This is a genomic window from Mycobacterium mantenii (genome assembly GCF_001667865.1).
Classification (GTDB): domain Bacteria; phylum Actinomycetota; class Actinomycetes; order Mycobacteriales; family Mycobacteriaceae; genus Mycobacterium; species Mycobacterium mantenii_A.
The window spans coordinates 1-113,865 of the sequence record NZ_LZJP01000126.1 but is presented as its reverse complement, the minus strand read 5'-3'; the positions used below and the strand labels follow the sequence as shown (position 1 = coordinate 113,865).

The following is a 113,865-nucleotide window of genomic DNA, read 5'->3' as shown; positions in this document are numbered from 1 at the left end:
GAGACCCGGCAGCGCTTTGCCGATGTTGTCGCGGTTCTTCTCCAGCACCCCGGTCACCCGATTCAGCCGCTCCAGCGTCGGGGCCAATGTGGCTTCGTTCTCGTGCACCAACGCCGTCAGCTGCTTGGCCACCACGGACGTGTTGGCCAGCAGGTCCACGATCTCTTGCCGGCGTGCGACCAGCACTTGCAGCAGGGAATCGGAGTTGAGGATCAGCTTGTTGACCTGCATGCTGCGTTCGGAAAGTATGCCGGTGACGTCGCTGGCACTCTTGAAAAGTTCGCCCAGGTTCTTGTTGCGGCTGTTGAGGGTTCGTGACAGCCGGGTAAGCGCGTCGAAGGCCGGCCCCATTTGGGGAGCGATCTGGTCGAGCGTCGACGCCAGCGTGTCCAACGATTGATTCAGCGCCGTGGTGTTGGTGCCGGCCGTGTCCGACGTCAGGTCGCTGACCGCTTCGGTCAACGAATACGGCGAGGACGTGCGCGAGACGGGGATGAGACTCATCGGGTGCATCGTGCCGGTGCCGGCGGACTCGACCGTCAGCATCCGTTCGCCCAGCAGCGTGCCCGTGCGGATGTGCGCGGAAGTCTCCGAGCCGAGCAGGATATTGCCCTTCATCGCGAACGTCACCAGCGCGTCGCCGTGGCTCAGTTTCACATCCGACACCGTGCCGACCTTCATCCCCGACACGATTACGGGGTTGCCTGTCGCAAGGCCGCCGGCTTCGGTAAACAGCGCCTGGTAGCGCACCATCGTCGCCCATTGGATGAATCGGTCGGGCGACAGGCCGACCAGGATGACCATCACCGCCAGGATGACGCCGATGAGTCCGGGCTTGACGAGCTGAGCTCCGCGATACTTGAGCATCAGGGTTCCGTGCACCTTCCTGCATCTGACCTGAAGATATTGGCGCGCACGGTCTTGCCGTTGAGATCCGTGCCGCGGAGCCCGAACTGGCAGATGTAGTACGGGATGGTGGCGCCGTTCACGCCGAGCCGCACCAGCTTGCGGTAGTTCTGTGGCGCCTTCTGGAGTGCGGCGTCGAGGCGGTCCTTGTCGCCATCGAGTATCGGCGCCAGCCGATTCAGCTGAGCTATGGTGCCGGACAGCGGCGGGCGGGCCTCGGCCAGCAGATCCGCCAGCGAGGCGGTTCCCTTGTCCAGTGCGTCAATGGCCGATCCGATGGTGTCGCGGTCGTTCGACAGGCCGCTGACAAGCTGCTCGAGGCGGTCGATCGCGCCGGAGAACTGTTTGCCGTCCTTGGAAACCGTGCCGATCACGATGTTGAGGTTGTCGATCAGTTGCTGCACGGTTTGATCGTTGTCGGCCAAGGCGTTCGAGAACGATGTCGTCTTGGCGAACAGCGAGTCGAGCGTCCCGCCCTGGCCCTGGAAGACCTGCAGCAAACCCGACGTCAGGGCGTTGACGTCGCGCGCATTCAGGCCCTGGGTAACGGGTTTCAGTCCGCCCAGCAGCAGATCGAGGTCAAGGGCCGGCGCGGTGCGGTTGACGGGAATCTGACCGCCGGCCGGCAGATGCTTGGGCGAGCCCGGACCATCGACGAGTTCGAGGTAGCGATCGCCCACCAGGTTCAGGTAGCGGACTGCCGCCCTGGTGCCCTCGGTGAGAACGACGCTGCGGTCGGCGTCGAACTTCACCACGACTTTTTTGTCCGGCTGCAGCGAAACGCTGTTCACCGTGCCCACCCGGATCCCGGCGACCCGCACCGACTGGCCCGTCTTCAGACGCGACACGTCGGTGAACACCGCCGAATACTCGGTCGTCGCACCCGTGCGGTACTGGCCGAAGATGAAGAACAAGAAGGCGGTCAGCATCGCCATCACGACCGCGAAGATGCCGAACTTGATCAGCGTGGCGCGCGTTCTCATCCGGGTTGTCCGATCTGAGCTGGGTTGCGTGGCGGGCCGGCGATCGGTCCGTACAACAGTTGCTTTAACCCGTCGAAGTTGAGCAGAAGCTGCGGGTTTCCGTAGTTCACCGGGTTGGCGCCGGTGTCGGTAATCAATTGCGGCGGGGCCGTATTGAACGGCAGCTTCGGCAGACCCACGCACTGCGGGCCGCCCGTCGCCGCAACCTTGGGCAAGTTCGTCGGGTACCGATAGCGTTCGGCGCCCCAGGTGAGACTCGCCGAGATGTTGATGCTCGGTTCCGACAACGGCGCCCCGTGCGATATCTGTACGAGCCCGCCGAAAGCACAGGTAAGCGCTGGGTTGTACTCGTTGGTCAGATCGGTGGTCGGCACCAGCAGGTGCAACACGTTCGTCAGCGGTTGGCGGTTCGTCGACAAGACGTCGTTACCGATGTCGGCCAAGCCGATCGCGCTGATCAGCAACGCATCCAGGTTGTGCTGCTCATCCACAAGGGTCTTGCTGATCCGGGTCGCGTTGGAGGCCGTCTTCACCAGGTCGGGTGCAGCGTCGGCATAGGCGTTGGACACCACCGGTAAGACCGCGAGGTCATGTCGGAACGCGGGAAGGCTCGGCTCCAGCCTGGCCAGAAACGAATCCAGGTCGCTCAGGGACTGACCGAGCTGTGGGCCCCGACCACTGAACGCTTGTGCCAGCGCACCCAGCGACTCGTTGAGCTTCGGCGGATCGATATGACTCAGGACCGACACCAATTGCTGGAACACCGTGTTGATTTCGACCATGACGTGCTGGCCCTGCAGAGTCTGGCCGCTGTGTAGCCGCTGCGCCGAGGGCTGGTCAGGCTCGACCAGTTCGACGGATTTTGCGCCGAACACCGTCGATGACGCGATATTCACGAGCACGTTGCCGGGGATGAAGTGCAACTGCGAGGGGTCCATTGCCAAGTGGATGGCCGCTTGGCCGTTGGGCAGCGATTGGATCGAGGCGACCTTGCCAACCTGCACGCCGCGCATCTTGACCTTGGCATCCGGGTTCATGACCAGGCCCGCGCGTTGCGAAATCACGGTCACCGGCACGGTTTCGGTGAAGGAGCCCTGGAACAGCCCCACCGCCACGGCGAAAATCACGCCGATGATGACGACGGTGGTCAGCCCGAGCAGGGGCGGCAGATAATTCCGCCCGGCCGGCGGTCGCGCATGGCCGGTGCGCGCGGGTCGGCCGCCGACCGCGCCGCGACCCGCTGGCACACTCTGCGTCACTGCCGTTCCACCTCCTTTGCTAACCGGACAGGTTGAAGTTGCCGTTCGTACCGTAAATAGAGAGCGAGACCAACAGCGTTACCGACACCACGACGATGAGCGAGGTGCGCACCGCGTTGCCGGTCGCGTTGCCGACACCGGCCGGCCCCCCCGACGCGAAATAGCCGTAGTAAGTGTGGATCAGCAGGATGGTCAGCGCCATCAAGATGGCCTGCAGGAACGACCACAACAAGTCGATCGGGTTCAGGAACGTGTTGAAGTAGTGCTGGTACAAACCCTGCGACTGCCCGAGCAAGAACGTCGTGGTGAACTGACTGGCCACGAACGACAGGATCACGGCGATGCTGTACAACGGCGTGATTGCCATCATTCCGGCCAGGATCCTGGTGCTCACCAGGTAGGCGACCGGCCGAATTGCCATGCTTTCCAACGCATCGACTTCCTCGTTGATCCGCATGGCACCCAGCTGAGCCGTCACGCCGGCGCCGAAGGTGGCCGCCAGACCGATGCCGGCGACCACCGGTGCCGCGATACGCACATTGATGAACGCGGACAGAAAGCCCGTCAGCGCCTCGATGCCGATATTGCCCAGCGAGGTGTAGCCCTGGATGGCCAATGTGCCGCCCGCCGCCAGCGTCAGGAAGCCGACGATCACAACGGTTCCGCCGATCATCGCCAAAGTGCCCGCGCCCATGCTGATCTCGGCGATCAGTCGAACAACTTCGCGGGTGTAGTGCGTGGCCGCGAAAGGCACCCCGGCGAGCGCTTTGCCGTAGAACAGGGTGTGGTCGCCGATCCGCCCCATCAAGGCGACCGGCCTCTCGAGTTGGCGGGTTAATCGCGGATATGCAGCCCTCAGCGCCATGGTTGTTCTACTTCGCCGTCATCTTGATGCCGATCGCGGTGACGACCACGTTGACGACGAACAGGGACATGAAGGCGTAAACCACGGTTTCGTTCACCGCGTTGCCGACGGCCTTGGCGCCCCCACCCGTGATCGACAGGCCCCGATAGCAGGCGACCAGTCCGGCGATGAGGCCGAAAAGCGCTGCCTTGATGCACGAGATGACCACCTCGGGCACGCCGGTGAGCAAGGTGATTCCCGCGGCGAAGGCGCCGGGATTGACGTCTTGGACAAACACCGAAAAGACGTAGCCGCCAAGGACGCCGATGATGACGACAAGGCTGTTGAGCAAGAAGGCGACCAACCCGGAAGCCAGCATGCGCGGCGTGACCAACCGCTGCACTGGGTTGATGCCCAGCACTTCCATCGCGTCGATCTCTTCGCGGATTGTTCGCGACCCCAGGTCCGCGCACATTGCCGTGGCACCCGCGCCCGCCACGATCAGGACCGTCACCAGCGGTCCTAGCTGGGTGACCGCGCCGAACGCGGCGCCCGCACCGGAGAGATCCGCCGCGCCCAGTTCGCGCAGCAGGATGTTCAGCGTGAAGCTGACCAGGACGGTGAACGGGATCGCCACCAGCAAGGTGGGAGCCAACGACACCCGCGCGACAAACCAGGACTGCTCCAAGAACTCCCGCCACTGGAACGGGCGGCGGAACAGGAACTTGACCGCATCGGCAGACATTGCGAACAAGGCGCCGACGGCTTGCATGGGCCCGGAGATGTCCCATTTGAGTTTCAGCTGAGGCAATCCCGCTGACCAGTGGTCAGCTCCCTTAGTCGCCATCGGCGGCAGCCCCTTCCGACGCTACGAGACTGACAGTCTTGTTGTGGCGCAACGGGTGCGGTAGATTCGGCAGAATCGACAGCTGTGAAGGCGCGCTGACGAGGGCGAAATGCTCAGCGGGCAGCCACTTTCCGGCGGTGGTTTGCGAGGTGACAGCCGCGAATCCGCTCACGCCAAACCTCCGTTTCGTCGCGTGAGTTGGCGCTGCAAAACGAGGGGCCCCACGTCTTGAAGCGTCCGGCGATTATGACTCATGCCGCGTCCAGACGGAGCGAAAAATGCATAACCGTTATCGCGCATTTCTCGCTCCGCGCGATGGCGCAAGACAACTGCGTCCCAACGGAAGCGACGTTCGGCTCAAGCATGTCAGGGCTAGCTCCGGTTCCAGTAGTACTCACGTGACGGCGCCGGCCGTCTTCAGTTCGATGATGCGGTCCCAGTCGAGGCCGAGCTCCATCAGGATCTCGTCGGTCTGCTCGGCGAATCCGGGGGCCGGCCCGGTCCGTGGCGCTGCGACGTCGAACTGTACCGGGTTGGCCACCAGCTCGAGTTCGCCCGCCTGGACCATGTACTCGTTCGAGCGGATCTGTGCGTCGTCGGCCGCCTGCAGGGTGTCCTGCACCGGTGCCCACGGCCCGGACAGCGTGGCGAAGCGCTCGCTCCACTCGGCCAGCGTGCGGGCGGCGATGGCTTTGGTCAAGAGCTCCACCGCATCGGCCGTATTGGCGGCGATGTTCTCCACGGTGTCGAAGCGCGGGTCATCGGCCAGCTCCGGGAGGTCGACGTGGCGGCACACGTCGGCCCAGAACTTGGTGGGCTGCATCATCACGAAAGAGATGTAGCGGCCGTCGGACGTCGTGTAAAGCCCCACCAGAGGATTGTTGGGGGCGCCGTGCACGCCGGGTGGTGGCGATTCCAGCCGCTGACCCAAATGCTTTGTCAGCGCGACGGTATGCCCCAGCGACCACAGGCCGCTGCCCAGCAGCGACACGTCGACCACGGACGGTTCGCCGGTGCGCTCGCGTTTGAGCAGCGCGGCCGCGATGCCACCCGCGAGGTTGGTACCCGAGATGGTGTCGCCGTATGCCGGTCCCGGCGGCGCGATCATGCCCGGCATGCCCGCCGGAGTGATGGTGGCGGCGGTTCCGGCCCGGCACCAGAAGGCGGTCATGTCATAGCCGCCCTTGGTCGACTCCTCGCCGCGCGGGCCGAGCGCACTCCCGCGCGCGTAGACGATCTTGGGGTTGATCGCCCGGATGTCGTCGACGTCGATGCCGAACTTCTTCCGGTGGTCGGGCAGGAAACTCGTCAGGAAGACATCGGCGCGGCGGGCCAGTTCGTAAAGCACTTCCTTGCCCTCGGGCACCGACATGTCCAGCCCGATGCTGCGCTTGCCGCGGTTGGCGTGCTCGATGTTCGGGTTGGGATCGCCCTCGACCCGCAGCATCCCGGTCTGGCGGAGCCCGCGCTGCGGATCACCGGTCACCGCGTGCTCGACCTTGACCACGTCGGCGCCCCATTCGGCGAGCACCGCGCCCGCCGACGGAACGAAGCCGTACATGGCGACTTCGAGGACGCGGATGCCTTCGAGCGGCCTCATTCGCCGGCTCCTTTCGCTGAGACGGCTGGCACGGCAAAGGTCTTGCTCTCCAGGAACTCTTCGAGCCCGGCCACCCCCATCTCGCGGCCCACGCCCGACTGCTTGAAACCCCCGAAGGGAGCGTCGGCGCCGAAGTAGTTGCCACCGTTGACGGAGAAGGATCCGGCCCGGATCCGGCGCGCCACGGCTAGCGCCCGGTCTTGGTCGCGGCTGAACACCGCGCCCGCCAGTCCGTAAATCGAGTTGTTGGCGATGCGCACGGCATCGTCGTCATCGTCGAACGCGATCACCACGAGCACCGGCCCGAAGATCTCGTCCTGCGCGATCTCGCTGTCGGGGTCGACGTTGGTCAGCAGCGTCGGCGCATAGAAGTAGCCCGGATCCAGTCGCTTGCCACCCGTGACCAGGGTCGCCCCGGCGGCCACGGCGCGCTGCACCATGCCGTCGACCTTTTCGCGCTGTTGCTCGCTGATCAGCGGCCCCATATAGGTGGTGGGGTCGGCCGGGTCCCCGTGTCGCACCTTGGCGAAGTTCTGCGCGATCAGTTCGACGATTTCGTCGTGATGCGACTTGGGCACCAGCAGCCGGGACGTGAGCGCGCACCCCTGGCCGGCATGCGTGACCATGCTGAAGGCCGCGAACAGCGCGGCGTTGGCGAAGTCGGCGTCGTCGAGCATGATGGCCGCCGACTTGCCGCCCAGCTCCAGAAAGACGCGCTTGACCGTGTCGCTCGAGGCGGCCATGATCTTGCGTCCGACCGCGGTCGACCCGGTGAAGGTGATGACGTCGACGTCCGGGCTGGTGGTCAGCGCGACGCCCGACGCGGGATCCGACGAGCTGAGCACATTCACCACCCCGGCGGGGATGTCGGTGTGGTTGGCGATCAGCTCGCCGAGCGCCAGGGTGACCAACGGCGTGTCCGGTGCGCCCTTGAGCACGACGGTGCATCCGGCGGCCAGCGCCGGGGCGAGCTTCGCCAGCGCGAGCTGATTCGGATAGTTGTAGGCGATGATCGCGCCGACCACCCCGGCGGCTTCTCTTTCCACCCAGCGGTGGTGACGCATGCCCCGCGATTCTCTTTCGCCGAGGTCTTCGGAGAACTGGTAGGTGCGCAGCAGGTCCGCATAGAAGCGCACGATGCCGATCGGCTCGTCGAGCTGGGCGCCCTGGGTCAGTGCCCGGGTGGCGCCGACTTCGGCGATGGTGAGGTCTCGCAACTCTTCGGCGTGCTCGACGAGCGCCCGGTGCAGCTGGTCGAGGCAGCGGATCCGCAGTTCGACATCGGTGGGCCAGCTGGTGGTGTCGAACGCGCGGCGGGCCGCCGCGATCGCCGCTTGGGCCTCAGCGCCACCGGCGTCCGGCGCGTGCCCGATGACGGCACCCGTTGCGGGGTTGATCGAGGGGAATGTCTTGTCGGCGCTGACCAGCCGGCCATCGATCAACAGGCGGCGGTCGACGTGGGACTCAGGCGCGGCGTCCGCGACGGGCTCTGCCGTGTCCTGGGCAGGCATTCCGTACCCCCTAGTGTGGTGGCGGTCACGATAATTTCATTCTCTTCCCCGGCGAATCTTACATTCGAGTTTCGATAATTCAAGAAAGTCTCAGGAATGAGATCGACCTGCTGACCTGGGCCGCAAACGGCCGTAGGCTGTCGGCCTGGGCCTCTCCATGCAGGCTGGAGGCGGTGTTGCGCGCGTGTTGCATGGCCCTCAGCGCGGAGAGTAAGGTTCTCATAATTGTAAGGGAGATTCTTTGTGACTGAAATGGCGCCCTTCGGAGCAGAGGCCTCGACATGAAGACTGCGGTAGTCACCGGTGGCGGATCCGGCATCGGTCTCGCCGTCGTGCAACGCCTGCGCGCCGACGGTTTGAACGTCGCCTCTATCGACCTGCGTCCGTCGGAGGGTGACTTCGCGTTCACCGCCGACGTCACCGACCGGTCGCAGCTGGATGCTGCGCTGTCGGCCATCCGCGCCCAGCTCGGTCCGGTGACGGTTCTGGTCAACGCGGCCGGGCTCGACGGGTTCAAGAAGTTCAACAACATCACCTTCGAGGACTGGCATCGGGTGATCGACGTCAATCTCAACGGCGTCTTCCATACCGTCCAGGCGGTGCTGCCCGACATGGTCGAGGCGGGGTGGGGACGCATCGTCAACATCTCGTCGTCGAGCACGCATTCCGGTGCGCCCTATATGAGTCACTATGTGGCGGCCAAATCGGCGGTCAACGGCCTGACGAAGTCGCTCGCACTCGAGTACGGGCCCAAGGGCATCACCGTCAACGCGGTGCCGCCGGGCTTCATCGACACCCCGATGCTGCGTGCCGCCGAGAAGAACGGATTCCTCGGCGACATCGACGAGACCATCGCGCGGACCCCGGTGCGCCGGATGGGCACGCCCGAGGACATCGCGGCGGCGTGCGCGTTTTTGGTGTCCGAGGAAGCCGGCTACATCACCGGTCAGATCCTGGGCGTCAACGGCGGTCGCAACACCTGAGCGGTGTCGATTCGTCAGCGGTGTCCGGCAACCAGTGTGAGAGGAGAGAACCCGTGAAGGTCTGGGTGGATTCGCAGCGGTGCCAGGGCCACACCCTGTGCGCGATGATCGCTCCGGAATCGTTCCAGCTCAGCGATATCGACGGGAGCTCGTCGGCGATCGACGAGGTGGTGCCCGCCGATCGCGAGGACCAGGTGCGGGAAGCCGCGCAGTCCTGTCCGGAGCAAGCCATCATGATCACCGACGACGCCTGAGCGTAACTAGGTTTTTGGCTACCGAAACACGTAGGGAGACTAAAGCGTTGAGTGTCGACGACGTCGTCAACGACAGCGACCGCAAGAAGAACCGGTACCACTTCGACCGGCATTCCTCCGAGTACCGGTCGCAGTTCAAGGCGATCACCGAAGAGATGCACGCCAAGTGCCCCATGGCCTGGACGGACACCTATGGCGGCCACTGGGTTGCGGCCGGCAGCCACGAGGTCTTCGAGCTGGCCCGCTGCCCCGCAGTCTCCAACGATCACGACATCCACGGCGAACGCCGCGGCTACAAGGGCATTTCGATTCCCACGGCCAGCCGCGTCAGCGCGGTGCGCGGCGGGATCCTGGAGATGGACGACCCCGAGCACCGCACCTATCGAACGGTGCTCAACCCGTATCTGTCACCCGCGGCGATCAAGCGCTGGGAACCGTTCATCGACGACGTGACGCGCGCCTGCCTGGACGAGAAGATCGAGAGCGGCCGCATCGACTTCGTCGATGACTTGGCCAATATCGTGCCCGCCGTCTTTACGCTGGCGATGCTGGGCATCCCGCTGAAGAAGTGGAACATGTACAGCGAGCCGGTGCACGCCGCGGTGTACACCCCCGAACACTCCCCCGATATCGAGCGCGTCACCGCGATGCACCGGGAGATGGGGCTCGACATGGTCAACAACATGATCGAGATCCGCGCGAACCCGCGGCCCGGAATCGTCAACGGCCTGCTCGAGATGCGCATCGACGGCGAGCCGGCCCCGGAGCTGGAAATCCTGGGCAACCTGGGCCTGGTCATCGGGGGTGGGTTCGACACCACGACCGCGCTGACCGCCCACTCGCTGGAATGGCTTTCGGAGCACCCGGAGCAACGGCAGCTGCTCAGCGACGAGCGCAAAACCTTGCTCGATCCCGCGACCGAGGAGTTTCTGCGCTTCTTCACCCCGGCGCCCGGGGATGGCCGGACGTTTGCCGACGACACCGAGCTCGACGGCACACAGTTCAAAGAGGGTGAGCGGCTGTGGATTTCGTGGGCGATGGCCAACCGCGACCCATCGGTCTTCCACGACCCGGACAAGATCATCCTCGACCGCAAAGGCAACCGGCACTTCAGCTTCGGTCTGGGTGTTCACCGGTGCATCGGCTCGAACGTGGCGCGCACCGTGTTCAAATCCATGCTGACCGCGGTCCTGGACCGGATGCCCGATTATCGGTGCGATCCGGAGGGCACCGTCCACTACGAGACCATCGGTGTCATCCAGGGCATGCGCAAGCTGCCGGCCACCTTCACCCCCGGCCGCAAGGTCGGAGCGGGACTGGACGAGACGCTGGAGAAGCTGCAGCGCATCTGCGATGAGCAAGAACTGGCCAGGCCGATCACCGAACGCAAGGAATCCGCGGTCATCGACTAGGCGGACCTGGACGGACCGGTCGTTGACTACCACAGTTTCTCCGACTAGGCCTGTTCAGCACCACCGCGCCTTATATTTGGGCCAAGCGCCTGTGCAGAGATGGGAGACGCAAGGGTGAAGACTTTCGCAGTGAGCCTTGCGCTTGCCGCGGCCGCGCTGACTGTCGCGCCGACCGCCCACGCGGACATGCTCTTTGGCAACTACCATGTGGACACGAACCGGGATCCCGGCCACTTCTGGATTTGGTCGATCAGCCCGTGCGTCCAGCCAGCGCCAGGATGCCTGCAGGTGTACGCGACTCCGCAGCCCAACGGGCAAGCGACCGTCTACAGGGGCATAGCTCAACTGGCCAACGGCCGCTACACCATGGCCGTCGATGTGCCCGACGGTGTTCGCTGCGTGGTCCAATTCTTTCCCTCGCACGACGTGTACTCGTGGGATCCGGTGACGCTGGCGGGTCAAGTCGACTCGACGTTCGACACAGGCTGCGGTGGCGGACCAGGGGGCACCAACAGTTATCCGTTCTCGCTCGTGCGATTCTAGCCGCGTGAGACGTACAGGAGTCGGTAAGCACGATGGCTGAGGCGAAGAAACCGCCGCAAGATTCGGCCACCTCGAAAGCCGACGCGAGGGCGCTACTAGAGGAAGCCGAGGCGGAAGCGGCCGAAGCCGAAGCACTGGCCGCCGCGGCGCGCGCCCGCGCCCGTGCCGCCCGACTCCGGCGCGAGGCGTTGGCCCAAGCCGAGGCAGAGGCTGAGGCAAAGGCTGCGGCCGACACCGATGCCGAGGCCGCCGAGGAAACCCCGGACGCCGACGAGGACGAAGCTCGCGCCGACGAGGCGAAGACCGACGACGAGGTTGCCGACACCACCGCGGCAACCGACGACGACGAAGCGGAGACCGAGGAGGCAGTCTCCGACGAAACCGCCGAAGATCCAGAAGCGGAAGCCGAGTCGGCTCGCTCGCGGCGACGCCTGCGGTTGCCATCGTGGTCCGTGGCGTGGAAAGCGGCCGTCATAGTCCTCATCTGCGCCTTCGTCGCGGCCAGCGGATACATGATGTGGAACCGCCACCAAGTCACCGAGCGCCACCAGCGCGCAGCCAACTTCATCGCGGGGGCCAGACAAGGTGTCGTCAACCTGACTTCCATGGACTTCAACAAGGCCAAGGAGGACGTCCAGCGGGTGATCGACAGCTCAACCGGCCAATTCCGGGACGACTTCCAGGCGCGTGCAAAAGATTTCACGACCGTCGTTGAGCAGTCCAAAGTGGTCACCGAGGGAACAGTGCATGCCGCGGCCGTGCAATCCATAAACGGGGATTTCGCATTGGTTCTCGTCGCGGCGACCTCGCACATCACGAACGCCGCCGGGGCCAAAGACGAACCACGCAACTGGCGGCTCAAGGTGACCGTCAAGGACGACGGCGGACAGTACAAGATGTCGAACGTGGAGTTCATTCCATGAATAAGGACAAGCCCGGCATCAACACCGCCGACGACTCCGCCGAACAAACCGACCGCAATGAAAGTAGCGCGCCACCCGCACGGCGCAGGGTGAAGGTCGTTCCGGTGCTACTGCTTGCGCTGCTGTTGCTTTCCGGCGGCTTGGCGACGTGGCTGTACTTCACGAAGTACCGGCCGGATAGGCAGACCGACGCCGGCGTCGCGAGCGCGGTCGCCAGTGCGGCGTCCGACGGAACGGTCGCGTTGCTGTCGTACTCACCCGACTCGCTCGACAAAGACTTCGCCGCCGCCAAGACTCACCTGTCCGGCGACTTCTTGTCGTACTACAACCAGTTCACCGAACAGATCGTTGCTCCGGCAGCCAAACAGAAGTCGCTGAAAACCAACGCCCGGGTGCTGGGGGCCGCGGTTCAGGAGTTACATCCGGATTCGGCGGTCGTGCTGGTGCTGGTCGACCAGAGCACCACGAGCAAGGACAATCCCGACCCGTCGATGGCTTCCAGCAGCGTGCTGGTGAGCCTGACCCGGGTCAACGGCACCTGGCTGATCACCAAATTCGACCCCGTCTAAGGCCCGTTAAGCGCGCCGGGCCACTCTCGACCGTCGAGTGTGAATCCACGGATTTGACTGTGCGCTCATTGCGACGACACGCCGACGACACGTCGGGCGGCTTCACACTCAACGCCGTGGTTTCACACCCGATGTAGCGAACCCACGGGCGCCGGTTCCGGCCGCCGGGACGCCGCCCAAGAATCCACCAAGAATCCGCCGAGGTCGGCGTTCGATCCTTTTTTCACGCAGCTGATGCGCTGGCGGCCGAGAGGAGGAATCGCCATGTCGCTACTGGGCAACCACATATCGCTGATGCACGGTTGGGTGCCGATCACGGCCCAGATCGCCACGCCGATCACGCTGGGGCTGGCCGCCGGTTGGCGCTCGCGTCGTTGGCGCCTGCTGTGGCTGCCTGTCGCCGCGGTCGTGGGAATCATGGCGGCCTTCGGGGCGCACTCCTACATTGCCGACGGCGCCAGCAAAGCGGCCCCGGACGCGCTGTACGTGTGGATCGCAGTGGCCGGCATGGCCGTGGTGGTGCTGATCCTGGGCTGGCGCGGCGCACGGTGGTGGCGGCGCGGGCTGTCCGTCCTGGCCGTGCCGCTGTGCCTGCTCTGCTCGTTGCTCGTGCTCAACCAGTGGGTCGGATACTTCCAGACCGTGCAGAGCGCATGGAATCAGTTCACCTCCGTTCCGCTGCCCAACCAGACCGACAAGGCGACCGTCACCACGCTGGCGGCGAAGGGTTCCAAGCCGCCGCACGGCAGCCTGGTGCCGGTGGTGATTCCCGACGAGGCCTCACACTTCCAGCATCGCGAAGAACTGGTCTACCTGCCGCCGGCATGGTTTGCCAGCTATCCGCCCCCGCAGCTGCCGACGGTGATGATGATCGGCGGCATGGTCAACACCCCCGCCGACTGGGTGCGCGCCGGCGGCGCGATGGACACCGTCGACGCCTTCGCGGCCGCGCACGGCGGCAACGCGCCGGTGCTGGTGTTCGTGGACCCGGGCGGCGCGTTCGACAACGACACCGAATGCGTCAATGGAAGCCGCGGCAACGCCGCCGACCACCTGACCAAAGACGTTGTCCCCTATATGGTCTCGAACTTCGGAGTCAGCCCCGACCGGTCACACTGGGGCGTCGTCGGCTGGTCCATGGGCGGGACGTGCGCGGTGGACCTGACCGTCATGCACCCCAACATGTTCAGCTCGTTCGTCGACATCGAGGGCGACCTGACCCCGAACACCGGAACCAAGGAACAAACCATCGCCAACCTTTTCGACGGCGATGCCGAAGCGTGGGCGAAGTTCGACCCGACCACGGTGATCAACCGCCACGGCCGCTACACCGGCGTGTCCGGGTGGTTCGCCATCTCGTCGGGTGGTTCGCCGCGTCGCGACATCACGACCGTCGACACCGCGGCGATGGCCGTCGCCGGCCGCGCCGCCGCCGCCGACCCGGGTAACCAGGCCGCGGCCGCCTCGTCGCTGTGCGGGCTGGGCCGGGCGAACGGCATCGACTGCGCGGTCATCGCCCAGACCGGAAAGCACGACTGGCCGACGGCCGGCATGGCCTTTTCCACCGCACTGCCTTGGCTGGCCGGCCAGCTGCACACCCCGGGCGTAAACCGGATTGCGTTGCCCGGCAACGTCTCTCAGCAGGCTCTCTGACCGCGCTAGCCGCGCGGCAGGCCGAGCACCCGCTGGGCGATGATGTTGCGCTGGATTTCGGAGGTGCCGCCGGCGATGGTCCCGGAGAAGCTGCGGGCGTAGCGCTCGAACCAGCTGGCGAAGTAGTGGTCGAGGTTCATGTGCGCATACGGCCCCGTCAGTCCGGGGTGCACAAGCCCCTCGGATCCCGCGGACGTCAACGCCAGTTCCATGCCGCGCAACTCCGCTTCGGAACCGAGCAACTTGAGCACCGAGATCGCTGCCACGTCGTCTTCGCCGCGCGCGGCGCGGGCCAGGGCCGCCGAACCCAGCAGGCGCAGCGCCTGCTTGTCCATGATCGTGCTGGCGTACTGGTCGCGCTCAACTTCGGTGCCGGGATGGAAGTCGTCGATCATGTTCTCGAGACGATCGGCGAAACCCAGCCACATCATGGTGCGTTCGTGCCCGAGCGATCCGTTGGCCACCCGCCAACCCTGGTCAAGTTCGCCGACCAGGTTCTCGGCCGGCACCCGCACGTCGGTGAAGAACACCTCGTTGAAATCCAGATCGTCGATATCGCAGATCGACGGGAAGGGCCGGCGCACCAGACCCGGGGTATCGGTGGGGATGATGAGCGCGCTGATTCCCTTGTGCTTCGGCGCATCTGGATTGGTACGGACGAACGTCAACAAGACGTCGGCGTCGTGGGCACCCGAGGTCCATACCTTCTGGCCATTGACCACGAAGTGGTCGCCGTCGCGCACCGCGCGGGTGCGTAGCGACGCCAGGTCGGAGCCGGCGCTGGGTTCGCTCATCCCGAGTGACGCGGTGATCTCGGCACGCAGGATCGGCACCGCCCAGCGCCGCTTCTGTTCGTCGCTGCCGAACGACAACAGCGATGCCCCAACGATGTTCACGCCTTGCGGGTTGAAGCTGTGGTAGATCCGGCGGCGGCTGAGTTCCTCGAGGTAGACGAACTGCTGAATGACCGACGCGTTGCGACCACCGAATTCCGGCGGCTGACTGGGCAGCAGCCAGCCGTTGTCGAACAGCAGCCGCTGCCAGTCGCGTGCCCACTGCGGCATATGCGAGACCGACCGGGGACGCTCGAGCGTTTCGCTTGCGGGAGGCAGGTTTTCGTCGAGGAAGGCCGAGAACTCCGCCCGGAACTCCTCGACCTCGGAATCAAAAGTCAGCTGCACGGTATTCCTCCGCGATCCGCGCCCGGTGCTCCGCCGCACCGCCGAGCATCAACTCACCCGCTTTGGCGCGTTTGAGCGCGAACTGCAGGTCGTTCTCCCACGTGAATCCCATTGCGCCGTGCAGCTGTAGGCCGTGCCGGAACACCAACGACTGGCACTCCCCCGCCGAGGCCTTGGCCATCGCGGCCGCCAGCCGGCGCCGGGGGTCATCGGCGGCGATCGTCAACGCCGCGAAGTAGGCCAGCGCCCGCGCCCGTTGCACGGCGACGTGCATGTCTGCGGCCTTGTGCTGGACGGCCTGGAACGAGCCGATCGGTACGCCGAACTGCTGACGGCTTTTGACGTGCTCGAGCACCAGATCGAGGATGCGCTGGCAGGCGCCGACCATCGTGATCGCCATGCCGGTCAGCGCAAAATGGTGGGCGCGCTCCGCATCGACGGTCAGCCGCTCGCTGTCGGGCACCCGAACCTCCGCGAACGACAGGTCGGCGACGTGCAGCACCGGGTCGAACACCGCCGAACGCCGGGCCGACACCTGACTGGACTCGACCAGGAACACCCCGGCGTCGGTCACCACCGCGAGGCGATCCGCGCGGTCACCGTCGAGCACGTGGCGTGCCGTGCCGTCCAGTACCCAGCCCTGGGCGTCGCGGTGCGCCGCGACCCCGCTGTAGACGGCGGTGCCCGACTGATGTGGATCGAAGCGGTCGGCGGCCAGCGGCGCGAACTGGCTCATCGTCGCCAGGAACGGGGTGGGGTCGGTGGCGCGGCCGAGCTCTTCGAGCACGATGGCCAGCTCGACGGCGCTGTCCGCATCGCTGAGCTCGGTCCAGCCCTGGTCCACATACGATTTCCACAGCGGGCTGGGGTCGATGCCCTCTTCGGCCACGCTGCGCACCAGCGACGGCGGGCACTGTTTCGCGACGGCGTCGCGCACGGTGTCCTGCCACAGTCGCTGATCAGCATCGAACTCCAACAGCATCCGCGCCGCCTCTCGTCGTGACTGTTAGGCGAGAATAACATTCTCGGTTGCGGAAGTAATAATCTCGTAAATCGGGCATGGGGTCACCGGAGGGTCGGTGACGAGCGGAATCCTCCGGTGACTTAGACGCTGGTCAGGCCGTCGGCGGCGTTATCCCAGCGGTCGAGGTTGACGAACTCGGCCAGCGGGCGGCGGCGCAGCGGCCCGTGGTTGCCCTTCGGCCACCCGATCACGACGTGGCCGGCGATCATCCAGCCGTCGGGTATGCCGACGGCTTCCCTCAGCAGTTGTTCACCGCCGTACGACGCCCAGCTGGTCAGGCAGGCGCCCAGCCCCTGGGCGCGCGCGGCCAGCAGAAAGTTCTGCATGGCGGGAAAGATCGAACCGCCGAGCAGGAGTTCCGATGCCGTCGGGTAGTGCGCCTGGGCGAACAACACCGAGGTGAATTCACCGGCGCGGTCGTGCAATTCGTACGTCGCACGGTAGGTACGGGCCCGGCGGCTGTTGTCGTCGGGGGCGGGCCGGCTCATGCCGTAAACCGGCTCGATCACCTCCAGCGCGTGGGCGGCGGCCTTGGCCACCACGGCCCGCTGCTCGGGCGACCGCAGCACCACGAAACGCCAGCCCTGCGCGTTGGCGCCCGAAGGAGCCCACCTGGCCGCCTCGAGGCAGCGCGCCAGGGTCGCGTCGTCCACCGGTTCGTCGGTGAAGCGCCGGATCGTTCGGGCCGTCGACATCACTTCCCAGATGTCCGCGCTTGCTCCGGTCACTGCCGCTCCTCAACTTTGGCTCCCTCACGCTAGCGTGTGGCGCGACCGCGAGGCTCACACGTCGGCACTGGCGATGTCGTCGTCGCCCATCCAGTGAACGAACCGCTGCAACGGATACATCGCATCGTGCGGGCTACCGAGCACGTGGGCGTTCGCGGTTCCGAGCCGGCACAGACGTTGCGCCCCGGCGCTTGCCAGCCGATCCCGCAGCTGCGCTTTGCGTTCGTACGGGTACACACCAATGGTTTGAGTGGCAACGTTGACATGACGGACCGCGTCGTCGAGTGACGGGACCATCACAACGTTCGATGTCTTATTGGTGGGCTGAAATTCGACGGGGCGATCCGAAAGGATGACCAGGCCGCGCCCGTCGAAAGCGCCCCACACGGTGAGTTCGCCCATGGCCTCCATCACCTGGATCTCGTCGCGCACCTCAGCCGGCAGTGGCGGGCCCACCGCAGAGGCGAAATCGCGGTCCACGGCCAGCCGCCGTGCCAGCGCGGAGCACAGCGATTCGACTTGGGCCCGTTCGCCTTCCACGAACGCGAAGCGGCTGGCCAAGCACGCCTCCTGGTTGAACACCGTGGTGTCGGCCGCCAGCCGATCGGCGACGTCGGCGATGCGGTCCTCGGACTCGAACGCCTCGCGTCCGATCATCGAAATCGAGGACTTCGGATCGAAGGAGATCAATTGGATCCCCGGGCCCAGGTACTGGATGACGTTGTTGATCGCCTCGCCTCCTCCCCAGGCAACGATCTTGTCGAAGTACTGCGGCCGGTACAGGGTGCGCTCGATGGCGGTGTCGCCGCCCTGCCAGTAGATCGCCGACATCGACCGCACCACAGGGTGTTTCGGGTCGATCTCTGCCATGGTGCGCAACACGGCCACCGTGGTGAAGGGGTCACTCGACGGCAGCTTGAACAGATTGACCGCCTTGACCAGGGCACCCTGTGCGATCGACGCGACGCATCCCGACGGGGCATTGCCGGCCAGCATGTGCACCATTCGCGACGGAAACGCGCGCACCGCACCCTTGTTGCCGTATGGGTCGACGCGCTCGACCCATCCGTCCAGAGCCTGGCGATCGGCGAAGTTCGAATCGACCATGCTTTCCAAGAGCGGCCTGGTCAGGTACATCGGGGCTTGGCGATAGAGATTCTCGACCACCCGGCGCGGCAACGGATTTGTGGCCGCGATCAGCTCCAGGCATTGCTGCAGGTGCGGGTTGCGGTCCAGATCCAGGCGCACCCCCGTTTCGGCCAGGAAGTCGATGATCTCGGCGAGCTTGACGTCCAGCAGCGGCGGCAGCTGCGATCGCGCCATTATCAGTGCATCAAGATCGATTGCGGGAGTGACGAAATCGGCGCCGAGATCGCGCGATCGGTGACGAATCCCGGTCCCTTCGACCAGCACGCCCTGCACAAAATGGGGCGCCGACAACGTGGTCATGCGACGCCCCGTACATAGGCGTCGACGCTGCCGGCGCAGGTGATCTTGTCGCCGCCGGGCAGGTCGGCGTATCGCGTGATCTCGCGGCCTACCGTCGGCCCCTGATGCCCGCACTGACACTTGCCGAAGCTGGCGCTGATCCGGTCTCCGCTGATCACGCCTCCCCAGCGGCCTTCGATCGAGGCGTCGAAGAAGGCTGCCCGGGCCTCGATCTCACCGCCGGCGGGATCCAGTAATTGCTCGCCGGCGGTGTCCAGCGGCAGCATGATCACCCAGGGCGAGATGTGATAGCGCCCCGCATGGCATAAGGGGAAGGTCGCATTGATCTCGCGCATGCTGTAAGCGTGGTACAACCGATCGCTCGAAACGTTGAACGTCTCCAACACGTATTCGCGGTAATTCTCCGGTAGCGCAGCGCCTTTGAGCCCCCCGGCTACCATCATCGCGTTGTCTTTATGGAAATCGTCGCCACCGTGCCCTTTGGCGCGAATGCCCTCGGCGATCCGATAAAGCGTGGCGAACATGCCGGTGGCCAGCAGCGGCAGGTTGCGGGCTTCGATCACGGCGTCGACCGCCTTCTTCGCCGACGTTTCCATGTCGGCTCCGCGCTGCGCGGCGATGCGTTCGAACTCGGCGATCTCGCTGGGACGTGCGGTTCCGTCGGTGAGCTTGCGACGCAATGTGATGATGTCGACCATCGATCCGACGGTGATCGGCTCGCCGTCGCCGAATTGGTAGGGCGGGTATTTCGGCGAGAAGCAGTCGACCATCGCCTGCCGGATGGCGTCCTCGCGTGGTGCGGCGAATTGTGGCCCCAGGCCTAAGAATTTGCGGTCCTCGCCGCGGGTTAAGCCGGTGGCCCACAACAGCGCCTCGATGTTGACCCGGGCGGAGAGTTCGATGTCGCCCTCGGTGCAGGAAAGCATGGCGGGCTTGCCGGTGGTGCCGCTGGAACAAGAGAGGTAGTGGCCGACCGTCTCCAGCTGCTTGATCCAGTCATCGAGGGTTTGCACGCCACTGGTGTCGAGGCCCTCCACATCACGGGTGGAGACGGTCGCCAGCCACCTGCCCATCCGGTCCCACTGGCCGTCGTTCAGCCAGCCTTCCGCGTAGGTCTTGTACGTGGTGTGCGCGAAAAGTAGTGGCACCAGATCACCGGGCCGCTTGATCTCTTTGACGCCAGCCGATTCGGCGCGGTTGGCCAGCAGTGGAATCGGCCGGGCCTGGCTCTGCAGCCGCTCGTTGGCCGCTTCCAGTTGCAGGGGGAGCAGTTCGGCGGGCGCGATGTCGAAGCAGTCATCGGACCCGACCAAATTCACTAAGCGCTCTACTGCAGTTGCCATCCGGTGCTCCTTAGTTGACGCCGCCCCCAGTAAGTAAACACCAATGTATATTAACGGTCTAGGGCAGTCGGCATCCCCGCACCGGTTGCGTTGCCGAACTTTGCCAACTCGAGAGGCGGTGCTACGTGAGGAGCCAAGCCTCGGCTCAGTCCCGACGCAGGACGCCGCGCAGGAAGAGGTCGACTGCGCACTGCAGGTGGCGCTCGTCCTCCTCGGGACTGCGATAGATCCCGCAGTCAGCCAGCCGAGCCGGTAAATGCTCGACCAGCGCGATGAAGTGACCGGCGGCCACCTCCAGGTCATCGACCTCGATGGTCCCGGCCTGCTGGTGTCGAGCAAGCAGGTCCATCACCTGCCGGTGACGTGGGGACCAGGTCATGGAATGCGCACTGACGGCGAATTCGGGAAACCGTGCCGATTCGTTCATCGCGATCCGCTTCAGGCGCACGATGTTCGGATCGATCGCTCGCTCGAGACCGGCCCGACCGACCGCGAGGAGAGCGCCGCGCAGATCCTCCCCATCGAGTTCCTGGGTGACTTTGTCCTCCGTTCGGCGGGTGAGCGCCCAGGGAATGACGTCGAGAAAGATCGCGCGTTTGTCGGGATAACGTGCGTAGAGCGTGCGCCGGGTGATGCCGGCCGCTTTGGCGATCGCATCCATCGTGGTGGCGTCGTAGCCATGCTTGGCGAATGTCGCGACGGCCGCCTTGCGCAGCTTGTGTTGCAGCTTCTTGGCTTCGCCCTGCGTCGGGCGCCCGCGCCGAGTTGTCGTGACCACGGAAATATACATTAACGTGTAGATAACCGTTGGCGCGACGAAAGAGGTCAAGGGGCACCGTGACCATCACACAGGCATTCATCAACGGCGAATCCGTGTCCTCGGCAGACGTGTACGACAACATCGATCCAGCTACCGGACGATCCCTCGGATCGGTGGCGCGCGGCGGTAGCGACGAAGTGGATCGCGCTGTTCGGGCGGCCCGAGCGGCGTCAAAGCACTGGCGGGACACATCTCCCGAGGCGCGGGCAACCCTGTTGACGCGCGTTGCCGACCTCATCGAGCAGAACGGCGCGGGGTTGGCGCGAATCGAAAGCGAGGACACCGGAAAGCCGCTGAGCCAGGCGCGATCGGATGCGGCCGTGGCCGCGCGTTTCTTTCGCTTCTACGGCCACGCCATCGACTCCTACTACGGCCAAACCATTCCGCTCTCAGCGGATCTGCACGCGTACACGAGGCGCGAGCCGTTCGGGGTGACCGGTCACATCGTCGCCTGGAACTACCCGATGCAGCTGCTCGCCCGCGCTGTGGCTCCCGCGATCGCGGTAGGCAACTGCGCGGTGGCCAAGCCCGCCGACGAAACACCTCGAACAGCAGTCGAATTCGCCGGCCTCGCGGTGCGGGCCGGCCTGCCTCCCGGGGTGTTCAACGTGGTCACCGGCATCGGCGCGGAAGCCGGCTCAGCCCTCACGGCACATCCCGACGTCGATCACCTGGGCTTCGTGGGGTCGACTCAGATCGGTTCGGTGGTCGCCCATGCCGCGGCCGATCGGGTGACGCCCACGACCCTCGAGTTGGGCGGGAAGTCGCCGCAGATCGTTTTTCCCGACGCGGATCTGGGCCGTGCGGCGGAGTCCATCGCGAAGGCGATTCTGCAGAACGCCGGCCAAACATGCTCGGCCGGGTCGCGCCTGCTCGTGCATGACACCGTTCACGACACGTTGGTCGACGAGGTCCGCCAGCACTTGTCGTCGACCACAATAGGGCCCGGAATCGAGGACCACGACCTCGGACCGTTGATCTCCCGAAAGCAGCAACATCGGGTGCAAACCATGCTCGCCGACAACGTTGAGGGCGAAATCCTCTGCGGCGGTGGCCCTCCGAACGATGCGCGACTTGCTGACGGCGCCTACTTCTCCCCGACGATCATCGACGGCGCCGATCCCGCGTCGCCGATTGCCCAGGAGGAGATCTTCGGCCCGGTGCTGACCGTCAATCGATTCCGCACCGAGGACGAGGCGATCGAGTTGGCCAACGGCACGCAGTACGGTCTGATCGCCGCGGTGTGGACGACCGACCTTTCCCGTGGGCACCGGCTCGCGGCACAGATCCGCGCGGGCCAGGTTTACGTGAACACTTACGGCGCCGGAGGCGGGGTGGAGTTGCCGTTCGGCGGTTTCAAGAAGTCCGGCTACGGCCGCGAGAAAGGCTACGAAGCGCTCGATACATTCAGCGCCACCAAGACGGTCGTTATCCATCTTTGAAGGAGGAAGCATTGGATCGCGAAACCTACCAGCGGGGGCTCCACATCCGCTCCGAGGTGCTGGGCGAGGAGTACGTCAAACGCGCGCTGGCCGACGCCGACGACTTCACCGGACCCCTGCAAGATCTCGTCACCGAGTACTGCTGGGGAGCCGTGTGGGGCCGCGAGGAGCTGCCGCGAAAGACCCGTAGCCTGCTCAACCTGGCGATGATCTCGGTGCTCAATCGGCCCAACGAATTGCGCACGCACCTCAAGGCGGCGCTGACCAACGGTGTCACCCGTGAGGAGATCCGAGAGGTCTTCCTGCAGGTGGCCATCTACGCCGGCGTCCCGGCCGCCGTCGACAGCTTTCGCATCGCGAACGAGGTTTTCGCCGAACGGGATCGGGACAGTGGCGATCGCTAGCGCGGCAGAGCCGGGCGCAGCGCGTCGCCATCATCGGGAATAGGAGCGCATCGTGGAGGTCGGGTTCATCGGGCTGGGAAACATGGGCTTCCCCATGGCATGTCGCCTGATTCAGGAGAAGCACGACGTCGTCGCCTTCGACACGCGCAGCGAGGCCCTCGAGCGCGTCGTCGCCCTGGGGGCGCGCCCGGCGTCGTCGCCCAAAGAGGTCGCCGATCACGCCGAGACGGTACTGGCCAGCCTTCCCACCCCGGGCGCGTCACTCGGAGTGGCAACCGGCGTCGGGGGCGTGATCGAAGGTTCACGCGTACGGCGCTATGTCGACTTGTCCACCGTCGGTAGCCAAATGGCGGTGCAGATCCATGGCGTTCTGGCCCGGCGCAACATCGTGGGGATGGACAGTCCGGTCAGCGGCGGTGTCGGAGGGGCGCAGAAGGGGACGCTGGCGCTCATGGTGTCCGGCCCGCGCGACGAATTCGCTGTCGTACGAACCGTGCTCGAGGCCTTGGGCCGGCCGCTGTATGTCGGCGACAAACCCGGTTCGGCGCAGACGATGAAGCTGGCGAACAACATCCTGGCGGCGAACGTGTTGGCCGCGACCGCGGAGGTCGTCGTGATGGGCGTCAAAGCCGGCCTCGACCCTGGCGTGATGATCGAGGTGCTCAACGCGGGGTCCGGCGCGACGAGTGCAAGCCGCGACAAGTTCCCCCGCGCGATCCTGCCGCGCACCTTCGACTACGGCTTTGCCACCGGGCTGATGCTCAAAGATGTGCGTCTTTATCTCGACGAGGCCAGAGCGCTCGGCGTGCCCGCCGAGGTCGCGGAGACGACCGGCCGGTTGTGGGAGGCATTGGCTCGCGATGAAGGGCCCGATTCCGATTTCACGACGGTGATCAAACCGTTCGAGCGGGCCGCAGGCGTCACGGTGGGCGGGCCTTCGGAATAGCCCGTCGGGCCGGCCGGCGTGGTGATGAACCACGCGAATCGCATCCATCCCAAACCGGGAGAATGGTATTATCCTGATTGAAGAACGCTACTTGCCGAAATGACAACCAAACGCCCCCTACCAGGGCAGATGATTAAACGAAATGCTTACCGGAAACCCATTGATAGACGATTGAAGAAAATGTTAGATTGGCTAGCATATGACCTTGCACGGCCTGCGTTGGCTGCCGGAGCCGAAGGGTGGGTCTGGTGATCACACACGCTGACGGGACAAGCACACCGCTGATCGACGCGAGCGTGCACATCTTCTTCCCGTCCAACAAGGCGCTGCGCAAGACCCTGCGCGAGCCGTTCAAGAGCCGCGGCTTCCCCGACTACGAGATGGACTGGTACGGCGCCCCCGGCGGTGAGTACGCGCCCAACACCGAGGGCCCCGACCGCCAATACCCGGGTTCGGATCCGGAATTCGTTGCCAATGAACTGTTTTCGAAGCGCGGTGTCGATGTGGCAGTGCTGCATCCGATGGCCCGCGGCATCATGCCGGACCGGCACCTGGGCAGCGCGCTGCATGCCGCGCACAACGAGATGATGGTGTCGAACTGGCTGGACTCCGGCGAGTTCGGCGAGCGTTTCCGCGGCACCATCCGGGTCAACCCCGACGACATCCCCGGCGCGCTGCGCGAGATCGAGAAGTGGCGCGCCCATCCACGCGTGGTCCAGATCGGCGTTCCGCTGCAGTCCCGAGAGCTCTACGGCAAACCCCAGTTTTGGCCGATCTGGGAGGCCGCCGTCGATGCCGGCCTCCCCGTGGTCGCGCACATCGAGGTCGGATCGGGCATCGCTTTTGCGCCGACGCCGAACGGGAACACCCGGACCTACGAGCAATACGTCAGCTTCATGGCGCTGAACTACCTCTACCACCTGATGAACATGATCGCCGAGGGTGTGTTCGAGCGCTTCGATGGCCTCAAGTTCGTCTGGGGCGACGGCGCCGCGGACTTCCTGACGCCGTTCATCTGGCGCATGGACACGTTCGGCCGGCCGCACCTGGAACAGACGCCCTGGGCGCCGCGCATTCCCAGCGACTACCTGCCCGGTCACGTGTATTTCGTTCAGGGCAGCCTGGACGGCCCCGGCGACGTCGAGTTCGCCGGCGAATGGTTCGGCTTCACCGGCAAGGACGACATGGTGATGTTCGGTTCGAGCTATCCACACTGGCAGTGCGGCGATGTCAAGAAATTGCCCAGCGTGTTGTCCGTCGAGCAGCGCGAGAAGCTGTGCTGGCGCAACGCGGCGCAGCTCTACGGCATAGACATTCCCGCCGGGGTGGGCGCACAGTAGAAGTACGACGTGAGACCGAGGAGTTTCAGATGACGTTGACCCATTCGCAGGAGCGGGCTCCCGCTGCCGAGCGTATAGCCGTACGGTGCGTCGACTCGGATGTTCACCCGGCACCCAAGCGGGGGGAGCTACTTCCCTACCTCCCTGAGCCCTGGCGCAGCAAGTACTTCCTCACCCGAAACGTGGGCGAGCAGATCTACTACGACGCCCCCGACTACGCGCACTCCTACGCGATGCGCGTGGACACGTTTCCGCCCAACGGCGAATTCCCCTGCAGCGACCCGGACTTGGCGTTCCGCCAGCTGATCATGGAGGCCGGCGCCGACATCGCGATCCTGGAGCCCGCCGCCTACCCGGCCCGCATTCCCGAAGCGCAGCATGCAATGTCGTGCGCGCTCAACGACTGGCAGGCCAATCACTGGCTGGACAGCCACAACAACTGGCACCAGCGGTGGCGGGGTTCGATTTGTGCCGCGATCGAGGAGCCGGAAGAGTCCGTGCGCGAGATCGAGCGCTGGGCCGGTCACCCGTACATGGCGCAGATTCTGATCAAGGCCGAGCCGCGCCCGCCGTGGGGCAATCCGAAGTACGACCCGATCTGGGCGGCCGCCACCAAGCACGACATCACGGTGAGCTGTCACCTGTCGCGCAGCCACTTCGACGAGCTGCCGATGCCGCCGGTGGGATACCCCAGCTACAACCACGACTTCATGGTGACCTACTCCTTGCTCGCCGCGAACCAGGTGATGAGCCTGATCTTCGACGGCGTCTTCGACCGGTTCCCGACGCTGAGGATCGTGTTCGTCGAGCACGCGTTCACCTGGATCCTGCCGCTGATGTGGCGCATGGACGCGATTTACGAAGCACGCAAGTCGTGGGTCGACATCAAGCGCAAGCCGTCGGAGTACGTCAAGGACCACATCAAGTTCACCACCCAGCCGCTGGACTATCCCGAGGACAAAACCGAGTTGACCCGAGCGCTGGAATGGATGGAGTGCGAGAAGATCTTGCTCTTCTCCTCGGACTACCCCCACTGGACGTTCGACGACCCGCGCTGGTTGGTCAAGCACCTACCCAAGCATGCCCGCGACGCGGTCATGTACAAGAACGGCATCGCGACCTACCACCTGCCCGAGACCGTTCCGGTTCTCGAGGGTCAAGTCCGGGTGCTCTGAGTTGGCGGAAGAAACCAAGCGGCCCGAGCCACGTCTCGCCCAGGGCCGCGAGCATGTCGTCGCGACGGTAGACGAAATCCCGCCGGGCACACACAAACTGGTACCGATCGGCCGGCACGGCGTGGGCGTCTACAACGTCAACGGCACCTTCTACGCCATCGCGAATTACTGCCCCCATCAGGGCGGCCCGCTGTGTTCGGGACGAGCCCGGGGGCGCACGATCGTCGACGAGACCGCGCCGGGCGACTCGGTCATGGTGCGCGACCTGGAATACATCTACTGCCCTTGGCACCAATGGGGTTTCGAGCTGGCGACCGGCACCACCGCGGTCAAGCCGGAATGGAGTATCCGTACCTATCCGGTGCGCATCGTCGGGAACGACGTTTTGGTTCAGGCCTAACTACAGGAGAATCGGGTGCCATCTATTGAGATCAACGGGGGAAATGTCGTCTACGAAATCCTCGGTGACTCTGGCGATCTCATTGCCCTGACGCCGGGCGGCCGGTTCAGCAAGGAGATCCCCGGCCTGCGTCCGCTGGCCGACGCCCTGGTGGCCGGTGGCTACCGAGTGCTGCTGTGGGACCGGCCGAACTGCGGCGCCTCGGACGTGCAGTTCTACGGGCAGAGCGAGTCGCACATGCGTGCCGAGACGCTGCATAAGCTGGTGACCGGCCTGGGCTTCGAGCGCTGCATCCTGGCCGGAGGTTCTGGCGGGGCAAGGGATTCCATGCTCACCACGATGCTCTACCCCGAGATGGTCACCAAGCTCGTGGTGTGGAATATCGTCGGCGGCACCTACGGCACCTTCGTGCTCGGCTCGTTCTACATCATCCCGAGCATCCTCGCGGTCCGCGGCACCGGCATGGACGGCGTGGTGAAGGTGGCCGAATGGCGTGAGCGCATCGAGGAGAACCCGAACAACAAGCAGCGGTTCCTCGACTTCGACTCCGGCGAGTTCCTCAAGCTGATGTTGCGCTGGCTCAACGCCTTCGTCTCCAAACCGGGACAGACCATTCCGGGCGTCGAGGACGAGATGTTCGACCGGATCAAGGTTCCCACGTTGATCATTCGCGGCGGCGAGAACGACATGGATCATCCGAAGCGGACGTCGCTGGAAGTCAGCTGCCTGATCAAGGGGTCGAAGCTCATCGACCCGCCCTGGCCCGAGGACGCCTGGGAGCGTGCGTCCGAAGACCGCGCCGCGGGCAGGGTGCAACACTTCAACATGTTCGACACCTGGGTGCAGGCGGCACCCGCGATTCTCGAATTCTTGGGTTCGTAATGGCGCTACACGGTGCGAATGTGGACCTCGCAGTTGAGCGACGCCTCCAGCGCCGTGTGGACGCGGCTTTCCGGAATCCGTTCGAGATCCTTCTCGCGCAGCGTCACGTGGACGATGTCGAATCCGTCATCGCCGGGTGTGCGCTCGATGTCACCGGTCAGCCCAAAGGCGGACAACACCCCATGGGCGTCGTCGTCGGTCCCGCGGCTGACAAACGTGATTACGCCGGGAATAGGCGTGGCGTCGAACGATCTGGCGCACAACCCGATTGCGGCGCCTTTGGCCGTGTCGCCGTCTTCGGCCGCGATGAGCAATTCCACTTCGCGGCGGCTTGCGGGCATGGACGTCAGGTCGTTCTCGACCATGTCGGCGCCGGCCGCCGCAACGTGCTCGAGGAGCGCCGCCATGCCGTCACGTAGTTGTGCGGGCGTGAGCACGCCTTTCGGGTCGACGTTTACCCTCACCACCGCAGTTCGCATGTGCGAAGCCTAACTAAGACGATGGCAGGCCAGCTTTGAACACCACCCAGTCCACCACCATCACCACCGCGACCTTCCCCGGGTGCACACCGCGGCTGCTGTGTGAACAAGCTCAGGGCCGGGAAAACCTGGTCGCCTATCGCAAGCTCGGCGGTTACCGCCCGCTCGCCGATGCCGATGAATTCCTGAACGAAGTCGACGCCAGCGGTCTCGTCGGCCGCGGCGGTGCGGCGTTTCCGCTGGCGGTGAAGCTGCGGACGGTGCGCGACAACGGGCGCCTGATCGCGGACACCGGCGGCGCCGTCGTCGTCGCGAATGGCGAGGAGGGAGAACCGGCTTCGGTCAAGGACCGCTGGCTGCTGCGCAACCGCCCGCACCTGGTGCTGGACGGCTTGCGGTTGGCCGCGGCGATGGTGGGCGCTCGCCGTGCCTACGTGTATGTGTCCGACCCGGAGTCGGCGCACAGCGTGGAATCCGCTCTCGGCGAACTGGAGCCCGACGCGCTCGGTGTCACGATCGACATGCTCGCCGTGCAGCCCGGATACGTCGCCGGCGAGGAGACCGCCGCGGTGCGGGCGATCAACGGCGGCCCGGCCAAGCCGACCGACAAACCGCCGCGTCCGTTCGAAGCGGGTGTCGGCGACCGGCCCACGTTGGTGAGCAATGTCGAGACCCTGGCGAACCTGCCCTACCTGCAGGGCCACGGTTCGGCGGAGTTCCGGTCGCAGGGCACGACGCTGTCGCCGGGCACCTTTTTGGCCACCATCACCGGGGCCGATAAGCCGCCGGTTCTCTACGAACTCCCCCTCGGCCTGCCGTTCACCGAATTGCTTGCGTTGCATGGGGTTTCCACCGAGCAGGTGCGGGGGGCGTTGATGGGCGGGTACTTCGCCGGGTTGCTGAACCGCTCCGTGTTGGAGACGACCCTGGACCACGAGACCATGCGACGTGTGGGCAGTGGCCTGGGCTGCGGCGCGATTTCGGTGATCACCGACGACTGTCCCGTTGCGGTGGCGGCCTCGGTGCTGGCCTACTTCGACCGCGAAAACGCCGGGCAATGCGGATCGTGCTTCAACGGGACGGCGGCGATGGCCGCGGCCGCCGGTGCGCTGCGCGACGGCGCCGCGACGACCGAAGATGTCGAACGGTTGCGCCGCTGGTCGGTGTTGCTGCGCGGACGCGGGGCGTGCGGAACGCTGGATGCCGCAACCAACGTTGCGGCCAGCCTGCTCGACCAGTTCCCGGACGAAGTCGACGCGCATCTCGGCGGCAGATGCCCGGACTGTGCCCGCGGCGCATTCCGCGCCGACCGCCCCTACGAGGCGGAACCTGTGAGGCAAGCATGAAAATCCGTCTGGACCGCACCATTTGCGACGGCTTCGGCATCTGCGCGAAACACGCGCCGGGGTACTTCTCGCTGGACGACTGGGGGTACGCATCCCTCATCGGGGACGGCACGGTGGCGGAGGCCGATCGCGCCGCGGTGATGCGGGCGCTGCTCGACTGCCCGGTACACGCCATCGCGGAGATCGGTGAACGCACCTCGCCTTCCCATAACCCGCCGCTCGCCGACACCGAGGATCCCGCCGAGCACCTCAAAACCGAAGAGAACGAGGCGGAGTGGGGATTTACGCGTTGACCCGTTTTAGGTCCGAACAGTGCAGCTCACCTTCGACAGCGAGGTAGAAGCGTTTCGCGCGGAGTTCGTCGGCTTTCTCACCGAACATCTCCCGACGCAGGCCCAAGCCGCGGAGCGGCCCTCGTCGACCTCGCACGTTCCCGAATGGTCGCGCCGCTGGCAGCGGCTCCAGTTCGACCACGGGTGGCTACTGCCGGGCAACCCACCCGAATTCGGCGGCCGAAACGCAAACATCCTGCAGCAGTTCGTCCATCGCGAGGAGCTGTCGCGACGCCGGATCTATCACTGCTTCAACCCCCAGGGCGTCGGCATCATCGCGGCATCGTTGTTGTCCTTCGGCACCGAGGAGCAGAAGCGGCGCTGGGCCGTCCCGATTCTGCGCGCCGAAAAGACCGCGTCGCTGGGAATGAGTGAGCCCGGCGCCGGCTCCGATCTGGCCGGGCTGCGGACGAAGGCCGAGTTGGTCGGTGATGAGTTCGTGATCAACGGGCAGAAGGTATGGACGTCGGGCGCCCATGACGCCGACGTCATCCTGACCTTTGTTCGCACGGACCCGAATGCTCCCAGGCACAAGGGAATCAGCGCGCTTCTCGTTCCGACCGACACGCCCGGTCTGGTGCGTCGCCCCTTCCCCTCGGTCTATGACTCGGACGAGCTGGACTTCAACGAGGTGTTCTTCAACGATGTCCGGGTGCCCGCGGACAACTTGCTCGGCCCGCTCAACGGCGGATGGCGGGTGGCCAACGGGTCGCTCGGCCACGAGCGCACCCTGATGTGGATGGCCTTCGCGAACCGGCTCGAGCAACTGCTCGAGGACTCTCGGCCGGCGGACGAGGTCAACGCCGACCACTACGCCACCATCGTGATGGACTATTACGCGCTCCGGCTGCTCGGGTCGGCCGCGCTGGGCCGGGCCGCCCGCGGCGAAGTGGACGTGGCAGCTTTGTCCGTGCTGAAGGTGTTCGGGTCGGAGGCCGAACAGAGCGCGCTGCGCCACGCACTGGACGCGGCCGGGGCCGACGGGCTGCGCGACAAAATGCTGACGGCCCCGTACAACCCTTACGCGCCCGATCTTTTCACGGCCAGCTGGTTCGCGCGCTACATCAGCAGCTACGCGGGCACCATCGCCGGCGGCACGTCGGAGATTCAGCGCAACATCATCGCCCAGCGCGTCCTCGGCCTGCCACCGCGCTGATTTCAAATGCTCACAAGCTCGGGCAGAGCAACGATAGGAACTCCTGAGTTCGACGTCGCGACGCGGTCCGCTCGCCAACATCCTTGCCCAGCGGCACGATTCGCACCGCCAGGTCGGTGACGCCCGCGTCGCGATACCGGCGCAGCCGCTCCAGGACGGCCGACTCGTCGCCGGCCGCCATGGTGTCGCCGACGTCCTCGGCATCACCGTGCTGCAGCAGCCGCACATAGTTCGGCGAGAAATCCGCGTGCCCGAGCACCTCGCTGGCGTAGCCGCGCGCATCGTCGATCTCGCCGGCCGAGCAGACCGCGACGGGAACACCGGCGACGATCCGGGGCGCGGCCCGCCCGGCCCGGTTCGCCGCCGCACCGATGCGCGGAACGACGTGGTCTCGGATCGCGCGCTCGTCCGCCATCCACAGAACGGTGCCACCGGCCCGCGCGCCCGCGAGTTGGAGCATGGTCGGCCCAAGCGCCGACAACAGAACCGCCATTTCGAATGCGTCCGTGACGTCGATCGGTGAATGCACGCAATAGTTTTCGTTGTCGACATCGACCGTTCCCGGTCCGGCGAAGGCCGCGTCGAGCACGTCGAGGTAGTCACCCATCAGGCGCGCCGGGCGGTCGTAGGGCAACCCCAGTTGCGAGTTGACGATCCAATGATGCGAGGGACCGATGCCGAGCGTGAACCGCCCCCCGCAAGCAACCTGGGTGGTCATCGCTTGTTGCGCCATGATCATCGGATGGCGGGTCTGAATCGGAACGACGGCCGTTCCGATCTCGATGCGATCGGTGGCCTGCCCGATCAGGGCCACGGCGGTCATCGCGTCGAGGTAGCCAGGGACCTGGGGCATCCAAAACGCCGTGAAACCGTCGCGTTCGGCCGCGACGGCATCGGCGATCAGCCCGGCGAGCCGATCAGCGCGCGAACGCTCCTTGTCCGAGCCAACCATCAAGCCGATGCGCATGTGACCCCCTTCTACGGCACATACCGGTCCCATTCGTACGGAACGATCGTGAAAAATGGTGCAGCGAAGAGGGGTTCGATGCCCGCCTCGGCCCAGCGGGCCGTCAGCACCGGCCGCAGCCTTTCCGCGGTGGCGATCGGATCCTCATCGAGGAAGCAATAGGTGATCGTCTGATTCTCCTGTGCGCTGGCCAGGCTGGCATCGACCCGACGCGATAATGCGGACCAGACGCCAGCGACACCATCGACTTCCACCAGCGGTTCCAGCGCCGCCGATCCCCGCTCGACCAACACGAACGCGCCGCGCACAGGCAGCCACGGCAGCACGTCCGACCCGACCTTGACCCCGTGTGCCGCCAGCCTGTTCTGCACCTCGTACACGCCGCGCTCCACCGGCGGCAGCAGCGGCAGTTTGCGGCCGGCATTCCCGAGCGCCGTGGACAGTTCATTGAAATCGTGAAGTCCGGCGGTGTCAGTGAAGAAGTACGTCATCACGTGGTCGACCGCATCCAGCGGCCCGTCGCCGAGCGCGCGTGCGGAGCGACAGGCCGGCGTGGACACCAGGCGTAACGAGGCGCGCACCGTGGCCAACCGGTGCTGCTCCGGGCGGTGGTCCAGGCTGTGCCAGCGCAGGTACTCGGCGTCCTTCCCGTCGGGATGGCGGGTCGCCATGGAGACGAACAGAGTGGTGATCTCGCCGTTGCCGGTGGCGAGAATCTCGGTGACCTCGTCCGACGGCGTGCCGGGAAGATGCATGGCGTCGGTCCTCAGGATCTCGTCGAATCATGTTGGTGCAGTGCGATTTCGGGGTGGCGAGCCCCGACCATTCGCCGGAACCCGTCACGCCAGGGCACCCTCGTCCTGCCCAGGATGTCGTGCATGTGGGTGACATCCGGCCACAGCGGGGTATGCGCCTCGGGCGTGTATTCGAAGATGGGCTCGACGCCGACCAGTTCACCCATGTACGCGCAATACTCCTCGACGCTGACGGTTTCGCTGCCGGCCCAATTCACCACGACCGGCGGTGTTGCGGCGACTTCCATGGCGCGGATCCCGAGTTCTACGTAGTCGTCTTCGTAGATCGGGTTGTAGTTGTTCGGCTTGTCGGGATGCAGCCGGATGGGCTTGCCCGCGAGCATCGCATCGAGACGATCAGCGGGCGCACCACCTTCCGGACCGTACGTTGAACAGATCCGGATGATGGTCAGCGGAATCTGGAAATGCCTGGCGACCCAGGTGCACACGGCTTCCGCGGCAACCTTGGAGATGCTGTAGTTCGCGCGTAGCGGCACCCCGGGTGGGTCGGCTTCGGTCAGCGGTCGCCGGCCTTGGTAGGCGTAGATCGAGCCGGTCGAACAGAAGACGAAACCCTTGGCGCCGCGACAGTGGTACAGCAATTCGCCCGAGTTCTGCGCGTTGGTTTCCACGCAGCGGTTCCAGTCCTGCGTGCCGGTATCCACCGCGGCGTGAAAGACGTAGGTGAAATCCTCAGGGAGACTGGAGAAGTCGCCGCCACTGACATCCAGCGCCACCGGTTTGATGCCGGCGGCGGCGAGCTTTTCGCGGGCTGCGGGATCTTTCAGGCGCGCGGCGCCCCATACCTCGTTTCCTGCCGCCGCCAGGGCGCGTGCGATGGGAAACGCGATCTTGCCCGTCGCCCCGGTGATCAGGATCTTCTCCGCGTCGAGCAACCAGCCCTCCGAATGTTAAGTACTTGATACCGCTTGGAGCATAGCTCCCGGCCCCGAGCAAATGCCACGAGGAGCGAAGTTGTCGCTCGCATGTTTGATCTGGTAGTGGCGGCAACAGGGGCATAAGCTGACACCAGCCAAGGTCGGGGATGGCCCCAATGGGAGGCCCACCATGAGGTGGTTTTTTCGTCGTCTGGCCGCTGTCAATGCGGTCGCCTTCGTGGCGATGTCGGTCGCGGTGATCGCGACGCCGGGGATCAGCTCAGCGCAGTGCGATCCCAACATGTCGTGGAATGTGTCGACGTTTGAATGCAAACCACCACCGGCGTTGCCGCCGTGGTACGCATCCCCGCCTGCATATGCACCCCCGTTTGCCGCGCAGGACGTACCACCGCCCCCTCCGCCGCGGCCATGGTGGTCACCGAACGAACCGATGTGGAACGCAGGCTTTCATCAATGGGGTACGTATTTTGACGGCACCTGGGTGCCGTACTGACGGCAAACGCCCCACCTCGCCTGACAGGCAGCACGAGCATTGCCCGAGCGTCTGGATAGCACCTCCTTCGAGTGATAACGTAATTCTCCGATTTGCATAATGGCCCTACCGAGCCGGCCGTTCGACTCCCGGAGGTGACGTGTCAGCAGCACCGGGACGCCCGCTGCCCCTGATCACGCAGGACAACGAATTCTTCTGGACGTCGGGCGCCGACGGGAAGCTGCGCCTACAGGAATGCAAGGCCTGCGAAGCCCTCATCCATCCGCCCGCTCCGGTGTGCCGGTACTGCCGCTCACGCGATGTCGGGGCACGGGCGGTCTCCGGCAGGGCGACCCTCGCCGGATTCACCATCAACGAGCGGTTCAGCCTGCCCGGGCTGGCAGCCCCCTACGTGATCGCCCAGGTGGCGATCGCCGAGGATCCCCGCGTGCGATTGACCACCAACATCGTAAAGTGCGACTTCGACGACCTGGAACTCGGCCAGCAGGTCGAGGTGGTGTTCGAGCAGGTCGAGGACGTCTGGTTTCCGCTGTTCAAACCAAGTGCCGACGGGCAGCCCGGTCAGCTTCCGGTCGATGAGATCGCGCCGGAACGCTTCGGCGAATACGTCCGCCCGATGCTCACCGCGGAGAAGTTCGAAGACAAGGTGGCGCTGACCGGGATCGGGATGTCACCGATCGGGCGCAGGTTGATGCAGTTGCCCTTGGCGCTGACGGTGCAGGCCTGCGAGGCGGCCATCGCCGACGCCGGCTTGACCTACGCCGACATCGACGGCCTGTCCACCTACCCCGGCGCGATCAACGTGGCGGGAATGGGCGAGGGCGGCACCACCGCCCTTGAAGCCGCGTTGGGCATCCGGCCGACATGGCACAACGGCGCGATGGAAACCTTCGGCCCGGGTGGTTCGGTGATCGCCGCGATGCTTGCGGTCGCGGGCGGGCTAGCGCGGCACGTGCTGTGCTTCCGGACGGTGTGGGAAGCCACCCATGGCGAGCTCATGAAGCAGGGCAAGATCGCCCCGTCGATGGGCCGAATGTCGGGCTGGCAGATGCCATTCGGCGCCACGTCGGCGGCGCACACCTTGGCGATGAATGCGCAGCGGCACTTCCAGCGGTACGGGACCAGCAAAGAAACGCTGGGCTGGATCGCGTTGAACCAGCGCGCCAACGCCGAGCTCAACCCAACGGCCATCTACCGGACCCCGATGACGATGGACGACTACCTGAACGCGCGTCCCATCACCACCCCGTTCGGTCTCTACGACTGCGACGTGCCCTGCGACGGCGCGATCGCCGTCATCGTCTCGGCCGTCGACGCCGCGCGCGACCTGGCCAAGCCGCCAATCCTGGTGGAAGCGGTGGGCACGCAGATCGTCGAGCGACTCGACTGGGACCAGAGCACGCTGACGCACGAGCCGCAGGTGCTCGGGCAGGCGGCGCACGTGTGGACGCGAACCTCACTGCGCCCCAGCGACGTTGACGTTGCTGAACTCTACGACGGCTTTTCCTTCAACTGCCTGTCCTGGATCGAGGCGCTGGGCTTCTGCGGGATCGGCGAGGCCAAGGACTTTCTGGACGGCGGGAAGAACATCGCCCGCGACGGCCAGCTGCCGCTCAATACGCACGGTGGCCAGCTGTCGCACGGCCGCACCCACGGCATGGGCCTGCTACACGAGGCCATCACCCAGCTGCGCGGCGAGGCCGGCGACCGTCAGGTCGCCGACGCCCGAATCGGGGTGGTCAGCAGCGGCGGCCTCACCCCCAGCGGCGTGATCCTGCTGCGGGCCGACAGATGAGTGCCGCACCCCGTCCCCGGCTCGTCATCGTGGACGGGGTACCGATGTCGGCATTGGTCGCTGAAGTCGACGAACCCAAAGCCGTGATCGTGGCGATACACGGCGGGGGCACCACCGCCGTGTATTTCGACTGCCCGGGCCACCCGTCGTATTCGCTGCTACGGACCGGCGCCGCAGCGGGATTCACCGTGGTGGCGATCGACCGGCCCGGCTATGGCAGTTCGGCGCCCTACCCGGAGGCGATGGTCGAGGGTGACCAGCGGGTCAACCTGGCTTACGGCGCGGTCGAGCGCATCATCGGCGAACGACCAAGCGGCGCGGGCATATTCGTGATGGGTCATTCAGGCGGCTGCGAGCTGACCATGCGGATGGCCGCCGACGAGCGCGGCGCCGACCTGCTCGGCATCGAACTGGCCGGCACCGGCCGGCACTACCACCCCGCGGCCAAGGAAATACTCAAGACGGCGACCCGCGAACGCCGCCCGTCCGGCATGCGCGACCTGCTGTGGAGCCCAGAGCACGTGTATCCGCCCGAGGTCCTCGGCGGCGCGACGGTGTCCCCATCGGCACCGGCTTATGAGGACCAGATGGTTTCGGACTGGGCCCGCCAGACCTTCCCGACGCTGGCCCCCGGCGTGCGAGTGCCAGTGCACTTCAGCATCGCCGAGCACGAAAAAGTCTGGCAGGCCGACGATTCAGCGGTAGACGAGATCACCGCGATGTTCTCCGCGGCGCCGCGATTCACCCTGCACCGGCAACCCGGCGCGGGGCATAACATCAGCCTCGGCCACACCGCCGCGGATTATCACGCGCAGGTTCTTGCGTTCGCCGACGAGTGTGTCGCCGCGCGTACGACGGACGAAGAGGCCGCGGGATGAAGGTCGGGTTCATCGGTCTGGGCAGCCAGGGTGGCCCGATGGCGCGGCGGATCGTCGACGGCGGCTACGAGACAACGCTGTGGGCGCGCAGACCCGCAACCCTCGAGGCGTTCGCCGACACGTCGGCCAAAATGGCCGAGTCGCCCGCCGAGCTCGCCGCGGCCAGCGACCTGGTCTGCCTCTGCGTGGTCGGCGACGCCGACATCGACGAACTCGCCTGCGGCGAAAACGGGTTGCTGTCGGCGATGAAGCCGGGCAGCGTCATCGCCGTGCACAGCACCGTGCATCCGAACACCTGCCGAGAGCTTGCGAACAAGGCCGCTTCCCAAGGGGTTTCGGTCATCGACGCCCCGGTGAGCGGCGGTGGCAGCGCGGCGGCCGAGCGCCGCCTCTTGGTGATGGTCGGCGGCGACACCGACGTCGTCGAGCGCTGCCGTCCCGTGTTCGAAACCTACGCCGATCCCGTCGTCCATCTCGGTGAGCTCGGTTCCGGACAGACCACCAAGCTGCTCAACAACTTGTTGTTCACCGCCAACCTGGCCACCGCGGCGACCGCGCTGTCACTGGCCGAGGCGCTCGGTGTCGAGCCGGACCGCCTTACCGAAGTGATCTCCCGCAGCAGCGGAAACAGCTTCGCGCTCAACGCGCTTGGCGGTATCGGCGGCCTGGACCGGCTGGCCAGTGTCGCGGGAGGACTGCTGCAGAAGGATGTCCGGCTGGTGGTCGACCTCGCCGACCGGGCCGGGGCCAACGGCGGAGCCGTGCTCGACGCGGCCGACGCGGCGCTGGCCCTGATGAACCACCCGAGATGAGAGTCGGATTCATCGGCGCGGGGCTGCCGAGCGACCGTCAAATGACGCGAGATTCGTGACCCGTCCAGTACCGGTCGCGTAGCAGCCTCTTGTACAGCTTGCCGTTTGGATCGCGTGGCAGCTCATCGACGAAGTCCACGGTTCGCGGACATTTGTACGTGGCCAATTCCGGACGGCAGTAATCAAGGAGCCGGGCGGCCAGGTCTTCACTCGGCTCGGCGTGGTCTACGAGTTGCACAACGGCTTTGACCGATTCGCCCATATCGTCATCGGGCACACCAATGACCGCCACATCCGCGACCAGCGGGTGGGCGATGAGCACGTTTTCTGTCTCCTGCGGGTAGATGTTCACCCCGCCGGAGATGATCATGTGCGCAACGCGGTCGATGAGATAAAGGTACCCCTCGACGTCGAGGTAGCCCATGTCTCCGAGTGTGCGCCAACCCTTTCGGTGGGTCACCGATGCGGTCTTGGCGGGGTCCCGGTGATATTCAAAATGGCGCCCGCCCGCGAAATACACCACGCCCAGGCGCCCCGGGGTGAGGTCCTCGCCGTCCGGGCCGACGATATGACATTCGTCGATGGGCCGGCCCACCGAACCGGGATGGGCCAGCCACTCCTGTGCGGAGATGTAGGTAGCGCCGAGGTCTTCGGTGCCCGAGTAGTATTCGTCGATGATGGGGCCCCACCACTCGATCATTTGCCTTTTCACCGCGACGGGGCATGGAGCGGCGGTATGCAACACCCTGCGCAGGCTCGACACGTCGTAGCGCTCACGCTCCGCACGGGGCAGGCGGAGCAAGCGGACGAACATCGTCGGCACAAACTGCGCATCGGTGATCCGGTAACGCTCGATCAGCCGGAGACATTCACGGGGATCGAATTTTTCCATCAGGACCACCGTCCCACCGGCCCGGTGCCAGGACATCGAGCCGACCAGCGGGGCGGAATGGTACAGCGGCGCCGGGCACAAATACACCGAATCTTCGCCGTGCGAACCCGCGGTGAGTCCGTCGGCGATCTGCGCCACGACTGACGCGGGATCACCAAAAGCCGACCGCGGCAGGGCTTTACGTACGCCCTTTGGTCGCCCCGTGGTACCCGACGAGTACAGCATTTCGCGGCCCTCGCACTCCACGTCGAGGGGTGCCGCCGATCCCGCGGCCACGACATCCTCGTAGCACTCGAACCCGGCGAGGTCGCCATCGGTCGAAACATGGACGGGAATGCGTGAGATGTCGAGATCCGCGATCACGTCGGCGAGCGCCCGGCTGGACACCAACGCGGATGCCCCGCAGTCGTCCAGCACGTGTTGCACCTCACCGGGCCGCAGGTGATTGTTGATCGGGGTGTAATACAGGCCCGCCCGCTGCGCGGCCCATGCCACCTCGAGAAAACGGTGGCTGTTGCCCATCAAGATGGCCACGTGGTCGCCAACGCGCAAACCACGCGAACGCAGCGCGGCGGCGAAGTCACGTGACCGATTATCCAGCTCGGCATACGACACCGCGACGCCACTGGAACCCATCACGATCGCGGGGCGGTCGGGGGTGTGCGCGGCATGCCAGCTCGGCGCCATTGGGGCGCGATCGTCGGCTCTAGGTGAGAGCACCAGCGGCCTTCAGGTCGATGGTCACGTCCCACGCCGACGGAACGACGCCATACATCGCGACTCCGACGACGCGAACCCCTTTCAGCGGTATCACCCGACTACCGTCGCGAACGTCTTGCGCTCCAAGAACTCTTCGAAGCCGGCGACGCCCATCTCCCGTCCGATGCCCGACTGCTTGTAGCCGCCGAACGGACTGTCCGGGGCGGAGTAGTTGCCGCCGTTGATGGATAGCGTTCCGGTCCGGATGCGCCGGCCGACCGCGATGGCCCGATCGTCGCTACCCATCACCGCGCCGGAGAGACCGAAGATGGAGTTGTTGGCGATCCGCACGGCGTCATCGTCATCGTCGTAGGCGATGACCACCAGCACCGGCCCGAATACCTCGTCCTGGGCGGCCTCGCTGTCGGGGTCGACGTTGGTGAGCAGCGTGGGCTCATAGAAGAACCCGGGCCCCATCTTGTGGCCGCCGGTGACCAGCGTCGCCCCCGCGGCGACAGCCCGCTTCACCATGCCGTCCACCTTGTCGCGCTGGCGCTCGCTGATCAGCGGACCCATATAGGTGGCCGGGTCGGCCGGATCGCCGTGGGGGATCAACGCAAGGTTGCTCTTGACCAGCTCGACGAGCTCGTCATGATGCGCGCGCGGCACCAGCAGCCGAGTGGGAATCGCGCAGCCCTGCCCTGCGTGAGACGTGATCATGAAGGCCGCCATCATCGCGGCCGTGTTGAAGTCCGCGTCATCCAACACGATCAACGCCGACTTGCCGCCCAGCTCCAGGAACACCCGCTTGACTGTGCCGCTGGCCGCGGCCATGATCGCCCGGCCGGTCGCGGTGGAGCCGGTGAAGGTCACGAGATCGACGTCGGGGCTGGTGGTCAGCGCCGCTCCGACCGCGGGGTCCTGCGAACTGAGCACGTTGACCACGCCCGGCGGTATGTCGGTGTTCTCGGCGATCACTTCGCCGAGGGCCAGGGTGATCAACGCGGTGTCGGGAGCCCCTTTGAGTACCACGGTGCATCCCGCAGCCAGCGCCGGAATGAGCTTCGCGAGCGCCAGCTGATTGGGATAGTTGTAGGCGATGATCGCCCCGACGACGCCGGCGGCCTCCTTCTCCACCCAACGATGATTCGACCGCCCCATGTATTCGATATCGCCGAGGTCCTCGGTCATCGGATAGGTCTTCAACAGGTCGGCGTAGTAGCGAACGATGCCGATCGGCCCGTCGAGCTGTGGTCCGGCGGTTAGCGCGCGGGTGGCGCCGGCTTCCGCGATCGTCAACTCGCGGAGTTCCTCGCTGCGTTCGAGCAATGCCGCGTGGAGCTGATCGAGGCATTTGATGCGGAAGTCGACGTCGGTCGACCAGGCGGTCGTGTCGAACGCGCGCCGTGCGGCCGCGATCGCTTTCTCTGCATCGGCCGTGGTGGCATCCGGCGCATAGCCGACGACGCTGCCGTTGGCGGGGTTCACTGACGGGAAGCTGTGCCCGTCCTGGGCGGCGAGGAGCTGCCCGTCGATCAGCATCCGGCGGTCGACGTCCGGCCCGGAAGCGCTCTCCTGCAGGCGATTCTCCGGTACGGCCGCGGCCGTGGTGTCCTGCGCTGCCATTAAGCCTCCCGAGTCCAAAGTGCCGGTCCGCCCGGCCGGGGCCGGGTTGCGCCCGACGCTAGCACAAAAATAGTTGACTCGGTCGCCTAGCTGCGGTTGGCTAATCGAGAAGTACGCGGCTTCTGCCCGGCCCGGCGCGGCGCAACGGCGGAGATCGTTCGTACCCGGACCACGAGAAGGAAGGTAAGCAACCGTGAAGGTTTGGGTTGACCCGCAGCGCTGTCAGGGACACACCTTGTGCGCCATGATCGCACCGGAGATGTTCGTGCTCAGCGACCTTGACGGCAGTTCCTCGGCGGTCTGCGAAGTGGTCCCGCCGGACCAAGAGGAGCTGGTGCGTGAGGCCGCGCACTCCTGCCCAGAGCAGGCCATCGTTGTCGACGACCCCCGCGGCGGTTCGGCCACGGAGAACAACGGTGCGAAGTCGTTAGAGGTGAACGCATGAGTGACGGTATCGCCACCGATAGCGACCATAAGAACAGCTATCACTTCGACCGGCACACTCCCGACTACCGATTCCAGTTCGAGACGATCACCGAAGAATTGCACCGACGGTGCCCGGTGGCCTGGTCGGATACCTACGGGGGACATTGGGTGGCCAGCAGCAGCGATGCGGTGTTCGAACTGGCTCGCTGTCCCTACATCTCCAACGATCACGACGTCAACAACGAACGCCGCGGGTATCAGGGCATCACCATTCCCGCCAAGCCAATTCCGTTGCGGGCGGGCATCTTAGAAATGGACCCACCCGAGCATCGGGTGTACCGCAGCGTGCTCAATCCGTATCTCTCCCCAGCGGCGGTCAAGCGCTGGGAGCCGTTCATCGACGAGATCGTGCGCGCGGCCATCGACGAAAAGATCGAAGCCGGGCGTCTCGACTTTGTCGACGATCTGGCGAACATCGCCCCGGCGGTGATCACCCTCGCGATGCTGGGCATTCCCCTGAGCAAGTGGTCGATGTACAGCGAGCCCGCGCATGCCTTGGTGTACACCCCCGAGGATTCGCCGGAGGCCCCACGGGTTCGAGACCAAAACGCCGAGATGGCTATGGATCTCCTGGCCAATGTTGCCGAGATCCGCCAGGCCCCGCGCCCCGGTCTGATCAACGCCCTAATCCAGCTGCAGATCAACGGTGAGCCCGCGCCCGACATGGAGATTCTGGGCATGCTCACGCTGCTGATCGGTGGCGGATTCGACACCACAACCGCGTTGACCGCACATTCGCTGGAGTGGTTGGGGCAGAACCCCGATCAGCGTCGTCGTCTGATCGATGAGCGCGACACCCTGCTGGATTCGGCCACCGAGGAGTTTCTGCGCTTCTATACCCCGGCCCCCGGCGACGGGCGCACCTTCGCCGAAGATGTGGAAATCAACGGCACTCGGTTCAAGGAGGGGGAACGGCTCTACATCTCCTGGGCTATGGCCAATCGTGATCCCGCCGTCTTCGACCAGCCAAATGAGATCATTCTGGATCGAAAAGGCAACCGCCACTTCGGCTTCGGTCTCGGGATTCATCGGTGCATCGGGTCCAACCTGGGCCGCGCGGTGTTCAAATCGATGCTCAACGCGGTCCTCGACCGCATGCCCGACTATCGCTGCGACCCCGAGGGCACCGTGCACTACGAGACCATCGGTGTCATCCAGGGCATGCGGCACCTGCCGGCCACCTTCACCCCCGGCCGCCCCCTCGGCCCCGGCCTGAATGAGACGCTCGACAAGCTGCAAAAGATCTGCGACGAGCAAGAACTGGCCCGGCCCATTACCGAGCGCAAGGGAACCGCACGCATCTGAGCGCCACGAGTCAGGCCCTACCCAACGCCGGGCCCGTCCGCGAGCGCGACCAACTGAATCGGGTTGAAGTACTCCTTGTGCACGACGATCTTGTCGCCCTCGAAACGAAACACGCCAACGTAGGAATTCCGGTATTCACCACCTCGCTTCAGCGCACACACGCTGTGGTACTCGGCGATCAGCGCGTCCGAATCCCTGACGTCATACCAATCGTCGACGGTGAAATCCATGCGCGCGAACGTCGGCACGATGACGCCGCGCATCTGATCGAGAATCGCTTTCTTGCCCACCAGGGGCGGCAGGTCATCGCCGGTCGGCGTAAAGGGCACCATCATCACCGCGGCGTCGGCCAGATGTTCCCCCGCGGCATCGAAATCCAGCTCGCCGATGCCGACCAGGTAGGCGGTAACGATGTCCACCCGGCGCTGAAATGACTCCGGCATGGGTCATGCCCTCCCACCAAAATAGTTGACTAAGTAGGCTGTCTACGGTTAGCTCAATATATCCAGCGGGCAACCGATGAGGAAGTGGCAGTGACACAAATGGATGTGCGAGTGCACGCCGATCCTCGTCCAGTCCCCGCGCCCGACGACGTGACCCGTTTCTATTGGGAGGCGGCGGCCGACCACCGGCTGGTCCTGCAGCGTTGCCGGGCGTGCCGCAACATGCAGTACCCGCCCGAAATCTGCTGCATGCACTGCCAGGCACAAGATTTCGACACGGTCGAAGCCACCGGTCGCGGCGTCCTCTACTCGTATTCGGTCGTGAACCGGCCGCTGCACGCGGGGTTCATTGACGCCCTGCCGTACGTGGTCGCTCTGGTCGAGCTGGACGACCAGCCCGGGCTTCGGATTCTGACCAATCTCGTCGGCGTGACCTCCCCGGCGCGGTTGCGCTGCGGGCTACCGGTAGAAGTCACGTTCGAACAGCGGGGTCCGGTCACGTTGCCGCAGTTCCGGGTGCTCGAGGCCGGCCCATGAGCACGCTGGCACGCGAGGTCGCCCTCGTCGGCGTGGGTTATTCGGAGCTGAGCCGAACAGGCACGCCCAACCCCAATGTGTTGGCCTTGGCCGCGGCGAAGAACGCGCTCTCGGACGCCGGCTTGACGAGCTCCGACGTCGACGGCATTTTTGAGTACAAATTCGGTGCGGAGTCTCCTGGCGCCCAGGACATGGCCCGACTGCTCGGGGTGCCCGACCTCGCCGCGTTCGCCGACATCTTTCCCAGCGGTCCGTCAGGCGTTGCGGCCGCGCTGGCCGGAGTCATGGCCGTCGCGTCGGGCGCATGCGAGACGGTCCTGGTCTTCCGGTGCCTTACCCGCGACGCGGGCCATCAGGGCGGCGTGGCCAGCGGCCCGCAGACGGTTGGCGGACGCGATCAATTCCTCACTCCCTACGGATATCTCGGCGGCATCCTGGTCTTACTCGGCCTCAAGAAGCAGCGGTGGATGGCCGAATACGGCCGGCCCGAGGAAGACTTCGGCCGGATCGCCGTCAACGCACGGCGATGGTCCGCGCTCAACCCCCGCGCCGTGCTGCGTGACGAGGTGACGATGGACGACTACCTCTCGTCGCGGATGGTGGCAGATCCGCTGCGCGTCCTCGACTGCGACTATCCGGTCAACGGGGCGGTAGCCACGGTCATCACCACGGCCGAGCGCGCAGCGGATCTGCCCCAACTCCCAGTGCTCGTCGACGCCATGGCCTATGGCACCGGCCGGGGCGCGGACTGGCTGTTCGACACCAATTTTCTCTATGGCGGCGCGGGCGATTGCGCGGATCGGCTGTGGCGACGGTCGTCGGTCACCGTCGGCGACGTCGACGTGGCACAGGTTTACGACGGATTCACGCCCGTCACGGTCGCCTGGATCGAGGCGCTCGGCGCCTGCGGGCGCGGTGAATTCGGGGACTGGGTAGGTGACGGTAGCCGCCTCGGCCCCGGCGGCGACTTCCCGCTCAACACCGCCGGCGGACAGCTCGCCGAGGGCCGACTGCACGGCATCGGTTTCCTCAACGAGGCGGTGCTCCAGCTGCGAGGCCAGTGTCAGGACCGTCAGGTGCCCGACGCGCGCGTCGCGGTGGTGACGAGCGGTGTGTACCCGCAGTGCGGTGCGATGGTATTGACGACGGTATGACCGAGTCACCTCAAACCAACCAGACTCGCCGCGCCGGCGACGAAATGTGGCGCGCGATGCCGCGGCGCAACACGCAAAAGGTCTCCCACTTGCTGGCCGCCGACCTGCGTCGCCAGATCCTCAGCGGTCAGCTCGCCGCCGACCAGCAACTGCCGCCCGAGGCGGAACTCACCGCACAGTTGCAGATCTCTCGGGAGACGCTGCGCGAGGCGTTGCGCATCCTCGAGTCACAGCAGCTACTGGAGGTCCGGCGCGGTCGCGGCGGCGGCGCGGTCGTGCGCCACCCCGGGCTGGAGGCGGTCGGCCGCTATGTGGCACTCCTGCTCCAATTGCGCGGGACGACACTTGCCCACCTCGAGGAAGCCAGGTCGGTGATCGAGCCGCCCGCCGCAGAGCAGGTGGCGATCCGAGCCGGCTACGACGACCTCGACAACCTTGTCGCACTTCACGATGCGGAGCGGGCCGCGGAGGGCGATCCCCTATCGTTCGTCGCCGCAATGTCGAACTTCGATCAGGCGGTCACCGAGCTGTCTGGTAACCGAACCCTCGGCGTCATGGCCGGGGTATTCCGCGACATCTACGCCGGACAGGTCTACGCGGCGATCGGCAGTGACAACGCGGTGTCGGCGGAACGCATCGCCCGGCGGGTCGTGGTCAGCCACAGCGCATTCCTCGATGCCGCCCGTCGCCGCGACGCTTCACTGGCCCAGAAGACCTGGAGCGACTATCTGTTCACGACGAGCCGGATGCTCGTGAGCCGCAACATCAGACGTCAGCCCATAGACATGACCCCGTTGTGGCGCGCCCAAGCCGGGCAGATCGGCGCCGAGCCGGCACCGCGGCGAGCGGTGATCGTGGCCACCGAAATACGCTCGCGCATTGCCGAAGGTGTTCTGCGCGAAGGTGATCGGCTGCCACCACTGGCCGAGCTGGCCGGCGAATTCGGCATATCCCGGCCGACGCTGCGCGAAGCGCTGCGAATCCTCGAGATGGAATTCCTGCTCGACCTGCGAACCGGTGATCGAGGCGGGGCCACCATTCGCATACCTTCCACCCGCGTGGCGGCGAAGCTCGCCGGCATCGTGCTGGAGGCGCGGCGAACCACCCTCGCGGACTTCGTCCGTGCGGTGCGACCCGTGGTACCCGCGATCATGGGCCTCGTCGCGGCACGGATCGGTCCCAAACAGCTCAGGGTGCTGGACAACTACGAGGCCGCGTTGGCGGCCACCGTTGACGACATCGACCAATTCGTTGCGACGTGGTCCGACGCGGAGACGAGCGCGTTCTCCGCCGTCAAGAACCCGGCGCTCACCGTGGCCGCCGAGATCCTGCAATGGGTGCGTGTCGGGGTGGATCCCGCGGTCGCCGCCGATGCCAAGAGCATGCCCGGGGTCCTCGGGACCAACCGCAACGCTCAGGAGCTCTTCGCGAAATTCGTCGCCGCCGCCGCCGAGCATGACTCGGCGCGCGCCACCCAGATTTGGGCCGAATGCCTGAAGGCCTCGGCACCGTGGATGGAGGAGTCCGAGCTCGGCGGGAAGCTTGTCCTGGACTTGATGGATTGATCTGAGCCGCTTGGCAATCGAGCGACATAACCGAGCAAGGAGGCGCGATGAACGTCGACGACATGATCCTGGTGAGCGTCGATGACCACGTCATCGAACCGGCGCACATGTTCGAGGGACGCGTCCCCAAGAAGTACGAGGACAGCGCCCCGCGGTTCGTTCGTCGCGACGACGGGACGATGGCGTGGCGCTACGAAGGCCAGGAGATTCTCAACACGGCGCTCAATGCGGTCGCGGGACGCCCACCGTCGGAGTTCGGGATGGAACCCACCTGCATCGAAGAGATCCGGACCGGCTGCTACGACATTCACGGCCGCGTCAAGGACATGAACGCCAACGGCGTGCTGGGATCGATGTGCTTTCCGTCCTTTCCGCGGTTCTGCGGTCAGTTATTCATGGAAACCGGGGATCGCGAACAGGGCGCCGCGATTATACGTGCCTACAACGACTGGCACATCGACGAATGGGCGGGAACCCACCCGGGCCGGATCATTCCCCTTGCGCTGCCGATGATGTGGGACCCGGTGGCCAGCGCAGCGGAGGTGCACCGGATGGCGGACAGGGGTTGCCACGCGGTGACATTCTCGTCCAGCCCGTACGACCTGGGCCTGCCCAGCTTCTACTCCGATCACTGGGACCCGTTTTGGGCGGCATGCGCTGAAGAGGGCACCGTCGTGTGCATGCATCTAGGCTCGAACTCGCGTCCGCCGACGACATCCCCCGATGCACCCATCGAGCTGGTTTACACGTTGTCGCCCATCAGCCTCATGGCCACGGCGGGAGACCTGTTGTGGAGTCCGATCTTCCGGAAATTCCCCACGCTGCGGGTGGCGCTGTCCGAGGGCGGGATCGGCTGGCTCCCCTACTTTTTGGAGCGAGTGGACTACATTTACCGGCACACCAAGCACTGGAGCGGCATGAACCTGGGTGACCGCCTGCCCTCGGAGATTTTCTCCGAACATGTAGTGCTGTGTTTCATCGACGACGCCGTGGGCGTCGAAAACCGGCATCGCCTCAATATCGACAACGTCACCTGGGAGTGCGACTACCCGCACTCGGACACCACCTGGCCCGTCGCACCCGAGACGCTGATGATGTCGCTCAACGGCGTTCCCGACGATGAGATCAACAAGATCACCCACCGCAACGCCATGCGCCTTTTCTCCTACGATCCGTTCGTCCACATACCGGCGGAGCGGGCGACGGTGTCGGCGCTGCGCGCGCAGGCCGTCGGCTGGGACGTCAGCGTCAAGTCCGTCAAACACCTGCGTCCCGACACGGCGAGTACGGCCAAGGCCTTCTGATGAAGCTGCGCGACAAGGTCGTCGTCATCACGGGATCGGGCGGTGGGATCGGCGAGGCATGCGCGCGGCGCTTCGCCACCGAGGGCGCCAAAGTCGTCGTCACCGATATCAATGCCGATGGGGTCAACCGGGTCTCGGATTCAATCGGCACCGTCGGATTGACCGGTGACATCACCACGGAGGATACGGTGCGTGCCGTCGCCGAGCTCGCCCGCAGCACCTACGGCGAGGTCGATATCTGGTTCAGCAACGCCGGCTACGCCGGTCCTCCCCTCGCCGGCGACATCGCCGACGACGACCTATGGAGGCTCAGCTGGCAGCTGCATGTGATGTCGCACGTATATGCGGCGCGTCAAATGCTGCCGTCGATGCTGCAACGCGGCGACGGGTATCTGCTTCAAACGGCTTCGGTCGTTGCGATGGCCACGCATCCCGACAAGGCCGCCTACGCGGTGACCAAGCATGCGGCGCTGGCATTTTCGGAATGGCTCGCCCTTACCTACCGCGCTCGGGGCATCAAGGTCTCGTGCTTTTGCCCCGGTGCCATGCGCACCCCCATGCTGATGGCCGACGGCATCCCCGCCGACCACCCCGCGGTGCGGGATGCGGCCACCCCGGAAGACGTCGCCGACCGACTGGTCGGCGGCATCGAGGCCGAACGGTTCCTCATCGTCGACTCCACCCTGGGGACCGATTCGCTGACCGCCAAGGGCACCGACTACGAACGATGGATCGGCGACATGACCGCCATCGTAAATAGTTGACTCGGTCTGATAGATTGTCCCAATGGCAGAGCAGCAGGTCGATGCCTACGGCGGCACGATCTTCAGCGGTGCGGGCGAGGCGCTGACACGGCATCCGCAGGACGCCTTCGCGCAGATGCGGGCGGCGGCTCCCGCGATACGGATCGAAGGCTCAGGCATCGTGGTGACCACCCGGGCAGCCATGACCGAGGTCTTCCGTCATCCGGAGATCTACTCGTCGCAGATGCCCGCCGGGCACTTCGGCAACGCGCGCCCGCTGATTCCTATCGAGGTGGATCCGCCGGACCAGCGCAAGTTTCGCAAGATCCTCGATCCGCTTTTCACCCCCAAGCACCTCGAGCACCTTGCGGGACCGATCGAGAATCTGGTGAACGATCTGATCGACGGCTTTATCGACGAGCCGGAAATCGATTTCGCGCAACGCTTTTCGGTACCATTCCCGTCGCAGGTGTTCCTCACCATGTTCGGTCTGCCCATGCGGGACCTGCCGAGGTTCCTGGCGATGAAAGACGGGATCATCCGCCCGTTTCACGTGCTGGGCACGTCGCTCAACGATCCGCGCACACAGGAACTGCGGGAGAAGAGCGCCGAATCGATTTACGAATACTTCACCGAAGTACTCGACCAGCGCGAGGCCGAACTTAGGGATGACCTGCTCAGCCACTTCCTCGGGGCTGAGGTCGACGGAGAGCGGCTGACCCGGGAAGAGATTCTCGACATCTGCTTTCTGCTGCTGATCGCCGGACTGGACACGGTATCGGCATCGCTGGACTGCTTTTTCCGCTACCTCGCCGAGCACCCGGTCAAGCGGGCCGAGCTGGTCGCCGACCCTTCACTCAGCCCCTTGGTTGTGGAGGAGCTGTTGCGTTGGGAATCGCCGGTGATGCTGGTGTCGCGCATCGCCACGCAGGACACCGAGCTCGGCGGCTGCCCCATCCGCGCCGGTGACAAGGTGCATCCGTTCCTTGGCTCGGGCAACACCGACGAGTCGGAATTTCCCGAGGCTGACGCCGTTCGCTGGGGACGAAAGGCTAATCGCCACATAGCCTTTGGCGCGGGAGTCCATCGCTGCCTGGGTTCCAACCTGGCCCGGCTCGAACTGCGGATCGCTTTGCGCGTCTGGCACAGTCGCATTCCGCAGTACCGGGTCAAGCCGGGCACCGAGCTCGTTTACACCATCGGCGTCCGTTCAGTGGACTCCTTTCCGATGGTGCTCGGCGAATCCGTGTAGCTCCTTCCATAGATAGGACCGACGACGTGACACAGAAATTCATCCAGATCGTGTATTCAAACCCCGTGCAGGGCAGGGACGACGAGTTCAACGAGTGGTACGACAACGTGCATGTGCCGCAACTCCTTGCCATCCCCGGCATGTTGTCCGCTCAGCGGTACACCCTGCTCGATTCCGAAATGTACCGCGCGCCGGGGGGACGGGCGCCCGAGCACCGCTACGCCATCATCTACGAGATGGAGGGCGATGTCGACGCGACGATGCAGAAGATCCAGGAAGGCGTCGCCGCCGGTCAGATCGTGATGCACGACAGCCTCGACATGGACAGCTGGCGGCTGGCGTTCTGGAGCCCGTACGGCGCAAAGGCCGAAGCGAAGTGACGCCCGGCGTCGATGCCCACCGGTTAGGCAACTGGCTCGACCAACAAGACGCGCCCGGGAATGGCGAGCTGCCCGAGATAGAAACGATATCCGGCGGGTCGCAGAACACGTTGCTGCGCGTCACACGCGGCGACAACCGCATGGTGCTGCGGATGCCCGGTGCGCGCGCGGACGCCAAGCGGCTCGACGAACTGCTGCGCGAGATCCGGCTGGTACGCGCCCTCAAGGGGACCGACGTACCGCACGCCGAGTTGATCGCGGCCGACGAGTCCGGCCAACTGCTGGGCAAACCGTTCTATGTGATGGCCGAGATCGACGGCTGGAGCCCGATGGACAGTGGGTGGCCGGCGCCATTCGACACCGATCCGGACGCCCGGCGCGGCCTGGCGTTCGAACTGGTCGACGGCGCGGCGAAGCTGGGCCGACTCGACTGGCGCGCACAAGGTCTCGAGGGGTTCGGTCGCCCCGACGGCTTCCACCAACGTCAGCCCGACCGCTGGTTGTCCTTCCTGCGCTCCTTCCAGGTCCGCGAGCTGCCAGGATTGGACACCGCCGCCGACTGGCTGCGCGCCAACGCGCCCAGCCACTTCACTCCGGGCATCATGCACGGCGATTACCAGTACGCGAACGTCATGTACGCCCACGGCGCACCCGCCCGCCTGGCCGCGCTGGTCGACTGGGAGATGACCACAATCGGTGACCCCCTGCTCGACCTCGGCTGGGCACTGCTGGGCTACGACGGTGAGGAACCGCGAGCGGACTTCTATCTCGATGTAGCCGGGATGCCCAAGCGCAAAGAGCTTCTCGCACATTACGAAAAGGTCAGTGGTTTCTCGACGGAAAACATCGATTACTACTTGGTGCTGGCCAATTTCAAGATCGGCATCGTGCTGGAAAAGACATACGCCGCCGCGGTCAAGGGCGGCAAGGCGGACCCCAGGGTCGTCGAAGCCTTTGGACCGATGGTCCTGCAGTCGATCGCCACCGCGGCCGAACTTGCCCGATCACTACCCACGAGAGTGCGCTGAGCGATCGGCCGCGGAGGAGACTGCCATGTCCTGGGACTTTGAGACCGACCCCGAATACCAGAAGCTGCTGGACTGGGCGGACGCCTTCGTCGGCGAAGAGGTCGAGCCACTGGACCTGGTGTGGCCGGGCCAGGAGTTCGTTCCGCTCAACGACATTCGCCGCAAGGCAATCGATCCACTCAAGGACGAGGTCAAGCGTAGAGGCCTGTGGGCCACCCACCTCGGGCCCGAGCTCGGCGGTCAGGGCTATGGGCAGCTCAAACTAGCGCTGCTCAACGAGATCCTCGGCCGCTCCGCGTGGGCGCCGATCGTGTTCGGCTGCCAGGCTCCCGATACCGGCAACGCGGAGATCATCGCGCACTACGGCACGCCGGGGCAGAAAGAGCGCTATCTGCAACCACTGCTCGACGGCGAACTGTTTTCCAGCTACTCGATGACCGAACCGCAGGCCGGCGCCGACCCCACCCGATTTCAAACTCGGGCGGTGCGCGATGGCGACGACTGGATCATCAACGGGTACAAGTTCTTCTCGTCTAACGCCAAGACCGCCGCCTTCCTGATTGTGATGGTGGTGACCAATACCGAAGTCAGCCCTTATCAAGGCATGTCGATGTTCCTGGTGCCCACCGACACTCCTGGTGTGGACATCAAGCGCAACGTCGGCCTGTACGGTGAGCCCGATAATGAAGGCGGCCACGCGCTGATCCACTACGACAACGTCAGGGTCCCGACCGAGGCACTGCTCGGCGGCGAGGGCCAGGCGTTCGTCATCGCGCAGACCCGCCTGGGCGGTGGGCGTATTCACCACGCCATGCGGACGATCGGCTTCGCCCGGCAGGCATTGGACATGATGTGCGAGCGCGCGCTGAGCCGCGAGACCGCGGGAAGCCGGTTGTCGGACAAGCAGTTCGTGCAGGGATTCATCGCCGATTCGTATGCCCAACTGCAGCAGTTCCGGCTTTTCGTGCTCTACACCGCCTGGGAGATCGACAAGTACAACGACTACAAGAAAGTCCGCAAGGACATCGCCGCCGTCAAGGCGACGATGCCTACGGTGCTGCACGATATCGCCTGGCGAGCAATGCAAGTCCACGGTGCACTCGGCGTCACCAACGAGATGCCGCTGTTCAAGATGATCCACGGCGCAGCCGTGATGGGGTTGGTCGACGGTCCCACCGAGGTGCACAAGACCACGGTGGCTCGTCAAGTGCTGCGCGACTACTCGCCCACCGACGACCTGTGGCCCAGCCAATGGATACCGCGCAAGCGCGAGGCTGCGCGCGCCAAGTACGCCGAATACCTCGAGCTCGAAGTGGGGAACCTCTAACGCCGGTTCACTGGCCCGGACCGTTGGGCCACTTGATGATGCAGCCGGCGTCGATCGGAATGCTGGTACCGGTCATGTACTTCGAGGCGTCCGAGGCGAGGAAGAGGACCAGCTCGGCGACGTCCTCGGGCTCCAGCCACGGCGTGGGCAAGGCGTGGTAGAACTCCGACGCCGGCCGGAAGTCCTCTTTGGTGACCGGGCCCTCCATGTCGGGCCGGAAGATCTGGTAGATGCCGTCGCAGTTCATCAGGTGGGTGTTGCAGTTGGTCGGGTGCACGACGTTCACCCGAATCCCACTGGGCGCCAACTGCAGAGCCATCTGTTTGGTGTATCCGACCAGCGTTTCTTTCGACCAGTGGTAACCATCCCCGCCGGGGCCCATGATCACCCGTGGGTCCACGTTGGCGGACATGGTGTTGGGTATCAACGCCGCGGTGGACCCGGTGATGATGATCGACGCACTATTCCCCGCGCCTACCAGATGCGGAACGGATACCGCGACCGTGTTCATCACCCCGATGAGGTCGACGTCGACAGCGTCCTGGAAGTCCATCGGCTCGGGGTCACCCATCGCCAGCGGCATGATGCCTGCGTTGGCCATGACCGTGGTCAGCTGGCCCAATTCGGCCACACCCTGATTCAGGGCGTCGGCGAGCTGCTCGCGGTTGCGGACGTCGGCTTTGACCGTTACGCAGCGGCGGCCCTCCTTCTCCACCAGCTTCTTGGTGTCCATGAGGTCATCCCAACTGGCCAACGGGTACGGGTTGGATTTGATGTCCTCGCAGATGTCGATGCCAATGATGTCGGCGCCCTCTCGTGCCTGCAGCACCGCGTGCGCCCTCCCCTGGCCGCGTCCCGCGCCGGTGATGAACGAGACCTTGCCGGTCATCCGTCCTGCCATCGCTCCTCCTTGAGTTGCTAACTGGTAAATGGGGTTTCGTGGGCGCCTCAGAGCGTGCGGAAGAGTCCACCGTCGATCAGAATCTGTGCCCCGTTGATGTAGCCGGCGGCCGCGCTGGCCAAAAACACACACAACCCGGCCATGTCCTCGGGTACGCCGATGCGCTTCATCGGGTTCGCCGCGGCCGCGACGGCCTGGTTTTCGGGTCCCCACGCCTTGGAGATGTCGGTATCGAAGGCTCCAGGCATCACCAGGTTGGCCCGCACCTTGGGCGCCCAGGCTCCGGCCAGGGCCAGGGTCAGCGCGTTCAGCCCCGCCTTGGCCATCGCGTATGGCAGGTCGGTGGCGTCGGGCCGTAGGGTCCCCGCAGTGGTGACATTGATGATCGAGCCGCCGTCGCCCTCCGCCATCCGAGCCCCGAACAACGCGCTGAGCCGGAACGGCCCACGCGCGTTGACGGCGTGGACCTTATCGTAGAGCTCCTGGGTGACCGAGGGTAGATCGTCGTAAACAGGTGACATACCTGCGTTGTTCACCAGCACGTCGCAGCGTCCGAAGGCGTTGTAGACCGCGTCGAGCAACACCTCGGCGTCCTCCCACCGGCCGACGTGGCAGCCAACCGGCAACGCGCGGCGCCCGGTGTTGGCCTCGATTTCGGAGGCGGCGGTCCTACAGTTGTCGAGCTTGCGGCTGGCGATGACGACGTCGGCGCCCGCCATCGCAAATCCCTCGGCGACGGCGCGCCCGATGCCCCGGCTGCCTCCGGTCACCACGGCCACTTTGCCGGACAGGTCGAGCAGCTCAGCCGTAGCCTTCATCGCTGACCCGGCGCGATAGTCGTTGCGGTGTCATCGATTGCGGTCACGGATTCTCCACTTCGAACTCGGCCACGGACGCGGTGGTGCCAATTCTGGTGCGTTGGGCTCACCATACCATCGACCGAGTCAACTATTTTAGGAATTTCCTTCGGTGGGCGGTCAACTGCGCACGATCACTTGCCTCTTGGCCGCCGGCATCGGTATGTTGCATCTTAGGCAGTCGACTAACTCGTCGAGGGAGAACTATGGTGACAATCGTCGATCGAGTCTCGAGTGCCGACGCGCCTGGTGCGGCGGTGGCCGGTACCGCTCGCGGGTTCGTTCCCAGGATCCGCGCGCTGGCGCGACAGATGGAACTGGCCCGTCGGCTCGATGACGATCTCGTCGACGACATGGACGCCGCCGGCTTGTTTTCGGTGATCGTGCCGAAACGGTGGGGCGGTGCCGGCCTGGGGCCACACGAGCTCAACGAGGTGGCCGAGATCATCGCTGCCGGTGATGTATCGACCGCCTGGGTCACCGTTTTCTACAACCTGCACAGCTGGTTCCTGTGCCGCTACCCACGAGAGGTGCAGGAGGAGCTGTTTGCCAACGGACCCTCGGTACGTAGCGCGGCCATCCTGTCGCAGCCCGGCACGGCCGAGCGCTCCGGCGGGCAGTTGCGCGTCAACGGCAGCTGGGGCTATGCGACGGGAATATTGCATGCCTCGCACGCACTGGTGCCGGTCATCATCGGTGACGACAAAGAACTGCAGTGGGCGATCCTGCCGCGAGAGCAATTGGACATCGCCGACGACTGGGACGTCGCGTCGATGGCCGCCACCGGCAGTGTCACGATCACCGCGGTTGACGCGGTGGTTCCGGACAGTTGGGCAATCTTGTTCGGTGCGGCGATGTCGGCCAACGATCACCCGGGCACGTTCCACGAGGACGAGGTCGTCCATCTGCCGTTCTCCGCGTTGCGGTATGGGTTGTCGTCGTTGTGCGTCGGGGCGCTCGACGCCGCGGTGGAAATCAGCCGGGAGCGTCTCAACAGCTCGTCGGGCGTGAACAGCCCGCCGCGAATCGAGCGCCCGGCCGCACGGCTACGGTGGCTCAACGCCTTCCAAACGGCGCACATCATGCGCCTGGTGCGCGACGCAGCCACCGAGGACGTGCTCCAGACCGCCCGCCGCGGCAGGCCGCAGACCCTCGAGGAGGAAGCACGTGCGGGACTGCAGGGAGCGACCATCCTGCATACGGTGCGTGACACGCTACGGGATCTGGTCGACGGCAACGGGTCCAGTGGCTACCGGTCGGACAACCAGCTGCGCCGCATGTCGTCGGACATCGCGATGCTTTCGACGCATGCCGTGCACGGGGAGTATGACGTCATGATGGACCGGCACGCTCGATGGCTGCTCGGGATGGGCCTCGCGCCAGGCGATCCCGGCGCGCGGATGACGTAGTCTGCGGGTTGTACACGTGGGCTACCCGGAGGTTGCAGTCATGGCGTCGACCGCCTCGGACGCAGTGGAGGAACCCGACGCCCGGATGGCGCTGCTCGATGCCACCGAACGTCTCATGCTGCGGGAGGGATATGCGGCCGTGACATCGCGCCGGGTAGCCGCCGAAGCGGGGGTGAACCCCGGACTCGTCTACTACTACTTCGGCCCGATGGATGAGCTCTTCTTGGAGGTGTTCCGCCGCAGCGCCGCGCGCAGCCTGGACCGGCAGGCCCAGGCGCTGGCTTCAGAGCAGCCGCTGTGGGCCCTGTGGGACCTGATCCGGGATCAAACCAAAACCGCCCTCAACCTAGAGTTTCTGGCCCTGGGTAACCACCGCAAGGTGGTGATGGCGGCGATGAAGGAATTCTCGGTGCGGTTCCGGCGCCTGCAGTTCGAGGGGTTGTCGACCATTCTGACGAACTACGGGGTCGACACGACGCAGTGGCCGGCGGAGGCGGTGATGCTGTTGATGGACGCGGCGGCGCGATTCATGGGCGAAGAGCGTTCCTACGGCCTCAATCTCGGCCACTCCCAGACGGTCTCGGTGGTCGAGCGGTTGATCGGCCAACTGGAAGGTAAGCGGCGGCCGCGCAAGGGCCGCAAGGTCAAATGACGTTGCGGCTTGGGCTGCTTTGGCCGTTCCGCAATCCGGAGTGGGCGCGCGTCGGGTGGGACGAGCTCTACCGCTCACACCTGGACCTCATCGTCGAGTCTGAACAACTGGGCTTCGATGAAGCGTGGCTCACCGAACATCACTTCATCGACGACGGCTACTCCCCTTCGCTCTTGCCGATCGGTGCCGCCATCGCGGCACGGACACAACGGATTCGCATCGGGACGTTTCTGCTGTTGCTGCCGCTGCACAACCCGGTACGCGTGGCCGAGGACACCGCCACACTCGATCTCATCTCCGGCGGGCGGTTCGACCTCGGTGTCGGGCTGGGATACCGCAAAGGCGAGTTCGACGATCAGGGCATCCCCGCCCGGGAGCGCGCCGGACGCATGCAGGAAAACCTGACGGTCGTGCGCAGGCTGCTGTCGGGCGAGTCGGTCACGATCGACGGGCGCTATAACAGCCTGCGCGATGTCCGCATCCGCCCGCCCGCACTGCAGCGACCACACCCGCCGATCTGGGTCGGCGGGACGGCGCCCAAGGCCATCGAGCGAGCGGCGCGGATGGGCCTGCATTTCCTCACCGGTGGGGCCGGGTCGGCGAAGATCTACGACGACGCGCTGCGTGCCCATGGAAATGATCCGAACGACTTCCGCGTCGCCGCGATGCGCCCGGCGTTCGTCGCCCCCACGCGGGAACAGGCCTGGAACCTTGCGGCAAAACCGTTGCGCTACATGGCTGCCGGGTACCAGCAGTGGACCGCTGAGGCCGACGTTGCGTCGGGCGCGCCCAGACAAACCGCCGCGCTGCCATCGGTCGAAGAGATCATCCGCAACCAAACGTTCGACTTTTTCACCGAGCGCGCACTGGTCGGCACGCCGGACGACGTCATCGCCCAGATCGCCGATTACCGCGAACACGCCCGGCTGACCGACCTGGTGTGCAGCATGGCGCTACCGGGCATGCCGCCCGACGATATCCGGGCCGGGATGAAACTGTTTGCGCGAGAGGTCATCCCCCACTTTCGTGGGAAATAGTCTTCGTCGAAGCTACGGGAGCACCGCCGGGAGCGTGTCCCATCCCCGCAACGCGGACGAAGACGCCATCCGGGCATTGTCAATATCGATGTCCCACTCGGGCGCGCGTTTCAGCAACTCCTCCAAGGCAATCCGGCCCTCCAGCCGGGCCAGGGCCGCGCCCAGGCAGTAATGCGCGCCGAGGCCGAAGCTCAGGTGCTTGACGGGCTCGCGGTGAATGTCAAAGCGGTCCCCGTCGGCAAATCGGCGATGGTCGCGGTTGGCTGAGCCCATCAGAAACAACATGACACCGCCCTCCGGCACGGTTTGGTTGTAGAAGTCGACGTCCGTGGTGACGTAGCGGGCGAACTGATGTCCGGGTGGTTCGAAGCGCAGCACCTCCTCGATGCCCTGCGGAATCAGCGTGGGATTGTCGACGAGTTCGCGTCGCTGCTCGGGATGATCGGCCAGCACCTTGCCGGTCCAGGCGATCAGGTGGCCGGTCGTCTCGGCGCCAGCACTGGCCAGCAGCGTCGTGTAGGTAAGGACCTCCTCGCGCGTCAAGCGCCTGAAGCTCCCGTCGTCTTCGGTGACCTCGGCATTGATCAGGTCGGTCATGAGGTCGTCGGAGGGGTGCGCGGCGCGCCAGTCGATGTACTCGGCGAACGACTCGCCGCTGGCGAATCCCTCCTGGGGAGCCATCGGCTTGCCCGCCTCGGTGCGCAGGCTCTTGTCCGTCTCCTGGCGATGGGATTCCTGCTCCGCCTCGGGAATACCCAACAACATCCCCATCGTCCGCATCGGCACCTGAGCGCCGAGATCGGTGATGAAGTCGAACCGGCCGGCGCCGACTGCCGAGTCCAGACTCCGCGCGCAGAACGCGCGAACCTTGGGTTCCAGCTCCGCGACCCGGCGCGGAGTAAACACGCCCGCGAGTACCCGGCGGTGTCTGGTGTGGATGGGCGGGTCTTCGTAGACGAACATCCCGGGCGGCATCGTGATGTCGGCGCGAATGAACTCCATGATCCCCCCACGTCCCGAGATGAAGGTTTCGTGGTCGAGGAGGACGCGTTGCACGTCGTCGGCCCGGCTGACGGCGTAAAAATCGTGCTGGTCGTTGTAGTAGAGCGGAGCCTCCTCACGCATCCGCCGATATACCGGGTAAGGGTCGGCGTCGATCTCGGGACTGAACGGGTCGTAGTACACGTCGCTGGGACTCTTCACCGCCACGGTCGATCTCCTTAAAGGCTGCCCGTCTCACCGCTCTTCACGGTTTTAGTCATCCGCCTAACACGCACCATACGGTGGCCGCTTTCATCAGACAAGCCCGAATTATGCGGGCGACTAAGCCGGCGGGATACCGTCCGCGATCGGTTGCCAGATCGGGGATCCGCGTTGCGCCCGCAGCGAGGGGATCACCCTTCCATCGACGTCGCTGATGGCGTATTCGGTGGCGAGTTCGGCGGTGATGAAGGTTCCCCCGGAGCGCCGCATTACCTGTGGGTCGGTGGCCAGTGCGCCGATCACCAGCCCCGGAAACTCAGGGGTACAGCCGACAACGGGATCCGTCACCGTCGCCTTCGCCATCTCGGGATTGTGCGCCAGGTTGGCTCGCGCCCTTTCGGTCAGGGTCAAGCCTTGCCACAGCGAGATCGAAGCGACGTTATGGGGTTGAAGTTCGATTGCCATGTCCCGCGCCATCCGATCGACCGCCGCCTTGCACATCCCGAAGACGACACCATAGGTATAGGTGACGCCGACGTACCCCGAGATCGCGACGATCAACCCGGACCGTTGCTCAACCATGATCGGTGCTGCATGCCGGGCGGCGACGAAGTTGGAGCGGACGCCGACGTCGACCATGTCCCAGTTGCTGAGTGGCTTCTCCCAGAACGGTTTCGGATCGGTCAGATCCTCCGGTATGGCAAACGCGTTGTTGACGAGGATGTCGAGCCTGCCCTGCTCACTCCGCACCCGGTCGAACAGGGCCGCGACCTGCTCATCCTCGGAATGGTCCACCGGCACGGCGACCCCGATCCCGCCGCGCCGGTACACCTCTGCCGCGGTCTCGCCCACCGTGCCGGGCAGTGGGTGGGCGCCTGCCGACGCGGTGCGTCCGGTGACGTAGACGGTGGCGCCGCGGGCGCCCAGCGCGACGGCGACACCCTTACCGATTCCACGGCTCGCTCCGGTCACTACGGCGACTTTGCCTGTCAACGTTGCCAATTGGCTCCCGACCTCCCCGCTGGACATTAAATGCGCAAGCGTGTGCGATAACTAGGCGAGCTGGTCAACTATATTACTTGCCCTCGGGCCCATAGGCATCGTATGGTTCACATTAGTCAGTCGACTAACGCACAGGGCGGCTCATTCTCAGGCACGCACGCCCTCGACCGAGACTTGGAGGCGCACATGCGAGTAGGACTGCATCTGGGATACCAGAACCTGCACGGGCTGCCCGACGTGCAAACCTTCATGCAGGAAACGAATCTCGCCGTGGAAGCCGAGGCCATGGGGTTCGATTACGTCGGCCCGGTCGAACACCACTTCACCGACTACGCGGCGTGCCCCGATCCCTTTCAGGTGCTGTCCTTCATCGCGGCCAAGACCAGCACGATCGATCTGATAACCGCCGCCGTCATCCTGCCCTGGAACAATCCGCTGCGCGTCGTGGAACAGGCTCTCGAACTCGACGTCCTCTCGGAAGGCCGGCTGATCCTGGGAATGGGCCGGGGCGCGGCCCGCCGGGAATTCCGCTCGTTCGGGGTGGAACTGGCCGACTCCCGCGAAATGTTCGACGAGGCCGCCCTGATCGTCATGGCCGGCATCGAGACGGGCGTCGTCGAGGCCGATACCAAGTGGTACCAGATCCCCCGCACCGAGGTCCGCCCGCGGCCGTTCAAGTCGTTCAAGGACCGCACCGTCATGGTGAGCATGTCGCCGTCGTCGGTGGAGGTCGCGGCGAATTACGGCCTCCGGACGCTGCGCTTCTCGCAAGGCGACTGGCGCAACGCCATCCCCGAGATCAATCATTACCGCGAGACGTTCGAGAAGCTGCACGGCACCACGGCCCCTCCATTCATCATCTCGGATTTCGTGCTCTGCTTCGAAGACAGGCAACGCGTCACCGACTACTGCGACACGTATTTCTCCACGATGTTCGCCACCGTCGCCAACCACTACGAGTTCATGAGCGACCACTTCAAGGAACTGCCGTCCTACTCGACCTATGCGAACATGGGCGCGGCCGCCGCGGCTGCCGGCGGCCCCGACAAGGCCTATCGGGATTACGTGGCGGGCAACATGATCGGCACGCCCGAGGCGCTGGTGGAACACCATCACATACGCAAGGAGATGGTGGGCGACTACGAGATGCTCGCGAACTTCAGCTTCGGTGGGTTGCCGTATGAACTCGTCTACGAACAGCTGAAGCTGTTCGCCGACAAAGTCATGCCGGATCTCAAGGGGTAGGCAGCGGGGCGGTATCCGGCGCCGGTGGCAGCCGCCAGGTCTCGAACGCCATGGCCGACAGCACGTAGACACCGACAACGAAGATGAATTCCATCGCGGCGTGCTCGCCGAGTGCCTCGCTTAACGCCTGCCACGTCTCCCAGCACGCGTGGCCCTCGGCGAGCAACTCGTCGGTCGCTTCCAGCACGAGCCGGTCGGCGCCCTCGAACTCATCGGTACCGCGGGCCAGCCGCGCGATGTCGTCCTCCGAAATGTCATTGCGTGCAGCCATTCTGACGTGCTGTCCCCATTCGTAGGCCGACCGACGATTCTGCGCGACCCGCAGAATCGTCAATTCGCGCAGCCTCGCCGGCAATTCGCCGCGCTGCAACAGGAAGCCATTGAAGGTCAGAAACGGCCGGGCCAGCTTGGGATGGCGCACCAGCAGGCCGATGATGTCGAATCGGGCCGGATCGTAGGCATCTCCCGAACCGGCCCGGGGTACCTTGTCACCCGACATGCCGAGCAAGGCACCAAACGCGGCGTACTCCGCGTCGCCCCACTCCTCGGCGGGTAGCGGCGGCAGCCGTCCCTCCGTCGTGCTCATCTGCCGTGACCTCCGTTGACTGGGATGACTTGGAGCCCGGGCTATTCGAAACGGACGTGCGGTCGGGTTAGCCCACGCAGAATAAACGTCGGCAGGTAGTCGTACCGGCGTTTGTCCGCCGGCCCGTGCTTGTCCTCGCCGATCCAGATATTGGACGTCCGTAGCCCGTTGTCGGTGAAGAAATCGACGGGATCGATGTCGGTCATTCCGAGATCTCGACCCCTTCAAAGCTTTTCAGCATCTCTGCGGGTGGAAGCTCCATCTGCAGATAAAGGTCGATGTGCCCTATCTTGCCCGTGTCGGTGAATTCGTAGACGGACAGCGAGTTGACCACGTTGGCGAATTCGCCGATGCGGCTGCGCTCCTCCAGCTCCAGGAAAACCGCGCCCGGTGTTTCGGTGATGCGCCGTAGCGAGCATTCCCACTCCGAGGAGGTCGCCCAATTGGTCAGGAAGTCGACGTAGGCCGACCAGTTCATCACTTCCTTGAATGCGCCGACTCGTTCGAACTCGTCGGTCGCCACCAGCTCGGCCAGCGGTGCCCAGCTGTCGACCGAGAAGCCGGGCTTCTTCGCCTCGTCCACAAGGCGTTTGGTGACCAGCCCGTATTCCAGGACCGTCCGGGAACGGCCGACGTGGTCGTCGATGACGTCGCGGATATCTGTTGGCACTGTGTGTCCTTCCTCAGACGGTGACGCCGGCGGCCGCGAGGCGCCGCTCGAGCGCCTCGACGTATTCCGATGTGCCGTGGAAGGGCCCGTGCACGCCGATCGCGACATCGAGGAAGGCGCTGTACTCGTCGTTGACGTGGGTTTCCCAGCGCGCGACTTCGCCGTCGTCGTTCGTCTCGACGAAGCTGTAGGAATAGAAGCCCATCTTGGTTCCCTCGTTGGTGTGCCCTTCCCAGCGGGTCTTCATGACGAAGCCGTTGTCGGCGGGCCAGTACTTGAAATCGGCCGGCTTCCAATCGGGAAAGGTCAGCGAGTACGCCTTGGCCTCCATCGTCGAGGCCCTCGCCGACTCTTCGGGGAATTCGCTCAACAGGAACCCTTGGTCACCGGTGAAGTACGGGGAGGCGTAGACGGCATCGGAGGCGAATTTCCACGCGTCGACGAAGGCCTCACCGTCTTGAATGCCCTGGCGTAGATAGGCGTTGCGGTACGCCTCCGCCATGCGACGGTGCAAAGCGATGCGCTCTTCAAGTGTCAGCGTCATTTCACGCCGCCGGCCAGGTAGCGGTCCAGGACCGAGTGGTAGTAGGCAATGACGACTTCCTCCTTCACCAGGGACATGTATCCCAGCCTGCTGTTGCGCAGGCCGATCTGCTGGCGCGGCATCTGCTCGTAATCCTGTTGCAGCGCCTCGAAATATTTGTAGCTTCCCGGCTCGTCCACGTCGATCAGATTGGCGCGGAACGCATTCCGGTGTTCCTCCGGCAGGTACATGTAGCTGCTGACGTGCCAGATGCACCGGTTGGGATCGCCGTCCGGGTGCGGCATGGCCATGATCACGTGGCACTCACCGGCACGAACCGTCATGAAGAAGTTGGGGAACAGCACCCAGCCCTGGTTGTCGCTCATCTGCGCGTCGGTCAACCCGCTGACGTCCAGGCCCATGCCGGTCAGGGTGTCCCGGGTGGCCTGCTGCAGCAGCTTGCGGGCGTTGACACCGTCGGGGAACTCCACCGAGCCGTCCGCGGCGCGATATTCCTTGACGAGTTCCTCGAAGCGCGGCAGCACCGCGGCGGTCGACGGAAAGGTCTCGGGGAGATCCATGATGCCGTCGACCTGCGCTTGGGCGCCGGCGCCCTGGACCTCGAACGGCGCAACGGCCACGCTGTGGGTCTCGAAGAAGCGGTAGCGACTCTTGCTCGGGTCGATCTCGATGACGCGCAGCAGCTGCGGGTGAATTCCGGAGATGTGATAGCCCTCGTTGAAGGCGTCCATGACGACCTTCCAGTTGCAATCGATGGCTTCGCGGACGTCCATGACGGTGGTGAACTGGTCAAGGCGATAGGGCGCCAGCAGTTCGGCCACTTCGGGACCCAGGAACTCGGCGAGCGGCGCCGCGTCGGGATCGGGGTTCAAGAAGATGAACCCGCCGAAGGTGTCGACGGACACCTGCAGGAGCCCGTTCTCGCCCTTCTCCTCGGGGGTGATGACGTTCTCCCGCTCGCGCAGGGCGCCGCGCATTTTCCCCTCGAGGTCGTATGACCACAGGTGGTATTGGCACAGGAATCCCCGCTTGGCATTCCCGGTGCCCTGGCACAACACGTTGCCGCGATGACGACACGCGTTGACGAAGCCGCGTAGCTGGTTGTCCTTGCCCCGCACGACGATGAAGGACTGGTCGAAGATCTGATACACCTTCCAATCGCCAACCTTGGGCAGGTCGTCGACTCGACCCACGATCTGCCAGACCCGCATCCAGATCGCTTCCCGCTCATGCTGCTGGAATTCGACGGAGGTGTAGCGATCGGTGGGGATGCGCATCGGATAGAGGTCGTGGTCGTCGGGCAGCGCACCGATGGTGTTCACCCATTCGCCCGGCCGCGCGGTTTCGACGAAATCCGTTGACATGGGGCTGGTCCTCTCGTGAATGCGTCGTCACGCTGTGGCACGCATCACCTTATACGCTGTCGTATGTCAGATACAAGGATGTATATTTCTGTTCGCAGTTGCCGCGAACACGGGCGCAAGGCACGAGCAGATGCGGGGCCGCATCTTTAACAGGGGGTGGTATGCGCGGTGGCCCGGCAACCCCTTGATGGCGGGCCGATCTGGGAGAATGGCCCGATGGCGCAACGCTGGACCAGGGAACGACGCCTCGAGCACACACGCGGATTGCTGTTGGACGCGGCCGAGGAATTGTTCGCGCGCAAGGGTTTCAGCGGGAGCGCCCTGGAGGAGATCGCCGACGCGGCCGGATACACCCGGGGCGCCATCTACGCCCATTTCGGCGGCAAGGAGGAACTGTTTCTGGCGGTCATCGAACGCAATCGCCAACGGTTTCTGGACGGATTCGCCGACGTTATCTCTTCCTCCCATCGGCTCGACGAGCTCGACCTCGACGAGTTGGCCAACCGCTGGAAGGCGTTGATGCACAAGGCCGGCGCCGACCAGGCGGCGCTCGGACACGAATTCACCCTCTTCCTGATGCGCAGCCCCGAAGCCCGCGAGCGCCTGGCCACCCAACGACTCGAGATGGTTCATTGGCTCAGTGAGTACCTGACCGAAGGCGTGGCGCGCCTCGGCGGGGCGTTACGCATACCGGCAACCACCATGGCCCGGGTGCTGCTCGCCACGAACGAGGGCGTCACCTTGGCCAGTCAGCTCGACGGCGAGGACCTCTACCGGGCCTGGCTCGAAATGATCATTTCCAGCATCGAACCGGCCGACGCATCCACCGACCAACATGCCGACTCGCCAAAGACCGTGAAACACAGCGCGCCTGCTTCGGCGGGAAGCGCAAAGCGCCGTCGAGCCGAATCACCTCCCCGCTGAACCCCAATGGGCCGACCGATTCCACCTCGGTAATGGCCGCTCGACACGGCTTCTTCGCTGGTGGCATCGGTGCGGACACAACAGGCAGCGTTTTGGTCCTTTTCGCGCCGTCATGAAACCGCTACCGTTAGCTTTACAGTCAATGACTCGGCTGTAACGGTTTCAGCCCGGCCTCGCCGCTGAGGAGGATGCAGTGACAAAACCGAAGGTCGTCTTCGATCCATACTCCGAGGACTACTTCAACAATCCGTTCGACACCTATCGGCGGATGCGCGAGGAAGCGCCACTGTATTACGACGAAAAAGAGGACTTCTACGCGCTGACCCGCCACGAAGACGTCGCGGCCGCGTTCAAGGACTTCGAGACGTATTCCTCGGCGCGCGGCTGCGACCTGGCGATGGTGCGCAAGGGCGTACCCGCCGAGAACAAATCGATCATCTTCATGGATCCGCCCGAGCACCGCCACATGCGCAGCCTGCTCAACAAGGCGTTCACCCCTCGCGCGATTCAATCGCAGCGCGAGACGATCATCGAGGTGATCGACAAGTACCTGGGCGCCGTCAACCCCGACAACTTCGACGTCGTGCAGGACTTCTCCGGGCCGTTCCCGGTTGAAGTCATCACCCGGATGGCCGGGGTGCCGGAGGAATACCGCCAGCAGGTCCGCCACTGGATCGACATCAGCCTGTCTCACGAGCCAGGACAGATCGAGGTCAGCGAAGCCGGCATGCAGGCCAACATCGACACTGCGATGTACTACTTCAGCCTGGTCCAGGAGCGGCGCCAGGAACCGCAGGACGACATGATCAGTCGCCTGATCGCGGCCGAAATCCCGGGCGAAGACGGCCAGCTGCGCAAGCTCGACGACATCGAGATCTGCGGGTTTGCAACCCTTCTGGGCGGCGCCGGCGCCGAGACCGTCACCAAGCTGATGGGCAACGCGGCGGTGATCTTCGCCCGCAACCCCGACCAGTGGCAGAAGCTGCAGGAGGACCGGGACAAGATCCCCGGGGCGGTCGAAGAGCTACTGCGGTACGAGGGCCCGGTGCAATACAACGTCCGCTACACCCTCAAAGAGGCACAGGTCAGCGGTGGCGTGATCCCGGCCGGCAAACCGGTGTTTCTCTGCGGCGCCGCGGCGAACCGCGACCCTGAAGCGTTCACCGACGCCGACACATTCGACATCGAGCGCGACCAGACCGAGGCGCAGCACCTGGGGCTCGGATATGGGATTCACAGCTGCCTCGGGGCCGCGCTGGCCCGTTTGGAGAGCAGGATCGCGCTGGAGCGGTTGCTCGACTTCATGCCGCGCTACGAGGTGGACTGGGCGGGATGCACGCGGGTGAACATGCAAAACGTCGCGGGCTGGAAGAACGTGCCCGTCAGAGTGCTTCGGTAAGGGGACCGCGATGACAAAGAAGATCGAAGTCGATTGGGGACTCTGCGAGAGCAACGGCGTCTGCATGGGCATCAACCCGGACATCTTCGAACTCGGCGACGACGACATGCTCACGGTCCACCAGGAAGAGGTCACCCCGGAGAACGAGGCGGACGTGCGCGAAGCCGTTCGTCAGTGCCCCCGTCAGGCGATCTCCATCGTCGGGGAGTAGGTATCAGAACCCGGCGAGAATGACGGCGTTGCAGTCGGCCGCCGCCTGCCGCAATTTCGCTGCCTTCTGATAGCCCTCGGACTCGTACCACGCCCGGGCCGCGTCCACCGACTCGAATTCCAGCACGACGGTCTGGTCGCCGTGCCAGTCGCCTTCAATGACTTTGGGCGCGGTATCCACCGCAAGAATGGTGGCGCCGCTCATCGCCGATCCCGCGGCTTGGGCGTAGGCCTTCATGCCCTCAGGATCTTTGATCGCCTCAGTCAGGATGACATATCCTTTTGGCCCCTTAACCACTCTGAATCTCCCTAATCGCCCGTGTATTTGGTTACTTCTCGCTGATCGCCTGCTCGGGACAGCATTGGATTGCCTCGTGGGCAGCGGACTCCAATTCCGTTGGGACATCGGAATCTATCGCCTCGGCGTAGCCGTCGTCGGTCAGGCTGAACACGTCGGGGCACAGCGTCAGACACATGCCGTGACCGCGACACCGCTGGTCATCTACCCAAACTTTCATGACGGCGTGAACTCCAGGTGCAATTCGGTCAGGCCGCGCAGGATGTACGTCGGAACGTATTGATAGCGACGGTCATTCGCCGGACCATGAATCTCCTCGTTGATTCTGATGTCCGACGTGCGGTCGAGCAACCGTTCGATCGCCACCCGGGTTTCGGCCCGCGCCAGCGGCGCGCCCGGGCAGCTGTGAATGCCGCGGCCGAACGCGATGTGCTGGCGTGCGTTCTTACGGGCCGGATCGAAGGTGGCGGGATCGTCGAACCGACGCGGGTCGCGGTTGGCGGCCGCCTGCACGATCATCACCGTGGTGCCGGCGGGCAGGTCGACGCCGCCGACATTGACGGGCCTGCGATTCATCCGGAAGTCGCCCTTGACCGGGCTCTCGTGGCGCAGCGACTCTTCGATGAAATTCGGAATGAGGCTGCGGTCCTTGCGCAGCTGCGCCTGAATGTCGGGGCGCTCTCCGAGCGTCTGCAAGGAGGCACCGAGCAGCCGCACGGTGGTCTCCTGGCCGGCGGAGAAGACGTTGCTGGCGACGCGGGCCACGTCTTCGACCTCCGGGATGGAACCGTCGGGGTAGGTGGCGGTGGCCAGGCCGGTCAGCACGTCGTCGCGAGGCGCACTGCGGCGGTCGGAAACGTAGTCGGAGAACAGGCCGTAGAGGAATTCCAGCGGGCTGTGGGCCAACGACCCCTTGGTGCCACCGATGCCGCCGCCTGCGTGCTCAGCGATGCCCTTGACGAACTTGTCGCGATCTTCCATGGGCACGCCCAGCAGGTCGGCGATGACCAGCAGTGTGAACGGGCTCGCGAAGCCCTTGATGAATTCGCCGCGCCCGGGCGCCAGGAAATCGTCGAGCGCCTGGTCGGCCAGCGCCCACATGGCGTCCTCGTTCTCTTTGAGGCGCTTGGGGGTGATCAGCCGCATCATCAGCGAGCGGTGATTGGTGTGGGTCGGCGGGTCGAGCGTGGGCAGCTGGTCGCTGAACGGCAGCTCGTCGCGGTGCTGCTCGATCAGCTCGGTGATGTCGTCGCCTTCGATCGGAACGGGAAAGCCGGGGAATGGGCCCGTCACCGAGATGCACGAGGACCATGTCTCGGCGTCGTTGAGCACCGCGCACGCCTCTTCCCAACCGGTGATCATGGTGACGTCGTGATGGCTCTCACGGGTGACGGGGCACCGCTGACGCAGCGCCTCGTAATAGGGGTACGGGTCTTCGATGAGCTCGGTGCCGCGGAAGAAGTCCAACTCGGAGAATTCGTTCGCCATCTCCTGCTCCTTGAATCTCGGCTAGTGAGAATGTGCCTCTCGCGGATGAGTATTACATTTTCACACGGGTTGGTGGTCGTCAACGACGGGGCCCGGCACGGATGTCGATCACGCGACGAATCGCCCGGCCGCCGTCGCGGTTACCCGCGGTTGGCGACGCCGGTCAGCTGGCGGGGATCAGGTCGGCAGCGACCGATGGCCAGGCCAGCAACCCGCTGCGGAACGTCTCGACGTGACCGATCGGGGCATGCGGAAGCGCCGCGGCCGCCAGGGCCTGGGCCTTGAACGTCTGCGCGGCCATGCTGAGCTGGTGGTGCACCAGGCCGACGCTGTCATCGAGTTCGGACGGCCAGTTCTCGCCCCACAGCGTGACCTCCGTGACGCCGTGATCGAGGGCCTGCAACACGCCTTGCCGCACCCGGGAGTCGCAGCCGAAGAGATCCGCCGCGGCCGCCAGGGCCTGCGGGCGGGGGCGCGATTGCACCGAATCCAGCGCGTCTTCCAGGTCGAGTACCTGGGCGCCGATGATCTGCAGCGGCCGGTCATCCGGGTGGTCGGCTAGGTCCGCCAGGAGCACGGTGACGTCCCAGCCCGCCATCGACCGGTCGAAGATCCAGCCGCCGGCGAATCCCACCACGTCCACGACGGTGGCGGCGACGACGTCGAGCCGGTACCTCATATCGTCTCCGGCTTCTTCGGGGGCGCGAAGTCCCGCGCCAGTGTCTCGGCGTACTGCTTGAACGCCTCGGCTAGCGGTATCGAAGGATCGAGCAACCATGTGGTTTCCATTCCGTGGACGAAGGCGAGGATTTCCACTGCCTTGACGGCGGGGTCTATGTCGTCGCGGTAGCGGCCATCGGCCTGACCGCGACGGATGAGATCGGCGACGATGTCGGTCGCGGCCCGGTGGCGGGCGAGCATGCGGTCGTGCAACGGAGCCTCGGGCAGGATGTTCTCCACCAGCAGCACCGTGAACGTGCCCACCAGTTCGGGGGCCCGGTGAAAACGGTCCGCGACCGCGGCGATCTGGTCGAACAGGTCGCCGGTCCGGTCGGCGTGGGTGTCGTCGTCGAGGTCGCGGGCGTCCAGCACGGCGTGCAGCAGCTGCTCCTTCGATTCGAAGTGATGCAGCAGCCCCGCCGGGGTAACCCCGGCCTCGCCTGCGATCTGGGCCAAGGTGGTGCTGCGCCACCCGTTCCGGGTGAGCAGGCGTTGCGCGACGTCGAGGATCCGCTGTTTGCGGTCCTCCCCCTTGGCGAGAAGCGTGTCGTATCGCCGTGCGACGGGCAAAGAACCCCCTCAGTGGTACCGACATCCAACCTAGTGAACACACAGTAGGTTAGTTTGGCCGCTGTGACAAGGGTCACCCCCTCTGCGCTTTTCGACGCGTCAGGCCGCCGCCGTCAGCCCACCAGTTCCACCAGGGTGGCGTTGGCGGTGCCGCCGCCCTCGCACATGGTCTGCAACCCGTAACGAATCCCGTTGTCGCGCATGTGGTGTGCCATGCGGGTCATCAGCACCGCCCCGGAGGCGCCCAGCGGGTGGCCCAGCGCGATGGCGCCGCCCAGCGGATTCATCGCCGCCGGATCTGCCCCCGTTTCCGCCAGCCACGCCAGCGGCACCGGCGCGAAGGCCTCATTGACCTCGAAGACACCCACGTCGGACAGCGCGATGCCGGCCTTGCTCAGCACCTTCTCGGTCGCCGGGATGGGGCCCGTGAGCATCAGCACCGGATCCGCCCCGGTGACCGCGCCGGCCAGGTATCGCACGATCGGGGTCAAGCCCAGCTCGACAGCCATCTCGGCGGTGGTCACCAGCAGCGCGGCCGCGCCGTCGGAGATCTGTGAAGAGTTCCCCGCATGGATCACGCCGTCTTCGGCGAAGGCCGGCTTGAGCGTGGCGAGCTTCTCCACGCTGCTGCCGCGCCGCACGCCCTCGTCGGCGGTGATGACGTTGTTGTCGGCCCCGTCGACGAACACCGGCACGATCTGGTCGGTGAAGGCGCCGCCGTCTTGCGCCGCGGCGGCCCGCTCGTGGGATTCGACCGAGAATTCGTCGAGCCGGGTGCGGGAGAATCCCCACTTCTTGGCGATCATCTCCGCCGACAGGCCCTGGTTGAAGGAGAAATCGTCATAGCGGGCAAGGACTTTCGGGCCATACGGCATGCCGGTGGCCCGGGCCGAACCGAGCGGAACACGACTCATGACCTCGACCCCGCCGGCCACGACGACATCCTGCTGGCCGGACATCACCGCCTGCACCGCGAAGTCCAGCGCCTGCTGGCTGGACCCGCAGGCGCGGTTGACGGTGGTCCCGGGGATGGTCTCGGGCCATCCGGCGGCCAGGACCGCGTAGCGGCCGATGTTGCTGGACTGGTCGCCCACCTGGGACACACATCCCCAGACCACGTCGTCGATGATCTCGGGCCCGATGCCGGTGCGTTCGACGAGCTCGGTGAGGACGACCGCGGAGAGGTCGGCGGGGTGCACGCCGGCCAGGCCGCCGTTGCGCTTCCCCACCGGCGTACGCACGGCCTCGACGATGACTGTTTCGCGCATATCTCTTACTCCGTTTGCTTCTCGCCCGTATCCGGTTCTTTTGACAGGGCCCACCGACCAGTAAACGACGGCTCTCCTCGCTGCGCGAAAGCGGCATAGGCAGCGGCCGCGTCTGCGGTTGCGAAGTTGACTCCCTGGGCGCGGGCCTCGTTGGCCAGGGCGTCGCGCAGGGTGCGGTCGGCGCCCTCGTTCAGCAACGCCTTGGTGTGGGCCAGTGCGATCGGCGGACCGGCGGCCAACCGGCTGGCGAGATCGTCGACGAAGGCGTCGATTTCAGCTGCTGACACCACCCAGGTCACCAAGTTGAGGGCGCTGGCTTCCTCGGCATCTATCGTGTCCGCCAGCAGCGCGAGCCGCTTGGCCTGTTGCAAACCAACGATTTTGGGCAACAGCCACGAGCCGCCAAGATCGATCGACAGGCCACGCTTCGAAAAGATCTGGCAAAACGTCGATTCCGGCGTGGCCACCACCAAGTCACAGCCAAGCGCGAGGTTCCAGCCCGCGCCGACGGCCACCCCGGTCACCTTGGCGATGGTGGGAACCGACAGCTCGTGCAAGGCCAGCGCCACATCGGTGAGGCGCTGCAACTTGTACTTCGGATGAATGTCCTCGGGAGCCGAGATGTCCGCGCCGGAACAGAAGCTGCCCCCGGCACCGGTGATCACCAGTGCGCGCACGCCGGGATCGTGGCCGGCAGCGTCAAGCGCTTCTCTCAGGGCAACCCACAGGTCGGGGTTGATGGCGTTCTTGCGGCGCGGCCGGTTGAGCGTGAGGGTGCGTACTCCGTCGCGGTCGTCCGACAGCAGCACGGGGCCGTCGTGCGCGGTCAATAGCTCCTCGGCAATTTCAGGACGTTGGCTCCCAGGAAGTTCAGAATCATCTCCTGGCTGACCGGCGCGATCTTCATCAGCCGGGCCTCACGGAAGTAGCGCGTGATGTGGTATTCCTCGGCATACCCCATGCCGCCATGGGTCTGCAGCGCCCGGTCCGCGGCGGTGAAGCCGGCATCGGCGCAGAGATACTTCGCGGTATTGGCTTCGCGCCCACAGGGTTTGCCGTTGTCGTACAGCCACGTGGCCTTGCGCAGCATGAGTTCGGCGGCGTCGAGCCGGGCCAGCGAATCGGCGAGCGGGAACTGCAGTCCCTGGTTCATGCCGATGGGCCGGCCGAAGACCTCACGCTCGTTGCCGTACTTCACCGCCTTTTCCAGCGCCACCCGCCCGATACCCAGCGCTTCGGCCGCGATCAGCATCCGCTCCGGGTTGAGCCCGTCGAGGATGTACTGAAAGCCCTTGCCCTCCTCACCGATCCGGTCCTCGACCGGCACCTCGAGGTTGTCGATGAACAATTCGTTGGAGCTGACGGCGTTGCGGCCCATCTTGCGGATCGGGCGGATGTCGACGCGGCTGCGGTCGAGATCGGTGAGGAACAGCGTCATCCCGTCGGTCTTCTTGGTGACCTCGTCGTAGCTCTGTGTCCGGGTGAGCAACAGGATCTTGTCGGATTCCATCGCCTTGGAGATCCAGACCTTGCGACCGTTGACGATGTACCGATCGCCGTCGCGCTTGGCGAACGTGGTGATGCGCGAAGTGTCAAGGCCGGCACCGGGTTCGGTGACGCCGAAGCAGACGTGCACCTCGCCGGTCGCGACGGCGGGCAACGTGCGGGCCTTGAGATCGTCGGACCCGTGCACCACGACCGGCTGCATGCCGAAGATGGACAGGTGGATCGAGCTGGCGGCGTTCATGGCGCCGCCGGACTTGGCCACCTCCTCGAGCAGGATCGTCGCTTCGGTGATGCCCAGGCCATGGCCGCCGTATTGGGTGGGGATGGTCATCCCCAACCAGCCGCCGTCGGCGATGGCGCGGTAGAACTCGGTCGGAAATTCGTGCGCCTGGTCTTTTTCCATCCAGTACTGGTCGTCGAATTTCCGCGCCAGCTCCGCGACCGACCGACGGATCAGTTCCTGGTCATCGGTCAGCTCAAAGTTCATTCCAGCGCCGGGCACTGCTCAGTCTCCTTCGATTCGAAATGCACCGGCGTTGCGGTGACGTGTCAGTCCTTGTTGCCGGTAAGGGCTTTCGCGTTGGCCGCGAAATCCGCGAAGGACGAGCCGCCACGGGTGTCCTTGTCGTGGCCCGCTGCCTTGATGGAAACGTCGTGACCCTCGGCGGCCTTCCGCAGCGCACCGACGGTCGCCTGTTCGCGCGAAATGTGGGTGAACGGGTCGAACGAGTACCACCGCATCGCGTTCTCGTAGGTCATCTTGTTGATCTCGTCGTCGGGGACGTTGTTGAGGGACAACACATCCCAGAGCTCTTCGGGCGCACCTGGCCACATCGAGTCGCTGTGCGGATAGTCGGCCTCCCACGCGATGTTGTCGATGCCGATCATGTTGCGCAGTGCGACGCCCACCTTGTCACTGATGAAACAGGTCAGGAAGTGCTCGCGGAAAACCTCGCTCGGTAACTTGCCGCCGAAGTTTTGGTGCGTCCACGTCGAATGCATCTCGAATGTTCGGTCGGCGCGCTCCAGGAAGTACGGGATCCACCCGGTGCCGCCCTCCGAGAGCGCGATCTTGAGGTCCGGGTACTCCTTGATCGGCCGCGACCAGAGCAGGTCCGCGGCGGCCTGCACGATGTTCATCGGCTGCAGCGTGATCATCACATCCATCGGCGCGTCGGGCGCCGTGATGGCCAGCCGACCCGAGGACCCGATGTGCACATTCATCACGGTGTTGGTGTCGCACAGGGCTTTCCACAGCGGGTTCCAGTACTCGTCGTGGAAGCTGGGGTAGCCCATCGCGGCGGGGTTCTCGGTGAAGGTCAGCGCGTGCACACCCTTCTTCGACACGCGGCGCACCTCGGCGGCGCACGCCTCGGCGTCCCAGATCACCGGAATCGCCATCGGGATGAACCGCGCGGGGTATGCGCCGCACCACTCGTCGATGTGCCAATCGTTGTAAGCCTGCACCAGCGCGATCGAGAAGTCGTGGTCGTCGGTGGCGAACAGCCGCCCGGCGAAGCCGGGGAAGGACGGGAAGCAGATCGAGGCCAGGATCCCGCCGGCGTTCATGTCCTTGACGCGCTCGTCGACGTTGTAGCAACCGGGCCGGATCTCGTCGAGCCCCGTCGGCTCGATGCCGTACTCCTCCTTGGGCCGGCCGGCGACCGCGTTCAGTGCAACGTTGGGGATGACCGTGTCGCGGAACTTCCACATGTCCGAGCCGTCATCGTTGTGCACCAACCGCGGTGCGTCGTCCTGATACTTCTTCGACAGGTGGTTCTTGAACATGTCCGGCGGCTCGACGGTGTGGTCGTCGACGCTGATCAGCATCATGTCTTCTTTGTTCATGGCCGTCCCTTCCATCGGATCCACCCGGATCGATTACAGCCTCGGCGAATCGCTGTCCCGTGCCAAGATCACTAAAATGAAAACTATCTTCTCGCCAGGCGAGAATCAACATCCAGCGCTTGCTGGCGCGGTCCGCAGCCGCCTGACCAGCGGCCGAATAAGACTGCGGGATTTCTTGCCGCCACGCGCCAATGCGGTGAGGTAGCAGGCGGCGTGACATACCGGCGCGCGGCCCCGCCCGAGTTTCCCGCCGTCAGCGCCCGGCTGAGCCGGTCACTGTCCACCCTCGCGCCCGGCCGGCACGCCGACATTGACCGGACGCGCGTTTCGTGCCAGTCTGTTAGTTGCAAATGAGAATCTGATTCTCTTTCCCCGAGAGGACACCGCTAATGCGTTTGCGGCCGCTGCCCGCCGATCAGTGGGACGAGGCTACCCGGCAGGCGCTCTCGGCCATGCGCGGAGCGGACACCAACAACGCGCTTTCGACCTTGGCCCACCACCCTGCTCTGGCCAAGGCCTTCCTTCGATTCAACGTCCACCTGTTGACGTCGTCCACGCTGCCGGCCCGCATCCGCGAACTGGCCATCCTGCGGGTGGCCCATCGTCGCCAGGGCGCATACGAGTGGTCTCACCACGTCAGCATGGCCAAGGACGAAGGGATCACCGACGACCAGATCGACGCGGTCAAGAGGGGTGAAGCCGCCGACCCGTTCGATCGCGCGGTGATCACCGCGGTCGACGAACTCGAAGAGAACTCACAGATGTCCGACCAGACCTGGGCGGCGCTCGGCGAGCGCCTCAACGACCAGCAGCGCATGGATTTCATCTTCACGGTCGGTTGCTACGCGCTGTTGGCCATGGCTTTCAACACTTTTGGCGTCGAGCTCGAAAACGCCGCTCAGCACTGACAGGAAGGTAAGAACGTTGCCCCACTTCCCCAAGCCAGCCGCCGGCAGCTGGACAGAAAACTACCCCGAATTGGGCACCGCGCCGGTCGACTACACCGACTCGATCGACCCCGCATTCTTCGAGGCCGAACGCGACGCGGTCTTCAGGAAGACGTGGCTGAACGTCGGTCGCGTCGAACGCCTCCCCCGCACCGGCAGCTACTTCACCAGAGAGCTGCCCTCGGCCGGCAAGGGCACGTCGGTGATCATCACCAAGACCAAGGACGGGACCGTCAAGGCGTATCACAACGTCTGCCGACACCGCGGAAACAAGCTGGTGTGGAACGATTTTCCGAACGAGGAGACCTCCGGCACCTGCCGGCAGTTCACCTGCAAGTACCACGCCTGGCGCTACAGCCTGGACGGTGACCTGACCTTCGTTCAGCAGGAAGAGGAGTTCTTCAACCTCGACAAGAGCAACTACGGGCTGGCGCCCGTGCGCTGCGAGGTGTGGGAGGGCTTCATCTTCATCAACTTCGACGACAACGCGGCGCCGTTGGTCGACTATCTCGGGCCGCTGGCCAAGAGCATCGAGGGCTATCCCTTCGGCGAGATGACCGAGACCTACTCCTACCGGGCCGAGGTCGGCAGCAACTGGAAGCTGTTCATCGACGCGTTCGTCGAGTTCTACCACGCGCCGATCCTGCACCAGGGCCAGTACACGAAGGAAGAAGCCGCCAAGATCCAGAAGTTCGGCTACGAGGCGCTGCACTACGAGGTGGCCGGCCCGCACAGCCTGCAGTCGACCTGGGGAGGTCAGGCACCGCCCCCGGACATGTCCATGGTCAAGCCGTTGGACCAGGTGTTGCGCAGCGGGTTGTTCGGCCCGTGGGACAAGCCGGAAATCATCGAAAAGCTGGAACTGCCACCGGGTGTCAACGTGAAGCGGGTACCGCAGTGGGGCATCGACTCGTGGCTCTTCTACCCCAACTTCATGCTGCTGATCTGGGAGCCGGGCTGGTTTTTGACCTACCACTACTGGCCTACCGCGGTGGACAAGCACATTTTCGAGTCCACGCTGTATTTCGTGCCGCCGCGCAACGCCCGCGAGCGCCTGGCCCAGGAGTTGGCCGCGGTGACGTTCAAGGAGTACGCGCTGCAGGACGCCAACACCCTGGAAGCCACCCAGACCATGATCGGCACCCGTGCGGTCAAAGAGTTCCTGCTGTGTGACCAGGAAGTCTTGATCCGTCATCTGCACAAGACGACCGGTGACTACGTGAAGGAGTACCAAAACAATGGCGCTACCGTCTGAATTCGCGGCCCTGGAGCCGTATTTGGATTGGGATCTGGCCACCGAGCCCGAGCGTTACGCCAAGCGACTGGCATCCTCGATGGCCGAGATGCAGGCGTTCTACGACGTTGCGTTCCCCAAGTTGAACGATGTCATCGAGTACTGCGACAAGTTCCCGCTGGACGACCTTCCCGACGACGCCAAGAGCCTGATGCACATCATGCAGTCGCTGGTCATGGTGTCGTTCCCGATCGAGGCCTGGAAGCAGCCACGCGTCCCCGACAGCGGCGCGGCGTGGGTCGAAGTGATCCGGGAACCGGTGATCTGACAAGTGTTGACGCTCAAGGCCGCTGGGCTGCTTGACGTCGATACCGGCGACATCGTGTCGCCCGGCATCGTGCGGGTCGACGGCGACCGGATCGTCGGCGTCGGTGGGAAGCGCGAAGGCGACATGATCGACCTCGGCGACCAGATCCTGCTGCCGGGTCTGATGGACATGGAGGTCAACCTCCTGATGGGCGGCCGCGGCGAGAAACCCGGACTGTCCATGGTCCAGGACGACCCACCGACGCGCGTATTGCGTGCGGTCGGCAATGCGCGGCGCACGCTGCGCGCCGGGTTCACCACGGTGCGCAACCTCGGCCTGTTCGTCAAGACCGGCGGATACCTGCTCGACGTCGCGCTGGGCAAGGCCATCGACGCCGGCTGGATCGACGGACCGCGGGTGGTGCCGGCCGGGCACGCGATCACCCCGACCGGTGGGCATCTGGACCCGACGATGTTCGCCGCGTTCGCACCGCATGCGCTGGAGTTGACGGTCGAGGAGGGCATCGCCAACGGGATCGACGAGATCCGCAAGGCCGTGCGCTACCAGATCAAGCACGGCGCCGAGCTGATCAAGGTCTGCTGCTCGGGCGGAGTCATGTCGCTGACCGGTCCGCCTGGTGCCCAACACTATTCGGACGAAGAGTTACGCGCGATCGTTGACGAGGCCCACCGTCGCGGGCTGCGCGTCGCCGCGCACACCCACGGCGCCGAGGCGGTCAGGCACGCCGTCGAGGCGGGCATCGACTGCATCGAGCATGGGTTCCTGATCGACGACGAGGCCATCGCCATGATGGTCGAGCACGAAACCTTTCTGGTCAGCACCCGGCGCCTGGCCGACGGCGACGCGATGGACGTCTCGCACGCCCCGCCGGCGCTGCAGGCCAAGGCCGCCGAGATGTTCCCGAAGGCGCGCACCTCGATACTGGCCGCCTACGAGGCGGGCGTGAAGATCGCGATCGGCACCGACGCCCCGGCGATACCGCACGGCAAGAACGCCGATGAGCTCGTCACACTCGTCGACTGGGGCTTGCCACCGTTGGCGGTACTGCGGGCCGCCACGGTGACCGCGGCCGAGTTGATCAACGCCACCGATCGAGGACGACTGGCCCACGGCCAGCTCGCGGATATCATCGCGGTGCCGGGAAACCCGTTGGAGGACATCACGGTTACCCAACACGTCAGCTTCGTCATGAAAGGCGGCAAGGTCTATGTCGACAAATCAGCCAACCCGAACTGACGACCTGGTCGAGATCCAGCAGGTGCTCGGCCGCTATGCGGTCACCATCACCCAGGAAGACATCGAGGGCCTCGTCGCCGTCTTCACCCCCGACGGCACCTACAGCGCTTTCGGCGAGACGTACAGCCTGAGCCGCTTCCCGGAATTGGTTGCCGCGGCCCCAAAGGGCTTGTTTCTCACCGGAACCGCGGTGATCGACCTGGACGGCGATGCCGCAAGCGGCACCCAACCGCTGTGCTTCATCGACCACGCCACGCATGACATGCGGATCGGCTACTACCGCGACACCTACGTGCGAACCGCCGACGGGTGGCGACTCAAGACCCGCGCCATGACCTTCATCCGCCGCAGCGGCGTGCACGACTCCGGACGCCCGCACGCCATCGGGCGACCCGCCGGCGACTCCGCGGCCCAGGCAGCGACCTAAGGAGCCGACCCATCGAAGTGAATGTCGAGCAGTTCCGGGCCGACCTGCGCGCATGGCTCGACGACAACGATCTGACCCCCGAGGCCGACCACTCGCTGCAGGGGCACATGCGGCAATTCGCCCGGGTCAGCCGCGCGCTCTACGACGCCGACTGGATGCGGTTCGGCTGGCCGGTCGAGGTGGGTGGACTGGGCGGCCCAGCGCTGCTGCGCGCGATCGTCGGCGAAGAGGTGGTGGGCCGTCGCCTCGCCGAACCCGGCCCCTACTCGATGCTCGAAGTGCTCGCGCCCACGATGATCGATTACGCGCCGGCCGAGCTCGCCAAGGAAATGGTGCCGCGCCTGCTCAGTGGCGAAGAGCAATGGTGCCAAGGCTTTTCCGAGCCGGGCTCGGGCAGCGATCTGGCGTCGCTGACCACTCGCGCGACGCAGCAAGGCGATAACTGGATCGTCAACGGGCAAAAAGTCTGGACCAGCTTCGCGCAATTCTCCACCCGCTGCGTGCTGCTCACCCGCACCGCGCCCGGGCACGACGGCATCACCGCGTTCTTCGTCGACCTCGATACCCCGGGCATCACCATCCGCCCGCTGCGGACGATGCACGGTGTCGACGAATTCTGCGAGGTCTACTACGACGACGTGGTGATCCCGGCCAGCCGGATGCTGGGCAAGCCCGGGGACGGCTGGCGACTGGCCATGGACCTGCTGCCCTATGAGCGTTCCGCCTGCTTCTGGCAGCGAATCGCCTACCTCTACTCGCGTTTCGACGATCTGATCACCACGGCATCGAAAAGCGGTGAGCCCGACGAATCCGCGCTCGGCGGAGCCTATCTGGCGCTCCACACGTTGCGCTGCCGGTCACGCGCCACTGCGCACCGGATGCGCGACGGGGCCCGGCTCGGACCTGACACCTCCATCGACAAGGTGCTGCTCGCCTCCGCGGAGCAGCGGCTCTACGACACCGTCCGCGACGTGTTGCCGGGAACGCTCGAGCTCGAAGACACACCCTGGCGCTCGGAATACCTGTACTCGCGCGCGGCGACGATCTACGGCGGCACCGCCGAGATTCAGCGCAATATCATCGCCCGCCGACTGCTCGACCTCGGGAAGGAGTGAAACGTGGCCCCCATGGCAGACACCGAGTCCGACCCCGAATCGCTGCGCCTGCTGGCAGAGTCGCTGCGCACGACGATGAGCGCCGCCTCGGGGGCCAAGCTTGACGCGGCGCTGACCGACCTCGGCTGGCGCGACATGCTCGACGAAATGCCCGATATCGCAATCCCTTTGGTTTTCAAGCTGCTCGGCGAGACCGGCGCGCACGCACCCGTGCTCAATGACGTGGTGCTGTGCGCGGCGGGCGATGCGTCCGGCGGCACGATGCCGCTGCCGTTCGCCGGGGGCTCCTGGGTGCTGTGGGAGCGCCGCGACCACTCCGGCGCGGCGATCGACGAGTTGCTGCCGATACACCGTGCGCCGCAAGGGGATCCGTTGCCGTCAGCAGCGCTGCATGCCGGGTGGCGGGCCCTGGGGTGGTGGCTGGTCGGCACCAGCCGCGCCATGCTGTCGCTGGCTCGCCAGCACGCCGTGGACCGCGTTCAATTCGGCCGGCACATCAGCTCATTCCAGGCGATCAGGCACCGGCTGGCCGAGACACTCGTCGCGATCGAGGGCGCCGAGGCCACACTGCAGGCCGCCACGGAATGTGATGACCCGCAGGGACTGGCCTGCATGCTGGCCAAGGCCGCGGCCGGCCAGGCGGCGCTGACCACCGCACGGCACTGCCAGCAGGTGCTCGGCGGCATCGGCTTCACCGCCGAGCACCCGCTGCACCACCACATCAAGCGGGCCCTGATTCTCGACGGACTGCTGGGCAGCTCTCGAGAACTGACCCGTCAAGCCGGAAAAGCGGTCGTGGCGGCCGGATCCGCGCCCCGGCTCGCGCAGCTGTGACCGGTTCGCCCTTCGGAGGCCGCGCGGGCACCACCCGTCGACCATGAATCGCGTTGCGAATGCGATAGCGCATGCGCTATCGCTTCCGAAAGCCGCTTGATGGTCGGTTGCTGCCGGGCGCAGAGCCGCGCGGGTACGACCCGACTTCTTGTTCCTTGGGTGAAGCACGGAGCAGACTGGGCGCGGAACACAGCCGGCACCGGCCGTCGGCCCGAGGAGGTGGGGAGTCATGAGTCACCCCGACACACCGCGAAATGAGGTCGGTGTCGCTTCGGTGCTCCTGGGTCTGGTCGGACTCGTCACCTGCTGGCTGCTGCTCGGAGTGCCCTTTGGCATCGCGGCGTTGGTGACGGGCGACATCGCCCGGCGAAGGGTCGCCCGCGGGAAGGCGAACAATTTCCGAACTGCGGTGACCGGCATGGTTTTAGGGACGATCGCGATAGTGGCGGGTCTGGTCGCCATCGGCTACTACGCCCAGTTGGATGCCCGGAAACAGTGACGCGCGGATTAATTGCGCGGTAACCCGAGCACGCGTTCGGCGATGATGTTGCGCTGAATTTCCGACGTGCCGCCGGCGATGGTGGCGGCGAAGGTGCGGGTGTACCGGTCGAACCAGCTGCCGTAGTGGCTGTCCAGGTTGAGCGGGGCGAACGGGGCGGTGACGGCGCGCAATGCCAGTCCGTCGCCGTCCTTGGCGGCCAGCGCGTCCTCACTGGCGCGTTGCATCGCCTCAGAGCCGAGCAACTTGAGCACCGACTGCGCGGGCACGTCCTCTTCGCCGCGCGCGGCTTTGGCCAGCGTCGCCGACCCCAGCAGCCGCATCGCGTAGAAGTCCATCACCAGGGTCGCGTAGTGATCCCGCTGCACGGGACCCGAGGGGTTGGACTCGACGGTCAACGCGTGCAGCATGTCGGCGTAATCCAGCCACAGCATCGCGCGTTCGTGGCCGAGCGAACCGGTTGCGACGCGCCAGCCCGCGTTGAGCTCCCCCACCAAGTTTTCGGCCGGCACGCGCGCGTCGGTGAAGAAGACCTCGTTGAAGTCGACGTCTTCGATGTCGCCCACCGAGGCGAATGGGCGACGGACCACGCCGGGGGTGTCGGTGGGAATCAGTAAAGCGCTGATGCCCTTGTGTTTTGGCGCGTCCGGGTCGGTGCGCACGAATGTCAGCAACACGTCGGCGTGATGGGCGCCCGATGTCCATACCTTCTGCCCGTTGACGACGAAGTCGTCACCGTCACGCACCGCGCGCGTCTTCAGCGACGCGAGATCCGAGCCCGCGCCGGGTTCACTCATCCCCAGCGACGCGGTGATCTGCGCGCGCAGGATCGGCACCGCCCATCGCTGCTTCTGTTCGGGCGTGCCGAACGACAGCAATGACGCCGCGATGATGCCCACACCCTGTGGATTGAAGCTCTGATAGATCCGCCGTCGCGACAGCTCTTCGGAGTACACGTATTGCTGCAGCAGCGTCGCGTTGCGCCCGCCGAACTCCGGGGGGTTGCCGGGCTGAAGCCACCCGCTGTCGAACAGCAAGCGTTGCCATCGGCGGGCCCACTCCGGGATGTCCGAACTCGACTGCGGCCGTGCGAACGCCTCCGCCTCGGAAGGCAGGTGCGCGTCGAGGAACGCGACGAATTCGGCCCGGAACGCCTCCACGTCGGCGTCAAACGTCAGCTGCACAGCACTTCCCGGAATGGTCCCGAACACACCCGCGCCGGCGGTAGATCAAGGTTTCCGCCGACGGCGTGGTTCACTCTTGCGATTACGCTTCCATACACACGTCTAAGAGAATAGTATTCTCGTGGTAAGAAAGTTACAATCTCCGACACGTGATCCGTGAGGGGGTCGAGCGCAGCGATGTCACGGCGTTCTCCGGTAGAGTCCAACCATGTTCTCCCCTCGCGGCAATCGCCTGAGCCGGCCGTGACCAATCCGAGCGAAGAACCGGCCTGGAAACAGCGAGCGGTCGAGCGGTCCATCAAGACGGCGAAATTACGCGCGGCGCAGCGGGTTCAGCGTTTCCTCGACGCAGCCCAGGCCATCATCATCGAAAAGGGCAGCACGGACTTTACCGTGCAGGAGGTCGTAGATCGCTCCCGCCAGTCGTTGCGCAGCTTCTACCTGCAATTCGACGGCAAGCACGAGTTGCTGCTGGCGCTCTTCGAGGATGCGTTGAGCCGATCGGCCGACCAGATCCGCGCGGCCACCGAGAGCCACACCGATCCGCTGCAGCGCCTGCAGGTCGCCGTTGAGCTTCTCTACGAGGCGTCCCGCCCGGACCCGACGGCCAAGCGCCCGCTCTTCACCGATTTTGCTCCGCGGCTGCTGGTGACGCACCCGGCCGAGGTCAAGGTCGCCCACGCACCGCTGCTCGCGTTGCTGACGGAACTGATGGAGGCGGCGCACGACGCCGGCAAGCTGCGCAACACCATCAATCCCAAGCGGGTGGCCGCCATGACCATGCAGACCGTCATGTTCATTGCGCAATCCAGCGGCGGGCCAGACGACGCGACGATGCACCCCATCACCGCCGAAGAGGTGTGGGATTTCTGCTCATGCGGATTCGTCGCTTAACACCCGAGCGCACAACCCTTCCCCGCAAGTCACGGTGAGCAAATAGCGCACGTCGTTTGCCGGTGAGAATGAGATTCTCTAATATCTAGAATCACAGATAGCCGAAACGGATTCGTCATTGACACCCGTGACGGCCGAATGACAGAGTTCAAAGGCGGCAAGACCCGTGGTCCGGGAACGCGTTGTCCCCGGTGAGGCGTGCCGATCAATAGTCAGGAGTTGAGGGAGCCATGACCGGACGTGTTGAGGGCAAAGTCGCTTTCGTCACCGGAGCGGCACGCGGTCAGGGCCGCAGCCACGCGGTGCGATTGGCCCAGGAGGGGGCCGACATCATCGCGGTCGACATCTGCAAGCCCATCCGCGAGGGCGTCGTGGACACCGCGATCCCGGCGTCGACACCCGAGGACCTCGCCGAGACCGCCGACCTGGTCAAGGGACACAATCGCAGAATCTTTACGGCCGAAGTCGATGTGCGCGACTACAACGCGCTCAAGGCGGCGGTGGACAGTGGCGTCGAACAGCTCGGCCGGCTCGACATCATCGTGGCCAACGCCGGAATCGGCAACGGCGGCGAGACTTTGGACAAGACCAGCGAAGAAGACTGGACAGAGATGATCGACATCAACCTGGCCGGCGTGTGGAAAACGGTGAAAGCCGGTGTGCCGCACCTTCTGGCGGGCGGCCGCGGGGGATCCATCATCCTGACCAGCTCGGTGGGCGGGCTCAAGGCCTACCCCCACACCGGCCACTACGTCGCGGCCAAACACGGTGTCGTCGGATTGATGCGCGCCTTCGGAGTTGAGCTGGGGCAGCACATGATTCGCGTCAACTCCGTGCACCCGACCCACGTCAAGACTCCCATGCTGCACAACGACGGCACCTTCAAGATGTTCCGTCCGGATCTGGAAAACCCGGGCCCCGACGACATGGCGCCGATCTGTCAGCTGTTCCACACGCTGCCGATCCCCTGGGTCGAGCCGATCGACATCAGCAACGCGGTGCTGTTCTTCGCCTCGGACGAAGCGCGCTACATCACCGGCGTGACTCTGCCCGTCGATGCGGGCAGTTGCCTGAAGTAGTCCCTAGAAGGGGCTGCTGTTCGACTGCCACTCCGCCGACTCGGGTCGCGGCCCGTAACGGCGGATGTAGTCCTCGTGCATCCGCGCCTGCTTCTGGCGCTTGATCACGTCGACCAGGTTGGGATCCAGTCCATGGACCGCCAGCCGGTGCCGGCGCCAGACCTTGTTGAGGGCAAGGGTTATCAGCAGCGCCCAGATGTAGAGCGGCGCGGTCATTTCCGTGTGCACGTAAAGCGAGGCGGGCAGTAGCCAAAACGGGGCGAGGACCAGCAGGGGCGGAATGGCCCACCTGATCATGTGCCGGCGAACGGCTCCCTCGCCGGCCAGATCGCGCGCGACCCAGCTGCGCATCGAGTCGGGCAGTCGCCGGCCGTAGCAATAGCCGATGTATTGCCAAAGATTGGGTTTCGCTGCGGTCATGGTGGCTCCTCGGGGTGGGGTCAGGATTGAAGGGCGCCGGCCGCCACGGCGGCGGCGTTGATGCGGGTGAGGACCCGATGCAGGTTCTCGAGTTCGGCCAGCTCGACACCCAGCCGCGCCACGACTGCCGATGGAATCTCAAGCGCTCGCTCCCGCAATGCGATTCCGCACTGCGTGAGCGTCACGTCGGTGGTGCGCTCGTCGACGGCATTCTTGGCGCGAGTGATGAGCCCCTGTCCCTCCAGGCGCTTGAGCATTGGCGAAAGCGTGGCGGAATCCATCTGCAAGGCGGTGGCGATCTGCTTGACCGACAGCGGGAACTGGTCGGCCGCGGGGGTTTTGCGGTGGTCCCACAGCGCCAGCATCACCAGGTATTGCGGATGGGTCAGGCCCAGCGGCTCCAAAAGGGGCCGATACACCGCCAACACCGCCCGGTTCGTCGTCGCCAGCGCGAAGCACACCTGGTGTTCGAGTGCCAGCGGATCGATGTCGCGTGTGGGGGCGGCCATATATGTATGGTGCCCTAATAGTTAGGGTCCTATCTACATGATGTCTCTCACACCGGTACCGGCGCGGGTAATACGCTCGGAACCTATGGACGATTTCCAGGGACGCGGCGCAGTCATTACCGGCGGTGCAAGCGGCATCGGTTTGGCCACCGCCACCGAATTCGCCCGCCGGGGAGCCCGCGTGGTGCTCTCCGACGTCGATCAGCCCGCGCTGGAGCAGGCGGTGAATCGGCTGCGCGGTGAGGGTTTCGACGCGCACGGCGTGATCTGCGATGTTCGGCAGCTCGACGATATGGTCCACCTGGCCGACGAGTCCTTCCGGCTGCTGGGTCAGGTCGACGTCGTGTTCAGCAACGCCGGCATCGTCGTCGCGGGACCGATGGCCCAGATGAACCACGACGACTGGCGCTGGGTGATCGACATCGACCTGTGGGGATCGATCCATGCCGTCGAGGCTTTCGTGCCGAGGCTGATCGACCAGGGCAAGGGCGGACACATCGCGTTCACCGCGTCCTTCGCCGGCCTGGTGCCCAACAACGGCCTCGGGACCTACGGTGTTGCCAAATACGGCGTCGTCGGGCTCGCCGAGACATTGGCTCGCGAGCTCAAGCCCAACGGCATCGGGGTTTCGGTGCTGTGCCCGATGGTGGTGGAGACCAAGCTGGTCTCCAACTCCGAACGGATCCGCGGCGCCGACTACGGACTGTCAGCGACGCCGGAAGGGGCCTTCGGGCCGCTGCCGACGCAGGACGAGGCGGTCAGCGCAGACGACGTCGCCCGCCTGACGGCCGGTGCGATTCTGGCCAACCGCCTGTACGTGCTGCCGCACGGGGCCGCCCGGGATTCGATCCGGCGCAGGTTCGAACGCATCGACCGAACCTTCGATGAACAGGCCGCCGCGGGCTGGACCCACTAGCTTGATGGTGGCGGCCCGCTGCGTCCGGCTTCGCCGCACTTGCGACCGCCACTAACTCGGCGGGCCCAACCGATAGTCGCCGGTTTGGGGGTCGTGGTACCAGCCGCTGGATGCCTGGGTGCCGCCGTCGATGTGCAGCGTCTGCCCGGTCAGATAGGCCGACATGTCTGAGGCCAGAAACACTGCCGCACTGGCGATCTCGTCGACATGACCGGGGCGTCCCAGCGGCACGATATTGCCCATGGCGCTCGTCGCCGCCTCGCCACCAAGGCGCGCCAGCCCTTCGGTGAGCGTGATGTCGGGCGCTATCGCGTTGACCCGGATCCCGTGCGGCGCCAGTTCCAGCGCCGCGGTCTTGGTGTAGTTGATGACACCGGCCTTGGCGGCGGCGTACGCCGCGTACCCCGGTGCGGCTCGGACGCCCTCGATCGAGGTGAGCGACATGATGCTGCCGGGCAGACTCGCGGACACCATCTGCCGGGCGATCCGCTGGCTGCACAGCAGCACGTGGCGCAGGTTGGCACGATAGAGCGCATCCCAGCCGTTCTCGCTGGTTTCCAGCAACGGCGAGGAGAACACGCCGCCGGCGTTGTTCACCAGGATCGTCGGGGTACCCAGCTCGGCGGCGGTGCGCTCCACGGCGGCGTCCACCTGTTCGCTGTCTCGGACATCGGTGACGATGCCCAGGGCGCCGATGGATTCCGCTGCCTGCGTGCAGGTTTGCGGGTCGCGTTCCCAGATCGCCACCCGGGCACCGAATGCCGCCATTCCGGCCGCGATACCGCGGCCGATGCCCGCTCCCCCACCGGTCACCACCGCGACACGGCCGGTCAGCAGGATGTTCGAAGGATCGATTGCCACCGTCAATCAGCTCCTGGCCCGCATGGCCGGTGCGTTGCCGATCACGCCGTCGGCTTCCAGGCCGGCGATCTCCGCCTCGGACAAACCCAGCCCGGACAGCAGCTCGCGGTTGTGCTGCCCCAGCAGCGGAGCGTGCTCGGTGTGGAACTTGTGGGGTCCGGCTGAGAATCTCATCGGCACGGTGCTGAGCCTAGCCGGGCCGTTGACCGGGTGGTCGACCTCTTCGAAGAAATCCCGGAACGCCAACTGATCCAGTTCTGTTTGCCGGTGCGGTTGCATGACTTTGGCCACCGGGACGCCGGCATCCCAGAGCGTTGCGACGATTTCGTCGCGGCTGCGGTGCTCGCACCACGCGGCGAGTTGCTTGTCGATGGAATCCTGGTGGGCGCGCCGGCCGGTGTCGGTCGAGAGCTCGGGATCGGTTGCCCAGGCGGGTGATCCGAGCGCGCGGCACAAGCTCTCCCACTGATCGTCGGTGGCCACCGCGATGGCGACCCAGCTGTCGAGCCGGCCGAATTCGTCGATATCGGCGCTCAGGTAAAGGTTCTGCGGCGCGGCGGTCGGCCCCCGGTTGCCGGCGCGCTCCAGCAGGGCCGCGTAAGCCGAAAACTCGATGACCTGCTCGGCGGAGATGCTGAGTGCGGCATCGACCATCGCCGCCTCGACGAACACCCCTTCGCCGGTGCGGCGGCGGTGCTCCAGCGCCAGCAGTATCGCGTTGAATGCGTGCACACCCGCGTTGGGATCGCCGACCGAATACGGGTCGTACGGTGTGCGGTCCGGGTAGCCGGTTAGCCAGCTCACGCCGGACGCGGATTCGATGACGTAGGCGAATGCCGGATTGTCACGCCAGGGGCCGTCGAGGCCGAAGCCGGGCATCCGGACCATCACCACGTCCGGCCGAATCGTTTGCACGGCGGCGAAATCCAAACCTATCTGGTCCAGCACTCGCGGCGTGAAGTTCTCGACGACGACGTCGCACGTCGCGATGAGATCCCGCAGTAGCTCGCGGCCGCGAGGGCTCTGCAGGTCGAGGGTCAGGCCCTTCTTATTGGTGTTGAGGGCCTCGAAGATGGGCGACTTTTCCCACCACTGGTCCTCGGTGATCGGCACGCCGGCGATCATCCGGGTGCCATCCGGGCGACGGGTGGATTCGACGTGGATGACCTCGGCGCCGAGCAGGGCCAGAGCGTGGGTGCAACAGGGGCCCGCCCAGAATGTCGTCATGTCCAACACCCGAACGCCGCTGAGCGGCAGCGCTTTCGCCACACCGGTCGGCACCGGGCGCGCTGCGAGATACGCCGCGCGGTACTGTTCGGTGTGCTCCCCCAGCCGCGGCGCGGGCCGCGGCCCGCGCAACTGCGCCGGCCGCATCCGATACGGGTGGCTCGGCTGCTGAAAACCGTCACGCGGATTACGCACGAATGATTCGCGCTGCACAAACTGATCCAACGACGTGACATTGGCGCCGGTGGCGACGGGGGCGTTGGGAATACGGAATGCCGAGGCCAGTTCCCGGATTTCGTCGACCGGTGTGCTTGCCAGCCAGTCGAAGATCTCCTCGGCGTGGATGTTGGCCTGCTCGGTGATCGACAGCGGCGAATTCTCGTCGATCCATTCCGGGTGACCCACCATCGCGCACAGGTCGAACCACTGCTGCGCGGTCCCACATCCGAGATCCACCAGGCCGTCCTTCCCCTGAGCCACCCCCGGAATCGTCGGGCGCCGCGTGTCGCGCCACGGTCGCCCCAGCAGCTCGAAATAGGAGACGGGGTAATACGTCAGGCACAGGATCTGCGTCTCGAGCATCGAGAGGTCCAGCAGTTCGCCCGCCCCGCCGTCGATCCGGCGCCAGCGGGACGCCAACGTGGCCGCGCTCGCGTAGACGCCGGCCAGGTATTCGCCGACCTGGCCGCCGACGAAGACCGGCGGGCGCTCCTGTTCGCCGCGGCCGAGGCCGACGATTCCGCCCGACCACGCCTGCAGGGTGAACTCGGTCGCCGCGCGGTCTCGCCAGGGACCTTCCAGCCCGAACGGGGTAATCGAGGTGACCGTGAGATTCCGATGGCGCGCATGGATGGCGCGCGGCGTAAAGTCCGGATGCTCGGCCAGTTTGGAACCCGCAGACCACACCACCGCGTCCGCGGACGCCAGCAATCGGTTCACCAGCTCGCCGTCGTCGTCGCTGGCGGGATCGGCGACGACGCTGTGTTTTGCCCCGGCCAGGAAGCTGAACAAGGCGCCATCGGCGCCGGGCGGGATGGCCGCGCCCGACGCCGACCACCTACGCAACGGATCACCTTCTGGCGACTCGACTTTCACGACATCGGCGCCGCCGTCGGCGAGCAGCTTGGTGCAGTAGGCGCCCGCTATCCCGGTGGACAGGTCGATCACCGTGTAGCCGGTCAGGGGCGGTTCGACGCGCTGTGGCGTCACGATTTCTTTTTCTTCGTCGTGGTGTCTTTACCGGCGCGGGCCTTCTTGCGCGCCTTCTTACTCAGCCGCCATTCGGCGGGGAACTTGTCATCGTTGTCCTTGACGGCATCGCCCAGGCCGCGCTTCATCGCGTCGTCGAGCATCAGTTCGTCGCCGCCGTCCGGGCGCACGTGGGCGCCCAGCGACTCGAAGACGCCGCTGAGCATGCTGCCCAGATATTCGCCCTGGAACTGCTTCATGATCTCGAAGAAAACCTTCTGCATGAACACGGTGTCGGTGGGACGGTTGCTGGCGCATGCCAACGCGTATCTCTCCACCTCCGCCTCGAGTTCATCCCGCGGCACCACGCTGTTCAGGAAGTTGCAGTCATACATCTCGGCGGCGGTGAAAGCCCTTCCGGTGAAGACCATTTCCTGGAATTTCCGAATGCCCATGGTTTGCGCCCACCACCACATGCGGGGGCCCCAGCCGTAATACCGAAACGACGGATGCCCGAACAGCGCGTCGTCGCTGGAGATGACCAAATCGGCGTCCGCCGCCTGATAGAAATGCCAGCCGTAGCAATAGCCCTTGGCCTCGAGGATGCTGATCTTCTTGAAGTCCTGCAGGCCGCGGATGCCCGAGTTCGGGTTGGCATACCACTGGCCGAGGCTCGCGCCATTGCGGAACGAACCCTGCGGCGGGTACCTGACGTCGTCGGGGTCGATGCGGTATTCGGCCAGCCGTGGGCCTTGGTCGGCCGCGTCGCGTAGCCGCATCACCTCGGCCAGGTCGGCGCCCGAGCCGAGGTCGTCGCCCGCCCCGCGAACCACCAGGACCTTGACGTCGTCGTCAATGTTGGCCTGGTGCAACAGGTCCGCGTAGCGCAGGCGCGCGGCGATCGTCGGCGCGTTGAGGTAGTCCGGCCGGTCGAACGTGATGGTGGCGATCCGGGTCGCGGCGTCCTTGTGGTACCGGATGATCTCTTCTACCGAGGGGTCGGGCATGGCTAGGGCTGCCAGAACGGGCTCGCGGTGAGCACTTCGGGACCCTGCGCGGTGATCAGGACCGCTTCTCGCCCGAAGACCGCGCCGACTCCTTCTTGCCACACGTATCCCGTCACGGCCAGCACCATGCCCGGCTCCAACCGCTCGTCGGCGGCGGTCTCGGGCAGGTGCTGGGAGACCACCGGTGGGTCGAATCCCATGCCCAGGCCGCGGGCCACCGGCATCGGCGGCTCGGGCTCGCCCGCCGCCCGGTAGGCGCTGAGCAGTTCGCCCGCGCCCGCCCCGGGGCGGCACACACCGATCAGGTTGTCCCACAGGCGTTCCCAACGGCCTTGCAGGGCCGCGGCGCCGTCAGGCGCATGCCGGCTGTCGGCGGGCCAGGTCCGTCCCACTTCGCCGATATAGCCCCCCGCCAGCACTCCGGCGGAGAATGCCACCAGATCACCGTCGGCGATGCGGCCTTCGCGGTTGGCGCGCTGCCAGGGGTGCTTGCGCGAGGTCACCCACGCGACATCTTGATTCGACGGGGTGCTCACACCCCCGGCCGCGGAGGCCTCCAACAAGACGCCGGCCAGTGCCTGTTCGGTCACCCCGGGCCGCAACTCGGATACCGCGGCCGCCAGCGCCGACTCGGCTACCGCGATGGACCGCCGCAGGCCGGCGATCTCCTCGTCCGTTTTGACGCGGCGCGCTGCGCGCATGGCCAGCTCGCCGTCGACCAGTTGCGCGTTCGGAAACGCGGTCGGCAGGAGCTGCGCGAAAACCGGTGAGAGCGCATCGGTTCCGACGCGCCGGGCGGTCGCCGCTCCGTCGATGCGCTGCAGTGCCGCCATCGTGTTCATTGGGTTCCACGAGATGCCGTAGAGGTTCTCGTGGGGGATGTCTTCGGGAACGCCTTCGTCCCAGGTGCTGAGGAGGTGCACCGCACCGGTCTCACGCACCAGCACGCAGGTCGGGCCGAACGGGCGGGTGCCGGCCACCCACAGCTGCGGCGCCCCGGTCACGTAACGGACATTGGCTTGCCGGCCGAGGACCAGGACGTCGAGATCGTGCGCCGCCATCTGCTCCAGCGCCCGCTGGCGGCGCCCCAAGCGCAGCGTGCGCTCGTCAGGGCAAACTTCAACCGACATGGGAGCCATATGGGTCATAGGGGTAGTTGGTCAAGCGAATCCAGCCTTCCTCGGTAATCACCAGGACCTCTTCGCTGCGATAACCGCCGGTTCCGTCCTCCCACACGACGGGTTCCAGAACCAGCACCATCCCAGACTGGAGGACGAAATTCTCGTCGAAGTCCTGGCCGAGATCTGTTCCGATCATCGGCATTTCGGCGGCGTTGACGCCGATGCCATGGCCCAGGTAGAAGTGCGGCAGCCACGGTTTGGTGCCGCCGTTGGCCTTGATCGCGGCCCGTCCCAGATCCGCCGCGGTGGCACCGGCCTTGGCAACACCGAGCACCGCGCTCATGATCTCGAACCACTTGTCGAACTGCGCCTGCTGACGCGGCGATGGATCCCGCCCGACGATCCAGGTGCGCCCGAAGTCCGAGCAGTAGCCCTGATAGGTGATGCTGACGTCGGTCCACAGCACGTCACCTTCGGCGAGCTCACGTTCGGTGGTCAGCAGTGGCAGCGCCAGGTCGCCGTGCGTGGTCCATACGCCCTCGGCTTTGCTCGGCGGCATCACCTGCCAGATCGGTTCGAGCATGCTGGCCGTCGCGCCCAGCTCGAAGGCGCGGCGCAAAAAGCCTGCCGACAAATCGATCTGGCGGATGCCGGGGGCCAGGCTCTTCTGGACGTCGACCATCGCCTCGTCGGTGATCCTGATGGCCGTGCGCATGCAGGACAATTCATCCGGCGTCTTCACCGACTTCGCGGCGCTGACGATGGCCGCGGCGTCAACGGGTGCGCCACCGGGAAACAGCAGCTTCGCGGCCCGCGACATGGCGCCGGTGAACTCGTCGACCGCGACCACCGCTTTGGCCGGAATGAGGTCGGCCAGCCGGCGCGCGAAATGCTCGACGCCCTCGTCGAATTCGAGGTACACCGGCCCGTGCAAATGGTCGGCGGGCAAGTCCGATTCCTGCGACGCTCCCTCCCGGAACGGCAGGAACAGGTGCGGCGACGAGTCGTCGGCGAGCACCACCGCCACCGGTCGCTCGACGTAGGACAGGCCGGCGTCGCCGAGTGGCCAACTGGCGCCGGTGGCATAGACCACTGCGTTGTTGCCCAGCAGGATCATCGCGTCGACACCACGTTCGGTCATGGCCGAACGCAGCCGGGCGCCCGTCTCGCGGCGCAGGCGGGCCAAGTCGGCTGTTTCGGGAATCACCAGTCCGTTGCCGGTGCCGGTGTCCAGTTGCGCGAGGGTCGTCACTACAGACCCAGGAACTTCGTGATGTTGTCGCTGACGACTTTCACCGCGTTTTCCGGCCCGACGGCGTCGACCACGGCCTTCAGCGACTTCTCGGAATACCCGTAGGTGCTTTCGTTGTGCGGATAGTCACTGGACCACATCACCTTGTCCACCCCGATCTGGTCGATCAGCTGCAGACCCAGCGGGTCGACCATGAACGAGGCGCTCATGTGGGTGTCCCAGTAGTAGCGCACATCGTGCTGCAGCGGCCGGTTGAACATGTGCTGGTAGGACGCGACCAAGTGCTCGGCATCTTGCAAAGCCCAAGGCACCCACGCGATTCCACCCTCGAACCAGCCGATCCGCAGCCCGGGATGGTCGTCGAGGATCCCGGTGAAGAGGTATTTGGCGAACTGCTCGCGGAAGCCGTCGATGTTGATCATCATGCCGACCACCACGCTGTTGTACTGGCATGGGGTTTTCGGCGGGGTCTCGCCGATGTGGTGGGTCACGGGTAGGCCGGCGTCTTCGATCTCGTCCCAGACCGGCTTCATCGCGGTGCTGCCGTAGTCGATCACGTTGCCGTCGTCATCCTTGCCCGGGTTCAGGGGCAGCAGGAAGGTTTTGAGTCCCAGCGACTTCAGTTCAGCCAGCGTTCGTTTGGCGCCTTCGGGCTCCCACCAGTTGATCAGGCCCGCGCCGTAGAAGCGGCCGTTGGAACGCTCTTGTAGATCGGCGATGTATTCGTTGTAGATGCGGAAAGCGAGTTCGCGAAGTTTTTTGTCCGGGTAGTGAAAGAGCGCCAAGATCGCGTTGGGAAACGCCAGTTCCTTTTCGACGCCGTCGTCGTGCAGTTCTTGGATCCGGGCCTCGATGTTGGTGCTGGCGGCGCCGGGCAGGTCGTCGTACTGCATCAGCACGGCACTGAAGTCGCCCGGCAGGAATGACTGTCCCTTGCGGCCGACTTGGTAGGCGCCGTCCTCGTACCAGATCCGCGGCGCCTTATCCTTCAGATCGTCGGGAAACCGTTGGTAGAAAATGTCATCCGCCAACGAGATGTGGTTGTCCGCCGAGAAGACCACCGTCCCCTGCGGCAGGCCGACATCGCTGCCCGCGGCGTGGCCACGCCGATCCTTCGGAGCGCCGTAACCTCCGGGCGGGTAGAGCGTGCTTGTTTGAGTCGTCATCATTGACCCTCCATTCGGATCCGCGTTTTTGATAAGTAGCGGGCTGGGCTACCAGGTCACCGGTAGTTCGTAGACGCCGTAGGCGAGTCGGTCATCCTTGAACGGAACCTCCTCGATCGGAATGGCAAGCTGCAGCGTGGGAATTCGCCGGGCCAGGGTGTGGAAGACGATCTGCAGCTCCGCCCGGGCCAACTGCTGCCCCACGCACTGATGCCGGCCGTAACCGAATGCGACGTTGCGGTCGGCGCCGGAGCGGTGCAGGTACAGCCGGTCCGGTTCGGCGAACGCGTCCGGATCCCAGTTGGCCGGAGCCAGATCGATGATGATGCCCTCGCCGGCACGGATCGTCTCGCCGGCGATGTGGATGTCTTCGAGCGCGACGCGGCGCTGACCGTTCTGGATGATGCTGAGGTAGCGCAGCAGTTCCTCGACCGCACTGGCGACGACCTTCGGATCTTCGGCGTCGCGGATGACGGCCAGCTGGTCGGGATTCTCCAGCAGGGCGAGCACGCCGAGGCCGATCATGTTGGAGGTGGTCTCGTGCCCGGCGATCAGCAGGCCGGTGCCGAGCTGGGCGGCCTCCTTGACGCTGAGCTCGCCGGCCTTGACCCGCTCGGCGAGGTCGGAAACCGCGTCCTCGGCCGGGTTCTCCATCTTGGCCTCGACCAGCTGGGCGAGGTATTTGTTCAGACTCATCGCGCCTTTGACGGTGTCTTCACCGGTGGCGTAACGCGCGAGGCCGACGTTGGCGTGGTGCTGGAACATGTCGGCGTCTTCGTAGGGGACCCCCAGCAGCTGGCTGATCACCAGCGACGGCACCGGCAGTGCCAGCGCGGTGACGATGTCGGCGGGCTGGGGTCCGGCGAGTATCGCGTCGATGTGCTCGTCGGTGATCCGCTGGATGGTGGGGCGCAAACCCTCGACACGCTTGAACGTGAAGGGCTTCGACAGCATGCGCCGGAACCGGGTGTGCTCTTCACCGTCGGCGGTGAAGACCGACCGGGGGCGCTTGTGCACCGTCGACAGCATGCCTTCGTTCCAGTGCGGGAAGCCGGGCTGGCGGTCATCGACGCTGACTCGCGAATCCGAAAACAGCTCGCGCACTTGCTCGTAGCCCGTGATGAGCCACGGTGTGCTGCCGTCCCAGATACGGACCCGGGACAGCGGCCTGGCTTGGGCCAGTGCCATGACATCCGGCGGTGGGGCGAATGGGCAGCGCGGCTCCCTGGCCATCGGATAGTCCGGGATATCGGAGGTCTGCTCCGCTGCGGTGCTGGTCAATGTGTCTGACATGTCATTCCTCGATGTGGATGGCAAGCGCGGGACAGGCCGCCGCCGCGCGCCGCGCACCTTCGGCTTGCTCGGGCGTGGGATTCGGGTTGAGTAAGACGACGACGCCGTCGTCATCGCGCTGGTCGAACACTTCGGGCGCATTCATCACGCAGTTCCCCGAAGAAGCGCAAACATCCTGGTCTACAGTCACTTTCATCTGCGAGTCCTTCACTCGTACGCCGTCACGGGCGCCAACCACAGGCCCACGATCGCGTCGATGAGCCCCGATGCCGCGGCCCGCCATGAACGGTGAAACGTCGATGCGCCTGCGGCAAGGGCGCGTTCGCGGTCGGCGCAGGTGTGCATCAACAGGTTTCGGGCCATGATGTTGCGTTCGAAGTGCACTTCGGCCGGTAGCTCGGGCAGGCAGCGGTTGATGCCTTCGACGACCTGGACGAGCGACCGGGAGCTGAGCGCGCCCTTGACGATGATGTTGTAGTAGGCGGGGTCGGTCATCGCCTGAGCCGCGAAACGCGCGTACCAGGTCGGGTTTCCGAGTTCCTCCAGGTGATCGGTGAGCGGGCGCACCAAACAGGCCACCCAGTTGCGCATCTCGGTCGAACCACCCGTGTCCAGCAGCTCCGTCACCATCCGTTCGCGCAGCTGCTCGACCGGGCCGCGGTGCTTCTGCTCGATCGCCCGCACCAGGTCGGCCTTGGTGCCGAAGTGGTAACCGACCGCGGCGTTGTTGCCCTGACCGGCGGCCTCGCTGACCTGCCGGTTCGACACCGCGAACATGCCGTGCTCGGCGTACAGCCGCTCGGCGGCCGCCAGGATCGCCTCCTGGGTGGAACTGGCCCGATCGGTGCGAACGGTCCGGCCGGCGGTGGTCATTGGATCAGTCAACCCCGCGTGGAGCTTTAAGTCAAGCGATTGATTTAAATGGGCGGTCGCCGCGGTTGGACCTCCGACACGCGCGGGCCGAAGGTGACCGCATCGTCACGCTGGAGCCCGACCGGGACCGCACCGTCACGCTCGGGCCTTTCGGTGATGTCAGCTGTGCTTCCGGGACTTGATCACCTTGCCCGCCACGGTGCCACCGTCCACCGGCAGCACGGTCCCGGTCACATAACGCGACCGGTCCGTGGCGAAATACAGCGCCGCCTCGGCGACGTCGTCGGGGGTGCCCTCGCGCTTCAGCGGGCGGTCATCCCGCATGCCCTGGCGGATCCGTGCCTCGAATTCCTTCAGCTGCTCGGGGTCCATGCCGGCCGCGGACTTCCCCAAAATGGGCGTGGGGATACTGCCCGGCGCGATGGCATTCACCCGAATCTCGTAGTGAGCCAACTCAATTGCCGCGGACTTGGTGAATTGAATGACGGCCGCTTTGGACGCGCGATAGATCATCACGCCGCCGCCGGCCTGGATGCCGCCAATCGAGGTGATGTTGATGATCGATCCGCCACCGTGTTCGGCCATGTGCCGCGCGGCATCCCGGGTGCCCGCCATCACGCCAAGCACGTTCACCCCCATCACGCGGTGAAAATCGGCGAGGTCGTCGTCGAGCAACTTGCGCAGCGGGCTGGAAATCCCGGCGTTGTTCACCATGACGTGCAGGCCGCCGAACCTCTCGACGGCACCGGTTACCAGCGCTCCCACCTGTTCGGGGTCGGCGACATCCGTCTGCCGGAAGATTGCAGCGTCGCCGAGCCCGGCGGCCAGTTCCTCCCCCCGGTCGGTCTCGACATCGGCGATGACGACCCGCGCGCCCTCGGCCACAAACCGTTCCACCAGACCGCGACCAATACCCGAGGCCCCGCCAGTGACGATCGCGACCTTGCCGTCCAACTCGTTGACCACACGACGAGTTAATCGGTGCCGCGCACGTTAAGTCAAGCAGTTGATTTAACACCGGCACGCGCCTGGCCGGTGAGGGCCTGACCAATCCCGAGATCGCCGCTCAGTTGTTCATCAGCACCCACACCGTCGAATGGCATCTCCGAAAGGTGTTCGCCAAGCTAGGCACACCTCACGCAGACAACTCCGGGGTTGCGACTTGGCCCCCTGAGTCGAACAGGACTACGGACTTTCCAGGGTTCCGACCGGAACCCGCAAGGGCCATGCTGAAGGGACCAGTTGATCGGGAAATTCGGAAAGGCGTGATCATGAAGGTTCTGGTAATCGGCGGTAGTGGGCTCATCGGATCGCAGGTGGTCGCCCAACTCACCGAGCTGGGGCATGAGGCCGTCCCGGCCTCGCCGAGCTCGGGGGTCAACACCATCACCGGCGAAGGTCTCTCCGAGGCTGTCGCCGGGGTTCAGGCGGTGGTCGACGTGTCCAACTCGCCGTCCTGGGCCGACGACGACGTCTTGAACTTCTTCACGACCTCGACTCGCAACCTGCTCGAGGCCGAGCGTGCCGCCGGAGTCCAGCACCACGTCGCGCTGTCGATCGTGGGAGCCGATCGGGCCGCTGCCAGTGGCTACATGCGGGCCAAGGTCGCTCAGGAAAAGCTGATCACCGAGTCCGGCGCACCGTACACGATCGTGCGGGCCACGCAGTTCTTCGAATTCGTTGGGGGCATTGCCGATTCGATGGCCGACGGGGATACGGTCCACGCCCCGCATGGCGCGTTCCAACCGATTGCGGCCGCCGATGTCGCTACCGCCGTCACCCGCGCGGCTATCGGTGATCCGGCCGGGCTCGTCAATATCGCCGGCCCGGAAAGGCGCGGCATGGACGACTTCATCCGGACTCGGTTCGAGGCAACCGGCGACACTCGTCAGGTGGTGACCGACCCGGATGCCCAGTATTACGGCGCGGTGCTCGACGATCGGATGATCGTGCCGGTCGGGGGCGAAGAAGTCACCCTCTACCCCACCAAGTTCGGCGACTGGCTGGCCGCCCAGGTGCCCAGCAACGCCAAGTAGGCATCCGGGACGTTGACCCCGATGGAGCTGATGGATCAGACCGCCGTCATCACCGGCGGGACGGCGGGTATCGGACTGGAATCTGCGCGACTGCTCGCAAGCGAAGGAGCCACGGTCATCATCTCGGGCCGCGACCGGGCCAGGGGTGATCAAGCGGTCGAAGCCATCGGGGCGAACGCACGGTTCGTCCAGACCGACATGGCCGACGCAGAGTCGGTGAATTCGCTTGTGCAGCAGTGCGGCGAGGTCGACATCATCGTCAACAACGCCGGCAGCTTCCCGTCCGCGTTGACGGTCGACCAGGACATGGCGGTATTCGAGACGATGTTCAACACCAATGTCCGCGGCGCCTACTTCCTGGTCGCAGGCCTGATTCCGGGGATGCTGCAGCGCGGTCGCGGCAGCATTGTCAACGTCACCACCATGGCCGCGTTCAAAGGCACCCCCGGCGCCTCGGGCTACAGCGCCTCCAAGTCCGCGCTGGAATCGCTCACCCGCACCTGGGCCGCCGAGTTCGGGGCGGCCGGGGTGAGGGTGAACAGCGTGGCACCGGGCCCCACCCGCACGCTCGGGGTCGCCGCGGCATGGGGCGACGTGAACGAAGAGCTGGGGCGGGCGCTGCCGCTCGGCCGCACCGCGTTCGCGTCCGAAATCGCCGAGGCCGTGCTCTTCCTCAGTTCACCCCGGGCCAGCTTCATCACCGGTTCCACGCTGCATGTCGACGGCGGCGGCGCGGCCGTCTAGGGGTAGAATCCCCAGATGCGTTCGCACGTACTCACTTTGACGAACGCATCCACTCTATTCGGCGCGGTGCGCCACGCGATGATCGGAGGGTCTGGCGCTCGCGGTTGCGCTCCGCCTAGCATCCAAGCACGAGAATGTTGGGGCGAGCCCAAGACGAGGAGCACCTATTGCCCGTGCAGCCCACAAGCGGTATCGCCGTCGACAGAACCCAGCTCACCAGACGCGGTTTCATGGTCGCCGGTATCGCCGGTGGATTCGCGCTGACGGCGTGCAGTCAATCCAAGACCGAATCATCGGGCAGTGCCCGCATGGCCGCGGCGATCGCCGAAGCCGAGGCGGCCCGCCCGCACAGCGGTCGCACCGTCACCGCCAAGCTGACGTCCCAGGCGGTCGACGTCGACCTGGGTGGACCGGTCGTCCGCACACTCGCCTTCGGCAACAGCATCCCGGGTCCGGTGATCCGCGCCAACATCGGCGACGAGGTCGTGGTGACGGTGTCGAACCGCCTCGATCACCCGACGTCGGTGCATTGGCACGGCATCGCCCTGCGCAACGACATGGACGGCGCCGAGCCGGCCACACCCGACATCGCAGCCGGCCACGATTTCACCTATCGGTTCTCCGTGCCGAACTCGGGTACCTACTGGGCACACCCGCACACAGGGTTAGACGAGGACACCGGCCTCTACCTGCCGGTCATCGTCGACGACCCGACCGAGGGCAACTACGACGCCGAATGGATAGTCGTCCTTGATGATTGGACCGATGGCGTCGGGAAGAGTCCCCAGCAGCTCTACGGCGAACTGACCAATCCCAACAAGCCCCCGCCGGGCACGCCCGAAACGACCACGTCGACAACGCCGACGACGACCGAGACATCCTCTACGACAACCGAAACGACGACAACCGAAACGACGTCGAGCAGCCCGACAACCTCGACGAGCGCAGCGCCGGCACCTGCCATGGCGCGCGTCGGCACCAGCGATCTGCTCGGCGGCGACGCCGGAGACATCGCGTACCCGTACTATCTGGTCAATGGCCGAATCCCCGCTTCTCCCATGACCTTCAACGCGAAGCCCGGACAGCGCATACGGATTCGCTTCATCAACACCGCCTCCGACACCACGTTCCGGGTCGCACTGGCCGGGCATGCGATGACGGTGACTCACACCGACGGCTACCCCGTGGTGCCCGCCCAGGTCGACGCCCTGCTCATCGGGATGGCCGAACGTTACGACGTCACGGTGACCGCCGCGGACGGCGTCTTCCCGCTGGTCGCGGTCGCCGAAGGCAAGAACGGGCTGGGGCGCGCATTGCTCTCCACGGCCGCGGGCAGCGCGCCCGACCCGCAATTCCAGCCGGGTGAACTCACCAAGCGGGTAGGCACGGTCGAAATGTTTACCGCCACAACGCCGGTGAACCTGGGCCGCCCCGACCCCAACCTCAACCTTCCGGTTGTCCTGGGCGGCAGCATGATGCAGTACAACTGGACGATCAATGGACAGCCCTACGGCAAGACCAATCCGTTGCACATCCAGCAGGGCCAACGCCCCACCATCACGTTCGACAACACGACGATGATGTATCACCCGATTCATCTGCACGGGCATACGTTCCAGGTGCTCAGGGCCGACGGCAGCCCGGGCGCCCGCAAGGACACCGTCATGGTGCTGCCCAAGCAGAAGCTTGTTGCCCTCCTGATTGCCGACAATCCCGGAACCTGGGTGATGCACTGCCACAACACCTATCATCAGGTCGCCGGAATGATGACCCGCCTGGACTACGTCTTCTGACGGTCAGACCATGCCCAGGAAATCCATCAGCAACTCGTTGACCACGGTGGGTTGCTCGATCTGGGGGCAATGTCCGGCCTTGTCGACCACGACCGAGCGGGCCCCGTCGATCTGCTTGGCGATCTCGGCGGCCCAGCCGGCCGGGAGGAGCTTGTCACCTCCGCCTTCGACGACAAGCGTCGGTACGCCGATGCGTTCGTAGGCTCGCGCGCTCGACGGTGTCCCGGACGAGCCGGCGCCGGGCCGGCGGAACCGGGCCGCGGCGATGGCCTCCCACGCCCCCGGCGCTGTGCTCGACTCGTAGCGGCGCCGCACGTAGTCGTCGTCATCGGGATAGCCGGAGTCGAAGAACAGTGCTTGGACGATGCGGCGCATCGCCGGCAGCGTCGCGTCAAAATTCTGCAGCGCCTCGAAATGCTGGTTCTGCTGGATCTCTCCGCCGCCGCAGATGATCGCCAGGCTGCGGACTGGGAGTAGTGGCGCGTCCGACGTGGCGTCGGTGAGCAGATTGATGGCTCCCATCGAATTGCCCACGAAATGCGCCGAGCCGACGCCGAGCAGTTCGCAGAACCGCGCCACATGCCGGATCCGCATGCCGCGGCCGTCGACGAAGTCGATGACCTTCGCCGAACTCCCATACCCGAGCATGTCCGGGGCCAGTACCCTATAGCGCGCCGCCAGCGCGGGAATGGTGTGCTCCCAACCGAGTTCGGCGCTGGCGCCGAACTCACCGCCGTGCAGTAGCACCACCGGATCGCCTTCGCCAGCCTCCAGGTAGCCGGTCGCCAGGCCGTCGACCAGCATGGTTTTGCGCTGAAAGTCCATCACTTGATCGCGATCGGGTTCACCGGTGAGCCCACTGCCCCAACGAATCTCAGCGGCGGAGCGACGAGTTGAAACTCGTACACGCCGTCAGCGGCGCAATCGTCTGCCAGTGCGGTCAGGTCCCAATACTCGCCGAGCATCAGCCCCATGTCGCGCAGGCACAGCAGATGCAAGGGCAGAAATGCGCCCTCGACATCGGGTACCAGGTCCTCGACTTGAAGATTGTCGGAGGCGACTGCCGCGACTTCGCGATCGTGCAGCCACGAGGCGCACCGCCAATGCAGGCCAGAGAATGGCTCCGTCTTGTTGCCGGTCTGCAGGAACCTTGTCCACCAGCCGGTCCGGATCAGCACGATGTCGCCGCTCTCGACCGTCACGCGCTGCGCACGAACGACGTCATCGAGTTCTTCCGGGGTGATCGGATTGCCCTGTTCGAGGAAGACTTCCGCGTTGCGGTGGCGAACAAGGTCCAGCAGCACGCCACGCGAGGTGATGCCCTTGACATCAACCTTGTCGATGCTGCAATGGTAGGCCCCCATACTCGTCACGGAGCCCGACGAGAAGCCGTTGTAGAGCTTGCCTTCGTAGTAGACGTGTGACAGCGCATCCCACTGGGTGGCCGCCTGTAGCGGCATGATGATCATGTCTTCGTTGAAGCGAAACAGGTTGTCGACGAAGTAGTTACCCAACTGCCTCGCCGTCGGATTTTGCGTCCACTCGGGACCATACTGGGGAAGCGAGCTCGCATCCCCACCGTCCACGGTCATAAGAAGCATGGGATTGTGCCGAAAGCCGAATGCGCCCTGCGGTCCCGACGAGCCGAAGTCGACGCCAAGCGGAAACACCTTGCCATGCTTGACCAGGCCGGCCGCCTGGGCCACCTTGTCCGCGGTGATGAAGTTCAACGTGCCGAGTTCGTCGTCGTTGCCCCACCGCCCCCAGTTGGAAACGTCACGCGCGACCCGCCGAAAATCAGTCAAGTCGGCCATCGGCCGCCCCTTCCTCGAGTTCACGGGCGATCGCGGCGCCCACGTTTCCGCCGTCCACCCACAACACGTGGCCCGAAATATAGCTGGCGGCATTGCTATTCAGGAAGAGCAGAACCGAGGCCTGCTCGGCGGGGCCGGAAACACGCCCCAGCGGCTTGGGAATGTCGTCGAGAAAGCCTTGCCCGTACGCCGTGCGCAGCTGGTCCAGGATCGGTGTCTCGGTGACCCCGGGACCGGTGCAGTTGATGCGGATTCCCCGCGCGCCCAGCGGGGTTGCGCTGCGCATGGTGTACAGGATGATCGCTTCCTTGGACAACTGGTAGCCGGTGCCCAGCGCATCCGGATTCCCCGCACACCAGTCGATGCCCTCCCGCATCGACGCGGTATGCAGCAGCGGTGCCACCTCTTGCAAGTGCTCCCGGTATCCGGCCGCCGCAAGCGATGACACGCTCGCAATGGACGACCCCACAACCATCTTCGGAATCAGCGCCTCGGTGACGTGACGCATCCCCAAGAAGTTGATGGTCACGACCAGTGCCGGATCGCCGATCCCCGACGACACGCCCGCAACATTGAACAGAGCATCAACTGGGCCCGTGACCGTGGCCACCGCCGACTCGATCGACGTTTGATCGGCCAGGTCGATTTCGTGAAACTCATCGATCGCGAAGTCGGGTCGCCGCTTGTCCAGCCCGATGACCTCGGCCCCAAGCTCGGCGAGCTGCCGGACCACGTGTTCGCCGATGCCCGAAGCACATCCGGTAACCACCGCGCGGCGACCGTCGTAGCGCCACAGCTCGTCGATCTCTCCCAAGGCTCGCCCCGAAATCCTCCGACTCAGATGCCTTCCGGCACTACTTCTGCTGTTCCTTCGCGCGCTGTGCGGCCTGGACGCGGCCTTCGTTGATCTCCGCCATGGCTTCGGGGATCTCGCTGGCGGTGAACTTACCGCCACGACCCGTCGGCAGTCCACCAAACGAGTAATCCTCGTCGAATTGCGGTGCGGTCGATTTCGGCCGGCGCGCCTCCACCTTCTCGATGACGGGTTCGAGCCGCTTCGCCTTTTCCGCCACCGCCTTGGCGTCGCGCTCGATGAATTCGGGAAGCACCTCTTTGCCCATCAGCTCGATGGATTCCATGGTGCCCTCGTGGCTGCGCGGGTTGAGCAGCAAGATGATCTCGTCGACACCGCTTTCTTCGTAGCCGCGCAGGAACTCGCGTACCGTGGCCGGAGATCCGATGGCACCGCGGCCCGGCCCGTACGCCAGCGTCGGATCCTTTTCCACCTCTTCGAGATAGCGCTTCCACACCCCGGTCCGTCCCGGCGTGTGCACTCCCGTCATGTAGTAGTGCATGATGCCGAACGAGAAGAATCCGCCGCCTTGTCCAAGGCGTTGCAGCGCCTGCTCATCGGTCTTGGCCACCATCATCGAGAGGTCACCGCCGATGGCCAGGATGTTCGGGTTGATGCGGGGAGTTACCGGGACGCCGTTCTCCTCGAACTCTTTGTAGTAGCCGTTCACCCGCTCGGTCAGCGGGCCGGGCCCGGTGTAGGCGAAACTCAAAGCCCCGATCGCCTTTTGGGCGGCCATCTGCACGCTGGCCGGCCGCGTGCAGGCGACCCAGACCGGCGGATGCGGCTTTTGCAGCGGCTTGGGAACGACGTTGCGCGCGGGCATCTGGACGTGTTCGCCGTTGAAGCCGGTGAACGGCTCTTCGATCATGCAGCGGATCGAAACCTCAAGGGCCTCTTCCCACTGTGCGCGCTTGTCGGCGGGGTCGATGTTGAATCCGCCGAGTTCACCGACCGACGATGATTCCCCGGTCCCGAATTCGACGCGGCCGTTGGAGAGCAGGTCAAGGGTGGCGATGCGTTCGGCGACGCGGGCGGGGTGATTGACCACCGGCGGCAGGTGCATGATGCCGAATCCCAGCCGAATGTTCTTGGTTCGCTGGCTGGCCGCCGCCAAGAAGATCTCCGGTGCCGTCGAGTGGCAGTACTCCTCGAGAAAGTGGTGCTCGGTCAGCCACACGGTGGAGAAGCCCGCTTTGTCGGCTGCCTCGACCTCGTTGAGACAGTCCTGCAGCATGACGTGTTCGTCATCGGGCGCCCAGGGCCGCGGCAGAGCGAATTCGTAGAACAGTGAGATTTTCATCCTTACCTCCTATGAGTATTAATGGCTCGGTTGGCCGCTTGGGCCGCAACGTGTTTCGCCGCGACATAGCCGAAGGTCATGGCTGGGCCGATGGTGGCCCCGGCACCGGCGTAGCTGCGGCCCATCACCGGCGCGGAGGTGTTACCCACCGCGTAGAGTCCGGGCACCGCGGTGCCATCGGTCCGCAGCACGCGGGCGTGCTCGTCGGTCAGCAGCCCGCCGGAGGTCCCCAGGTCTCCGAGGACGATCCGGAAGGCGTAGTACGGCGGATCGCCCAGCGGGTACAGGTTCGGGTTGGGCAGGGTGTGGTCGCCGTAATAGTTGTCATACACGCTGTCGCCGCGGTTGAAGTCGTCGTCGTGTCCCTTGCGCGCGAGTTCGTTGAAGCGGCGGGCGGTTTCGGCAAGCTGCCCCGCGGGCACGCCGATCTTCGCCGCCATCTCGTCCCATGTCATGGCCGCTTTGACCACACCCGATTCCAGCCAGGTCGGCGGGATCTTCCGGCCGGTGGGCACCGGCGCCCCCGGGATCTTGGGTATCGGCAGGTGGCCCCCGACGACGTAGCGATTGAACGATCTGTGGTCGGTGATCAGCCAACACGGGATGTGGGTGATGCCGGACTTCTGGCCGTCGATCATGGCGTGCCCGAAGTCCATGTAGGGGGCCGCCTCGTTGATGAAGCGCTTGCCCGCGCCGTTGACGATGAACTGCGCCGGCATCATCCGTTCGTTGAGCATGAACTGCATGCGGCCGTCCGGCCACTGGATCGCCGGGAACCACCATGCCTCGTCGAGGAGGTCCGTCGCGGCGCCGACCTTTTGGCCGGCGCGGATGCCATCGCCCATGGCCGCGGGATTGCCGAAGCTCCAGTCCTGGTCCACCTCGGGTAGGAGTTCCTTGCGCCAGGCGAGGTCGTGGTCGAAGCCACCGGACGCCAGGATGACGCCCAGGCGGGCGCCGACCCGCTGCGACTTGCCCTCTCGTTCCACCAGCGCACCGGTGACCGCTCCGTCGGAGTCGGTGAGCAGCTGCACCATCGGCGAGTCCAGCCAGAGGGGGATGCCGCGTTCCCGCAGCGCCAACCGGAGCCGGGCCGCCAGCGACTGCCCGATCGCGGCCATTCGCTCGCCGAACACCCGGGCCCGGACCATCCGTGAAATCAACTTCAGCAGCACGCCTTTGCCGGCCCATGACTGCCTGATCCGGTAGAACGTGCGCAGTTCCTTGGGGCCCAACCAGATTCCCTTCGGTGCCAGCGCCAGCGGCTGCAACAGCTTCTGCTCGTCGGGGCCCAACTTCCGCAGGTCGATGGGCGGCACGTTGATGGTGCTGCCCAGTTCGGAGCCGCCGGGCAACTCGGGGTAGTAGTCGGCATAGCCGGGCTTCCAGACGAATTCGAACCACCCGGACAGTTGCTCCAAGAATTGCAGCATTTGTGGTGCGGTCTCGACGTATTGCCGCAGCCGCGCCTCGCTGACCAGGCCCTCGGTGATCTGTCTGAGGTAGTCCACGACGGCCTCGGGCGACGGCACATAGCCCTCCCTTCGCTGCGCGGGAGCCCCGGGCACCCAGATGCCGCCGCCGGACAACGCGGTGGAACCCCCGAAGTGGGAAGACTTTTCGATCACCAGCGCGTCAAGCCCGGAGGCCTGCGCCGTCAGCGCGGCCGTCATGCCGCCACCGCCGGATCCGACGATGAGCACGTCGACGACGTGGTCGAAACGGTCCAATGCCGCCGTCACTTCGGAATCGCCGTTCTGATTGCGAAACCGGCGATCAGTTCGGGCGCGGGTTTGTAGTACCGTCCGGTGGTCTCGTAGGGCCCCGCCGCTTCCAGCGCCGCGAACGCCGCTACCCAGGTGCGGATTTCCTGCGCGGAGCTGCCACCCTCGTGGGCGACAAACGAATTCGACCACCCATCCAATTCGCTCAGCCATCCTCCGTCGATGATTTCCAGGAATCGGTGGTCCCATGTCGGGTTGAGTGCCTGCAGCTCGCTCTCGCCGGTGGCGAAATTCTTGGCCGCGTCGATGACGGCGGCCTGCCGGGCCTGGCGCTGTTCGGTGGTCATCGGCCGGCCATGCACGATCCGCTCGAGCACCGGCGCAGGCGCGGTCGCCAGGGTCGGTACTGGCGGGCTGTGCGAGAGTCCACCGGAGCCCAGGATCAGAACCCGCTTGTCCAGGGTGGCCAGGTAGCTGCCGACGGCGGTGCCGAGCGCACGGCAGCGATGCATCGGCCCCAGCGGGACCCCGATGGCGTTGACGAAGATCGGTATCACGGGACGCGAGGTGGCGTTCCCGAAAAGTTTCTCGAGCGGCTGCACGGTGCCGTGATCGACGTCCATGCTCGCCGATACCGCGACGTCGACGCCGGCGTCGAGAACCGCCTTCGCGCATTCGGACGCAAGGGTTTCCGGCACGTTCAACGCGCCGGCGTAGGTGCCGTAGTCGCCCACCCCACAGGCGCTGGTGCCGATGCAGAAGGGCGGCATCACCTTGTAGAAGAAGCCGTTGTAGTGATCCGGCGAGAAACTGACCACCAGTTCGGGGTCATACTCCTCGACGAAGCTTCGCGCTTGTGCGATTGCGCCTTCGATGTCGTCAAGCAGGTCCTGCGACGGCCCCGGAAGATTCAGGAGAGGGCTGTGCGACATACAGCACAGAGCCAGTGCCACTTTGGAAATCACCCCCTCGCGGCGTGAGTGCGAGCGCATCAAGCAGTGCGGCGCTCAGATCGGGGGAACGCTGAGCGATGCAGGCACCCGCGATGCATCGGTCGGGGCGCAGGAACAGCACCGATTCGGAGTGTGCGTCGAACCAAGATTTGAGGCCGCCGTGCCGATCGCCGACGACCACGACATCGGGGTCGTCGTGTCCGGTCCAGTGCAGCTGGGTGGCCGGCCGGAGCGCAAAGAACCGGGCGCCCAGCGCCTTCCAGTTCGCGAACGCAACATCGCCGAGAATCTTGCGCGGGTTGTTGTTCCAGCACATCACCGCGAACCAAGTGCCGAGTATGTCGTCGAGCAACACGTTCTGCTGGTCTCGGGTGTCGACGCGCGGCTGGATGAACAGTGTTCCCACCGGCGAATCGGTACTGCCCGGCGCGGCGTGCACGACGGCGCCGTGCTCGTAGCGGGGCATCGGCTTGAACCGCATTTCCAACACATATCGCTTGAGCGACGGCACGACCGACGCCGACCGCACCAGAAGGTCCCGCGCGGTCGCCACCCGGCGGTTGGTCGGCGAGATCACCCGACCCACCATGGTGGACAGGTCGATCATCGCGCGGGCGTGCTTGCGACGTTCCACGTCATAGGTGTCCAGCAGCGTGTCGTCGGCCCGGCCATTGACCACCGCGGCGAGCTTCCAGCCCAGGTTCGCCGCGTCCCGGATCCCGCTGTTGTAGCCCTGCCCCTGCCATACCGGCATCAAGTGAGCGGCGTCGCCGGCCAGCAGCATCCGGCCCTGGCGGAACGCGCCGGCGATCCGTGAGTGGTGGGTGTACACCCGCCGCCGAATCACGTCGACCCGGTCGGGGTGGGGCACCATCCGCGCCAGCATCTGCGTCAGGAACGCCGGGTCTTCGGCCTGTTCGTCGGTCTCGTCGGCGTGAATCATGAACTCGAAGCGGCGAATTCCGTGGGCGATTGAGATCGAGGCGTACGGGCGCTCGGGGTCGGCGCCGACTTCGCTGTTGGGATGCCCGAGGGGGTCGTTGGCGATGTCGACGACCAGCCACCGCGTCGAGGACGTCGTTCCGTCGAAGGAGACTCCCATCACCCGGCGGGTCATGCTGCGGCCGCCGTCGCACCCGACCACGTAGCGCGCCCGCACCGTGGTGCTATCCCCGTCGCCACCAAGCTCGACCGTGACGCCATCGGCGGTTTCCGCGCAACCGGTCATCGGCCGGCTCCACCGCACCTCGACGCCATCGAATCGGTCGAGACCGGCCAGCAACTCGGCGTCGACGAGCGGTTGGACGAACCCGTTGCGCTTGGGCCAACCGAAACGCGCGTCGGGTGGCGCCATTTCGGCAAGCACCCGGCGCTTGGCGTCGAAGAATCGCAGAATCTGGTTGGGGACCGTGTGCGGCAGGACGCGGTCGACCAGGCCGATCGACTGGAAGGTGCGCAACGACTCGTCGTCGAGGCCGACCCCGCGCGGATAGTCGATCAGGGTGTCGCGTTCGTCGACCAACAACGTTCGAACACCCTGCAGGCCAAGGATATTGGCCAGGGTTAGACCGACCGGGCCCGCCCCGACGATGACAACGTCGACGTCGACGCTCGGTGTCTGGTGCCCGTCGGTCGCCATCAGCGCCCTAGCAGGAAGTCGAGATGCAACTGGTTGAACGTCTTGGCGTCCTCGTACTGCGGCCAATGACCGCACCCCGGCATCACTTCGAAGCGCGCGCCCGGGATCATCGAGGCCATCCGACGTCCCTCCGTCACGTCGGCGGTGGGGTCGTCACTGGTCCACAGCACCAGCGTCGGGGCGATGATCGATCCGTATTCGTCCGGGCCGAGGATGTTGCGCGCCCGAATCTCCGGGTCTTGCAACGCCATGATGTCGCTCATGGCCGAGACGAATCCAGGTTGGCGATAGACCCTTTGGCGGCTGGCAACCAGGTCGTCGTACGCCTTCGACTTGTCGGCCATCAGCCATTTGATGCGCGCTTGCACCGTTTCCCAGGTCGGGTCCTCGGCGGCGGCCATGGACAGCGTGATGATCCGTTGCATCACCGCGGGATCGGCCTGCGAGCCGCCTGCGGTGTTAAGCACCAGTCGCTCAACCACATCCGGGTGGTCGATCGCGGTACGGGCGGCCACCCAGCCGCCGAGCGATTCGCCGCTGATGCACGCGCGATCGACCCCGATGGTGCGCAGCACCGCCATCAAGTGCTCGACGTAGTGGCGGACCTCCAGCGGATGTCCCGGCTTGTCGGTGTACCCGTGGCCCAGCATGTCGATCGACCAGGTCCAGAAATGCTCGGCGTGCGCGGCCAGATTGCGGACGTAGGCCTCGGCGTGGCCACCGGATCCGTGCAGCAGCATCAGTACCGGCTTGCCCGGATCACCGGCACGCAGGTAGCGGGTACGCACTCCTCCGGCGTCGAGGTAGCCCTGCTCAAACGCGACGCCCTGGAGATCGCTCCAGATGCTCTCGAACTCCGCCACGGTGCTGTCCGGCCTCCAGATCGGGGAAATCTCGTTCTCGTTTTCGGCTTACCTGGTGTGCTAATATCGCACACTAATGTGCGTTATATATAGAGCTTCGCTCTCGCGGGAAGGTCTGTCAAGGCCGTGACCGGGTCCGGTACCGGTTCGCAGACCCTGGCCAGGGGTCTGACGGCGCTGCAGATGGTGGCGGACTCCCCCAGCGGACTGACGGTGCAACAGCTCGCCGATCAGGTGGGGGTGCACCGCACCATCGCGTACCGATTGCTGACGACGTTGGCCGAGTTCCGACTGGTGGCCAAGGGAGAGGACGGCCGCTACCGGCCGGCAGCGGGCCTGGCCGTGCTCGGCGCTTCCTTCGACCGCAATGTGCGCCAGGTGAGTCTGCCGACGCTGCGCGCGCTGGCCGACGAGCTCGGCACCACCGTGTCCCTACTCATCGCCGAAGGCGACCAACAGGTGGCCATCGCGGTGATCGTGCCCAGCCATGTCGCCTACCAGCTTTCGTTTCACGAAGGCAGCCGATACCCGCTGGATCGCGGCGCCGCCGGGATCGCCCTGCTCGCGTGCATGCCCCCGCGCCCGGGTGAACGCGAGCTGGTTTCCCGTGCGCGCGAACGTGGTTGGGTGACGACCTACGGTGAAATCGAACCGAATACCTACGGGCTGGCCGTGGGGGTGCGCCGCCCGGTGCCGTCACCGCCAACGTGCATCAACCTCATCTCACACCGGGAAGACGTCGTTATGCGCGGCAAGGATGCGGTCGTCAAAGCCGCCAAGCAGTTGTCGGAGCTACTGAGCTGAAGGGATAGCAACCCATGTCATGGGACCACGAAGTCGACGTCGTCGTGCTCGGCAGTGGCGGCGCCGGCCTCAGCGCCGCGCTGACCGCGGCCGTAGCGGGCGCCTCGGTGGAGGTCTACGAGAAGGCCCCGACCGTCGGCGGGACCACCGCCGTCTCCGGCGGCATCGTGTGGATCCCCGCCCACAACCGTTCTCCCGACGGCGAATTGACGCCCACCGAAGCGCTGCGGTACCTGCGTGCCCAGTCACTCGGGTCGATGGACGACGAGTTGGTCGAAACGTTCGTGCGGACCGGCCCGGCCATGCTCGATTTCATCGAGGCCCACAGCGGCCTCCAGTTCGAGATCGCCACCGGCTTTCCCGACTATCGTCCCGAGTTGCCGGGAGGGCAGCCGACCGGCGGCAGGTCGCTGAGTGCTGCCCCCTTCGACCTGGCTCAATTGGGCGAATGGGCAACCCGGATCACGTCTTTCCCGGCCGACTGGTCGAACGTCGGTTTCGACGCCGAGACCAGGGCGCGCCTGCACGCGGCGATCGACGAACGTACCGGCCATTTGTGCGTCGCGGGCACCGCGCTGATCGCGGGGCTCCTCAAGGGACTCCTGGACGCCGGGGTGACCCCGCACACCAACGCCCGGGCCGAAGGACTCATCGCCGAGGACGGAGAAATAACCGGTGTGCGGGTGGCCCTACCGGATCGGACCATCAGGGTTCGCGCCCGGCACGGGGTCATCCTGGGCACCGGGGGCTTCGAGTGGGATCCGACTCTGGCACAAGCCTTTCTGCGCGGTCCCATGCACGGCGCGGTGTCGCCGCCCAACAACACCGGCGACGGTCTGCGCATGGCGATGGAGCACGGCGCCGCGCTGGCCAACATGGGTGAAGCGTGGTGGGTGCCGATCGTGCAGATCCCGGGTGACACCATCGAAGGCAAGCCGCGCAGCCGCAGCGTGCGGCTGGAAAGAACGCGGCCGCGCAGCATCATCGTCAACCAGGCCGGCCGGCGATTCGTCAACGAGGCATGCGATTACAACTCGATGGCCGGGGCCTTCCACTACCTGGATCCTCGCGGCGGCTACGTCAACGACCGCGGGTGGATGGTCTTCGATTCGATTCACCTGCAGCGCTACGGATTCCTCGGTGTCGAACCGGGGCAGCCCGTTCCGGACTGGTTCTGCGAGTCGGCCGACCTTGCCGAGTTGGCCGCCAAGACCGGCATCGACGCCGACGGATTAACCCGCACCGTCGAGAACTGGAACCGTCACGTGGCCGCCGGCGCGGACCCCGACTTCGGGCGCGGCTCCAGCGCTTACGACGGCTACTGGGGTGACGACAGCGCGACCACGCCGGCCGGCAGGACACTGGGCCCGATCGACACCGCTCCGTTCTACGCGGTGCCGGTGAGCATCGGTGCGATGGGCACCAAGGGCGGACCGCGCACCGATCACGATGCCCGCGTTCTGCACGTCGGCGGCGAGCCGATACCGGGCCTGTTCGCGGCGGGCAATGCGATGGGCGGTGTGACCGGACGGGCCTACGGGGGCGCTGGCGGAACCCTGGGCCCGGCAATGGTTTTCGGCTATCGTGCGGGTCACGCTGCCGCCACCGGGAAGTCGGTCGACCTGAAGTAGGGCTTGACTTGGGTCGGACTCCGGTGCGGCACACGGCGCCGCCTGACCGACCAATAGTCGAGTTCCATATGCGCTAGCGCAGGTGCTGGCGCATATGGAAGTCACCATATGACCGGGGTACCAGTACCTGTGTGGTGGATGTCGGCGAACCCTTGAGCGGCACTTCGACGCAGACGTGCGTGCCAACCGGGGCGTCGAGAAACATCAGGGCACCCCCGGCCGCCTCCACCCGGGCGCGGTGTGACGCCAGCCCGATGTGCCCCTCCCCCAGACGGCGCGCCACCGTCTCCTGGCTGAACCCCACGCCGTCGTCGACGACATGCAGAACGCACGTGTGGTCGGTGATCCCGAGCATGACCGTCGCGTTGCGGGCCTCGGCATGTTGCACGACGTTGGACAGCAACTCACGAACCACGCCGAACACGACCGGGTCGACGTGGTTGCGCGTCGAGTATTCGATGTCGGTGGTGATGTCGATGCCGGAACGCTGTGCGGTGAACTCCGCGAGTTGTTTCACCGCGGCGCCGAGTCCTACCTGTTCGAGAACCGCCGGGTGCAACTCGAAGGTGGCCTGGCGCAATCGTTCCGAGGCCGACTGCAAGCCCGCCAGTGCCCGGTCCACACGCTCATCGCCGTGCAGCGCCGCGTCCAATTCGACCAACTCCTGGCGCACCGCCAGAATGTCTTGCAGTGGTCCGTCGTGAATGAATTCCGAGATCCGCCGCGCCGCCTCGTCCGACGCATTCATCGTCTGAGCAAGCAATTCCTCCCGCAGCGCGCTCAGGCCGGCCACCGAGCGGATATGACGCTCCTCGATGCGCACCACCAAGAAAGCCGCGCAACAGAGGAATGCGTAGAGAAAGAACCGAAATCCCGCCTCTGACAACCGGACCGAGCTCGACATCACCGGATCTTGAAGCACCGCAATGGCGAACCCGAGCATCGAGAAGATCAGCACCACCGCCGCCCGGCGGGAGGAGACGTCGAGTCCCAACAAGACCGGCAACATCGCCATGATCAGCAGCGGATAGATCCCGTTGGTGGACAACAGCTGAAAGACCGTCAGCGCGACAACGTCGATGACGGTGAACGCGAACGGCTCGAGCCGGCCAATCGCGACCAAGCGGCCCAATCCGATCCATCGACGGAACGGAGCGAACGCCAATCCCAGCGCGCAGAGCGCGACAACTGCGTACAGGCCGATCAGCACGCTTTCCTGCGGCCACTCCGACCGGTCGGTGCCGACGGCCATGGCCGCCACCATGAGGCCGACCACGCCCAGCCGGAGCACCGAGCCGATGCGATACGAGCGCAATTGGTGAATCGCGCGCACGCGTTCCAGTTCTGCGTCACCGGCTACCGCCACCCGATCACCGTACTCATCCGGGTGTGCCGCACCGAAGCAAACTGCAAAATGACTCATCGTGGCGGCCAGAGAATGCGAACGCCGCTGTGGGGCAAACCGCTACACTCATCGCCATGGTCAGCGCGGCTCCCCCCGAAACGGTGCGGGTGGTCGTGGGCGACGATCACCCGCTTTTTCGGGAAGGCGTCGTGCGCGCGCTGTCGTCGAGCGGTTCGGTCCGCGTCGTCGGTGAGGCGGAAGACGGCTCTGCCGCTTTGGAATTGATCAAGTCGCAGGTGCCCGACGTCGCGCTGCTCGACTACCGGATGCCCGGCATGGACGGCGCCCAGGTGGCGGCGGCGGTGCGTACCCAGGGTCTGGCCACCCGGGTGTTGCTGATCTCGGCACACGACGAGCCGGCGATCGTGTACCAGGCGCTGCAGCAGGGGGCGGCCGGGTTCGTGCTGAAGGACTCGACGCGCAGCGAGATCGTCAAGGCCGTGCTCGACTGCGCGCAGGGTCACGACGTGGTGGCGCCCACGCTCGTCGGCGGCCTTGCCGCGGAGATCCGGCAGCGTGCGGAGCCGACCGCGCCGGTGCTGAGCGCGCGCGAACGTGAGGTGCTCAGTCGGATCGCGCACGGCAAAAGCATCCCCGCGATTGCCGGTGAGCTCTTTGTGGCCCCGTCGACGGTCAAAACGCACGTGCAACGCCTCTACGAGAAGCTCGGTGTCAGCGACCGTGCGGCCGCGGTCGCCGAGGCAATGCGCCAAGGTCTGCTCAGCTAGCGGCCGACCAGGGCTTCGGCTCCGGCGCGCGCGTAATCCGCTGCGCCCGCACCAATGCCCGTGCGGAGGCCATCGCCTCGGCGACCAACTGGCGCGCCCCGCGCTCCACCTCGCAGAGGTCTTTGGCGTTGCAACCGGCCGCGATCAGCTG

113 protein-coding genes and 4 pseudogenes (1 of these 117 only partly in view) are annotated in these 113,865 nt (G+C 65.4%); 56 read left to right on the top strand and 61 right to left on the bottom strand.

Annotated elements, in window-relative coordinates:
- The 7 genes from A5688_RS24315 to A5688_RS24285 all read right to left on the bottom strand — a co-directional run.
- Positions 1-867, bottom strand: partial view of an MCE family protein gene (locus A5688_RS24315; RefSeq protein WP_067832389.1) — the 5' portion only. Its footprint begins 252 nt before the window's first position; 867 of the gene's 1,119 nt are visible here — the first part of the coding sequence; it begins with the start codon at positions 865-867; its stop codon lies off the left edge, out of view.
- Positions 867-1,889, bottom strand: coding sequence for an MCE family protein (locus tag A5688_RS24310; protein ID WP_067832310.1), 1,023 nt, complete (start codon positions 1,887-1,889; stop codon positions 867-869). Before A5688_RS24310 ends, A5688_RS24315 begins: the two co-directional genes overlap by 1 nt.
- On the bottom strand, positions 1,886-3,148 hold the full coding sequence (locus A5688_RS24305; RefSeq protein WP_067832308.1) for an MCE family protein: 1,263 nt from the start codon (positions 3,146-3,148) through the stop codon (positions 1,886-1,888). Before A5688_RS24305 ends, A5688_RS24310 begins: the two co-directional genes overlap by 4 nt.
- Positions 3,149-3,167: 19 nt before the next feature.
- Positions 3,168-4,013: an ABC transporter permease gene (locus A5688_RS24300; protein WP_067832306.1), complete on the bottom strand. Its 846-nt coding sequence runs from the start codon at positions 4,011-4,013 to the stop codon at positions 3,168-3,170.
- 7 nt (positions 4,014-4,020) lie between these two features.
- Positions 4,021-4,839, bottom strand: coding sequence for an MlaE family ABC transporter permease (locus tag A5688_RS24295; protein ID WP_067832303.1), 819 nt, complete (start codon positions 4,837-4,839; stop codon positions 4,021-4,023).
- 394 nt (positions 4,840-5,233) lie between these two features.
- A complete protein-coding gene (locus tag A5688_RS24290) occupies positions 5,234-6,439 on the bottom strand; it encodes a CaiB/BaiF CoA transferase family protein (protein WP_067832302.1) in 1,206 nt (401 codons plus the stop codon).
- A complete protein-coding gene (locus tag A5688_RS24285; RefSeq protein WP_067832300.1) occupies positions 6,436-7,950 on the bottom strand; it encodes an aldehyde dehydrogenase family protein in 1,515 nt (504 codons plus the stop codon). The genes A5688_RS24290 and A5688_RS24285 overlap by 4 nt, the downstream gene beginning before the upstream one ends.
- A 281-nt stretch (positions 7,951-8,231) precedes the next feature.
- Here A5688_RS24285 and A5688_RS24280 point away from each other — a divergent pair, with 281 nt between their 5' ends.
- The 7 genes from A5688_RS24280 to A5688_RS24250 all read left to right on the top strand — a co-directional run bounded on the left by A5688_RS24280 (position 8,232) and on the right by A5688_RS24250 (position 14,287).
- Entirely contained in the window at positions 8,232-8,933 is a 702-nt protein-coding gene (locus A5688_RS24280; RefSeq protein ID WP_067832297.1) for an SDR family NAD(P)-dependent oxidoreductase, read from the top strand.
- A 53-nt stretch (positions 8,934-8,986) separates the two neighbouring features.
- Positions 8,987-9,187, top strand: coding sequence for a ferredoxin (locus tag A5688_RS24275; RefSeq protein ID WP_007777307.1), 201 nt, complete (start codon positions 8,987-8,989; stop codon positions 9,185-9,187).
- Between the two features lie 47 nt (positions 9,188-9,234).
- Positions 9,235-10,599, top strand: coding sequence for a cytochrome P450 (locus A5688_RS24270; protein WP_067832295.1), 1,365 nt, complete (start codon positions 9,235-9,237; stop codon positions 10,597-10,599).
- A gap of 99 nt (positions 10,600-10,698) precedes the next feature.
- A complete protein-coding gene (locus A5688_RS24265; RefSeq protein WP_067832293.1) occupies positions 10,699-11,142 on the top strand; it encodes a hypothetical protein in 444 nt (147 codons plus the stop codon).
- 32 nt (positions 11,143-11,174) lie between these two features.
- Positions 11,175-12,065, top strand: a complete 891-nt coding sequence (locus tag A5688_RS24260; RefSeq protein WP_067907551.1) for a hypothetical protein — start codon at positions 11,175-11,177, stop codon at positions 12,063-12,065.
- Positions 12,062-12,634 carry a hypothetical protein gene (locus A5688_RS24255; protein ID WP_067907554.1) on the top strand — a complete coding sequence of 191 codons (573 nt, stop codon included), beginning with the start codon at positions 12,062-12,064 and terminating at the stop codon, positions 12,632-12,634. Before A5688_RS24260 ends, A5688_RS24255 begins: the two co-directional genes overlap by 4 nt.
- Before the next feature lie 264 nt (positions 12,635-12,898).
- Positions 12,899-14,287, top strand: a complete 1,389-nt coding sequence (locus A5688_RS24250) for an alpha/beta hydrolase (RefSeq protein WP_067907557.1) — start codon at positions 12,899-12,901, stop codon at positions 14,285-14,287.
- A gap of 5 nt (positions 14,288-14,292) precedes the next feature.
- Here the strand turns inward: A5688_RS24250 and A5688_RS24245 are convergent, their stop codons facing one another.
- The 6 genes from A5688_RS24245 to A5688_RS24220 all read right to left on the bottom strand — a co-directional run bounded on the left by A5688_RS24245 (position 14,293) and on the right by A5688_RS24220 (position 20,802).
- Positions 14,293-15,468, bottom strand: coding sequence for an acyl-CoA dehydrogenase family protein (locus tag A5688_RS24245; protein WP_067907560.1), 1,176 nt, complete (start codon positions 15,466-15,468; stop codon positions 14,293-14,295).
- Entirely contained in the window at positions 15,452-16,450 is a 999-nt protein-coding gene (locus A5688_RS24240; RefSeq protein ID WP_067832282.1) for an acyl-CoA dehydrogenase family protein, read from the bottom strand. Before A5688_RS24240 ends, A5688_RS24245 begins: the two co-directional genes overlap by 17 nt.
- Before the next feature lie 122 nt (positions 16,451-16,572).
- A complete protein-coding gene (locus tag A5688_RS24235; protein ID WP_067832280.1) occupies positions 16,573-17,187 on the bottom strand; it encodes a nitroreductase family protein in 615 nt (204 codons plus the stop codon).
- Between the two features lie 87 nt (positions 17,188-17,274).
- On the bottom strand, positions 17,275-18,669 hold the full coding sequence (locus tag A5688_RS24230; protein ID WP_067909808.1) for an acyl-CoA reductase: 1,395 nt from the start codon (positions 18,667-18,669) through the stop codon (positions 17,275-17,277).
- The gene (locus tag A5688_RS24225; protein ID WP_067909805.1) at positions 18,666-20,012 is read right to left on the bottom strand and encodes a hypothetical protein; all 1,347 of its coding nucleotides are present in this window, start codon (positions 20,010-20,012) and stop codon (positions 18,666-18,668) included. Before A5688_RS24225 ends, A5688_RS24230 begins: the two co-directional genes overlap by 4 nt.
- Before the next feature lie 145 nt (positions 20,013-20,157).
- Positions 20,158-20,802, bottom strand: a complete 645-nt coding sequence (locus A5688_RS24220) for a TetR/AcrR family transcriptional regulator (protein WP_067909802.1) — start codon at positions 20,800-20,802, stop codon at positions 20,158-20,160.
- A gap of 47 nt (positions 20,803-20,849) precedes the next feature.
- On the opposite strand from A5688_RS24220, the gene A5688_RS24215 reads away from it, so the two are divergent.
- The 7 genes from A5688_RS24215 (at position 20,850) to A5688_RS24185 (ending at position 27,421) form a co-directional block, all read left to right on the top strand.
- A complete protein-coding gene (locus A5688_RS24215; RefSeq protein WP_067909799.1) occupies positions 20,850-22,274 on the top strand; it encodes an aldehyde dehydrogenase family protein in 1,425 nt (474 codons plus the stop codon).
- An 11-nt stretch (positions 22,275-22,285) separates the two neighbouring features.
- On the top strand, positions 22,286-22,678 hold the full coding sequence (locus A5688_RS24210; RefSeq protein ID WP_067909795.1) for a carboxymuconolactone decarboxylase family protein: 393 nt from the start codon (positions 22,286-22,288) through the stop codon (positions 22,676-22,678).
- 52 nt (positions 22,679-22,730) lie between these two features.
- The gene (locus tag A5688_RS24205; protein ID WP_067909792.1) at positions 22,731-23,624 is read left to right on the top strand and encodes an NAD(P)-dependent oxidoreductase; all 894 of its coding nucleotides are present in this window, start codon (positions 22,731-22,733) and stop codon (positions 23,622-23,624) included.
- Between the two features lie 248 nt (positions 23,625-23,872).
- On the top strand, positions 23,873-24,964 hold the full coding sequence (locus A5688_RS24200) for an amidohydrolase family protein (protein WP_067909826.1): 1,092 nt from the start codon (positions 23,873-23,875) through the stop codon (positions 24,962-24,964).
- 29 nt (positions 24,965-24,993) lie between these two features.
- On the top strand, positions 24,994-26,139 hold the full coding sequence (locus A5688_RS24195) for an amidohydrolase family protein (RefSeq protein WP_067832267.1): 1,146 nt from the start codon (positions 24,994-24,996) through the stop codon (positions 26,137-26,139).
- Position 26,140: 1 nt separating this feature from the next.
- Positions 26,141-26,539: a Rieske (2Fe-2S) protein gene (locus A5688_RS24190; protein WP_067832265.1), complete on the top strand. Its 399-nt coding sequence runs from the start codon at positions 26,141-26,143 to the stop codon at positions 26,537-26,539.
- Between the two features lie 15 nt (positions 26,540-26,554).
- Complete coding sequence (locus A5688_RS24185; protein ID WP_067909789.1) at positions 26,555-27,421, top strand: alpha/beta fold hydrolase; 867 nt, start codon at positions 26,555-26,557, stop codon at positions 27,419-27,421.
- Positions 27,422-27,426: 5 nt separating this feature from the next.
- Here the strand turns inward: A5688_RS24185 and A5688_RS24180 are convergent, their stop codons facing one another.
- The gene (locus A5688_RS24180; protein ID WP_067909786.1) at positions 27,427-27,900 is read right to left on the bottom strand and encodes a hypothetical protein; all 474 of its coding nucleotides are present in this window, start codon (positions 27,898-27,900) and stop codon (positions 27,427-27,429) included.
- 35 nt (positions 27,901-27,935) lie between these two features.
- On the opposite strand from A5688_RS24180, the gene A5688_RS24175 reads away from it, so the two are divergent.
- Genes A5688_RS24175 through A5688_RS24165 form a run of 3 tightly spaced genes read left to right on the top strand, consistent with a single transcriptional unit; the run spans position 27,936 to position 30,734 of the window.
- Entirely contained in the window at positions 27,936-29,246 is a 1,311-nt protein-coding gene (locus A5688_RS24175) for an NADH-ubiquinone oxidoreductase-F iron-sulfur binding region domain-containing protein (protein ID WP_067909783.1), read from the top strand.
- Positions 29,243-29,539, top strand: a complete 297-nt coding sequence (locus A5688_RS24170) for a ferredoxin (RefSeq protein WP_067832257.1) — start codon at positions 29,243-29,245, stop codon at positions 29,537-29,539. Before A5688_RS24175 ends, A5688_RS24170 begins: the two co-directional genes overlap by 4 nt.
- A 19-nt stretch (positions 29,540-29,558) precedes the next feature.
- Entirely contained in the window at positions 29,559-30,734 is a 1,176-nt protein-coding gene (locus A5688_RS24165) for an acyl-CoA dehydrogenase family protein (RefSeq protein WP_067832255.1), read from the top strand.
- A 10-nt stretch (positions 30,735-30,744) separates the two neighbouring features.
- On the opposite strand, the gene A5688_RS24160 is transcribed toward A5688_RS24165, so the two are convergent.
- From A5688_RS24160 to A5688_RS24150, 3 genes are read right to left on the bottom strand one after another with little or no spacing between them, the layout of a single operon-like run.
- Positions 30,745-31,701, bottom strand: coding sequence for an LLM class F420-dependent oxidoreductase (locus A5688_RS24160; protein WP_067909780.1), 957 nt, complete (start codon positions 31,699-31,701; stop codon positions 30,745-30,747).
- An 11-nt stretch (positions 31,702-31,712) separates the two neighbouring features.
- A complete protein-coding gene (locus A5688_RS24155) occupies positions 31,713-32,456 on the bottom strand; it encodes a hypothetical protein (protein WP_067909777.1) in 744 nt (247 codons plus the stop codon).
- Positions 32,457-32,467: 11 nt separating this feature from the next.
- Positions 32,468-33,391 (bottom strand): NAD-dependent epimerase/dehydratase family protein, encoded by a 924-nt coding sequence (locus A5688_RS24150; protein ID WP_067832249.1) that lies wholly within the window; start codon positions 33,389-33,391, stop codon positions 32,468-32,470.
- A gap of 635 nt (positions 33,392-34,026) precedes the next feature.
- Here A5688_RS24150 and A5688_RS24145 point away from each other — a divergent pair.
- From A5688_RS24145 to A5688_RS24135, 3 genes are read left to right on the top strand one after another with little or no spacing between them, the layout of a single operon-like run.
- The gene (locus A5688_RS24145; protein ID WP_067909774.1) at positions 34,027-35,682 is read left to right on the top strand and encodes a thiolase C-terminal domain-containing protein; all 1,656 of its coding nucleotides are present in this window, start codon (positions 34,027-34,029) and stop codon (positions 35,680-35,682) included.
- Positions 35,679-36,560 (top strand): alpha/beta hydrolase, encoded by an 882-nt coding sequence (locus A5688_RS24140; protein ID WP_067832244.1) that lies wholly within the window; start codon positions 35,679-35,681, stop codon positions 36,558-36,560. Before A5688_RS24145 ends, A5688_RS24140 begins: the two co-directional genes overlap by 4 nt.
- Positions 36,518-37,372 carry an NAD(P)-dependent oxidoreductase gene (locus tag A5688_RS24135; RefSeq protein WP_242660244.1) on the top strand — a complete coding sequence of 285 codons (855 nt, stop codon included), beginning with the start codon at positions 36,518-36,520 and terminating at the stop codon, positions 37,370-37,372. Before A5688_RS24140 ends, A5688_RS24135 begins: the two co-directional genes overlap by 43 nt.
- 37 nt (positions 37,373-37,409) lie before the next feature.
- On the opposite strand, the gene A5688_RS24130 is transcribed toward A5688_RS24135, so the two are convergent.
- A complete protein-coding gene (locus tag A5688_RS24130) occupies positions 37,410-38,951 on the bottom strand; it encodes an acyl-CoA synthetase (RefSeq protein ID WP_067909770.1) in 1,542 nt (513 codons plus the stop codon).
- A gap of 123 nt (positions 38,952-39,074) precedes the next feature.
- On the bottom strand, positions 39,075-40,589 hold the full coding sequence (locus A5688_RS24125; protein ID WP_067909767.1) for an aldehyde dehydrogenase family protein: 1,515 nt from the start codon (positions 40,587-40,589) through the stop codon (positions 39,075-39,077).
- A 193-nt stretch (positions 40,590-40,782) separates the two neighbouring features.
- Between A5688_RS24125 and A5688_RS24120 the strand changes: the two are divergent.
- Together A5688_RS24120 and A5688_RS24115 are read left to right on the top strand one after the other, a co-directional pair.
- Positions 40,783-40,974: pseudogene (locus A5688_RS24120) on the top strand (ferredoxin); the annotation flags it as partial.
- A gap of 56 nt (positions 40,975-41,030) precedes the next feature.
- Positions 41,031-42,380 (top strand): cytochrome P450, encoded by a 1,350-nt coding sequence (locus A5688_RS24115; protein WP_067909761.1) that lies wholly within the window; start codon positions 41,031-41,033, stop codon positions 42,378-42,380.
- Between the two features lie 17 nt (positions 42,381-42,397).
- Here A5688_RS24115 and A5688_RS24110 read toward each other — a convergent pair whose 3' ends face one another.
- Positions 42,398-42,823, bottom strand: a complete 426-nt coding sequence (locus A5688_RS24110; RefSeq protein ID WP_067832231.1) for a nuclear transport factor 2 family protein — start codon at positions 42,821-42,823, stop codon at positions 42,398-42,400.
- A gap of 99 nt (positions 42,824-42,922) precedes the next feature.
- Between A5688_RS24110 and A5688_RS24105 the strand changes: the two genes are divergently transcribed.
- The 9 genes from A5688_RS24105 to A5688_RS24065 are packed head-to-tail and all read left to right on the top strand — an operon-like array spanning position 42,923 to position 52,113.
- Positions 42,923-43,360 carry a Zn-ribbon domain-containing OB-fold protein gene (locus tag A5688_RS24105; protein ID WP_067832229.1) on the top strand — a complete coding sequence of 146 codons (438 nt, stop codon included), beginning with the start codon at positions 42,923-42,925 and terminating at the stop codon, positions 43,358-43,360.
- The gene (locus A5688_RS24100) at positions 43,357-44,514 is read left to right on the top strand and encodes a thiolase C-terminal domain-containing protein (RefSeq protein WP_067909758.1); all 1,158 of its coding nucleotides are present in this window, start codon (positions 43,357-43,359) and stop codon (positions 44,512-44,514) included. Before A5688_RS24105 ends, A5688_RS24100 begins: the two co-directional genes overlap by 4 nt.
- A complete protein-coding gene (locus A5688_RS24095) occupies positions 44,511-46,079 on the top strand; it encodes a FadR/GntR family transcriptional regulator (protein WP_067832227.1) in 1,569 nt (522 codons plus the stop codon). The genes A5688_RS24100 and A5688_RS24095 overlap by 4 nt, the downstream gene beginning before the upstream one ends.
- 47 nt (positions 46,080-46,126) lie before the next feature.
- Positions 46,127-47,383, top strand: coding sequence for an amidohydrolase family protein (locus A5688_RS24090; RefSeq protein ID WP_067909755.1), 1,257 nt, complete (start codon positions 46,127-46,129; stop codon positions 47,381-47,383).
- Positions 47,383-48,147: an SDR family NAD(P)-dependent oxidoreductase gene (locus A5688_RS24085; RefSeq protein WP_067909752.1), complete on the top strand. Its 765-nt coding sequence runs from the start codon at positions 47,383-47,385 to the stop codon at positions 48,145-48,147. Before A5688_RS24090 ends, A5688_RS24085 begins: the two co-directional genes overlap by 1 nt.
- A gap of 22 nt (positions 48,148-48,169) precedes the next feature.
- Positions 48,170-49,378: a cytochrome P450 gene (locus tag A5688_RS24080; RefSeq protein ID WP_082951155.1), complete on the top strand. Its 1,209-nt coding sequence runs from the start codon at positions 48,170-48,172 to the stop codon at positions 49,376-49,378.
- 26 nt (positions 49,379-49,404) lie between these two features.
- A complete protein-coding gene (locus tag A5688_RS24075) occupies positions 49,405-49,758 on the top strand; it encodes a DUF4286 family protein (protein WP_067909749.1) in 354 nt (117 codons plus the stop codon).
- On the top strand, positions 49,755-50,786 hold the full coding sequence (locus A5688_RS24070) for a phosphotransferase family protein (protein WP_067909748.1): 1,032 nt from the start codon (positions 49,755-49,757) through the stop codon (positions 50,784-50,786). Before A5688_RS24075 ends, A5688_RS24070 begins: the two co-directional genes overlap by 4 nt.
- Before the next feature lie 25 nt (positions 50,787-50,811).
- Complete coding sequence (locus A5688_RS24065) at positions 50,812-52,113, top strand: acyl-CoA dehydrogenase family protein (protein WP_067832222.1); 1,302 nt, start codon at positions 50,812-50,814, stop codon at positions 52,111-52,113.
- A gap of 7 nt (positions 52,114-52,120) precedes the next feature.
- On the opposite strand, the gene A5688_RS24060 is transcribed toward A5688_RS24065, so the two are convergent.
- Positions 52,121-53,014 carry a mycofactocin-coupled SDR family oxidoreductase gene (locus A5688_RS24060; protein WP_067909745.1) on the bottom strand — a complete coding sequence of 298 codons (894 nt, stop codon included), beginning with the start codon at positions 53,012-53,014 and terminating at the stop codon, positions 52,121-52,123.
- 47 nt (positions 53,015-53,061) lie between these two features.
- A complete protein-coding gene (locus tag A5688_RS24055) occupies positions 53,062-53,832 on the bottom strand; it encodes an SDR family NAD(P)-dependent oxidoreductase (RefSeq protein WP_067909742.1) in 771 nt (256 codons plus the stop codon).
- Between the two features lie 248 nt (positions 53,833-54,080).
- Here A5688_RS24055 and A5688_RS24050 point away from each other — a divergent pair, with 248 nt between their 5' ends.
- Genes A5688_RS24050 through A5688_RS24040 form a run of 3 tightly spaced genes read left to right on the top strand, consistent with a single transcriptional unit; the run spans position 54,081 to position 56,969 of the window.
- A complete protein-coding gene (locus A5688_RS24050) occupies positions 54,081-55,280 on the top strand; it encodes an acyl-CoA dehydrogenase family protein (protein WP_165606907.1) in 1,200 nt (399 codons plus the stop codon).
- Between the two features lie 40 nt (positions 55,281-55,320).
- The gene (locus A5688_RS24045) at positions 55,321-55,932 is read left to right on the top strand and encodes a TetR/AcrR family transcriptional regulator (protein WP_067832216.1); all 612 of its coding nucleotides are present in this window, start codon (positions 55,321-55,323) and stop codon (positions 55,930-55,932) included.
- Positions 55,929-56,969 carry an LLM class flavin-dependent oxidoreductase gene (locus tag A5688_RS24040; RefSeq protein WP_067832215.1) on the top strand — a complete coding sequence of 347 codons (1,041 nt, stop codon included), beginning with the start codon at positions 55,929-55,931 and terminating at the stop codon, positions 56,967-56,969. The genes A5688_RS24045 and A5688_RS24040 overlap by 4 nt, the downstream gene beginning before the upstream one ends.
- Before the next feature lie 12 nt (positions 56,970-56,981).
- Here A5688_RS24040 and A5688_RS24035 read toward each other — a convergent pair whose 3' ends face one another.
- A complete protein-coding gene (locus tag A5688_RS24035; protein ID WP_067909739.1) occupies positions 56,982-58,178 on the bottom strand; it encodes a cytochrome P450 in 1,197 nt (398 codons plus the stop codon).
- A gap of 114 nt (positions 58,179-58,292) precedes the next feature.
- Positions 58,293-59,201, bottom strand: coding sequence for an SDR family NAD(P)-dependent oxidoreductase (locus tag A5688_RS24030; protein ID WP_067909736.1), 909 nt, complete (start codon positions 59,199-59,201; stop codon positions 58,293-58,295).
- A gap of 159 nt (positions 59,202-59,360) precedes the next feature.
- Here A5688_RS24030 and A5688_RS24025 point away from each other — a divergent pair, with 159 nt between their 5' ends.
- The gene (locus A5688_RS24025; protein ID WP_067832213.1) at positions 59,361-60,419 is read left to right on the top strand and encodes an LLM class flavin-dependent oxidoreductase; all 1,059 of its coding nucleotides are present in this window, start codon (positions 59,361-59,363) and stop codon (positions 60,417-60,419) included.
- Here A5688_RS24025 and A5688_RS24020 read toward each other — a convergent pair.
- Genes A5688_RS24020 through A5688_RS24005 form a run of 5 tightly spaced genes read right to left on the bottom strand, consistent with a single transcriptional unit; the run spans position 60,409 to position 63,583 of the window.
- Positions 60,409-61,005 (bottom strand): carboxymuconolactone decarboxylase family protein, encoded by a 597-nt coding sequence (locus A5688_RS24020; RefSeq protein ID WP_067909733.1) that lies wholly within the window; start codon positions 61,003-61,005, stop codon positions 60,409-60,411. The genes A5688_RS24025 and A5688_RS24020 overlap by 11 nt on opposite strands.
- Positions 61,006-61,046: 41 nt before the next feature.
- On the bottom strand, positions 61,047-61,211 hold the full coding sequence (locus A5688_RS27850; RefSeq protein WP_165606906.1) for a hypothetical protein: 165 nt from the start codon (positions 61,209-61,211) through the stop codon (positions 61,047-61,049).
- Positions 61,208-61,675 (bottom strand): hypothetical protein, encoded by a 468-nt coding sequence (locus tag A5688_RS24015; RefSeq protein ID WP_067832202.1) that lies wholly within the window; start codon positions 61,673-61,675, stop codon positions 61,208-61,210. Before A5688_RS24015 ends, A5688_RS27850 begins: the two co-directional genes overlap by 4 nt.
- A 13-nt stretch (positions 61,676-61,688) precedes the next feature.
- Positions 61,689-62,213, bottom strand: coding sequence for a hypothetical protein (locus tag A5688_RS24010; RefSeq protein ID WP_067909823.1), 525 nt, complete (start codon positions 62,211-62,213; stop codon positions 61,689-61,691).
- Between the two features lie 2 nt (positions 62,214-62,215).
- The gene (locus A5688_RS24005; protein ID WP_067832195.1) at positions 62,216-63,583 is read right to left on the bottom strand and encodes an aromatic ring-hydroxylating oxygenase subunit alpha; all 1,368 of its coding nucleotides are present in this window, start codon (positions 63,581-63,583) and stop codon (positions 62,216-62,218) included.
- A 216-nt stretch (positions 63,584-63,799) separates the two neighbouring features.
- Here A5688_RS24005 and A5688_RS24000 point away from each other — a divergent pair.
- The 3 genes and pseudogenes from A5688_RS24000 to A5688_RS23990 all read left to right on the top strand — a co-directional run.
- Positions 63,800-64,393, top strand: a pseudogene (locus A5688_RS24000) (TetR/AcrR family transcriptional regulator); the annotation flags it as partial.
- Positions 64,394-64,700: 307 nt separating this feature from the next.
- Complete coding sequence (locus A5688_RS23995) at positions 64,701-65,906, top strand: cytochrome P450 (protein ID WP_067832191.1); 1,206 nt, start codon at positions 64,701-64,703, stop codon at positions 65,904-65,906.
- Positions 65,907-65,916: 10 nt separating this feature from the next.
- Positions 65,917-66,117 (top strand): ferredoxin, encoded by a 201-nt coding sequence (locus A5688_RS23990; protein WP_007777398.1) that lies wholly within the window; start codon positions 65,917-65,919, stop codon positions 66,115-66,117.
- Between the two features lie 3 nt (positions 66,118-66,120).
- Here A5688_RS23990 and A5688_RS23985 read toward each other — a convergent pair whose 3' ends face one another.
- From A5688_RS23985 to A5688_RS23945, 9 genes are all read right to left on the bottom strand, one after another.
- Positions 66,121-66,414 (bottom strand): DUF1330 domain-containing protein, encoded by a 294-nt coding sequence (locus A5688_RS23985; protein WP_120312278.1) that lies wholly within the window; start codon positions 66,412-66,414, stop codon positions 66,121-66,123.
- A gap of 31 nt (positions 66,415-66,445) precedes the next feature.
- A complete protein-coding gene (locus A5688_RS23980; RefSeq protein WP_067002124.1) occupies positions 66,446-66,634 on the bottom strand; it encodes a ferredoxin in 189 nt (62 codons plus the stop codon).
- Positions 66,631-67,902 carry a cytochrome P450 gene (locus A5688_RS23975; RefSeq protein WP_067832187.1) on the bottom strand — a complete coding sequence of 424 codons (1,272 nt, stop codon included), beginning with the start codon at positions 67,900-67,902 and terminating at the stop codon, positions 66,631-66,633. Before A5688_RS23975 ends, A5688_RS23980 begins: the two co-directional genes overlap by 4 nt.
- Positions 67,903-68,065: 163 nt before the next feature.
- Entirely contained in the window at positions 68,066-68,581 is a 516-nt protein-coding gene (locus tag A5688_RS23970) for a hypothetical protein (RefSeq protein ID WP_067832184.1), read from the bottom strand.
- On the bottom strand, positions 68,578-69,192 hold the full coding sequence (locus A5688_RS23965) for a TetR/AcrR family transcriptional regulator (protein WP_067832178.1): 615 nt from the start codon (positions 69,190-69,192) through the stop codon (positions 68,578-68,580). The genes A5688_RS23970 and A5688_RS23965 overlap by 4 nt, the downstream gene beginning before the upstream one ends.
- A gap of 113 nt (positions 69,193-69,305) precedes the next feature.
- Positions 69,306-70,460 (bottom strand): thiolase family protein, encoded by a 1,155-nt coding sequence (locus tag A5688_RS23960; protein WP_067832177.1) that lies wholly within the window; start codon positions 70,458-70,460, stop codon positions 69,306-69,308.
- A gap of 5 nt (positions 70,461-70,465) precedes the next feature.
- Entirely contained in the window at positions 70,466-71,290 is an 825-nt protein-coding gene (locus A5688_RS23955) for an enoyl-CoA hydratase/isomerase family protein (RefSeq protein WP_067832176.1), read from the bottom strand.
- Entirely contained in the window at positions 71,287-72,453 is a 1,167-nt protein-coding gene (locus tag A5688_RS23950; RefSeq protein WP_067832174.1) for an acyl-CoA dehydrogenase family protein, read from the bottom strand. The genes A5688_RS23955 and A5688_RS23950 overlap by 4 nt, the downstream gene beginning before the upstream one ends.
- A gap of 62 nt (positions 72,454-72,515) precedes the next feature.
- Positions 72,516-73,814 carry an amidohydrolase family protein gene (locus A5688_RS23945; protein WP_067832172.1) on the bottom strand — a complete coding sequence of 433 codons (1,299 nt, stop codon included), beginning with the start codon at positions 73,812-73,814 and terminating at the stop codon, positions 72,516-72,518.
- On the opposite strand from A5688_RS23945, the gene A5688_RS27590 reads away from it, so the two are divergent.
- From A5688_RS27590 to A5688_RS23905, 9 genes are all read left to right on the top strand, one after another.
- Positions 73,813-74,019 carry a hypothetical protein gene (locus tag A5688_RS27590; RefSeq protein WP_131812131.1) on the top strand — a complete coding sequence of 69 codons (207 nt, stop codon included), beginning with the start codon at positions 73,813-73,815 and terminating at the stop codon, positions 74,017-74,019. The two genes, A5688_RS23945 and A5688_RS27590, sit on opposite strands and share 2 nt — an antisense overlap.
- A 184-nt stretch (positions 74,020-74,203) precedes the next feature.
- Positions 74,204-74,722 (top strand): carboxymuconolactone decarboxylase family protein, encoded by a 519-nt coding sequence (locus A5688_RS23940; RefSeq protein WP_067909730.1) that lies wholly within the window; start codon positions 74,204-74,206, stop codon positions 74,720-74,722.
- A 16-nt stretch (positions 74,723-74,738) separates the two neighbouring features.
- Positions 74,739-76,016 (top strand): aromatic ring-hydroxylating oxygenase subunit alpha, encoded by a 1,278-nt coding sequence (locus A5688_RS23935; protein ID WP_067832168.1) that lies wholly within the window; start codon positions 74,739-74,741, stop codon positions 76,014-76,016.
- Complete coding sequence (locus A5688_RS23930) at positions 76,000-76,323, top strand: hypothetical protein (RefSeq protein WP_067832166.1); 324 nt, start codon at positions 76,000-76,002, stop codon at positions 76,321-76,323. The genes A5688_RS23935 and A5688_RS23930 overlap by 17 nt, the downstream gene beginning before the upstream one ends.
- Before the next feature lie 3 nt (positions 76,324-76,326).
- The gene (locus A5688_RS23925) at positions 76,327-77,559 is read left to right on the top strand and encodes a metal-dependent hydrolase family protein (RefSeq protein ID WP_067832162.1); all 1,233 of its coding nucleotides are present in this window, start codon (positions 76,327-76,329) and stop codon (positions 77,557-77,559) included.
- Positions 77,531-77,986 carry a nuclear transport factor 2 family protein gene (locus A5688_RS23920; protein WP_067832160.1) on the top strand — a complete coding sequence of 152 codons (456 nt, stop codon included), beginning with the start codon at positions 77,531-77,533 and terminating at the stop codon, positions 77,984-77,986. Before A5688_RS23925 ends, A5688_RS23920 begins: the two co-directional genes overlap by 29 nt.
- Before the next feature lie 17 nt (positions 77,987-78,003).
- Entirely contained in the window at positions 78,004-79,101 is a 1,098-nt protein-coding gene (locus A5688_RS23915; RefSeq protein WP_067832158.1) for an acyl-CoA dehydrogenase family protein, read from the top strand.
- A 3-nt stretch (positions 79,102-79,104) separates the two neighbouring features.
- Positions 79,105-79,935, top strand: a complete 831-nt coding sequence (locus A5688_RS23910) for an acyl-CoA dehydrogenase family protein (protein ID WP_431602654.1) — start codon at positions 79,105-79,107, stop codon at positions 79,933-79,935.
- A gap of 229 nt (positions 79,936-80,164) precedes the next feature.
- A complete protein-coding gene (locus tag A5688_RS23905) occupies positions 80,165-80,434 on the top strand; it encodes a DUF4190 domain-containing protein (RefSeq protein ID WP_067909724.1) in 270 nt (89 codons plus the stop codon).
- Between the two features lie 8 nt (positions 80,435-80,442).
- Here A5688_RS23905 and A5688_RS28610 read toward each other — a convergent pair.
- Together A5688_RS28610 and A5688_RS28605 are read right to left on the bottom strand one after the other, a co-directional pair.
- A pseudogene (locus A5688_RS28610) lies at positions 80,443-80,856 on the bottom strand (acyl-CoA dehydrogenase family protein); the annotation flags it as partial.
- Between the two features lie 156 nt (positions 80,857-81,012).
- Positions 81,013-81,594: pseudogene (locus tag A5688_RS28605) on the bottom strand (acyl-CoA dehydrogenase family protein); the annotation flags it as partial.
- Positions 81,595-81,861: 267 nt separating this feature from the next.
- Between A5688_RS28605 and A5688_RS23895 the strand changes: the two are divergent.
- A complete protein-coding gene (locus A5688_RS23895) occupies positions 81,862-82,512 on the top strand; it encodes a TetR/AcrR family transcriptional regulator (RefSeq protein WP_067832151.1) in 651 nt (216 codons plus the stop codon).
- 230 nt (positions 82,513-82,742) lie between these two features.
- Positions 82,743-83,591, top strand: coding sequence for a mycofactocin-coupled SDR family oxidoreductase (locus A5688_RS23890; RefSeq protein ID WP_067832149.1), 849 nt, complete (start codon positions 82,743-82,745; stop codon positions 83,589-83,591).
- Between the two features lie 3 nt (positions 83,592-83,594).
- Here the strand turns inward: A5688_RS23890 and A5688_RS23885 are convergent, their stop codons facing one another.
- Together A5688_RS23885 and A5688_RS23880 are read right to left on the bottom strand one after the other, a co-directional pair.
- A complete protein-coding gene (locus A5688_RS23885; protein WP_067909721.1) occupies positions 83,595-84,011 on the bottom strand; it encodes a DUF5313 domain-containing protein in 417 nt (138 codons plus the stop codon).
- Between the two features lie 20 nt (positions 84,012-84,031).
- Positions 84,032-84,520, bottom strand: a complete 489-nt coding sequence (locus A5688_RS23880) for a MarR family winged helix-turn-helix transcriptional regulator (RefSeq protein ID WP_067832145.1) — start codon at positions 84,518-84,520, stop codon at positions 84,032-84,034.
- A gap of 85 nt (positions 84,521-84,605) precedes the next feature.
- Between A5688_RS23880 and A5688_RS23875 the strand changes: the two genes are divergently transcribed.
- The gene (locus A5688_RS23875; protein WP_067909718.1) at positions 84,606-85,436 is read left to right on the top strand and encodes an SDR family NAD(P)-dependent oxidoreductase; all 831 of its coding nucleotides are present in this window, start codon (positions 84,606-84,608) and stop codon (positions 85,434-85,436) included.
- A gap of 51 nt (positions 85,437-85,487) precedes the next feature.
- Here the strand turns inward: A5688_RS23875 and A5688_RS23870 are convergent, their stop codons facing one another.
- From A5688_RS23870 to A5688_RS23825, 10 genes are all read right to left on the bottom strand, one after another.
- Positions 85,488-86,297, bottom strand: a complete 810-nt coding sequence (locus A5688_RS23870; protein WP_067909820.1) for an SDR family NAD(P)-dependent oxidoreductase — start codon at positions 86,295-86,297, stop codon at positions 85,488-85,490.
- A 6-nt stretch (positions 86,298-86,303) separates the two neighbouring features.
- Positions 86,304-88,733, bottom strand: coding sequence for a CaiB/BaiF CoA transferase family protein (locus A5688_RS23865; RefSeq protein ID WP_067909714.1), 2,430 nt, complete (start codon positions 88,731-88,733; stop codon positions 86,304-86,306).
- A complete protein-coding gene (locus A5688_RS23860) occupies positions 88,730-89,719 on the bottom strand; it encodes an enoyl-CoA hydratase/isomerase family protein (RefSeq protein WP_067909712.1) in 990 nt (329 codons plus the stop codon). The genes A5688_RS23865 and A5688_RS23860 overlap by 4 nt, the downstream gene beginning before the upstream one ends.
- Before the next feature lie 2 nt (positions 89,720-89,721).
- Entirely contained in the window at positions 89,722-90,849 is a 1,128-nt protein-coding gene (locus tag A5688_RS23855; protein WP_067909709.1) for a M24 family metallopeptidase, read from the bottom strand.
- Positions 90,839-92,092 carry a M24 family metallopeptidase gene (locus A5688_RS23850; RefSeq protein WP_067909706.1) on the bottom strand — a complete coding sequence of 418 codons (1,254 nt, stop codon included), beginning with the start codon at positions 92,090-92,092 and terminating at the stop codon, positions 90,839-90,841. Before A5688_RS23850 ends, A5688_RS23855 begins: the two co-directional genes overlap by 11 nt.
- Positions 92,092-93,153 carry an amidohydrolase family protein gene (locus tag A5688_RS23845; RefSeq protein ID WP_207546735.1) on the bottom strand — a complete coding sequence of 354 codons (1,062 nt, stop codon included), beginning with the start codon at positions 93,151-93,153 and terminating at the stop codon, positions 92,092-92,094. The genes A5688_RS23850 and A5688_RS23845 overlap by 1 nt, the downstream gene beginning before the upstream one ends.
- Positions 93,154-93,306: 153 nt before the next feature.
- Positions 93,307-94,551 carry a cytochrome P450 gene (locus A5688_RS23840; protein ID WP_067832136.1) on the bottom strand — a complete coding sequence of 415 codons (1,245 nt, stop codon included), beginning with the start codon at positions 94,549-94,551 and terminating at the stop codon, positions 93,307-93,309.
- Position 94,552: 1 nt separating this feature from the next.
- The gene (locus tag A5688_RS23835) at positions 94,553-94,747 is read right to left on the bottom strand and encodes a ferredoxin (RefSeq protein ID WP_007777468.1); all 195 of its coding nucleotides are present in this window, start codon (positions 94,745-94,747) and stop codon (positions 94,553-94,555) included.
- An 11-nt stretch (positions 94,748-94,758) separates the two neighbouring features.
- The gene (locus A5688_RS23830; RefSeq protein ID WP_067832133.1) at positions 94,759-95,424 is read right to left on the bottom strand and encodes a TetR/AcrR family transcriptional regulator; all 666 of its coding nucleotides are present in this window, start codon (positions 95,422-95,424) and stop codon (positions 94,759-94,761) included.
- Positions 95,425-95,583: 159 nt separating this feature from the next.
- Positions 95,584-96,390: an SDR family NAD(P)-dependent oxidoreductase gene (locus tag A5688_RS23825; protein ID WP_067832131.1), complete on the bottom strand. Its 807-nt coding sequence runs from the start codon at positions 96,388-96,390 to the stop codon at positions 95,584-95,586.
- A 305-nt stretch (positions 96,391-96,695) separates the two neighbouring features.
- Between A5688_RS23825 and A5688_RS23820 the strand changes: the two genes are divergently transcribed.
- From A5688_RS23820 to A5688_RS23810, 3 genes are all read left to right on the top strand, one after another.
- Positions 96,696-97,460, top strand: coding sequence for an SDR family oxidoreductase (locus A5688_RS23820; protein ID WP_067909814.1), 765 nt, complete (start codon positions 96,696-96,698; stop codon positions 97,458-97,460).
- Between the two features lie 21 nt (positions 97,461-97,481).
- Positions 97,482-98,204 (top strand): SDR family NAD(P)-dependent oxidoreductase, encoded by a 723-nt coding sequence (locus tag A5688_RS23815; RefSeq protein ID WP_067909703.1) that lies wholly within the window; start codon positions 97,482-97,484, stop codon positions 98,202-98,204.
- A gap of 167 nt (positions 98,205-98,371) precedes the next feature.
- The gene (locus A5688_RS23810; RefSeq protein ID WP_067909811.1) at positions 98,372-99,997 is read left to right on the top strand and encodes a multicopper oxidase family protein; all 1,626 of its coding nucleotides are present in this window, start codon (positions 98,372-98,374) and stop codon (positions 99,995-99,997) included.
- Between the two features lie 3 nt (positions 99,998-100,000).
- On the opposite strand, the gene A5688_RS23805 is transcribed toward A5688_RS23810, so the two are convergent.
- The 8 genes from A5688_RS23805 to A5688_RS23770 are packed head-to-tail and all read right to left on the bottom strand — an operon-like array spanning position 100,001 to position 109,146.
- Complete coding sequence (locus tag A5688_RS23805; protein WP_067832128.1) at positions 100,001-100,822, bottom strand: alpha/beta fold hydrolase; 822 nt, start codon at positions 100,820-100,822, stop codon at positions 100,001-100,003.
- On the bottom strand, positions 100,822-101,811 hold the full coding sequence (locus A5688_RS23800; protein ID WP_067832126.1) for a cyclase family protein: 990 nt from the start codon (positions 101,809-101,811) through the stop codon (positions 100,822-100,824). Before A5688_RS23800 ends, A5688_RS23805 begins: the two co-directional genes overlap by 1 nt.
- Positions 101,795-102,625 carry a coniferyl-alcohol dehydrogenase gene (locus A5688_RS23795; protein WP_067832124.1) on the bottom strand — a complete coding sequence of 277 codons (831 nt, stop codon included), beginning with the start codon at positions 102,623-102,625 and terminating at the stop codon, positions 101,795-101,797. Before A5688_RS23795 ends, A5688_RS23800 begins: the two co-directional genes overlap by 17 nt.
- A 40-nt stretch (positions 102,626-102,665) precedes the next feature.
- The gene (locus A5688_RS23790) at positions 102,666-103,967 is read right to left on the bottom strand and encodes an LLM class flavin-dependent oxidoreductase (RefSeq protein ID WP_067832122.1); all 1,302 of its coding nucleotides are present in this window, start codon (positions 103,965-103,967) and stop codon (positions 102,666-102,668) included.
- Between the two features lie 2 nt (positions 103,968-103,969).
- Positions 103,970-105,697 (bottom strand): FAD-binding protein, encoded by a 1,728-nt coding sequence (locus A5688_RS23785; protein ID WP_082951160.1) that lies wholly within the window; start codon positions 105,695-105,697, stop codon positions 103,970-103,972.
- Positions 105,698-105,705: 8 nt separating this feature from the next.
- On the bottom strand, positions 105,706-106,623 hold the full coding sequence (locus A5688_RS23780; RefSeq protein WP_067909700.1) for a 3-carboxyethylcatechol 2,3-dioxygenase: 918 nt from the start codon (positions 106,621-106,623) through the stop codon (positions 105,706-105,708).
- On the bottom strand, positions 106,571-108,283 hold the full coding sequence (locus A5688_RS23775) for a bifunctional 3-(3-hydroxy-phenyl)propionate/3-hydroxycinnamic acid hydroxylase (RefSeq protein WP_067832119.1): 1,713 nt from the start codon (positions 108,281-108,283) through the stop codon (positions 106,571-106,573). Before A5688_RS23775 ends, A5688_RS23780 begins: the two co-directional genes overlap by 53 nt.
- Positions 108,283-109,146, bottom strand: a complete 864-nt coding sequence (locus A5688_RS23770) for an alpha/beta fold hydrolase (protein WP_067832117.1) — start codon at positions 109,144-109,146, stop codon at positions 108,283-108,285. The genes A5688_RS23775 and A5688_RS23770 overlap by 1 nt, the downstream gene beginning before the upstream one ends.
- Before the next feature lie 126 nt (positions 109,147-109,272).
- On the opposite strand from A5688_RS23770, the gene A5688_RS23765 reads away from it, so the two are divergent.
- Both A5688_RS23765 and A5688_RS23760 read left to right on the top strand, forming a co-directional pair.
- A complete protein-coding gene (locus tag A5688_RS23765; RefSeq protein WP_066865690.1) occupies positions 109,273-109,950 on the top strand; it encodes an IclR family transcriptional regulator in 678 nt (225 codons plus the stop codon).
- A 14-nt stretch (positions 109,951-109,964) separates the two neighbouring features.
- Entirely contained in the window at positions 109,965-111,581 is a 1,617-nt protein-coding gene (locus A5688_RS23760; RefSeq protein WP_067909697.1) for an FAD-dependent oxidoreductase, read from the top strand.
- 73 nt (positions 111,582-111,654) lie between these two features.
- On the opposite strand, the gene A5688_RS23755 is transcribed toward A5688_RS23760, so the two are convergent.
- Positions 111,655-112,947 carry a sensor histidine kinase gene (locus tag A5688_RS23755; RefSeq protein ID WP_242660243.1) on the bottom strand — a complete coding sequence of 431 codons (1,293 nt, stop codon included), beginning with the start codon at positions 112,945-112,947 and terminating at the stop codon, positions 111,655-111,657.
- A gap of 113 nt (positions 112,948-113,060) precedes the next feature.
- Here A5688_RS23755 and A5688_RS23750 point away from each other — a divergent pair, with 113 nt between their 5' ends.
- Positions 113,061-113,714 (top strand): response regulator, encoded by a 654-nt coding sequence (locus A5688_RS23750; RefSeq protein ID WP_067832110.1) that lies wholly within the window; start codon positions 113,061-113,063, stop codon positions 113,712-113,714.
- Positions 113,715-113,865: the final 151 nt, after the last annotated feature.

Excerpts from the sequence above, each read along its gene's own strand:
- A5688_RS24025 (WP_067832213.1), top strand. The coding sequence starts at position 59,361 with ATGCGAGTAGGACTGCATCTGGGATACCAGAACCTGCACGGGCTGCCC.
- A5688_RS23920 (WP_067832160.1), top strand. The coding sequence starts at position 77,531 with ATGTCGACAAATCAGCCAACCCGAACTGACGACCTGGTCGAGATCCAG.
- A5688_RS24095 (WP_067832227.1), top strand. The coding sequence starts at position 44,511 with ATGACCGAGTCACCTCAAACCAACCAGACTCGCCGCGCCGGCGACGAA.
- A5688_RS23835 (WP_007777468.1), bottom strand. The coding sequence starts at position 94,747 with ATGAAAGTGACTGTAGACCAGGATGTTTGCGCTTCTTCGGGGAACTGC.
- A5688_RS27590 (WP_131812131.1), top strand. The coding sequence starts at position 73,813 with ATGGCCGTCCCTTCCATCGGATCCACCCGGATCGATTACAGCCTCGGC.
- A5688_RS23840 (WP_067832136.1), bottom strand. The coding sequence starts at position 94,551 with ATGTCAGACACATTGACCAGCACCGCAGCGGAGCAGACCTCCGATATC.
- A5688_RS24085 (WP_067909752.1), top strand. The coding sequence starts at position 47,383 with ATGAAGCTGCGCGACAAGGTCGTCGTCATCACGGGATCGGGCGGTGGG.
- A5688_RS24250 (WP_067907557.1), top strand. The coding sequence starts at position 12,899 with ATGTCGCTACTGGGCAACCACATATCGCTGATGCACGGTTGGGTGCCG.
- A5688_RS23945 (WP_067832172.1), bottom strand. The coding sequence starts at position 73,814 with ATGAACAAAGAAGACATGATGCTGATCAGCGTCGACGACCACACCGTC.
- A5688_RS24170 (WP_067832257.1), top strand. The coding sequence starts at position 29,243 with ATGAAAATCCGTCTGGACCGCACCATTTGCGACGGCTTCGGCATCTGC.
- A5688_RS23820 (WP_067909814.1), top strand. The coding sequence starts at position 96,696 with ATGAAGGTTCTGGTAATCGGCGGTAGTGGGCTCATCGGATCGCAGGTG.
- A5688_RS24260 (WP_067907551.1), top strand. The coding sequence starts at position 11,175 with ATGGCTGAGGCGAAGAAACCGCCGCAAGATTCGGCCACCTCGAAAGCC.
- A5688_RS23780 (WP_067909700.1), bottom strand. The coding sequence starts at position 106,623 with ATGTCGCACAGCCCTCTCCTGAATCTTCCGGGGCCGTCGCAGGACCTG.
- A5688_RS24060 (WP_067909745.1), bottom strand. The coding sequence starts at position 53,014 with ATGGCAGGACGGATGACCGGCAAGGTCTCGTTCATCACCGGCGCGGGA.
- A5688_RS23790 (WP_067832122.1), bottom strand. The coding sequence starts at position 103,967 with ATGAAAATCTCACTGTTCTACGAATTCGCTCTGCCGCGGCCCTGGGCG.
- A5688_RS24180 (WP_067909786.1), bottom strand. The coding sequence starts at position 27,900 with ATGCGAACTGCGGTGGTGAGGGTAAACGTCGACCCGAAAGGCGTGCTC.
- A5688_RS24055 (WP_067909742.1), bottom strand. The coding sequence starts at position 53,832 with ATGAAGGCTACGGCTGAGCTGCTCGACCTGTCCGGCAAAGTGGCCGTG.
- A5688_RS23990 (WP_007777398.1), top strand. The coding sequence starts at position 65,917 with ATGACAAAGAAGATCGAAGTCGATTGGGGACTCTGCGAGAGCAACGGC.
- A5688_RS24280 (WP_067832297.1), top strand. The coding sequence starts at position 8,232 with ATGAAGACTGCGGTAGTCACCGGTGGCGGATCCGGCATCGGTCTCGCC.
- A5688_RS24140 (WP_067832244.1), top strand. The coding sequence starts at position 35,679 with ATGAGTGCCGCACCCCGTCCCCGGCTCGTCATCGTGGACGGGGTACCG.
- A5688_RS23970 (WP_067832184.1), bottom strand. The coding sequence starts at position 68,581 with ATGAGGTACCGGCTCGACGTCGTCGCCGCCACCGTCGTGGACGTGGTG.
- A5688_RS24195 (WP_067832267.1), top strand. The coding sequence starts at position 24,994 with ATGACGTTGACCCATTCGCAGGAGCGGGCTCCCGCTGCCGAGCGTATA.
- A5688_RS23860 (WP_067909712.1), bottom strand. The coding sequence starts at position 89,719 with ATGCCCGACCCCTCGGTAGAAGAGATCATCCGGTACCACAAGGACGCC.
- A5688_RS23960 (WP_067832177.1), bottom strand. The coding sequence starts at position 70,460 with ATGCGCGAAACAGTCATCGTCGAGGCCGTGCGTACGCCGGTGGGGAAG.
- A5688_RS23805 (WP_067832128.1), bottom strand. The coding sequence starts at position 100,822 with ATGGACTTTCAGCGCAAAACCATGCTGGTCGACGGCCTGGCGACCGGC.
- A5688_RS23950 (WP_067832174.1), bottom strand. The coding sequence starts at position 72,453 with ATGAACTTTGAGCTGACCGATGACCAGGAACTGATCCGTCGGTCGGTC.
- A5688_RS23975 (WP_067832187.1), bottom strand. The coding sequence starts at position 67,902 with ATGGCGAACGAATTCTCCGAGTTGGACTTCTTCCGCGGCACCGAGCTC.
- A5688_RS23905 (WP_067909724.1), top strand. The coding sequence starts at position 80,165 with ATGAGTCACCCCGACACACCGCGAAATGAGGTCGGTGTCGCTTCGGTG.
- A5688_RS24065 (WP_067832222.1), top strand. The coding sequence starts at position 50,812 with ATGTCCTGGGACTTTGAGACCGACCCCGAATACCAGAAGCTGCTGGAC.
- A5688_RS24100 (WP_067909758.1), top strand. The coding sequence starts at position 43,357 with ATGAGCACGCTGGCACGCGAGGTCGCCCTCGTCGGCGTGGGTTATTCG.
- A5688_RS24290 (WP_067832302.1), bottom strand. The coding sequence starts at position 6,439 with ATGAGGCCGCTCGAAGGCATCCGCGTCCTCGAAGTCGCCATGTACGGC.
- A5688_RS23855 (WP_067909709.1), bottom strand. The coding sequence starts at position 90,849 with ATGTCGGTTGAAGTTTGCCCTGACGAGCGCACGCTGCGCTTGGGGCGC.
- A5688_RS24045 (WP_067832216.1), top strand. The coding sequence starts at position 55,321 with ATGGCGTCGACCGCCTCGGACGCAGTGGAGGAACCCGACGCCCGGATG.
- A5688_RS24125 (WP_067909767.1), bottom strand. The coding sequence starts at position 40,589 with ATGGCAGCGCAGGACACCACGGCCGCGGCCGTACCGGAGAATCGCCTG.
- A5688_RS23800 (WP_067832126.1), bottom strand. The coding sequence starts at position 101,811 with ATGGCCGACTTGACTGATTTTCGGCGGGTCGCGCGTGACGTTTCCAAC.
- A5688_RS24265 (WP_067832293.1), top strand. The coding sequence starts at position 10,699 with ATGGGAGACGCAAGGGTGAAGACTTTCGCAGTGAGCCTTGCGCTTGCC.
- A5688_RS23875 (WP_067909718.1), top strand. The coding sequence starts at position 84,606 with ATGGACGATTTCCAGGGACGCGGCGCAGTCATTACCGGCGGTGCAAGC.
- A5688_RS23890 (WP_067832149.1), top strand. The coding sequence starts at position 82,743 with ATGACCGGACGTGTTGAGGGCAAAGTCGCTTTCGTCACCGGAGCGGCA.
- A5688_RS23980 (WP_067002124.1), bottom strand. The coding sequence starts at position 66,634 with ATGAAAGTTTGGGTAGATGACCAGCGGTGTCGCGGTCACGGCATGTGT.
- A5688_RS24105 (WP_067832229.1), top strand. The coding sequence starts at position 42,923 with ATGGATGTGCGAGTGCACGCCGATCCTCGTCCAGTCCCCGCGCCCGAC.
- A5688_RS24155 (WP_067909777.1), bottom strand. The coding sequence starts at position 32,456 with ATGCATCTTCCCGGCACGCCGTCGGACGAGGTCACCGAGATTCTCGCC.
- A5688_RS23880 (WP_067832145.1), bottom strand. The coding sequence starts at position 84,520 with ATGGCCGCCCCCACACGCGACATCGATCCGCTGGCACTCGAACACCAG.
- A5688_RS27850 (WP_165606906.1), bottom strand. The coding sequence starts at position 61,211 with ATGACCGACATCGATCCCGTCGATTTCTTCACCGACAACGGGCTACGG.
- A5688_RS24040 (WP_067832215.1), top strand. The coding sequence starts at position 55,929 with ATGACGTTGCGGCTTGGGCTGCTTTGGCCGTTCCGCAATCCGGAGTGG.
- A5688_RS23940 (WP_067909730.1), top strand. The coding sequence starts at position 74,204 with ATGCGTTTGCGGCCGCTGCCCGCCGATCAGTGGGACGAGGCTACCCGG.
- A5688_RS24020 (WP_067909733.1), bottom strand. The coding sequence starts at position 61,005 with ATGAGCACGACGGAGGGACGGCTGCCGCCGCTACCCGCCGAGGAGTGG.
- A5688_RS24115 (WP_067909761.1), top strand. The coding sequence starts at position 41,031 with ATGAGTGACGGTATCGCCACCGATAGCGACCATAAGAACAGCTATCAC.
- A5688_RS24030 (WP_067909736.1), bottom strand. The coding sequence starts at position 59,201 with ATGTCCAGCGGGGAGGTCGGGAGCCAATTGGCAACGTTGACAGGCAAA.
- A5688_RS24240 (WP_067832282.1), bottom strand. The coding sequence starts at position 16,450 with ATGCTGTTGGAGTTCGATGCTGATCAGCGACTGTGGCAGGACACCGTG.
- A5688_RS24295 (WP_067832303.1), bottom strand. The coding sequence starts at position 4,839 with ATGGCGACTAAGGGAGCTGACCACTGGTCAGCGGGATTGCCTCAGCTG.
- A5688_RS23815 (WP_067909703.1), top strand. The coding sequence starts at position 97,482 with ATGGAGCTGATGGATCAGACCGCCGTCATCACCGGCGGGACGGCGGGT.
- A5688_RS24255 (WP_067907554.1), top strand. The coding sequence starts at position 12,062 with ATGAATAAGGACAAGCCCGGCATCAACACCGCCGACGACTCCGCCGAA.
- A5688_RS24225 (WP_067909805.1), bottom strand. The coding sequence starts at position 20,012 with ATGGCAACTGCAGTAGAGCGCTTAGTGAATTTGGTCGGGTCCGATGAC.
- A5688_RS24160 (WP_067909780.1), bottom strand. The coding sequence starts at position 31,701 with ATGCGCATCGGCTTGATGGTTGGCTCGGACAAGGAGCGTTCGCGCGCT.
- A5688_RS24235 (WP_067832280.1), bottom strand. The coding sequence starts at position 17,187 with ATGTCGACGGCCCGAACGATCCGGCGCTTCACCGACGAACCGGTGGAC.
- A5688_RS23760 (WP_067909697.1), top strand. The coding sequence starts at position 109,965 with ATGTCATGGGACCACGAAGTCGACGTCGTCGTGCTCGGCAGTGGCGGC.
- A5688_RS23930 (WP_067832166.1), top strand. The coding sequence starts at position 76,000 with ATGGCGCTACCGTCTGAATTCGCGGCCCTGGAGCCGTATTTGGATTGG.
- A5688_RS24005 (WP_067832195.1), bottom strand. The coding sequence starts at position 63,583 with ATGTCAACGGATTTCGTCGAAACCGCGCGGCCGGGCGAATGGGTGAAC.
- A5688_RS24090 (WP_067909755.1), top strand. The coding sequence starts at position 46,127 with ATGAACGTCGACGACATGATCCTGGTGAGCGTCGATGACCACGTCATC.
- A5688_RS23885 (WP_067909721.1), bottom strand. The coding sequence starts at position 84,011 with ATGACCGCAGCGAAACCCAATCTTTGGCAATACATCGGCTATTGCTAC.
- A5688_RS24080 (WP_082951155.1), top strand. The coding sequence starts at position 48,170 with ATGGCAGAGCAGCAGGTCGATGCCTACGGCGGCACGATCTTCAGCGGT.
- A5688_RS24110 (WP_067832231.1), bottom strand. The coding sequence starts at position 42,823 with ATGCCGGAGTCATTTCAGCGCCGGGTGGACATCGTTACCGCCTACCTG.
- A5688_RS23775 (WP_067832119.1), bottom strand. The coding sequence starts at position 108,283 with ATGGCGACCGACGGGCACCAGACACCGAGCGTCGACGTCGACGTTGTC.
- A5688_RS24310 (WP_067832310.1), bottom strand. The coding sequence starts at position 1,889 with ATGAGAACGCGCGCCACGCTGATCAAGTTCGGCATCTTCGCGGTCGTG.
- A5688_RS24230 (WP_067909808.1), bottom strand. The coding sequence starts at position 18,669 with ATGACCACGTTGTCGGCGCCCCATTTTGTGCAGGGCGTGCTGGTCGAA.
- A5688_RS24300 (WP_067832306.1), bottom strand. The coding sequence starts at position 4,013 with ATGGCGCTGAGGGCTGCATATCCGCGATTAACCCGCCAACTCGAGAGG.
- A5688_RS24130 (WP_067909770.1), bottom strand. The coding sequence starts at position 38,951 with ATGGCGCCGAGCTGGCATGCCGCGCACACCCCCGACCGCCCCGCGATC.
- A5688_RS23830 (WP_067832133.1), bottom strand. The coding sequence starts at position 95,424 with ATGACCACCGCCGGCCGGACCGTTCGCACCGATCGGGCCAGTTCCACC.
- A5688_RS24220 (WP_067909802.1), bottom strand. The coding sequence starts at position 20,802 with ATGTATATTTCCGTGGTCACGACAACTCGGCGCGGGCGCCCGACGCAG.
- A5688_RS23750 (WP_067832110.1), top strand. The coding sequence starts at position 113,061 with ATGGTCAGCGCGGCTCCCCCCGAAACGGTGCGGGTGGTCGTGGGCGAC.
- A5688_RS24285 (WP_067832300.1), bottom strand. The coding sequence starts at position 7,950 with ATGCCTGCCCAGGACACGGCAGAGCCCGTCGCGGACGCCGCGCCTGAG.